The 115,343-nt window shown below is 52.0% G+C and carries 102 protein-coding genes and 1 tRNA gene (2 of these 103 cut by a window edge); 39 read left to right on the forward strand and 64 right to left on the reverse strand.

Annotation, left to right across the window (positions count from 1 at the left end; translation table 11 throughout):
• Positions 1–713 carry the 5' portion of a DUF1015 domain-containing protein gene (locus tag PKY88_00545; GenBank protein ID HOQ03688.1) on the reverse strand. It extends 649 nt beyond the left edge of the window, so only the first 713 of its 1,362 coding nucleotides appear in the window; its start codon is at positions 711–713; its stop codon lies beyond the left edge, outside the window.
• Positions 714–956: 243 nt separating this feature from the next.
• On the opposite strand from PKY88_00545, the gene PKY88_00550 reads away from it, so the two are divergent.
• Positions 957–1,226: a hypothetical protein gene (locus PKY88_00550; GenBank protein HOQ03689.1), complete on the forward strand. Its 270-nt coding sequence runs from the start codon at positions 957–959 to the stop codon at positions 1,224–1,226.
• 9 nt (positions 1,227–1,235) lie between these two features.
• Here the strand turns inward: PKY88_00550 and PKY88_00555 are convergent, their stop codons facing one another.
• Positions 1,236–2,261 (reverse strand): cellulase family glycosylhydrolase, encoded by a 1,026-nt coding sequence (locus PKY88_00555; GenBank protein ID HOQ03690.1) that lies wholly within the window; start codon positions 2,259–2,261, stop codon positions 1,236–1,238.
• A gap of 379 nt (positions 2,262–2,640) precedes the next feature.
• Between PKY88_00555 and PKY88_00560 the strand changes: the two genes are divergently transcribed.
• From PKY88_00560 to PKY88_00575, 4 genes are all read left to right on the forward strand, one after another.
• Positions 2,641–3,696, forward strand: a complete 1,056-nt coding sequence (locus tag PKY88_00560; GenBank protein ID HOQ03691.1) for an ethylbenzene dehydrogenase-related protein — start codon at positions 2,641–2,643, stop codon at positions 3,694–3,696.
• Between the two features lie 12 nt (positions 3,697–3,708).
• Complete coding sequence (locus PKY88_00565) at positions 3,709–5,718, forward strand: ATP-binding protein (protein HOQ03692.1); 2,010 nt, start codon at positions 3,709–3,711, stop codon at positions 5,716–5,718.
• Between the two features lie 102 nt (positions 5,719–5,820).
• Complete coding sequence (gene cbiQ / locus PKY88_00570) at positions 5,821–6,639, forward strand: cobalt ECF transporter T component CbiQ (GenBank protein ID HOQ03693.1); 819 nt, start codon at positions 5,821–5,823, stop codon at positions 6,637–6,639.
• Positions 6,636–7,403: an energy-coupling factor ABC transporter ATP-binding protein gene (locus PKY88_00575; protein HOQ03694.1), complete on the forward strand. Its 768-nt coding sequence runs from the start codon at positions 6,636–6,638 to the stop codon at positions 7,401–7,403. Before cbiQ ends, PKY88_00575 begins: the two co-directional genes overlap by 4 nt.
• A gap of 59 nt (positions 7,404–7,462) precedes the next feature.
• Here the strand turns inward: PKY88_00575 and PKY88_00580 are convergent, their stop codons facing one another.
• Positions 7,463–7,666 (reverse strand): cold-shock protein, encoded by a 204-nt coding sequence (locus PKY88_00580; GenBank protein ID HOQ03695.1) that lies wholly within the window; start codon positions 7,664–7,666, stop codon positions 7,463–7,465.
• Positions 7,667–7,785: 119 nt separating this feature from the next.
• The gene (locus PKY88_00585; GenBank protein HOQ03696.1) at positions 7,786–8,094 is read right to left on the reverse strand and encodes an RNA-binding protein; all 309 of its coding nucleotides are present in this window, start codon (positions 8,092–8,094) and stop codon (positions 7,786–7,788) included.
• Positions 8,095–8,572: 478 nt separating this feature from the next.
• Between PKY88_00585 and PKY88_00590 the strand changes: the two genes are divergently transcribed.
• Entirely contained in the window at positions 8,573–8,989 is a 417-nt protein-coding gene (locus tag PKY88_00590) for a secondary thiamine-phosphate synthase enzyme YjbQ (protein ID HOQ03697.1), read from the forward strand.
• Positions 8,990–9,050: 61 nt separating this feature from the next.
• On the forward strand, positions 9,051–9,623 hold the full coding sequence (locus PKY88_00595; GenBank protein ID HOQ03698.1) for a LysE family transporter: 573 nt from the start codon (positions 9,051–9,053) through the stop codon (positions 9,621–9,623).
• Here PKY88_00595 and PKY88_00600 read toward each other — a convergent pair.
• The 18 genes from PKY88_00600 to PKY88_00685 all read right to left on the reverse strand — a co-directional run bounded on the left by PKY88_00600 (position 9,602) and on the right by PKY88_00685 (position 28,550).
• On the reverse strand, positions 9,602–11,008 hold the full coding sequence (locus PKY88_00600; protein HOQ03699.1) for a YhjD/YihY/BrkB family envelope integrity protein: 1,407 nt from the start codon (positions 11,006–11,008) through the stop codon (positions 9,602–9,604). The two genes, PKY88_00595 and PKY88_00600, sit on opposite strands and share 22 nt — an antisense overlap.
• Positions 11,005–13,617, reverse strand: coding sequence for a hypothetical protein (locus tag PKY88_00605; protein ID HOQ03700.1), 2,613 nt, complete (start codon positions 13,615–13,617; stop codon positions 11,005–11,007). The genes PKY88_00600 and PKY88_00605 overlap by 4 nt, the downstream gene beginning before the upstream one ends.
• A 67-nt stretch (positions 13,618–13,684) precedes the next feature.
• Positions 13,685–14,245 (reverse strand): ribosome recycling factor, encoded by a 561-nt coding sequence (frr, locus tag PKY88_00610; protein ID HOQ03701.1) that lies wholly within the window; start codon positions 14,243–14,245, stop codon positions 13,685–13,687.
• 58 nt (positions 14,246–14,303) lie between these two features.
• Complete coding sequence (gene pyrH / locus PKY88_00615) at positions 14,304–15,023, reverse strand: UMP kinase (protein HOQ03702.1); 720 nt, start codon at positions 15,021–15,023, stop codon at positions 14,304–14,306.
• Between the two features lie 85 nt (positions 15,024–15,108).
• The gene (gene tsf, locus PKY88_00620) at positions 15,109–15,969 is read right to left on the reverse strand and encodes a translation elongation factor Ts (GenBank protein HOQ03703.1); all 861 of its coding nucleotides are present in this window, start codon (positions 15,967–15,969) and stop codon (positions 15,109–15,111) included.
• A gap of 87 nt (positions 15,970–16,056) precedes the next feature.
• Entirely contained in the window at positions 16,057–16,902 is an 846-nt protein-coding gene (gene rpsB / locus PKY88_00625; protein ID HOQ03704.1) for a 30S ribosomal protein S2, read from the reverse strand.
• A gap of 193 nt (positions 16,903–17,095) precedes the next feature.
• Complete coding sequence (gene hisA / locus PKY88_00630; protein ID HOQ03705.1) at positions 17,096–17,812, reverse strand: 1-(5-phosphoribosyl)-5-[(5-phosphoribosylamino)methylideneamino]imidazole-4-carboxamide isomerase; 717 nt, start codon at positions 17,810–17,812, stop codon at positions 17,096–17,098.
• A gap of 9 nt (positions 17,813–17,821) precedes the next feature.
• Positions 17,822–18,256, reverse strand: a complete 435-nt coding sequence (locus tag PKY88_00635; GenBank protein HOQ03706.1) for a hypothetical protein — start codon at positions 18,254–18,256, stop codon at positions 17,822–17,824.
• Positions 18,257–18,299: 43 nt separating this feature from the next.
• Complete coding sequence (locus PKY88_00640; protein ID HOQ03707.1) at positions 18,300–19,610, reverse strand: phenylacetate--CoA ligase; 1,311 nt, start codon at positions 19,608–19,610, stop codon at positions 18,300–18,302.
• A 32-nt stretch (positions 19,611–19,642) separates the two neighbouring features.
• Entirely contained in the window at positions 19,643–20,074 is a 432-nt protein-coding gene (locus PKY88_00645) for an ACT domain-containing protein (protein HOQ03708.1), read from the reverse strand.
• Positions 20,075–20,110: 36 nt separating this feature from the next.
• Positions 20,111–21,433, reverse strand: a complete 1,323-nt coding sequence (locus tag PKY88_00650; protein ID HOQ03709.1) for a phenylacetate--CoA ligase — start codon at positions 21,431–21,433, stop codon at positions 20,111–20,113.
• 45 nt (positions 21,434–21,478) lie between these two features.
• Positions 21,479–21,967: an indolepyruvate oxidoreductase subunit beta gene (locus tag PKY88_00655; GenBank protein ID HOQ03710.1), complete on the reverse strand. Its 489-nt coding sequence runs from the start codon at positions 21,965–21,967 to the stop codon at positions 21,479–21,481.
• A gap of 10 nt (positions 21,968–21,977) precedes the next feature.
• Positions 21,978–23,528, reverse strand: coding sequence for a thiamine pyrophosphate-dependent enzyme (locus PKY88_00660; protein ID HOQ03711.1), 1,551 nt, complete (start codon positions 23,526–23,528; stop codon positions 21,978–21,980).
• A 198-nt stretch (positions 23,529–23,726) separates the two neighbouring features.
• Complete coding sequence (locus PKY88_00665; GenBank protein ID HOQ03712.1) at positions 23,727–25,169, reverse strand: alginate export family protein; 1,443 nt, start codon at positions 25,167–25,169, stop codon at positions 23,727–23,729.
• A 69-nt stretch (positions 25,170–25,238) separates the two neighbouring features.
• Positions 25,239–27,047 carry a sodium:solute symporter family protein gene (locus PKY88_00670; GenBank protein ID HOQ03713.1) on the reverse strand — a complete coding sequence of 603 codons (1,809 nt, stop codon included), beginning with the start codon at positions 27,045–27,047 and terminating at the stop codon, positions 25,239–25,241.
• Positions 27,048–27,116: 69 nt separating this feature from the next.
• Positions 27,117–27,287, reverse strand: coding sequence for a hypothetical protein (locus PKY88_00675; protein HOQ03714.1), 171 nt, complete (start codon positions 27,285–27,287; stop codon positions 27,117–27,119).
• Positions 27,288–27,425: 138 nt separating this feature from the next.
• Entirely contained in the window at positions 27,426–28,271 is an 846-nt protein-coding gene (locus tag PKY88_00680) for an amidohydrolase family protein (protein ID HOQ03715.1), read from the reverse strand.
• 45 nt (positions 28,272–28,316) lie between these two features.
• Entirely contained in the window at positions 28,317–28,550 is a 234-nt protein-coding gene (locus tag PKY88_00685; protein HOQ03716.1) for a cold-shock protein, read from the reverse strand.
• Between the two features lie 263 nt (positions 28,551–28,813).
• On the opposite strand from PKY88_00685, the gene PKY88_00690 reads away from it, so the two are divergent.
• Together PKY88_00690 and rnc are read left to right on the forward strand one after the other, a co-directional pair.
• Positions 28,814–29,158, forward strand: coding sequence for an STAS domain-containing protein (locus tag PKY88_00690; GenBank protein HOQ03717.1), 345 nt, complete (start codon positions 28,814–28,816; stop codon positions 29,156–29,158).
• A 133-nt stretch (positions 29,159–29,291) separates the two neighbouring features.
• Positions 29,292–30,014 carry a ribonuclease III gene (gene rnc / locus PKY88_00695; GenBank protein ID HOQ03718.1) on the forward strand — a complete coding sequence of 241 codons (723 nt, stop codon included), beginning with the start codon at positions 29,292–29,294 and terminating at the stop codon, positions 30,012–30,014.
• Here the strand turns inward: rnc and PKY88_00700 are convergent.
• Genes PKY88_00700 through PKY88_00710 form a run of 3 tightly spaced genes read right to left on the reverse strand, consistent with a single transcriptional unit; the run spans position 30,011 to position 32,899 of the window.
• The gene (locus PKY88_00700; GenBank protein HOQ03719.1) at positions 30,011–30,262 is read right to left on the reverse strand and encodes a hypothetical protein; all 252 of its coding nucleotides are present in this window, start codon (positions 30,260–30,262) and stop codon (positions 30,011–30,013) included. The two genes, rnc and PKY88_00700, sit on opposite strands and share 4 nt — an antisense overlap.
• Positions 30,255–30,677: a hypothetical protein gene (locus tag PKY88_00705; GenBank protein HOQ03720.1), complete on the reverse strand. Its 423-nt coding sequence runs from the start codon at positions 30,675–30,677 to the stop codon at positions 30,255–30,257. Before PKY88_00705 ends, PKY88_00700 begins: the two co-directional genes overlap by 8 nt.
• Positions 30,677–32,899 carry a hypothetical protein gene (locus PKY88_00710; GenBank protein ID HOQ03721.1) on the reverse strand — a complete coding sequence of 741 codons (2,223 nt, stop codon included), beginning with the start codon at positions 32,897–32,899 and terminating at the stop codon, positions 30,677–30,679. Before PKY88_00710 ends, PKY88_00705 begins: the two co-directional genes overlap by 1 nt.
• A 184-nt stretch (positions 32,900–33,083) precedes the next feature.
• Between PKY88_00710 and hemL the strand changes: the two genes are divergently transcribed.
• Genes hemL through PKY88_00725 form a run of 3 tightly spaced genes read left to right on the forward strand, consistent with a single transcriptional unit; the run spans position 33,084 to position 36,131 of the window.
• Positions 33,084–34,382 carry a glutamate-1-semialdehyde 2,1-aminomutase gene (gene hemL, locus PKY88_00715; GenBank protein ID HOQ03722.1) on the forward strand — a complete coding sequence of 433 codons (1,299 nt, stop codon included), beginning with the start codon at positions 33,084–33,086 and terminating at the stop codon, positions 34,380–34,382.
• A gap of 17 nt (positions 34,383–34,399) precedes the next feature.
• On the forward strand, positions 34,400–35,233 hold the full coding sequence (locus PKY88_00720) for a hypothetical protein (protein ID HOQ03723.1): 834 nt from the start codon (positions 34,400–34,402) through the stop codon (positions 35,231–35,233).
• A 13-nt stretch (positions 35,234–35,246) separates the two neighbouring features.
• On the forward strand, positions 35,247–36,131 hold the full coding sequence (locus PKY88_00725) for an NAD(P)-dependent oxidoreductase (protein ID HOQ03724.1): 885 nt from the start codon (positions 35,247–35,249) through the stop codon (positions 36,129–36,131).
• 69 nt (positions 36,132–36,200) lie between these two features.
• Here the strand turns inward: PKY88_00725 and PKY88_00730 are convergent, their stop codons facing one another.
• The 5 genes from PKY88_00730 to lipB form a co-directional block, all read right to left on the reverse strand.
• The gene (locus PKY88_00730) at positions 36,201–36,392 is read right to left on the reverse strand and encodes a hypothetical protein (GenBank protein HOQ03725.1); all 192 of its coding nucleotides are present in this window, start codon (positions 36,390–36,392) and stop codon (positions 36,201–36,203) included.
• A gap of 34 nt (positions 36,393–36,426) precedes the next feature.
• Entirely contained in the window at positions 36,427–38,355 is a 1,929-nt protein-coding gene (locus PKY88_00735; GenBank protein HOQ03726.1) for a hypothetical protein, read from the reverse strand.
• A gap of 174 nt (positions 38,356–38,529) precedes the next feature.
• On the reverse strand, positions 38,530–39,936 hold the full coding sequence (locus PKY88_00740) for a pilus assembly PilX N-terminal domain-containing protein (GenBank protein HOQ03727.1): 1,407 nt from the start codon (positions 39,934–39,936) through the stop codon (positions 38,530–38,532).
• 165 nt (positions 39,937–40,101) lie between these two features.
• Positions 40,102–40,959, reverse strand: a complete 858-nt coding sequence (gene lipA / locus PKY88_00745) for a lipoyl synthase (protein HOQ03728.1) — start codon at positions 40,957–40,959, stop codon at positions 40,102–40,104.
• Entirely contained in the window at positions 40,952–41,611 is a 660-nt protein-coding gene (gene lipB, locus PKY88_00750) for a lipoyl(octanoyl) transferase LipB (GenBank protein HOQ03729.1), read from the reverse strand. Before lipB ends, lipA begins: the two co-directional genes overlap by 8 nt.
• A 124-nt stretch (positions 41,612–41,735) precedes the next feature.
• On the opposite strand from lipB, the gene PKY88_00755 reads away from it, so the two are divergent.
• On the forward strand, positions 41,736–42,836 hold the full coding sequence (locus tag PKY88_00755) for a YcjF family protein (GenBank protein HOQ03730.1): 1,101 nt from the start codon (positions 41,736–41,738) through the stop codon (positions 42,834–42,836).
• Here the strand turns inward: PKY88_00755 and PKY88_00760 are convergent.
• From PKY88_00760 to PKY88_00780, 5 genes are all read right to left on the reverse strand, one after another.
• Entirely contained in the window at positions 42,811–43,617 is an 807-nt protein-coding gene (locus PKY88_00760) for a biotin--[acetyl-CoA-carboxylase] ligase (GenBank protein ID HOQ03731.1), read from the reverse strand. The two genes, PKY88_00755 and PKY88_00760, sit on opposite strands and share 26 nt — an antisense overlap.
• A 2-nt stretch (positions 43,618–43,619) precedes the next feature.
• Complete coding sequence (gene nadC / locus PKY88_00765) at positions 43,620–44,522, reverse strand: carboxylating nicotinate-nucleotide diphosphorylase (GenBank protein HOQ03732.1); 903 nt, start codon at positions 44,520–44,522, stop codon at positions 43,620–43,622.
• Positions 44,523–44,554: 32 nt separating this feature from the next.
• Complete coding sequence (uvrB, locus tag PKY88_00770) at positions 44,555–46,591, reverse strand: excinuclease ABC subunit UvrB (GenBank protein ID HOQ03733.1); 2,037 nt, start codon at positions 46,589–46,591, stop codon at positions 44,555–44,557.
• A gap of 106 nt (positions 46,592–46,697) precedes the next feature.
• Positions 46,698–46,892 (reverse strand): 30S ribosomal protein S21, encoded by a 195-nt coding sequence (gene rpsU / locus PKY88_00775; protein HOQ03734.1) that lies wholly within the window; start codon positions 46,890–46,892, stop codon positions 46,698–46,700.
• A 189-nt stretch (positions 46,893–47,081) separates the two neighbouring features.
• Entirely contained in the window at positions 47,082–48,221 is a 1,140-nt protein-coding gene (locus PKY88_00780; protein HOQ03735.1) for a helix-hairpin-helix domain-containing protein, read from the reverse strand.
• 525 nt (positions 48,222–48,746) lie between these two features.
• Here PKY88_00780 and PKY88_00785 point away from each other — a divergent pair.
• From PKY88_00785 to PKY88_00870, 18 genes are all read left to right on the forward strand, one after another.
• Positions 48,747–49,298, forward strand: a complete 552-nt coding sequence (locus tag PKY88_00785; GenBank protein HOQ03736.1) for an RHS repeat-associated core domain-containing protein — start codon at positions 48,747–48,749, stop codon at positions 49,296–49,298.
• A 334-nt stretch (positions 49,299–49,632) separates the two neighbouring features.
• Positions 49,633–50,256: a hypothetical protein gene (locus tag PKY88_00790; protein HOQ03737.1), complete on the forward strand. Its 624-nt coding sequence runs from the start codon at positions 49,633–49,635 to the stop codon at positions 50,254–50,256.
• 120 nt (positions 50,257–50,376) lie between these two features.
• Complete coding sequence (locus PKY88_00795) at positions 50,377–51,018, forward strand: hypothetical protein (protein HOQ03738.1); 642 nt, start codon at positions 50,377–50,379, stop codon at positions 51,016–51,018.
• 1 nt (position 51,019) lies between these two features.
• The gene (locus tag PKY88_00800) at positions 51,020–51,802 is read left to right on the forward strand and encodes an ankyrin repeat domain-containing protein (protein HOQ03739.1); all 783 of its coding nucleotides are present in this window, start codon (positions 51,020–51,022) and stop codon (positions 51,800–51,802) included.
• Between the two features lie 178 nt (positions 51,803–51,980).
• Positions 51,981–52,547, forward strand: a complete 567-nt coding sequence (locus PKY88_00805; GenBank protein ID HOQ03740.1) for a hypothetical protein — start codon at positions 51,981–51,983, stop codon at positions 52,545–52,547.
• Positions 52,548–52,870: 323 nt separating this feature from the next.
• On the forward strand, positions 52,871–53,476 hold the full coding sequence (locus PKY88_00810; GenBank protein ID HOQ03741.1) for a hypothetical protein: 606 nt from the start codon (positions 52,871–52,873) through the stop codon (positions 53,474–53,476).
• Positions 53,477–53,588: 112 nt separating this feature from the next.
• Positions 53,589–53,711, forward strand: coding sequence for a hypothetical protein (locus tag PKY88_00815; GenBank protein ID HOQ03742.1), 123 nt, complete (start codon positions 53,589–53,591; stop codon positions 53,709–53,711).
• A 146-nt stretch (positions 53,712–53,857) separates the two neighbouring features.
• Complete coding sequence (locus PKY88_00820) at positions 53,858–54,307, forward strand: hypothetical protein (GenBank protein HOQ03743.1); 450 nt, start codon at positions 53,858–53,860, stop codon at positions 54,305–54,307.
• Between the two features lie 42 nt (positions 54,308–54,349).
• Entirely contained in the window at positions 54,350–55,162 is an 813-nt protein-coding gene (locus tag PKY88_00825; GenBank protein HOQ03744.1) for an RHS repeat-associated core domain-containing protein, read from the forward strand.
• Positions 55,122–55,790, forward strand: coding sequence for a hypothetical protein (locus tag PKY88_00830; protein HOQ03745.1), 669 nt, complete (start codon positions 55,122–55,124; stop codon positions 55,788–55,790). The genes PKY88_00825 and PKY88_00830 overlap by 41 nt, the downstream gene beginning before the upstream one ends.
• Before the next feature lie 158 nt (positions 55,791–55,948).
• Entirely contained in the window at positions 55,949–56,554 is a 606-nt protein-coding gene (locus PKY88_00835) for a hypothetical protein (protein HOQ03746.1), read from the forward strand.
• Positions 56,555–57,192: 638 nt separating this feature from the next.
• Positions 57,193–57,519: a hypothetical protein gene (locus PKY88_00840; protein ID HOQ03747.1), complete on the forward strand. Its 327-nt coding sequence runs from the start codon at positions 57,193–57,195 to the stop codon at positions 57,517–57,519.
• 249 nt (positions 57,520–57,768) lie between these two features.
• Positions 57,769–58,302, forward strand: coding sequence for a hypothetical protein (locus PKY88_00845; GenBank protein HOQ03748.1), 534 nt, complete (start codon positions 57,769–57,771; stop codon positions 58,300–58,302).
• Positions 58,303–58,313: 11 nt separating this feature from the next.
• Positions 58,314–59,039 (forward strand): RHS repeat-associated core domain-containing protein, encoded by a 726-nt coding sequence (locus PKY88_00850; GenBank protein HOQ03749.1) that lies wholly within the window; start codon positions 58,314–58,316, stop codon positions 59,037–59,039.
• A complete protein-coding gene (locus PKY88_00855; GenBank protein HOQ03750.1) occupies positions 59,030–59,605 on the forward strand; it encodes a hypothetical protein in 576 nt (191 codons plus the stop codon). The genes PKY88_00850 and PKY88_00855 overlap by 10 nt, the downstream gene beginning before the upstream one ends.
• A 188-nt stretch (positions 59,606–59,793) precedes the next feature.
• Positions 59,794–60,336 carry a hypothetical protein gene (locus PKY88_00860; GenBank protein HOQ03751.1) on the forward strand — a complete coding sequence of 181 codons (543 nt, stop codon included), beginning with the start codon at positions 59,794–59,796 and terminating at the stop codon, positions 60,334–60,336.
• Positions 60,337–60,636: 300 nt separating this feature from the next.
• A complete protein-coding gene (locus PKY88_00865; GenBank protein HOQ03752.1) occupies positions 60,637–60,915 on the forward strand; it encodes a hypothetical protein in 279 nt (92 codons plus the stop codon).
• Between the two features lie 917 nt (positions 60,916–61,832).
• Complete coding sequence (locus tag PKY88_00870; protein HOQ03753.1) at positions 61,833–63,509, forward strand: hypothetical protein; 1,677 nt, start codon at positions 61,833–61,835, stop codon at positions 63,507–63,509.
• 4 nt (positions 63,510–63,513) lie between these two features.
• On the opposite strand, the gene PKY88_00875 is transcribed toward PKY88_00870, so the two are convergent.
• From PKY88_00875 to PKY88_00945, 15 genes are all read right to left on the reverse strand, one after another.
• On the reverse strand, positions 63,514–64,533 hold the full coding sequence (locus tag PKY88_00875) for a DUF4056 domain-containing protein (GenBank protein ID HOQ03754.1): 1,020 nt from the start codon (positions 64,531–64,533) through the stop codon (positions 63,514–63,516).
• Complete coding sequence (locus tag PKY88_00880) at positions 64,530–66,683, reverse strand: penicillin-binding transpeptidase domain-containing protein (protein ID HOQ03755.1); 2,154 nt, start codon at positions 66,681–66,683, stop codon at positions 64,530–64,532. The genes PKY88_00875 and PKY88_00880 overlap by 4 nt, the downstream gene beginning before the upstream one ends.
• Positions 66,676–67,203 (reverse strand): rod shape-determining protein MreD, encoded by a 528-nt coding sequence (gene mreD, locus PKY88_00885; GenBank protein ID HOQ03756.1) that lies wholly within the window; start codon positions 67,201–67,203, stop codon positions 66,676–66,678. The genes PKY88_00880 and mreD overlap by 8 nt, the downstream gene beginning before the upstream one ends.
• Positions 67,204–67,211: 8 nt before the next feature.
• Positions 67,212–68,045, reverse strand: coding sequence for a rod shape-determining protein MreC (gene mreC / locus PKY88_00890; protein ID HOQ03757.1), 834 nt, complete (start codon positions 68,043–68,045; stop codon positions 67,212–67,214).
• A 43-nt stretch (positions 68,046–68,088) separates the two neighbouring features.
• The gene (locus PKY88_00895; protein HOQ03758.1) at positions 68,089–69,141 is read right to left on the reverse strand and encodes a rod shape-determining protein; all 1,053 of its coding nucleotides are present in this window, start codon (positions 69,139–69,141) and stop codon (positions 68,089–68,091) included.
• 64 nt (positions 69,142–69,205) lie between these two features.
• On the reverse strand, positions 69,206–69,364 hold the full coding sequence (locus PKY88_00900; GenBank protein HOQ03759.1) for a hypothetical protein: 159 nt from the start codon (positions 69,362–69,364) through the stop codon (positions 69,206–69,208).
• A gap of 12 nt (positions 69,365–69,376) precedes the next feature.
• Entirely contained in the window at positions 69,377–70,168 is a 792-nt protein-coding gene (locus PKY88_00905; GenBank protein ID HOQ03760.1) for a hypothetical protein, read from the reverse strand.
• 353 nt (positions 70,169–70,521) lie between these two features.
• Positions 70,522–73,137: an apolipoprotein N-acyltransferase gene (lnt, locus tag PKY88_00910; protein ID HOQ03761.1), complete on the reverse strand. Its 2,616-nt coding sequence runs from the start codon at positions 73,135–73,137 to the stop codon at positions 70,522–70,524.
• Positions 73,138–73,181: 44 nt separating this feature from the next.
• A complete protein-coding gene (locus PKY88_00915; protein HOQ03762.1) occupies positions 73,182–74,150 on the reverse strand; it encodes a DNA methyltransferase in 969 nt (322 codons plus the stop codon).
• Between the two features lie 60 nt (positions 74,151–74,210).
• Positions 74,211–74,819 (reverse strand): hypothetical protein, encoded by a 609-nt coding sequence (locus PKY88_00920; GenBank protein ID HOQ03763.1) that lies wholly within the window; start codon positions 74,817–74,819, stop codon positions 74,211–74,213.
• Between the two features lie 19 nt (positions 74,820–74,838).
• Positions 74,839–75,483, reverse strand: coding sequence for an ATP-dependent Clp protease proteolytic subunit (locus PKY88_00925; GenBank protein HOQ03764.1), 645 nt, complete (start codon positions 75,481–75,483; stop codon positions 74,839–74,841).
• 28 nt (positions 75,484–75,511) lie between these two features.
• The gene (locus tag PKY88_00930; GenBank protein ID HOQ03765.1) at positions 75,512–76,165 is read right to left on the reverse strand and encodes an ATP-dependent Clp protease proteolytic subunit; all 654 of its coding nucleotides are present in this window, start codon (positions 76,163–76,165) and stop codon (positions 75,512–75,514) included.
• 114 nt (positions 76,166–76,279) lie between these two features.
• Positions 76,280–77,824: a trigger factor gene (gene tig / locus PKY88_00935; GenBank protein HOQ03766.1), complete on the reverse strand. Its 1,545-nt coding sequence runs from the start codon at positions 77,822–77,824 to the stop codon at positions 76,280–76,282.
• Positions 77,825–78,064: 240 nt separating this feature from the next.
• Positions 78,065–78,136: transfer RNA gene (locus PKY88_00940), tRNA-Gly, on the reverse strand.
• Positions 78,137–78,217: 81 nt separating this feature from the next.
• The gene (locus PKY88_00945; protein HOQ03767.1) at positions 78,218–78,628 is read right to left on the reverse strand and encodes a secondary thiamine-phosphate synthase enzyme YjbQ; all 411 of its coding nucleotides are present in this window, start codon (positions 78,626–78,628) and stop codon (positions 78,218–78,220) included.
• 193 nt (positions 78,629–78,821) lie between these two features.
• On the opposite strand from PKY88_00945, the gene PKY88_00950 reads away from it, so the two are divergent.
• Together PKY88_00950 and PKY88_00955 are read left to right on the forward strand one after the other, a co-directional pair.
• Positions 78,822–81,233: a TonB-dependent receptor gene (locus PKY88_00950; GenBank protein HOQ03768.1), complete on the forward strand. Its 2,412-nt coding sequence runs from the start codon at positions 78,822–78,824 to the stop codon at positions 81,231–81,233.
• A 17-nt stretch (positions 81,234–81,250) separates the two neighbouring features.
• Complete coding sequence (locus tag PKY88_00955) at positions 81,251–83,602, forward strand: TonB-dependent receptor (protein HOQ03769.1); 2,352 nt, start codon at positions 81,251–81,253, stop codon at positions 83,600–83,602.
• Between the two features lie 16 nt (positions 83,603–83,618).
• Here the strand turns inward: PKY88_00955 and PKY88_00960 are convergent, their stop codons facing one another.
• From PKY88_00960 to PKY88_01025, 14 genes are all read right to left on the reverse strand, one after another.
• Complete coding sequence (locus PKY88_00960) at positions 83,619–84,455, reverse strand: NYN domain-containing protein (protein HOQ03770.1); 837 nt, start codon at positions 84,453–84,455, stop codon at positions 83,619–83,621.
• Between the two features lie 515 nt (positions 84,456–84,970).
• Positions 84,971–86,704 (reverse strand): immunoglobulin domain-containing protein, encoded by a 1,734-nt coding sequence (locus PKY88_00965; GenBank protein HOQ03771.1) that lies wholly within the window; start codon positions 86,702–86,704, stop codon positions 84,971–84,973.
• Positions 86,705–86,715: 11 nt separating this feature from the next.
• Entirely contained in the window at positions 86,716–88,584 is a 1,869-nt protein-coding gene (locus tag PKY88_00970; GenBank protein HOQ03772.1) for an immunoglobulin domain-containing protein, read from the reverse strand.
• 26 nt (positions 88,585–88,610) lie between these two features.
• On the reverse strand, positions 88,611–90,083 hold the full coding sequence (locus PKY88_00975) for a BNR repeat-containing protein (protein HOQ03773.1): 1,473 nt from the start codon (positions 90,081–90,083) through the stop codon (positions 88,611–88,613).
• Between the two features lie 125 nt (positions 90,084–90,208).
• Positions 90,209–91,039: a prepilin-type N-terminal cleavage/methylation domain-containing protein gene (locus tag PKY88_00980; GenBank protein ID HOQ03774.1), complete on the reverse strand. Its 831-nt coding sequence runs from the start codon at positions 91,037–91,039 to the stop codon at positions 90,209–90,211.
• A gap of 211 nt (positions 91,040–91,250) precedes the next feature.
• Positions 91,251–91,949 carry a PEP-CTERM sorting domain-containing protein gene (locus PKY88_00985; protein ID HOQ03775.1) on the reverse strand — a complete coding sequence of 233 codons (699 nt, stop codon included), beginning with the start codon at positions 91,947–91,949 and terminating at the stop codon, positions 91,251–91,253.
• 147 nt (positions 91,950–92,096) lie between these two features.
• Entirely contained in the window at positions 92,097–94,307 is a 2,211-nt protein-coding gene (locus PKY88_00990) for an immunoglobulin domain-containing protein (protein HOQ03776.1), read from the reverse strand.
• Positions 94,308–94,360: 53 nt separating this feature from the next.
• Positions 94,361–96,607, reverse strand: a complete 2,247-nt coding sequence (locus PKY88_00995; protein HOQ03777.1) for an immunoglobulin domain-containing protein — start codon at positions 96,605–96,607, stop codon at positions 94,361–94,363.
• A gap of 47 nt (positions 96,608–96,654) precedes the next feature.
• Positions 96,655–98,337 (reverse strand): FecR domain-containing protein, encoded by a 1,683-nt coding sequence (locus PKY88_01000; GenBank protein ID HOQ03778.1) that lies wholly within the window; start codon positions 98,335–98,337, stop codon positions 96,655–96,657.
• Positions 98,334–98,873 carry a sigma-70 family RNA polymerase sigma factor gene (locus tag PKY88_01005; GenBank protein ID HOQ03779.1) on the reverse strand — a complete coding sequence of 180 codons (540 nt, stop codon included), beginning with the start codon at positions 98,871–98,873 and terminating at the stop codon, positions 98,334–98,336. The genes PKY88_01000 and PKY88_01005 overlap by 4 nt, the downstream gene beginning before the upstream one ends.
• A 235-nt stretch (positions 98,874–99,108) precedes the next feature.
• Positions 99,109–102,462, reverse strand: a complete 3,354-nt coding sequence (locus tag PKY88_01010; GenBank protein ID HOQ03780.1) for a glycoside hydrolase family 2 TIM barrel-domain containing protein — start codon at positions 102,460–102,462, stop codon at positions 99,109–99,111.
• A 23-nt stretch (positions 102,463–102,485) separates the two neighbouring features.
• Positions 102,486–104,057 (reverse strand): family 16 glycosylhydrolase, encoded by a 1,572-nt coding sequence (locus tag PKY88_01015; protein HOQ03781.1) that lies wholly within the window; start codon positions 104,055–104,057, stop codon positions 102,486–102,488.
• A gap of 24 nt (positions 104,058–104,081) precedes the next feature.
• A complete protein-coding gene (locus PKY88_01020; GenBank protein HOQ03782.1) occupies positions 104,082–106,538 on the reverse strand; it encodes a glycoside hydrolase family 88 protein in 2,457 nt (818 codons plus the stop codon).
• 110 nt (positions 106,539–106,648) lie between these two features.
• On the reverse strand, positions 106,649–108,910 hold the full coding sequence (locus PKY88_01025) for a hypothetical protein (GenBank protein ID HOQ03783.1): 2,262 nt from the start codon (positions 108,908–108,910) through the stop codon (positions 106,649–106,651).
• A 309-nt stretch (positions 108,911–109,219) separates the two neighbouring features.
• Here PKY88_01025 and PKY88_01030 point away from each other — a divergent pair, with 309 nt between their 5' ends.
• The 6 genes in view from PKY88_01030 to PKY88_01055 are tightly spaced (at most 4 nt apart) and all read left to right on the forward strand, a layout consistent with a single transcriptional unit that may run on beyond the window.
• The gene (locus PKY88_01030) at positions 109,220–109,936 is read left to right on the forward strand and encodes a PTS sugar transporter subunit IIA (protein ID HOQ03784.1); all 717 of its coding nucleotides are present in this window, start codon (positions 109,220–109,222) and stop codon (positions 109,934–109,936) included.
• Positions 109,933–111,912, forward strand: coding sequence for a proton-conducting transporter membrane subunit (locus PKY88_01035; GenBank protein ID HOQ03785.1), 1,980 nt, complete (start codon positions 109,933–109,935; stop codon positions 111,910–111,912). The genes PKY88_01030 and PKY88_01035 overlap by 4 nt, the downstream gene beginning before the upstream one ends.
• Position 111,913: 1 nt before the next feature.
• Positions 111,914–112,837, forward strand: a complete 924-nt coding sequence (locus tag PKY88_01040; protein HOQ03786.1) for an NADH-quinone oxidoreductase subunit H — start codon at positions 111,914–111,916, stop codon at positions 112,835–112,837.
• A complete protein-coding gene (locus tag PKY88_01045) occupies positions 112,834–113,478 on the forward strand; it encodes a hypothetical protein (GenBank protein HOQ03787.1) in 645 nt (214 codons plus the stop codon). Before PKY88_01040 ends, PKY88_01045 begins: the two co-directional genes overlap by 4 nt.
• Positions 113,479–113,482: 4 nt before the next feature.
• Positions 113,483–114,958, forward strand: a complete 1,476-nt coding sequence (locus tag PKY88_01050) for a proton-conducting transporter membrane subunit (GenBank protein HOQ03788.1) — start codon at positions 113,483–113,485, stop codon at positions 114,956–114,958.
• Between the two features lies 1 nt (position 114,959).
• On the forward strand, positions 114,960–115,343 hold the start of the coding sequence (locus PKY88_01055) for an NADH-quinone oxidoreductase subunit C (GenBank protein ID HOQ03789.1). It continues 1,140 nt past the right edge of the window; 384 of the gene's 1,524 nt are visible here — the first part of the coding sequence; it begins with the start codon at positions 114,960–114,962; its stop codon lies beyond the right edge, outside the window.

The raw sequence follows: 115,343 nt of genomic DNA on the forward strand, positions 1-115,343 counted from the left end.
AAGGTCATCATCTGCCACTGGGCCTTTGGATTTTGGGTCTCCAGCCAGTAATTGAGGGCGGTTTCGTAGCGATGATGGCCGTCGGCGATGATGCCGGATTTGGATTTCATCATTTGAGCAAACCGGACAACGTCCTGTTCCTGCCGAATAATATACAGGCGATGCCGAACATTTTCCTTGTCTGTGAAATCAAGAACCGGCGATTCCTGCATCGCTTTTTGGATAACTTGCTCGGCTATCCGGGTCGGGTCGTCATAGAGCATAAAAATCTGTCCGAACTGAGCGGCCGTTGCCCGCATCAGATTCAGCCGATCCGCCTTGGGTCCATCGAGGGTCTTTTCATGAGGACGAATGCCCTTCCCGAAGGGTTCCAGCCGTCCCAGGGCGATAATTCCGCTGCGCTGATAATGTTTGCCCGCAATCGTAAAGTCCTGAACATATCCGTAAAGGGCCTCCTGCTCATCATAGACAAGGGCCTTTTGCTGGATAGCTTCCCGGAGATAGTCGGCAGCCCGGGTATAGACGTTGCACTGGTCATCATCTTCCGGATATTTCAGACCTTTTGTGGCCCGTACTATGTTATATGGATTAGCATGGTACAGATCCCGCTGGGCCTGTTCATCAATCACATCATAAGGTGGAGCAATACAGGTACCGGGGTTCCCAACTACTTCAGGATTAAAACGCAGAGCACGAAAGGGTTTTATATCCATTTTACCACTATTATCAAAACTTATGTTCTGTTTGTTTCTTTTATTGCACTAAATAGAACAATAAAATAGCCGTCCCGCACAACTGTTGGCGAATATAACAAAAAAAATAAAGAACGCAAAGAAAATTATATGATTTTTCTGCCAAATTCTACAAAGTTTTCGAATTCTCCGTAAACAAACATTCTTGCAGAATTTGAGAGGGCCTTTTAGAATAGACAATTCGCTCGGAAAGGACTTTTGCCAATGACAAAAAGAGAATACACCCCTCATCAGCAGAACATTATTTCAAACTATTATCAGCATTTGGACACCATCCTTTTGGGGCGAATTCAGGAACTGGTCAGTCAGATTTATCTGGCACAAACAGAAGGGAAGCGACAGTCGCTTTGGAAGCGTGTTGAAAAGGCCTTGGTCAAACTAAAAATTCCTGACCCTATCCGTCAGCACATTCTGCAAAAGAAAGATGCGGAACTGCTGGCGAAAAACCTGGAAGAATGGCTGCGGGGCGGTTGATTCAGATGCTCAGTAAGTTCGGATAAGTTCGAGCATCCTGCGATCCAAGAGATGTCCCTTGTATTTTTCATATTGAACATCGGTCCTTCGGCTGTCGAGGACGCCGAAATCGCCTCTCAGATTCCATAATGCATGTCCCCAGCCGGCTTCTTTCCATAACTGGAGCCAATCTTCCATCCACCGAAGGGCTACGGTATGAGGGGTCTTGTTAAAGCAGCCCCATTCGCCGACCTGAACGGGCACCCCCTGACTTTCGAGCATTTTCCAGGGTTTAATCAGTTTTTCCTTCAGATAATCCTTGTCCCAAATTGTGCCGTCATCGGCCTTAAGGGGCCAGGTCGGAACCTGTCGGGTCTGAAAGGCATTCGGCGGCATCCAAGAGGCCTGGTAATGGCTCACACTGACGGGATCGTAGCCGCGTGTGCTTTGGACGACTCCCAAATCGGCAATTCCCCAGATGGGTAAACGACCGACATCCTTGCCGTCAGCCATGATAAGCCGGTCCGGGTCCTCCTGACGAATGGCCTCGACCAGAGCCCGAACAACCTCTACGTGGCGGGTCTCGTCCGGCAAATGCGGCGGTTCGTTAATCAAGTCAAAGCTCAGCTGAGTGCTGGGAATTCCTTTGTATCGACGGGCAAACATTTTCCAATGGAATACGGCCCCTTCCAGGGCTTTTTGCATATTGTCCGGGGTGTCCTCATACAAGTCCACCGGTTCGGCCCGGCGGTTATTGATGCAGTATCCGGGGATTCGATGCAGATTCAGATTGATGTGAATCCCGTACTGTCGGCCCCATTCAACAGCCTGGTCAATATCCTCCAAAACATCCTCGCGAACTGCAAACCAGTTCTTCTTATCCGCCCAGTGCCAGTAGGACATCGGGAGACGTGCAAAATTAAAGCCCCAGTCGGCCATGATTTCGAAATCTTTTTCAACAAACGGCCGACGAGGCCCCTGCCCGCTGAACTTTTCGAGCAAATTGAATCCGCGATAAAGGGGAAGCGATACTTTTCCTTGAGAAAACTTTTCCATAGCGAAGGTTTTCCGGGAAAGAAAGGCAGCGGCTGAAGCAACACCGACCTTTACAAAGTCACGTCTGGTAATCATATCGAACCTTTTATATTCTTTTGCCAAGCCGCAAGTATTTTCGGGGCATTATACCAACCTCTCTGCTGCAGACAACCTCGATAATTGTTTTTCCCCAAGAAGTCCGATAATGTACCTTCCAGGTCAATACGATTTCATTGAAAAAGGTCAAAAGCCATAACTCTTTATTAAATAAGTTCTTAACAAACCATAAATGGCGGTTTCCGAAGCAACTGTTTTTCTATATTAAGTCCGGCAAATAAGCCGACGAAGGAAAAAACAGGCAGGTTACCGTTTGGCACAATCTTTTTAAGGAAAAAAGATTATGAAAAGCCGGACACTGTTTGTTCTGTGTGTGGCGGGGGCAATCGTTCTTTGGGGAGTCTGGGGCTGTCGAAAAAGACAGGCACAGGCAGCGGACACAAAACCGCAACCTCTCACCGTTCAAGTCCAGCCCGAATCACCGGTCAAACCCAAATCATCTGAAAAAGGGATTTGTATTCCGCGGCCGATTCAACAGAAAGACGAGTTTACAGATTTTGTGCCGCCGAAACGTGAGCCAATGGATTTGCCCCTGCAATGCCGATATGTTCAAACCATTATTCAGACAGACGGAACAGCCAACGAACCGGTTTGGGCAGGTCTGCCGGAGATTACAACTCTGGATGCCTCCTCTCAAAGGCCGATCCGACTGAGGGCATTTCACAACGGACAAAACATCTTTCTTCTGGTTGTCTATCCGGACAGTGCCGCGTCAGAATCTCACAAAAGTTGGTTCTGGGATTCTGCAGAGCAGATTTACAAGCCGGGCAATGACCAGGAAGATATGCTGGTGCTCAAATGGCGGCTGAGCGGGGAGAATCTGTCTTTGTCGCCGGAGCAGCTGGTGCCTCACAAAGCCGACATCTGGTTCTGGAAGGCCTGTCGAACCAATCCGAACGGATATCTGGATGACAAGCAGCAGGAGGTGACCCTTGAGCCGCAGGCTGAATCACTGGCTCTATCCTCAAAGCAATACGGGACCCTTTATCTGCGCCGAACGGGGGATGAAGGCCGGGCCGCTTATACGGAAAAATTCTTCTTCGATTATCAGGGAGACGTTCTTCTTCGCTACTATCCGCAGGAGCCGTCCGGCAGCCGAGCGGATATACGCGGCAAAGGTCAATGGGCGGACGGACACTGGACCCTTGAGATTCAGCGGGCCCTTCAAACCGGACACGAGGATGACGTACAGTTTGAGGTTGGACAAACTTATTTATTTGCCGCTACCGTCTATGAAATGGCCGGTACAGGCATCGAACCGCAGTGGCATCAGCCCCTGTACCGAACCGGAAACGCTTTTGACCGATTATACCTTGTCATTGAACCGCCGCATAATTGAGATTGAAAAGCAATGTTCAATTTGATTCGAAATCTTCCGAAAACTTATTCGTTTTCCACGGTCGCTCAGGTGGGGGCGGCGGTTATCTTTGCCGCGCTTTTGATAATAGCCCTTTTGTCCATTTATTTTCACCATCAGACCTATGAGCAGATTGAGTGCCACGTTCAGTGTGAAATCAAAGAATTGGGACTGCTTTCGGAAATTGTTTATGAGTTTTCAAAAACAGCGTTCACCTTTCGGACCAGCTGGCTGAATCAATCCAGCAACATTGAACCCTCCCTGAACCATCTTCGCCGGATCGAAGAGAATCTGAAAAAGCTGAAAACCGGAACAAACAGTCCGCCGCTTTTCCATCAGCAGCTTCAGGACAATGTAAAAAAATGCAAGACACTTCTGTACGCCTATCAGTCCACATACTTTAAAGATCCGAGTCGAGATTTGGCTCGGGAATCCCTGGAGGCTATCAGCACAATCCTGGAGGATTCCAAAGAAAAATCCATTTATTACTGCCGCGTTGTCCAGGAAGAGATTCATCAAACCCTGGGGCGGTTGGCGGCTGATTTGAAGCACACTCAGGTTCTCATCAGTTTGTTCCTGCTGGCGGCGGAAGCCGCCATCATCGGAGTAGTGAGCACTTTGTATCTGCTGCTGAAGTATTATTTGAAACAGATGATAGAGGCCGCGGATGCCATTCGTCAGGGGGACTTATCCCATCGGATCGAACAGCCTCATTCCGACCTGATCGGTCAGGCAGCCCTGCGGCTTAATCAGATGGCCGAACGAGTTCAGCAGACGGAGGAAGAGCTTCGCAAAAGCAATGACCACCTGCTTGAATTGCTGGAGGAGGTGCGAAAAGCCGATGTAATGAAGAGCGAATTTCTGGCAAATATGAGTCATGAAATCCGCACCCCGATGAGCGCCATTCTGGGATTCGGTGAACTGCTGAAGGAAGAAGAACGGCTCAGCGGACGTCAGAAAGAATATATTCAGATGATTCTGAACAACGGACGGATGCTGCTGCAGCTGATTAACGACATCCTGGATTTCTCGAAGATTGAGGCCGGCAAGCTGAAAGTGGAAAGAATCGATTTTTCGCTTTCGGAGTTTCTGGAAGATTTATTCTCAACCCTTCATCCGCTGGCAGCCGCCAAAGGTCTTCAATTTGAAATTCTTCAATGCAGCGACTTGCCGGGAACGCTGAATTCAGATCCTGTACGCCTGCGCCAGTGTCTAATCAATCTGGCGGGCAACGCCATCAAATTTACGGAAAAAGGGCATGTGTTTATCAACGTAATGAAAGAACAGGAAGACAATGCTGATTTCATCCGTTTTGATGTGGAGGACACGGGCATTGGGATTCCGGAAGACAAGCTGGCTGTGATTTTCGACGCCTTCACCCAGGCCGACAGCAGTATGACCCGGCGCTACGGCGGTACGGGTCTGGGCCTTTCGATTACAAAGCGGCTGACGGAACTGCTCGGCGGAAAAATCACCGTGCACAGTACCGTCGGACGCGGGTCGGTTTTCTCAATCCGGCTGCCGACCGGCGTCGACCCTTCGAAACAGACATCCCATAACCGATATGAAACAGCCGAGAAGGCCATTCAGCAGCCTTCCGAAGAGGAGCCGGAGCAGATTCGTCTTTCGGGACGAATCCTGGTGGCGGAGGATGCCAAGGCCAATCAGATGCTGATTCGGCTGCTTCTCGAAAAAGAGGGACTGCAGGCGGTGGTTGTGGAAAACGGTCAGGAAGCCCTCGAGGCCGTTCTGTGTGAATCCTTCGACCTGGTTCTGATGGACATGCAGATGCCGTTAATGAGCGGCCTGGAAGCCGTCCAGGCCATCCGAGCCAAAGGGCTGACTTTGCCTATTATTGCCCTGACAGCTCTGGCGATGAAAGGGGATGATGAAAAATGCCTGAAGGCCGGCTGCAGCGATTATTTGACCAAACCGATTGATCGAAAAGCCCTTCGGCGAATTCTCCAAAAATACCTCTGCAGCAAGACAGCTGGAAAAAGTTAAGCTCTCCTATTGCCCCTTTTGTTTTTCCATCTGCCGCATTGACCCATTCCTCCGCCTTGGATACAATCACGGGTTCATGCTTATCAGGAGAAAAAACGGCACATGTCAGGGACAGTCGGACAGAACATTTTGCTGAATCTGGGGCAGATGGATGAGCTGGCCCGATTGGAAAGCCCGATTCACCGGCTGGATGCCCGGGTCAAAGTTTTGACAACCATTGTTTTTCTGGTGTGTGTGGTTTCCTTTCCCAAATATACCGTTTCGGCCCTGATTCCGTTCTTTCTCTACCCCTTCTATTTGATGACAGCGGCTCATGTGCCGGCCGGTCTTCTGCTTCGTCGGCTGGCAGCCGTCAGCCCTTTAGCCGTGCTGCTGGGAATCTGGAACCCCTTGCTGGACCGACAAGCTGTACTGTCAGTTGGATTTCTCTCAGTCAGCGGCGGCTGGCTTTCATTCTGTTCTATTTTGCTGCGATTTGGACTAACCGTCGGGAGTGTGCTGATTTTGCTTGCAACGACCGGCCTCGAAGGCGTTTGTGCGGCTTTAGAAAAAATCAAGATACCGCGGATTTTTGTTCTGCAGATTCTTTTTCTGTATCGTTATTTGTTTGTGCTGATGGAGGAAGCCGCTCGGATGCTTCGGGCTCGTTCCCTGCGCAGCTTCGGCGGACGGGGAACCGGTCTGCTCTCCTTTCGGGGAATGGCCGGCAGTCTGCTGCTTCGAACATTTGAGCGGGCGGAGCGCATCAGCCAGGCGATGTATTGCCGGGCATTTGAAGGCCGGATTCCCACAAAGCAGGTTTTCCAGATAAGCCGGCAGGATGTTTTGTTTTTCTTTTTTTGGACCGTTTTTTTCATTATTTTCCGTTGGGTCAATCCGGCTGCAATATGGGGGCGGTTCCTTGAAGGGATAACAGGATGAGTCATCATCTGGTTGAGGCGGACAATCTTTTTTATACCTATCCGGACGGAACGGCGGCCCTGCAGGGAATCTCGTTCCGCATTACGCACGGTCAGTCCGTAGCCCTCGTGGGAGGCAATGGAGCAGGCAAATCCACTCTTCTGCTGCACCTGTGCGGCTGCCTGCTGCCGACCAAAGGCACATTGCGAATCGGCAATCTTCCGGTCAGCCGTCAAACCCTGTCGGCCATTCGCAAAACGGTCGGAATGGTGTTTCAGGACCCAGATGACCAGCTGTTTATGCCGACGGTGTATGAGGATGCTGCCTTTGGGCCGCACAACCTCGGGCTGGATGCCCAGCAGGTCCGTCCGGTAGTCGAGGAAGCCCTTCGCCGTACGGGTGTGCTGCACCTGCAGAATCGACCGCCATTCCGGCTGTCGGCAGGAGAAAAACGGCGGGCGGCAATTGCTTCTGTTTTGGCGATGAGTCCGGATATCCTTGTCCTGGATGAACCCAGTGCCAATCTGGACCCTCAGGCCAGACGGGAACTCATTGACCTGCTGCGGTCGTTTGAACATACGAAAATCATCGCCACCCATGACCTGGACCTGGCCATGGATTTGTGCGAGCGGACAATCGTTTTAGAAGGAGGCAGGGTGGTGCTGGACGGCTCGACAGAAGAGGTTTTTCAGAATGAAAAGGTGCTTTCGAAAGCCCGCCTGAGCAAACCGCTTCGCCTGCAGGGTTGTCCTCTCTGCGGGCGGAATCCCTCTCCCTCCGGTTAAAAAAGGAAAAGCCCCGCCGAACAGACGGGGCTTTTGAGTGCTCCAATGCACCTGCCAGATTAGCAGGGTTTGACCTTGGTAGCGCAAGGGCCTTTTTTGCCCTGGCCGACTTCGTATTCGACCTTCTGGCCTTCCTTGAGGGATTTGAATCCGCTGGCCTGAATTTCCGAGTGATGGACGAACAAATCGCTGCCGCCTTCCTCGGGACAAATAAAACCGAATCCCTTGCTGTCATTGAACCACTTGACTGTACCTTTTGCCATTGCTTGTACTCCCGGGACTTAACGTCCCTAACTTTCCGTGCCCTCCTGCTTTTTGTAAAAGGGCCTGCATCCCGGAGAGCAAATAAGAACACCGGCCCGCACCTGTTGAGAAAAAACGGTTAAAACCGTCTGCGCCCGCCGCCGCGGTTGGGCCGCCGGTCGCCTCCGCTTCGAGGAGCCCGTTCAGGCCGCTGACGAGCTTCATTTACGGTAAGGGTTCGGTTCATCATTTCTTTGCCGTTGAGGGCCTCAATGGCGGCCTGGGCTTCGGCATCATCGGGCATCTCCACAAATCCGAATCCGCGGGAGCGCCCTTTGAATTTATCCTTGATAATGCTGGCAGAGGTCACACGGCCGAAGGTTTCAAACAGACGGAGCAGATCACTTTCTACAACGTCAAACGACAGATTTCCTACATAAATGTTCATGGTTTTTCCTTATTGAAAAGTATTTCCTTTGGCTCCGTCCGGCGCCGATGCGCAGAGGAGATGACCGCATGAAAAAACCGCCTTCGGAGGAATCCTGACTCGGGAAAGACTCGCGGGGCAAGAAATTCTTAAAAACCGACCTCTTTGAAGGGTTCTTAAATGTCCAAAACCGCCTTGTAATATTCTAACCTTCCTGACTCAAATTGCACGTTCTGCGAAATGACGAGCAATGGAAGGGAGAAAACTCTCTTTCATTGAGGCACGCTGACTGATCGTGTCCAGTCATTTCGATAGTTCATTATCTCTAAGTATCGGAAAAAAAGCAAGAGAATTTTAAAAATCCTTTCAATATATCGCCTTTTAAGGTCTATATTGTCTGTATATTGTTTTTTCTTCCTGTCAAAACATTGTTCCTATTTGCTTTTTTTTCGAAACAACATAAGGTAATTTCAGAAAGCGGCATTTGACGGAGAATCAGATGAAATCGTATCGGAAAGAACTTTGGTTTCAGACTTCGCGGCGAAGAGAATTGGTCAATATTACACCGCAAGTGGAGCAGTGTCTGGCCGAGTCCGGCATCTCCGAGGGGTTATGTCTGGTGAACGCGATGCATATTACCTCGTCCGTTTTTATTAATGATGATGAGCCCGGGCTGCATCACGATTTTGAAGTCTGGCTGGAAAAATTGGCTCCGGAAAAGCCCTATGAGCAGTATCGGCACAATGGTTATGAAGACAACGCGGATGCCCACCTGAAACGCACCATTATGGGGCGGGAAGTCGTCGTGGCCGTCACCAAAGGAAAACTGGATTTTGGGCCGTGGGAGCAGATTTTTTACGGGGAATTTGACGGAAAGCGCCGCAAACGTGTTCTTGTAAAAATCATCGGTGAATAAGGCGACTGGAGTGCTCCTTTCTTTTCTCATTCAGACTGTTGTAATTTCGCTGTCAGGCGTGATGGCACCGGGGCCGGTTACCACGGCCACGCTGGCTCAGGGCAGCCGAAATCGCTGGGCCGGAACGCTGATTGCATTTGGGCACGGAATCCTGGAGATTCCCCTGATTTTTCTGCTGATGCTCGGACTCGCCGCTGTTTTTGAATATCCTTTGACACGAACCGCAATCGGTATCGCTGGAGGTCTTTTTTTGATTTGGATGAGTTTCGGGATGCTTCGGGAAATCCGAAAACCGGATTTCAATCCGCAGGCCGTCTCCAGCCGCGGGCCGCTGATGACCGGATTTTTCCTCTCGGCCACAAATCCCTATTTTCTCTTCTGGTGGGTCAGCGTAGGGCTAAACCTGGCCTGGAGGGCTCAGGCGATAGGATGGTCTGCTCTTGTACTCTTTGCGGTCGTCCACTGGGCTTGTGATTTGGTCTGGCTGACGATTTTAGCATTCAGTGCCTTTTACGGAGCCAATCTGCTGAGCCGGCGAAATCAGAAATGGATTCTGGCGTTTTGTGCGCTGGCACTGGCCGGATTCGGCATCCGGTTTCTTCTTGATGCCTTTTACTCTGACTTTTCCTCCTGAAGCGGCTGGGTTTTGAGTTCCTCCTTGTGAAACGGTTCGAGTACATCCTTAAGGGTGTACTGTGCCAGAGTCTGCCGGATTTTTTCAAAAACGCCGACAATCTTGGGGTTGTGAATCGGGTCGGCCTGTCCATAACTGAGTGAATCGACCACCCGGCTGATATCAGCCAGCGTGATATGAGCCCCGTCGGTGGAGGGCACATATCCCTGAACCGGCTCATTGGTATGGCACAAAAGGCCGCCCTTGACCAGATGGTCCAGCAGCCGACGCGCCACCTCAACCGGCATTTCCAGATTGGCGGCCACCTGCTCAACACTGACAGGCAGCTCTTCCTTCTGTTCAAAAACCCGCAGGACAAATTCGACCATTCGCGTGACAGTCTGATCATTGGCCAAAAAACAGACATCAGACGTCCGCTGCGCCCGGGCCAATTCAGCCGCATCGAGAGTGCGCAGGTGCTGGACGGCATAGGTCAGCTGAAGACCAAATAAAATGAAAATCCATGTCCAGTAAATCCAAAAAACCGTCAGTGGGATGATTCCCAAAATCCCCCAGACGGCGTTAAAAGGCACAAATCTTGTCACGTATAAGCCGAACAGAAACTTGGCTGTCGTCCAGAGAACTGCTGCGATGACGGCTCCCCACAGAGCCGCGGAAGGGCGAACAGATGTGTTGGGGAGCATATAATAGAGAAAGAAAAAAAGCAGAACACTGATGAGAAAAGGCAAAACGGGCTGAATATAGCGGATGAAGCCCTGATGAACCCCTTTCATCAGCATAAATTGAGTACTCAGATGGATTCCGAGTCCCAGCAGAAGCGGACCGAGGGTGAGAAGCGACCAGTAATTGACCATTCTTTTCAGGAAAGAGCGGCCTGTCGGGACTCGGTAGATGACATTAAAGGCCTTTTCGACGGTTGACAGCAAACCAATAGCAGCATACACCACAAGCAAACCGCTGACAATGCCGATTGCTCCTGTGTTCAACCGTCCAAGATAGTGATCGGTCAATTCATCCAGTTTTTCAGCCACGCTGATTTTGGGGGGAACTTGACCGTTAGGACGCGGCCCGGTCACTTTATCCGTCGGATACTCCAGACGCGTCAAATTCATTTGCTCATAGACAAAGGCCCTGACCTTGGCGCTTACATCGCGATAAGCCGGAAACATCTGAAAAATCATCAGCATCACGATGGCCGCAGGTACCAGGCCGAAGATGGTATAGTAAGACAGGGCCGCCGCCTGCGTGCCGAATCGGTTGACGCGAAGCAGACGGATGCAATGCCGCCAAATGCGAACCTGGAAAACAAGAAATCGTGCCCAGCGGCCCAACTCTTCCACAGGCAATGTAAACCACCGCCTGAACCCCGGAAAGACGGATTTCATTTTAGAACTTCCTTCAAGAAGATTCTGCCCAGATTCAGCTGGAGAACTTTACCCCAATCAACCTGGGGCTTGTCAATCGTACCGCCGACGGACAGTACGATTCGATCAGCAGGGTCCTCGCCGGAACGGACGGACTGTCCGCCGAGTGTCCAGGGCATTTTCATTTCCATCCGAAGCCGCCGGTCAAGCCCGATTTGACCTGAAAAAACGACCGGATTTTTTCCGACATCCAACCGCATATTCTGATAGGAAATTACCTCTTTTTCCAGCGACAGTGCGGTCGGATGAAGCGTCAGAACAACCGATGGGTCACTGCCGAGTACAGTAAGCAGCTCTTTGAGAAATCCATCCGATCGCATCGTCATCTGGCTGAGGGCCAGAACGGATTTCATTTTCAACAGGTCTTTTCGAGCAGCACCGAGCGGCAGCACCAGTTCCTCACAGGAAAAATCCGCAATGCCGGAAACACGGCTGGCTCCGGCAAACAATGGGTTGACGTATTCAAGGAGATTTCGCGTCAGTTCATCGTTGATTTGTACTTTCTCAAGAATGGTCATGGGTTTGCGCAGGTGAAAAACCGGCGGTGTACTCTTGAAATCAATATCCCCCGCCAGCCGGAGTATCCCATTGTTCACGGGTGTATCCGACAAATCGACTGTCGCACTGCCTTTGTCGGCCTTCAGTTTCAGCTCCGCAGCTCCAATCTGCAGTCCTTTATAAGCTGCTTTTTGAAAGCCGAATGAGCCATTGGCTGCAAGGGTCTGCCAGTCGAAGCCCTTTTGGGTTTTGCTGACGGTAAAATCGAATTGGTCATTCCGTTTTCCCTCGAGCATCAATTCATCGGGGAGAAAAGGGCCAAGCAGCGCCGACACCTCCTTTAAATCATATTCGGCCTGAGCCTTTCCGACAATTTGAGTCTTGTCCGGAGTATCTGTCTGCTGGAGACTGCCGCGCAGCCGAATCGCGTCGCTATTCAGTTCAAAATCCTTCAGATGGCGAAGCTCATTCTTTCTAAGGTCCCAGAGCACATCGGCCTTCAGGGTAATCTGTCGGCTGATGAACGGTTCTAAACCGGGTTTGCTGACGGTCAGATTCTCTGCCGCCGTCGAAGCGGTCAAAATTCGAAGGGTCCCGTCTTTCATTTCGATTCGGGCATCCGGCCGCACAATCCCTGTCATCGAAACATTTGCGGGCAGCGGATAGAAGAATTGAATAACCGGAGCGGCATGCTTGAGGTCCAAGCTTCCGGTCAGAGCCGATTCCGCCTGGATTTCGGGCTTGCTCCAGTCCAGCTTTGTCTCCGCAATCCGGAGAGTGCCGAGGGGCTGGGCGGACAGAACCGCCTGGCGGATGCTTGCGGATTTGGAATCCAAAAGAACCGTTAGGTCATAATCCTGTGATACCTCCGAAAAGGCGATGGACTTGTCAGCCTGTCGGACGGAAAACTCCCGGATGCTGACCTGTCCGGCGGCCTGAAGGGCATTTTGCTGCCGCAGAAGCTTGCCGTTTGCCGAGAGAAATCCGGCCGCCTGATATCCTTTCCAGTCCGCCAAAGAAGCGGTGAACGTCTGCACCTGGGCCAAATCAGCCGTTAAGGTATATTCGAGAGCATTCAGGCCCCCCTTTCCGGACAAACGGCAGAAGGAAGATTCGATTTCCAACTGCTCAATCAGCCAATCCGATGCCTGCGTAGAAAGACGGGCGCGGGCCTTGAGCGGCTGTTCGAGCCGAATGGTACGGCCTTCATAGACCTGCTCGAAACCGCTCAGGTCAGCTGAAAGCTGAAGATTTTGTATCTGTCCATTGGTAATTTTGGCACTTGCTGTTCCGTTCAGGGTTCCGGTTAATTGGACATCTTTGCCCGCCAGGGCCAGCAGAGGTGCCAGACTGCCCAGGGAGAGAGAATGAATTTCCGCATCAAACTGACCGCTCAGGCCGGCCAATCCCGTCCCAGAGGAAAAAACAAGCTCCCGCCCTTTGGCCTGGAGGGTGCCCTGCTGCTTCCCATCTCCAATGTCCATAGAGACAGACACGGCGGACTCTGCGCCGGCCTTGTTCAGAACAACCGTGGAAGCCAGATTGCGAACATGGAGCTGCATCGGCGGCAGACCATCAGGACGGGCCTGCTCGAGAACGGCCTGACCCTGTCGGATCTCCAGTTCAACAGGGCCAATCCGATAGACAGGGGACGGCGAGCTCTTTTGCGGATGCTCTGATTTCTGCGGGGCGGTCGATAAGGCGACCGGTCTTTTCATCTGAAGAAGAGGACCCTCCACTACCGCATCGGTAAGAGCAATACGTCCGGCAAGCAGAGCCAGCCATCGGGGACGGGCCTTCAGAGAAGCAATGCGAACCTGGGTGTCTCCGGAGGCATCCTGCCAGACAAGATTTTGCAGCCGGACGCCGCTGAACCAGCCGAGCGACAAATCCTCCGCCGTCAGCTTTCCATCCATAGAACGATTCAATCGCTTAAAAAGAAAAGAAGTGCCGGTTCGAGTGGACAGAAGCGACGGAAGGAAAGCAACCAATACAAAAACAATTCCCAACCCTATCGCCGTCCAAAGCCCGATTCGCCTGACAGACTTTTTCCGCTGCTTCGGGTCAGTCATAAGAGATATCTCCCAAAAAAGAAACGTTTCCGGGAAAAAACAAAAAACGATGACGTTCTTTTAATAACTATTCGGACAAAATTTCGCGAGATTTGGTCTCGATGATTTCATCAACCTGCTCAATATGTTTCTTGGTCAGGTCCTCGATTTCTTTTTTGCCCCGGTCACGGTCGTCTTCCGTAATAGTTTTTTTCTTCTCTTCGTCTTCGAGAGATTTGATGGCATCACGACGGATGTTGCGAATGGTGACCTTGACTTTTTCACCCATTTGCTTGACCTGCTGAACAATCTGCTTGCGTCGTTCCTCGCTGAGCGGAGGCAGATTCAGGCGAATAGTCTTTCCGTCCACCAGCGGGGCCAGACTCAGTTCGCTGGCCCTGATGGCCTTCTCAATCTCTTTCAGGCAGGAAGGGTCAAACGGTTTGATGACAATCGAAGAAGCATCCGGTACCGCAATGGTCGCCAGCTGTTTGAGCGGAGTGGGGGCTCCATAATACTCCACCGTGAGGTGTTCCACCAGACCGGGCGAAGCTCGTCCGGTCCGCACCGCCCGCAGTTCACTTTTCAGAAAATCGATGGATTTGTGCATATTCTTTTCGTGTTCAGAAACGATCTGTTTTGTCGTCATAGATGCTTTCCCCTTTCCTTCTTGTCTATTCTCGGTCTGAGCCGTCGGCCTCAGACGTTCAATCACTGATTAAGGTTCCAACCTGTTCACCCCGAAGGGCTTTTGTGATATGGCCGTCCCGGAAGAAATTCAGGACAACAATCGGAATATGATTTTCCCAGCACAAACTTACGGCGGACGGGTCCATCACCTTCAGATTCTGCTGTAGAACCTGATGATAGGTCATCCGCTCGATGAGCTGAGCGTTTGGATTGGTCTTGGGGTCGTCGGTATAAACGCCGTCCACCTTGGTGGCTTTAATCATCAGTTCAGCGCCCAACTCAGCCGCCCGCAGGGCCGCACAGGTATCCGTAGAGAAGAAGGGATTGCCGGTTCCCCCAGCAAGAATAGCCACCCGCCCCCGCTCCAGATGACGAAGGGCCCGCCGCCGAATGAACGGCTCACAGATAGCCGATACCTCGATGGCACTGAGCACCCGGGTCGGCTGGCCTTCTTTTTCGAGAATTTCCTGCAGAGCACAGGCATTAATCACCGTTGCCAGCATGCCCATATAATCGGCGGTCGTTCGGGGAATATGGCTTTTTCGCGAAAACGAAGGTCCCCGCAGGAAATTTCCGCCGCCGACGACAATGGCCACCTGGGGCCCGAGTTTGCAGATGCGAATGATTCGATCTGCAATGGCCTCGAGGGCCTCACCGTCAATTCCGAAACCATCGGGTTTGCAGAAACTTTCCCCTGACAATTTCAGCAAAATTCGTTTGTACCGTATCTCGCTCATACCCATCCTTGCTGCCGCCTGTCCAGGCGGGATGTAAAAAAGGCATCGGAAACCTGCGTTTACGATGCCTGATAGAACCGGCTGTTTATCCGATTTCGAATCGGACAAACCGCTTGATTTTTGCCCGACCGCCCGCCGCACGAGCCGCCTCATTGAGTACTTCGCTGACGGTTTTGCTGTCATCTTTCACAAAGGGCTGTTCGAGCAGGCAGTTTTCCTTAAGGAACTTGGCAATCTTGCCCTCCACAATCTTTTCGACCATGTTGGCGGGCTTGTTTTTAACCTGTTCGGCTGCAATCCGCCGTTCCTGTTCAAGAATCGAAGGGGACACGGAATCCCTATCCACGGCTATCGGCTTAATAGCCGTAATATGCATGGCAATTTCATTCGCCAACTGCCGGAGAGCCGCTGCGGTCTGGTCGGAATCGGTTTCAATCTCTACCATGGCACCGGTTTTCTCGTTGAAATGCACATAGGAGCCGAGCAGCCCGCTGCCGGCAATCGTATAACGGGCAAAGTCTCCGATTTCGATTTTTTCACCGATTTTGCTGACCGCTTCTGTAAGAATATCGGAGAATTTTCTGCCGGCCACTTCGATGTCCATCAGGTCCTGAGGGCTTGCCTGGGCATCCGCCTTCAGGGCACACTCGCCGAGTTTTTCGCACGCAGCCAAAAAATCGTCGTTTTTCGCAACAAAATCCGTTTCGCAGCAAAGAGTAACCATCGCCATCGAACGTCCGTCGCTGCTCTTTCGGCAAATCAGCCGGCCCTGCGTGGTTTCTCGTCCGGCCCGCTTCTGCAGAGTGGCCAGGCCTTTCTTGCGAAGCAGCTCCATTGCCGCTTCAAAATCCCCATTGGTTTCTTCGAGGGCCTTCTTGCAGTCCATCATTCCCTGGCCGCTGGCCTTGCGAAGTTTCATAACTGCTGCTGCTGATATCTCCGCCATTTGAGTCAAACTCCCGTTTGATGATCGTCTGTTTTTACCGCTTTTTTGAACCGAATCAAAAACAGCAAAAAAAATGATATTGTCTGATTATCCGGAATTCTCCGGAGCCGCTGATTCGGAAACAGAAGAAGGATTGTCGGAAGCAACCGTTTCCGGCTCCTCTTCGCCTGCTTCGGCAGCGCTGGCCAACACCCGCCGGCGAGACCGGCGGCGGCCGGCTTGAGCTGCTTCGAGCGGCTCACTCGGACGAACAATGGTCTTGCCTTCCGCGACGGCATCCGCCAGCTCATTCAGAATGATTTCAATCGCCTTAATCGAATCATCATTGGCCGGAATCACTACATCTACGGTATCCGGGTCGGAATCCGTATCAATAATGCCTATCGTAGCGATACCCAATTTTCGGGCTTCACGCAAAGCAATATATTCCTTTCTGGCATCCACCACAACAACGGCACCCGGCAGACGATTCATCTTGCGAATACCGGACAAATTGCTTCGGATTTTCCGCAATTCTCTTTTCAGGCGAGCCCCCTGCTTTTTGCTCTCTTCTTCCAGACGTCCGGAGGCCTCCATTTCCTCCAGTTCCTCCAGCCGCTGAAGCCGTGAACGAATGGTTCGGAAATTGGTGAGCGTTCCGCCAAGCCACCGTTCAGTCACATAATGCATTCCGCACCGTTCGGCCGCCTGCTGAACGGCTTTCTGGGCTTGGCGCTTGGTGCCGACAAAAACCACATCTTTTCCTTCGGAAACCAGTTGGGCAAGGAGCTTTTTGGCTATCAGCAGCCCCTTTAAGGTTTCCTTAACATTGATAATGTGGATCATCCCGCGTTTTCCGTAGATGTAGGGTTCCATCTTGGGATTCCAGCGGCTGACCCCGTGTCCGAAATGTACGCCCGCGCTGATTAATTCGCGAGCCAGTTCCTTATTCACAGAAACTAACCTCCAGATTCTAAAAAACGTTGATTGAAATTATACAAAGACTCTCTCTGTCTGGTCCACGAGACCAGAAGCACTGTAAGGTAAGGGAAAGACCATTCGGATGTCAAGAATTATCAGAATTTTCCGGCAAATTCTGAAAAAATTTCGTCGTCTTCAAGTTGCATGTATAAGACATACTGGAGCTCTATTGTTTTGTTTCTTTCAGTGCCTCCCCTATTGTTAAGGTCCTTTCATAGAGAGCACGTCCGATAATTATACCCGAAACACCTATTTTTTTTAGGTTTTTTATATCCTGAATAGTTGTAACCCCACCGGCAGCTACAATCGGAACGGTAACGGCTTTGACTAATTCCTCTGTTCGGGCTAAATTAGGGCCGGACAACATCCCATCCTTTTCAATATCGGTATAAATAATAGCGGCAATTGGCAATTGAGAAGCTCGGCGGGCAAAGTCCAGCAAATTTCCCCCTGTTTCTTTGAGCCACCCTTCGGACGCCACCCGAAATCCTCTCGCATCCAACCCCAACGCCAACCGTTTGGGAAAAAGATGCACCATTTTTGAAAACCAATCAAAATTGCTAACAGCGCTGGTGCCGATAATCACCCGCTCCAGTCCTAAATCGAGCATCTGCCGGATAGACTCTTCATCCCGAAGTCCTCCGCCCAATTCCACTTTCATCGGCAAACGGCTGAGGATTTGTCGGACCACATCGGTATGAAGCGGTCTGCCTTCTTTGGCTCCATCCAAATCCACAATATGGAGCCATCGGGCCCCCTGAGCGAAAAACTCTTCCGCCTGTTCGAGCGGATTTTCCCGATAGGTAATCTGGTTATCGTATCGGCCCTGAATCAGACGAACGCATTTACCGCCGCGAAGATCAATTGCGGGCAAAATGTCCATACTTCCCTGCTATAAATCGTAAAGGTCTTTGTCTGCAATTAAGGTAAAACCGTATTCAGCAATCAGTTTGCCGATATCGACTCCGTGAGGATTTTCCACTTCCAAATAACAGATTCCCTGCTTGTCTGATGCAGAAACAAATCCGTAGGCATCTTTGATATTAATATTCTTTTCGGCTAAAGCCGTAGTGAGTTTTTCAAGGTTGCCGGGCCGGTCAGCCGCGGTGACGGCAAAAACTTCCTTGAGGGCACAGGCCATCCCGCGGTCAGCCAGTGCCAACTGGGCCTCGGCTGGTTTGTCCACAATCATTTTCATCAGCCCAAACTCTCCGCGGTCCTGGATAGAAAAAGCCAGAATATTCAGACCTTTTTCCTTAAGAATGCGGGAAATAGACTGTATCCGACCGGGTCTATTTTCCAAAAAAACTGTAATCTGCTTGGCCATACTGCTGCTCCTTACTCGTATCCTTCGCCGTCAGAATGGGCTGCTATAGCTTTTCACGTTCATCTACAACACGTTTGGCCTTGCCCTCAAAAGCAGGCAGAGAACCGGGCTCGTGCAGTTCAATCCGGGAATTGATGGTAATCGAAGCACGCAGTTTTTCGTTGATTTTATTTTTGAGAGCTTCGAGGGCGGCTAAATCACCGGTAAACAGTTTAGAATAGATTTCCACCTTGACCGTCAGGCGGTCGAGCCCTTCGTGACGGCTCAGGTGAATCTGATAATTCGTTCCGACCTCCGGAATGCTCATCAGGACTTCCTCAATCTGGGAGGGGAAGACATTCACACCATTGATAATGAGCATATCATCGGTGCGTCCCGTAATGCGGGACATCCGTCGGGAAGTTCGCCCGCACGGACAAGGTTCCGGATGCAGAAACGCCAAATCCCGGGTTCGATACCGCAAAAGAGGAAGGGCATGGCGAATCAGGTTGGTAAAGACCACTTCACCCTCCTGACCATCCTCTACCGGTTCGCCTGTGCGCGGATCAATAATTTCAATGATGTACCCATCCTCCCAGACATGCAAATCATTTTTATAGACACACTCAAAAGCCACGCCGGGTCCGTTCATTTCACTCAGGCCGTAGGAATTGTAAATGTCGATGCCGAAAAGTTCCTGAAGTTTAAGCCGCGTATTTTCAGAATGCGGCTCGGCCCCCATCCAGGCCTTTTTTAGATTTAAGTCCGCCGGCGTCAGACCGAACTCCGGCATCCGCTGGTGAATGTGCAGCAGATAGCTGGGGGTAATATGCAGAACCGTCGTGCGGAAATCCCGCATAATCTGAAGCTGCCGCTGGGTATTGCCGCCGCCGACCGGAATCACCGCCATTCCCACCCGCTCGGCCCCGTAATGCATTCCCAGACCGCCGGTAAAGAGACCGTAGCTCATCATATTCTGAAAAACATCCGAGGGGCCGGCACCAGTGGCCACAATGCTGCGGGCCAGCAAATCCGTCCAGCGGTCCAAATCATCCGCTGTATAGTAAATCACCGTCGGGATGCCTGTGGTTCCGCTGGAGGAATGAATCCGAACAACTTTCTCCATATCGACAGCCAAAAGTCCCTTGGGAAATGCCTGGCGGAGGTCATCCTTGACGGTAAAAGGAATTTTCTTCAGGTCGTCCAGAGAACGGATATCCTCCGGAGAGGAAATCCCGACTTTAGGAAGACGCTTTTTATAAAACGGCGTTTGAAGGGCATACCCGACCACTTCCCTCAAACGTTCCAACTGGAGCTGACGCAATTCATGCCGGGGCAAGGTCTCCAGCCGCTGATTCCAGTATCGAATTTCCATTCCCGCTGTACCTTTCTGAACCAGCAGTAATTTTACAGATTCGGAAGTTCTCTTTCAGAAATAACCGTAATACCGGCTCGCGAAAGAACCTGATGCGCACGGCCCGGGTCATCAAACCGGAAGACAAGGAGCGCCTTTTCGGAAAACTTTTCGACAAAAGCGTACATATACTCCACATTGACATTCCCGTCAGAAAGAACCTTCAGCACTTCGGCCAATCCGCCGGGCCGGTCCGGCACCTCCACCGCCACGACGTCGGTCAGATTGGCGGTGATATTGTGTTTTCGAAACAGACTGATCGCCTCATCGGGTTTGTTGACGACCATCCGAAGCACGCCGAACGACTCCGTTTCCGCAATCGTCAACGCTCGAATATTAATCCCCGCCTGTCCCAGCAGAGAACAGACCTCATAGAGCCGTCCCTTTCGGTTTTCCAGAAACACACTGATTTGCCTGATTTTCATAGTCGGGTTCCTTTCCTGCAAACGTCGGCGGTTTGTTTAAAGAACTCGTTTATCCACCACGCGTTTGGCCTTGCCTTCACTGCGCTGAATCGTTTTGGGTTCAACCAGTTTGACCTTGACGCCGATGGACAAAACCGCCTCAATCTCCTTTTTGATTTTCTGCTCGAGGGCCCGCATCTGCTTGATTTCATCGCTGAAAATCTTCTCATCCACCTCCACCATAATCTCCACCTCATCAAGCTTATGGGCCTGACGGTCAATGACCAGCTGATAATGCGGGTGGGTGCCTTCAATCCCCAGCAGAACATGCTCAATCTGAGACGGAAAGACGTTAATGCCCCGCACGACAATCATATCGTCCGTTCGGCCTTTGATTTTGCTGGTGCGGGGACTGGTCCGTCCGCATCGGCACGGGGCGGTCGTCATGCTCACAATATCGCGGGTCCGGTAGCGAATCAGCGGAATGGCCTGTTTGGTAAGGGTGGTGATGACCAGCTCGCCGTCCTGACCTTCCGGGACGGGTTTTCCGGTTTCGGGGTCGATAATCTCCGGATAAAACACATCCGAGAACAGATGCAGCCCCTGCTTATACGTGCACTCCTGTGATACGCCCGGGCCGATAATTTCCGACAGGCCGTAAATATCCGTGGCGGTCATATTCCAGGTCTCTTCGATTTCTTTGCGCATGGCCTCGCTCCAAGGCTCGGCGCCGAAGATGCCGATGCGCCAGCTGCCCTTCCGTGGGTCCAGTCCCATCTCTTTGGCTTCTTCCGCCATATAGAGGCAATAACTGGGCGTGCAGGCCAGGATGCGGGGCTGGAAATCCTGCATAATCTTCAGCTGCCGCTTAGTCTGGCCGGACGAGGTGGGAATAATGGTCAACCCCATTTCAAGGGCGCCGTAGTGGAAGCCAAGTCCGCCGGTAAATAAACCATAGCCGTAAGCAATCTGGATGATGTCATCCGGTTTTGCCCCGGCACAGCACAGGGCGCGGGCCATTACTTCCGACCAGAGTTTGATATCCTCACGGGTGTAACCAACCAGCGTCGGGTTGCCTGTCGTACCGCTGGACACATGAATTTCTACCACTTCTTCACGGGGGGTGGAGAAAAGCCCGTAAGGATAATTGTCCCGCATATCGAGCTTGGTGGTAAAAGGCAGTTTGGTAATATCATCAATGCTGCGGATATCAGAAGGGCTTACGCCGGCCTCCTCAAATTTCTTTCGATAGACCGGACAGCGGTCATAGACGTACCGCACAAGCTTGACCAGCCGCTCGGACTGGAGATTTTTTAGGTCCTCCAGCGGCATCGTCTCGATTTTTTCGTTCCAGATCATAAACAACCTCCCGTTTTCCATATCCCTCGATTCCTCCGGTGTCCGTCGGACCGTCCGGGGAGAACGTTATTTGACCAGTGCCATCGCATTGCTGAACATCCGCCGATTCACCTCAAGAATCGACGGCTTGAAAACCTTCTGCATCGCCCGCTCCCAACTGTCCGGCCGTATCGGCAGAAAGGCCGCTAAAACCCCCATCAGTCCGGTATTCACCGCCCGCGGATTGTCGGCAATCTGCTGGACTTTTTCGAGGTAAGGCATCAGGTCAGTGCCGCCTTTTCGAAGAAAGGGTTTAAGCCGCGGATGCTCATCGGGGTGGAAACACAGCAGAAAGTCAGCTTGTCCCAGTCCTATCAGGGGAGAATACACTTTGCGGCCGAAACGGACATGAGACTCAACAGAGCCGCCCCGCTGGCTCATCCCGTGGACTTCAGACTTTTTGACGCTGCAGCCGTCATAGAGAGCTGCCCAGCCGAGCAGTTCCGAGGCGGTAATGATGCCCTGCCCGCCGACACCGCCGAACGTGATGTTATAGACCTCCTGTTTTTTCATCATTGTTCCTATCTCACTTCAACAAAACACAAGGATGCTGGACGATAATCACACTGAGAGCGTCGGCCGCCAGACGCTGCTGAACCAGTTCTTCAAGGTCCTTCACCCTGCCCTGCGGGTCGATTACATCGACAAAATCCGCTCCGCAGGCCTGGCAGACGGCTTTCAAATCCAGCCGTTTGGTCGGCTCCCTTCGGATGGTTTTCCCGGTAGCCGGATGCGGCTGACCACCGGTCATCGCCGTCGTGGAGTTGTCGAGAATAAAAATGACCCCTTTGGACTTGTTATAGGCAGCATTAATCAGACCGGGAATGCCCGCATGGACAAAGGTAGAATCCCCCACCAGGCCGACAATCTTTTCCTCCGGATGAGCCCGCCGAAGGCCTTCGTTAAACGTCACACCAGCTCCCATACACAGGCAGGTATGCAGAGCAGACGTCGGAGGCAGAGAACCGAGGGTATAACAGCCGATGTCTCCGGCGACGAAAACATCTAATTTTTTGAGTACGGAGAAAACGGACCAGTGGGGACAGCCCGCACACAGGCGAGGCGCCCGGCCGGGACGCGGCTTGACTTTTTTGGGCTTGCCGGCGACGAGAGAGCGGACAAGATCCTGGTCCAGCTCACCCAGACGATAAGACGGGTGCCTGCCCTGCACCTTGCTGATGCCCAGGGATTTGACATGTTCCTCAATAAACGGGTCCAGTTCCTCAACCACCATCAGCCGCTTAACGCTTCGGGCAAACTTTTTGATTTTCTCATCACAGAACGGATAAAGAAATCCGAGCTTCAGATAGGAAGCATCCGGATAAACTTCTTTCAGATACAGATATGCAACACTGTCCGTAATAAAGCCCAGCGATGTGCTGTTCATTTCAATCCGGTTAAGTCGCGAGCGTTCCGAGAGGGCCTTGAGCTTCACAAGGCGCTTTTCGAGGATTTCGTGGCGGATACGGGCATTGGCGGGCACCATCACGTACTTGCGCATATCTCGCTGCAGAGAACGAATCGGAACTTCTTTTCGGGGACCGATTGCCACATCCTCTTTGCTGTGGGAAATGCGTGTGGTCATTCGGACAATGACCGGTGTATCATACTGCTCGCTGATTTCAAAGGCCTGCTGAATCAAATCGATGGCCTCGGATGGACTGGAGGGCTCAAGGATAGGCAGTTTGGCATAAATGCCCGCCCACCGGGTATCCTGTTCGTTTTGGGAAGAGTGCATCTGGGGGTCATCACAGACAACCGCCACAAAGCCGGCGTTGACACCGGTATAGGCCGAGGTCATCAGCGGGTCCATCGCCACATTGAGTCCGACATGCTTGCAGGCAAACAGCGCCCGCACCCCCCCGACGGCAGCGGCATAAGCCACTTCATACGCCGTCTTCTCATTGACAGACCACTGAACATCCACCTCCGGAAAAGCCGCCAAAGTCTCGAGAATTTCGGTGGATGGGGTCCCGGGATAGGCACAGGCAACTTTCAACCCTGCCTGCCAGGCACCGCGGGCCAGTGCCTCATTGCCTGACAGAAAGGCCTTTTCCAAAGCGGGTTTACGGGCCATACACAACGTTCCTTTGTGCAGGATATCTCGGTTCTCTCTGACTGAAAACAGGAACTTACAGGATAGCGGACTGCCCCTATAAGGTCAAGAAAATCTGCTCTGAAAACCGCTTTTCCAATAAAAAAGGCCCGGTCTGAAAACCGGGCCGCATGCTGAATTGTCCAAGGTGCTTTATAACTTTATAAGGGAGCAATCGTTTCAGAAAGTCCACTCCAGATTGACGCGGGCAAAAAAGGCGTCATCCGAAATGGCGTAATAATCGCCGGGGATAAAGTAATCCAGCAGGAAAATGGTCTTGAAGCTCTTGCAGCAGCTGTAGGTGGCCTGGCCGGTGAGCATATGGCCGCGGAAGTTGCTGTTGGTCAGACTGTTTCCAGTCGGGCCCAGGGCTCTCGGATTAGTCTGGTCGGCCCACAAGAGGTTATAGATAGATTCAATCTTCCATTCAGCATGGGGTTTAAAACTGTGGCCGAAGCCGAGCCGGTGCAGATTGTATACTTCGCCTAGAGCCCCTTCATACGTCCAGATATAAGACTGGAGGTCACCGCCCCGCTGATACTGCGGCCAATCCCCCCAGAGTGAATCAAACTTCTCATCCGCACTCGAATCCGGGTCATCGCCGGACAAATATTCATAGCCGACGTGCACTTCATTTTTCTTTTCGTCATTGAAAGCATACATCAGTTTTGTATTGGCACCAAGACCCTGTAAGGTATTGCCGTTCCGGTCGCCCCACTGTTTGGCCAGTTCGGCACTGTAGGACCAATGGTCATCCAGCGGCCCCGAAAGACGCCCGCCGACAGTATGGATATCGGCATCCTGCCCCGGTGTGCTGCTGTAGCTTTGTGCCCAGTCGGAGTTCTCCTCATTCTTGTAAATGTAGTACAACTCCTGCTGCTGGCCGCCGTCGGCCTTATTGGTCAGGTAGAAAATAAAGCCGCGTTCATCGGTCTTTTGCGTCAGATGGCGGCGGTCCTGAACCGCATGATGATTGAAGGGTTTGATGTACTCTTCTTCGTCATCATACTGCTGAAGGTAAATCACATCTGCCTTTAAGGTATCCGTGAGACCGTATTGAGCGCGAATGGCATCAAAGAAGATGGTTCGCGAACCGTCGGCGGGCGTGCCGTCCAGCACCAGCCAGCCGGTGCCGAGGATGATTTCCTGACGACCGACGGTCAGAGTCAGCGGCATGTCGAAAGCATTGCGCCACTGAATATTGAAAATGTCAAAAATGGCTTCGTCAAAATCGACATTCTGATTTTCAAAGAATGGGATCGGATGATTCTCCGGCTTGCAGTGATTCCAGAACTCCCAGGTGAGCCGGGTGTTCAAATCCATATCCTCCGCCATCGCCCATTTTAGAGACCACCGTGTACGAATGCGCTGCCAGTGATGGTCATTGTAGTTGTCGCTGCCGCCCCAGTCTTCGTTCATAGACAGCAGATTCCGGGCGTATACCTCACGCAGGCGGATGTCCAGGCCCATCGTAACATTTTCCATCGGGTTTTTGAAGGCCTTTACCAAATCGCTGTCCACTTCGTGCCAGTGCTTGGCGGCCTCTTCGGCTAAAGCAAACGAGACAATGCCGTTCAGCAGTGCCGCAGCAAGTACGGCTCCCAGTCCTTTCATCGCTTTCATTCCATTCTCCTTACGTTCCATTTCCTTGAAAATCCTTGTTAGAGAGAACAAATCCCTCTCCGCTTTTTTTTATGAAGAAACTCCCCGAAAACATCGGTCCAGATGTTCTTTGGAAGGAGGTTGAGTAAAGAAACTGAAGACAATCGCCGTCAGGATAGAGATCGGCAAAGCTACCAGAATCGGGTCGACAACAGGCCAGTTGGGCACATCCGCCAGCAGGGAGGTTTTCCCGCCGGTGACTTTCTGCACCAGGCCGATAGTCTGGGCTTCCTGGGCCTTGATAAACACCAGCCAGAATGCTGTGACGACAAAGCCGACGATCATGGAGGCAATGGCCGCCGCCCGTGTCATCCGCGGAAAATACAATGCCCCGATAAACATCGGCAGAAAAGCTGACGCACACAGGCCGAAGAAAATCGATGTGGCCCGGGCAATGAACGTACTCTCGCGGGCATAATAACTGATGACAACGGCATAAATGATTCCGAGGATAATTCCGATTCGGTTGATATTGGTACTCTTGCCGTGCTGACCGGTAATTTGCTCATAAACATCCCGCCCGATGCTGGTCCCGACTGTATGGAACTGGCTGGACAGCGTGCTCATCGCCGCCGACAAAAGTGTCAGCAGAAACAGCAGCCCGAACCAGGAAGGCATAGCACTTTTAATAAAAGTAGGAATGATTTCATCCGCTGTGCCTTTCGCATAGACAAAGGAAATGCTTCGCCCCTGACGAATTTCCGTCGGTTTGCCGTCCGCCTCCATCTGTCCGATGCTTTCTCCATAAAGTTTAACCGGAGCCGTCTTGCCCGCCACATCTTCCCAGCCCCCTGCATTGTTTGGTTTCACAAGCTGCAAAACCGCCAGATTTTTCTCCGCATCGAGAACTTTAACAATTCGTCCGGTCATCAGCGGGCCCTGCTCTGCAAAATAAGCATTTGACAGAGCTCCGACCGTAAACGCCACGCCGGTCATAATCAGGATGAAAATACCGCCGACCACGACCGCGCGATTCAATTCGCGCCGGCTCTTAACAGTCATAAAACGGACCACCAGCTGGGGTTGAGCGAGAACCCCGATACCAACACCCAGCGTAATCGTTCCAATGATCGTCCACCACAGGTTGTATTTCGTATCGCCCCATCCGAACAAAGGCATAGCTGTCCAGCCGCGATGTCCGATGGCCTGAAGGTTGGGCGGCACCAAAGGAGCTAATGCCGTCAATTTTTGATGGCCGGCAGTCAGTCCCCCTACTTTCACATACGTGAAAATCAGCAGCAGGAACATACCCACAAACATAATCGTGCCCTGAAGGGCGTCTGTGTACATCACCCCTTTCAGGCCGCCGACAACTACATAAGCCGCCACAATGACACTAAAAACCAGCAATGCAGTTGTGTACGAAATATCAAACTGACTGGCGACAAAAACACTTCCGCCGATCAGAACTGCCGCCGCATACAACGGAATAAAAAGGAAAATGATTAGGCCGGAGGCAACCTGGATAAATCGGCTTTCGTAGCGGCGCCCCAGCAATTCGGGGAAGGTATGTGCATCGAGGATATGGCCCATTCGTCTTGCGCGGGGAGCAAACACCACAAATGCAATGAAAATCCCGACAAAAATGTTCAAAAAGGTCAGCCACAGTACAGACATTCCGTAAAGCCCCGCCACCCCGCCGAATCCGACTATGGCACTGGTGGAAATAAAAGTAGCTCCATAACTCATGGCCATCACAAAAGGGTGAATTTGCCGACCGGCTATCAGGTAATCGGTCGCATTCTTGGTGCGCCAATATCCTAATAACCCCAGATACACAACGAGCAGCAGATAGGCCAATACGACAATGATTTGTTCAAGAGAGATGTCCGCCAGCATACAAAACCTCCTGTCAATCTCAACGGGGAGCAGGATTAACCCTCCAAATTGAGAGAGTCTTAAAGCAGTTTACAGATTTTCCTCCACCTTTTTTTCTTCAGAGACCCATTTTAAATCTTCGGGCTTGACCGGCTCATCCCCTTTGTTTCGCGCAAAAAGACCGTACAATACACATAAAATGGAAGAGCCGATACACAACAAATAAGCCAGAAGAACTCCTTTATCTTCGATACCTAACATTTTCCCATCTCCCGTTTCCCGACTCCTCATCTCCTTTTTTTTAAATGTTCTGATAATCTTAGTGTAGATAAGGCTAAAATCAATTTTTTTTCGGCAAAAAAGTGTGCTTTTTGTGAATTTTTCACACTTTTTTGTACTCTAACAACATCTAAATCGTCCGAGTTTTAACAATTTAGCAGCATTTTCATAAAATAATTTTTGTTTAAGAGATTCATCAGAAATTATGTTTTCAATATTGAGAATCGCGTTTTTTTGGTTGTCCCAAGGGCTGTCTGTTCCGAAAAGAAGATAATCAGGGTTGTGTTTTTCCAGCATTTGAGCCATCCTTTGCGGCCCTAAGTAGTCAAACGACACAGAGGTTTCGATATAGATGGGTTTTCCGAGCAGGTAGTGGTTCACCTCGTCCCACTGGAACCAGCCGCCCATATGGGTGGTAACCAGTTTTAACTCGCTGAATCGTTCGAGAACATTCAGGACTTGCCGAGGACCTGCCTTTTCTTCTCTTGGAAAAGCAATGTCGTATCCCGTGTGCAAAACAAGAATCAAGTCATTTTCAATAATAGACTTGTACAACAAATCATTCCGGGGATCATCAATAAGCATATTTTGATAATAAGGATGTATTTTTACTCCAATAAATCCCCTGTCAGCAATTTCTTTTATTTTGTCCGGCAATGCAGAATCGTCTGGATGCACAGAAGGAAAAGGGATGATTCGTTTGGAACGAATTTGAGAACTCCATTCGAGGATCGGCTTAAACTGTGTGGGGCGCGTGGCAATACTGCACAATACAGCTGTTTCAATGCCTGCTTCGTCCATCGAGCGAAGCAATGAGTCTACTCGGCCGTCCAAATACGACTTCACGTCGCATTCGGAATGAAGCTGGGCCATGGCTCTATCGGCAAGTGAATCCGGAAACGCATGGGTATGAATATCGATAATCCGGCGTTTCCCGGCCGTGGTCTTTAAGGAGGACTTACCCACTCGTGTCTACCTATTTTTCTACCGGTATGCCTAAAGAAAAAACTGTCAAACAGGTTTGACGTTAATGGCTACCTTACCTTTTTCCCCGGCGGTTACATCAAATTCGACACGCTGGCCCTCTTTGAGTGTTCGAAAGCCCTGCATATCGATCTTGGAATGATGAACAAACAAATCATCGCCGCCTTCATCCGGTGTAATAAACCCAAACCCCTTCTTCTCATTGAACCACTTGACTGTCCCGCTGCTCACGACAATCTCCCTGGGGTGAAATATCCCCATAAACCATTGACCCTCCTGCAACCAGAAAAGGATTCAGTCGGAGGGAAAAACCTGAATCCCATCAACTTTTCTAAAAAATAGAACAAAAAAAGAGAACTATGTCAATTTTTCAGCTGATATTTTTTCGCATTTTCAACATGAGCAGCGTCCGATAACTCATTGTAAATGAACAATTTTGAGAAAATAGGGCCCTTTTTGTGAATTGACCGCTCTAACCGGACGATAGAACAAAGTAATCTGAAACCATATTTGAGGAGTTCAATATGGGAATCCAACGATGGTCTGAAAACGTCATTCTGGTGAATTTGGCGCCCGAACCGGATCTCGGCGAAGAGATTATTTCTGTCTGCCAGACGGTCTCTCGGGAAAAGGAACAAGATGTTGTGATTGATTTTTCGGACGTGGAGATTGTGACGTCTTCGAGCATCGCCAAACTGCTCAAACTTCGCAAGATTCTCCACGACAACCAGCGAAAACTGGTCTTTTGCTGTGTACAGCCCCAGACCAAAAATATCTTTTTGGTCACCGGTCTGGATACCGTTTTTACTTTTGTGGAAGATCAATTTGTAGCGCTGGCGGGGCTGCAAATGGCCCAAGCTGAATCGTAAAAAGGAAAACTTTGGGATTGACAACTCCGTCAGGAATTTGTAAAGACATTTTACGCCAAGCACATTGCGAAAACCGCTGCAAAGAGCAAGCGGTTTTCGTAATCTGCTTGCGGAAGAAAAGAGACGAAAAAAAATGGAAAAAGAACTTCTCCGGCAGGCAGAAGAACGTTTGGGGTATCATTTCAGCAACCCGGCACTTCTGGAAGAGGCCCTGATTCATTCCTCCTGGGCCAACTCGCGATTGACCAGCAATGAACGGCTGGAGTTTTTGGGAGATGCGGTGCTCGGACTTCTGATTTGCCATGCCTTGTATGAACGCTTTCCTGACTATCTGGAAGGGGACCTAACCAAAATCAAGAGCGTACTGGTGTCCCGGAAAATCTGCGCTCAGATTGCCCGCTCCCTGGGGCTTCTCGACTTTATTCAGGTCGGCAAAGGCACGAACGGGTCACGAGCGATGAACGGGTCCATAGCAGCAGGCACCTTGGAGGCGATTCTGGCAGCCATTTACCTGGACGGCGGCTTCGCAGCCGCACAGGAGTTCGTTCAAAGGCAATTCGGTCCTTACCTCGAAAGCGCCGATGCCCAGGGACATTTGGACAATTTTAAATCCATTCTCCAGCAATACAGCCAGCGTCATCTGAATGCCACTCCGACATACCGGCTGCTGGATGAAAAAGGGCCCGACCATAACAAATGCTTTGAAGTGTGTGCGGCAATCGGCCAGCGATTGTTCAGCAGCGCCTGGGGCGCAACCAAAAAAGAGGCCGAACAAAGAGCCGCTCTGAAGGCCCTGATTGAACTGGGTGTCCTCAACGAAAGCGGAGACTGTCCGGCGGAACTGCCGGACAACTAACTGGTAATCAGCCACACCAGCAGATTTAAAACCATCCCCGCCAAAATCATGAATCCGCTCAGGGTCAAAAACAACACCAGCACTTCCAAGACAAATTGCTTCCAGAAAAGCACCCGAAGACGTGTAGCTTTATAGACAACAGCTATCGACAAAAGCAGCGGAAACATCCACAGAAGAGAAAGCGGTGTGGTGCCGATTTCCACCGGAGCAAAAAATCCTGCCAGAAGCATCGGAAAACCTTCAGCCATGTTCCTCCTCCTGTCCAATGGTCTCCCCGATGCCGGAATAGGCCCGATAGACGGCATTCAGAATACACAGCAGATTCATCAGACCCGCCAGCGCCGTATAGATTTGACCATAATCCTGCGGACGCCCGTAAACCGGATAATCCCCTTTCTGAGCAATCTGGCCAATCCATCCAATCACAGGACTGGTCAAAATCTGTGCCAAATACCAAGGTTTGGCCCCTACCGGATCGACAATTCCTATGGACCCGATATAGAGACCTATTAGAAAGGTAAACACAATCGCCGCAAAAAAAACGTAAGCGTGACGGCGCTGTCCAATCAGAAAATGGCCTCCGCCGGGGACTGCCCAGGCCGCCGCGGCCACGAGACACAGCCAGAAGGTATGATCAAACGGCCTATTCGATTTCGTCGGCATTAATAGTCCACCGGCAGTTCAATCTCAATCGGTTCAGGACGTTCTCGGGGGTCTTTATAAACCAGCCCCATTCTGCTGACAATATTCTCCGGATTAAAATGCGTCAGTCCCAGCCCCATTTTGGCCAGCAAAGCCCGCTGCACAGCCATTTTGCTTTTGTTGTCTGCATAATCCTTTTCGGTTGCGGGCTGCCGTGTAAGTTCCTTCACTACACCGACATTTCGGGCCGATTCAACAACCACAAGACGCGCAATCGGACCTGTTGTCTGCTGAGAGGGCTCAAGCATTTCCGCCAGTTTTCGGACAAAGACCGCATTCTGATAACGCCCGACAAGCAAATCCCGCGAAGCCGAAGGTACCGACAGACGCTGGCGAAGGGTCTCCACCTGACTTTGCGGAGGAATCATCTGATTGGTGATCGTACGGACCTGAGGCCGCGTCGAAACCGGATTATTGGGGTCCGTCTGGGGATAGTGAACTTCGTAAAACCGCTGAAGACCTTTCTCCCATCCTTCCGTCTCCACAAAGCGAATTAAATCCGACGCCTGGGAGCGGGCCTTTTCCATCGCCCGAAGGGTCTTGAGATCCTTGGAAACCTGCTGTCGGACCGAAAAAACCGACGGCACTGAAGCATCAGAGAGGAGAATACCGCGGTTTTCAAAGGAAAAATTCAAATCTTCCGGCAGCACCGGCGGCTGAATGCCGATAACCCGAAGCATCCCCCGCAAAGATACATACTGCCCTTCGGCAAGGATGCCTCCGCTGAGGGGGCCGATGGTTTCCCAAATCCTCACAGACGGCAGCCCGGGCACAGATGAGGGCTTTCCATCCTCCGGAATCGCCATCAGGACATCCAATAAACGCACGGAGGTTTCCGAAGAAGTCGGAAGAGCAACCCGGCGGAGAAACGAATCCGAGGCCAGGTCTTCCGGACGGAGCCACCCGGTCTTGCCGGTTCTGACCGTAATCTGAAACTTCTGCGCCAGCTGGCGGGCGGCCGCTGTGTAGTCTCCCGCGGTCTGCTGGAGCTGAGCGACCGTTACCTTCTCAAAGTCGAGTGCATCCCAGCCGACATCGGTCATCTGGCGGGCTTCATTGAGAATACTGTTGGCTAAATCCTCGGCCCGCTGACGCTCCATTTCCTGACGAATCTGCTGGACCACCTGGGCAAAAGGCCGCGTAATCGTTCGCGTCCCCGCATCCGGCTTATTGGGGTCGAGAGGTTCGGTTGTCTGATACTTGCTCAGATTGGCTGTATAATATGCTTCAAGTTCTTCAAAAGAGGGTTTTTCAATTTTATTCTGAATCTCATCCAGCCGAATCAGCAGGTACTCGAGCTGAACACGCCGGCCGACGGCATAGCCGAACCCATACGGATTTTCGGGAGAAAAGGCCATCGGATACACTGTCCGATAGGTCTGAAACTGCTTTTGGATTTCTTCTTCTGTTGGTTCGGACTGCTCATCCACCCAAAGGTCTGCATCCAGCAGGAGAACCTGAGCAGACAATTTTTCCATGGTTCGGGCAATATGGCTGCGGATTTCGTCTGTTGTAACCAGATAATTTCCCAGCACCATGTCTGCATAATTCATCACACTCACCAGCGAGCCGAAGGCCCGAATAATTTCCTGTCTGGACTTTTTGGTCTGTTCCATAATCCGGTTGATGAGAACAGCCGGATCCAGCTGGTTTTGTGTGAGACCTAAAATAATCTGCCGCAGGAAGCCCTCTGCATCCGCATCAGAAAGGACAAAACCGACCTTTTCAACCTCCTTTTTAAGGAGCAGCCACAAAATCTCCGGACGATGCCGCTTTGAAGCAAAGAACCTGTCAATTTCCTCCGTTTTCAAATCGATTTGCCCCCGTTCAGCCAACTGGAGCAGCTGCAGACGCAGCTCACCGGAGGCGCGGGCATCCGGGAAAAGAATCAATTCGAGCAGCTGAGGTGTTAAATCACTGTACATCTGAGAAAATGCAAGCAGCATCCGGTCCACCATCAGCATCTTGAGGATTTCCAGCTCCTGCTGGGCATGATAAACATCAATGGAACGGATTTTTTGACCGTCGCCGTACACAGCCTCGACATGTTTAGCCCCCCCCTGACCGATGTACATCAAAAACTGCTGGAGGCCGTAGCCGCCGACAAAAGAAATCATAATCAAAATCACCAGCCAGGCCATCAGTTTTCGTTCGTTCTTGCGAATCCATTTAATGATATGCATGGGTTCCTCAGTCAATTCAGGTAAATCAAACTCCGTTATTTACGAAATGAGCAAGTATAGTCAAATCCCTTCTGATTGCAAGAAAAAACAAGGTTAGAATCAACCGGGTTTCGCTTGAGTCGCAAACTCGCATCTTTATTATTTTGGACTTTCTTGATTCAAAGGGTACAATCCATTGAAAACAATGAGAAAAAACTTATCTGACAAATTGTTTGAACGGGCTTGTCGGGTTATCCCGGGAGGGGTCAACTCCCCGGTCCGGGCTTTCCGCGGCGTTGGGCTTACACCGATTTTTATTGACCGAGCCGCCGGAGCCCACATATGGGACATTGACGGCAATGAATATATAGATTATGTTGGTTCCTGGGGGCCGATGATTCTTGGACACGCCCATCCGGCTGTGGTAGAGGCCGTCAGACAAGCCGCAACCAAAGGCACCTCCTTCGGGACGGCTACCGAAAACGAAGTCAAACTGGCAGAGGCCGTTGTTTCTGCTTTTGAAAGCATAGAGAAGGTGCGTCTGGTCAGCAGCGGGACTGAAGCGGTCATGACGGCTGTTCGTCTGGCCCGGGCCTTTACCGGCAGAGACCTTCTGGTCAAGATGGACGGCTGCTATCACGGGCACAGCGATTCGATGCTGGTTCAGGCCGGTTCAGGGGTTGCGGAACTGGGGCTGCCGGCCAGTGCTGGGGTCCCGGCAGACCTGGCAAAAAAAACCATCACGGTTCCTTATAATGACATACACGCCCTCGAAACCGTGTTCGAAAAATACCCGCACCAGATTGCCGGGGTCATTATTGAGCCGATTGCCGCCAATATGGGGGTCGTACCGCCGAAAGAAGGATACTTGCAAGCCATTCGGCAAATGTGCACGGAACACAAGAGCGTTCTGATTTTTGATGAGGTCATTACGGGTTTTCGTGCAGCGTACGGCGGAGCCCAGTCGCTTCTCCACATCTCGGCGGACCTGACGTGTTTAGGCAAAATTGTCGGCGGCGGGTTGCCCTGTGCGGCAGTCGGCGGCCGGAAAGAGATTATGGACCTTCTGGCTCCGCTGGGACCGGTCTATCAGGCCGGAACGCTCAGCGGGAACCCTCTGGCGACAGCGGCGTCTCTGGCCGTGCTGGAGATTCTGCAAAAACCCGGGGTTTACGAGCAATTGGAATTGCTCTCCGCCCGACTGGAACAAGGACTCCATGAGGCCGCTCGGAAAAACCGCACAGCAATCCATATCAATCGGGCAGGGTCCATCCTGAGCGTCTTTTTTACAGACAAACCGGTGAATAATTTTGAAGATGTTCAGAAATGCAGCGGCCGTTTGTTTAAACGCTTCTTTGCTTCGATGCTCCAACAGGGAATCTATTTGGCCCCCAGTGCTTATGAGGCATGGTTTGTCTCCCTGGCCCATACGGAAAGGGATATTGATAGAACGATTCAGGCGGCCTATAATGCTTTCACAGACCTGAACACAAACGAAACCTGAAAATGAGGAGTCAGGACATGGAAGACCATCAGACGGCTCATGATATGATTGATGTGACGGACTGCCTGGAGGCGAGGGACGCCTTTCGGGGAATGAAGAACTTTTGTTTCTGGCTGATGCTGATTTGTCTGCTGCTTCTGCAGGGACTGTTCTGGTTTCAGCAGAGCGGCGGTATCTCGGATGAAAAAACATGCAATCCGAGCATGACATCCGAGATGACCGGTTCGGAGAAAGCGGCTGCTGAAACCGTTTCGCAATCGGCCGCATCGGAATCGTCTCCTGCGGCTGCACCGGCAGGCGAGTCGGTAATTGTCAACCGTGAAAATCCGGCGGAACCGATTGTTCAGGCCGCCAGGGAAGTGACCCAGGAGGTCCAAACCCCTCAAAAGCCCGATGCGGAAAAAACAAAATTTCCGCCCCTTCATTGGCCGCCTTTTCACCTGTCCACCCGTCAGGCCTGGGTGCTGGTCAGCGGGCTGAATGCCGTCCTCCTATTTGCGGCTGTGCTCTACTGTCTTGTCCTTGTGTTTATCCTGAAAGTGTCACTGGTCAGCCGTTTGGGGGGCATCAGCCACATCAGCCGGGCCTTTTTTATCTCCCTTTTCCTTCTGGTGCTTCTGTTTCCCTGGCAGTGTCTCGTACCCGGGGTCTTGCTGGGAACAATTTATCTGCCGTCGGAACTGCTTCAATTTTTCCCCTCCCAGTCTGACGGGACAAAACTTTGGCAGGTCTTAACGTATATCCGTTTTGTCGGACTTTGGATTCCGGCTGTTTGGCTGCTTGTCTGGTCGGCCATTCGTTCCGGAAAATGGTATCGTACCACACAGCGGCGGCTGGGGATTGTGGCCTGACAGGAGGGCTGTCTTGGCTGAATCTCGGAAAACAATCGGCTTCATCGGTACGGGAATTATGGGCGCACCGATGGCAGCGAATCTGCTGAAGGCCGGCTATCAGGTTATTGTTCACAACCGTACGAAATCACGGGCTCAGCCGCTTTTAGACCAGGGGGCTGTTTGGGCGGAAACCCCTGCCCAGGCGGCAGCCGGTGCCGATGCGGTTATGACCTGTCTGCCGAATACGCCGGACGTCCAGCAGGTTTTGCTGGGACCGTCAGGGGTGTATGAAACCGCCCGGCAAGGACTTATCTGCATTGACACTTCCACAATTTGTCCGGATGCCACTCGGAAAATCGCCGCTCAACTGGGGCAGAAAGGCGTGATTTTTTTTGATGCCCCCGTCAGCGGCGGACAAATCGGAGCCATCGAAGGCAAACTGTCGATTATGATCGGAGGCCCCCGCGAACATCTGGAAACAATCCGGCCGATTCTGGAGGTCGTTGGACGCACTCTTACCCACTGCGGCCCGGTCGGCTTCGGCCAGATGACCAAACTGGTTAACCAGGTAATGATTATTCATACGATTGTGAGCATTGCGGAAGGTCTGGCATTCGCCAAAAAGGCAGGGCTGAATCTGGAAACAACTCTGTCAGCGGTCTTGGCCGGGGCGGCCTACAGTCATTCCCTGAAGCATCTGGGGCCGAAGATACTGGCAGGCGATTGGAAACCTGCCTTTAAGGTCGATTTGCAAATCAAGGATTTAAATATCATCTTGGATTATGCACAGCGCATCGGCCAGCCCCTGCCGGCAACGGCTCTAGCCCGGGAACTGCTGAGCATCCTGTCGGCTCGCGGACGGGGACAGGACGGTACGCAGGCACTTTTTGAAGTGATTGAACAGATGGGAAAATAAAAAGGCCGTTGGGAAGTATATCTCCAACGGCCCTCTTCTCGGAAAAGACACGTCGTCTCAGTGATTTTCTTACTCGCAGCTGTCGGTGATGGTTCCGCCGTCATCCTCTTCCGCCAGACAGAGTCCGGCCGTCAGAGAACGGAAGACCTCACATCCGCCGACGGTATCTCCGTCGCCGTCTTCGGCAACCGCTGTATTGCCCAGCGTCAGAAAGAACGTCAGGGCTATCAGAATCAGCATCAAATAAGCAAGCGTTTTCATTGGAATCCCCTTTCGAAAAGGTTTTCAGTTCCGTTTAAATTTTTTCTTCATAGGTATTTTTCAGGGGCTTTAACACGATAGGTGTCGTAATTCCGCTGGGAAGCATTTGTTCTTCATTGGGTGTAATTTCAATCACACCGATGTCGCCGGCTTCCATAGTTTCCGAACCGCCGTCGCTCTCCGTCGCTCCGATGTTGGTAACATATCCGGAGGTATAGGCAGTGGTATCGGCCATTGAAATAATCGTGCCGTAAATCTGGGCATTGCCGCGGACATCCACAATGCCGCCCACAATGGCACCGGTCAGAACGTTGTTTTCGCTCTGGGTAGGGTTGGTATTCCCGAGGTTGACATTAAAGTGAGGCGCCAGGATTGTGGCCTCCTGATAGCCGGACGTATTGTTAAAAGTCGCCTCCCCGGTGAAATACAGGCAGTTTCTCTGCCACCAACCGCTGTTCAGATTCTTGGGAACGTTGGTCACAATCGTGCCGTTGAACGTGCAGTTTTCAAAACGAATATTGTTGTAAGTAGATGTAGTCGAAGTAGGTCCGCTGGTGCTGCAGTCCACATAAAGGATGCCCTCGAAGGTGCAGTTCTTGAACAAGGCATTTGTTCCGCCGCTGATGACAACGTTGCGAAGAGTCTTATTTTCATATTTATAGCGGGTCAGTTTCAGACTGCTGCTGGAGGCCGCGACGGAATATCCGCCGCTGGCCAGAGGAGCATGAGGGAAGTATTCGATGGTATAAGGAACGCCGCTGGTGGATAATTTGCCGTTTTCGATTCTGCTGCCGCTCACAACGGCATTCGATGTAGGAATTTGACTTTTATAATGCAGCGCCGTCAGACTGTTGCCCGAAGCATCGTAATAGTCATTGATGCTCAGACCGGGCATATTGGTCTGATCGGGCTGGCTGTAATTGACAGTCTCATACGTTCCCTTCAGTTCATCGCTGCTGCTGTAGATTCGATTGCCGTCGGCGTCAAACGCTTCGACAGGATTTCCGTACACAACAGGGCCGACGGACTGGCCGTTGACATAGCCGATGATGGGATTGCCGCTGATGTCCGTGGCGACATTAAGACCGTTCTCGATTTTAAACTTCAGCGACAAAATGTTCAGAGGGGTTCCGCTGCTGTTGGTAATCACCCGTCCCGATTCGTCATAGAGATATCCGGTGCTCTTTTTGAGGGTTTTTCCGTCCGACAGACGCAGGTTGCCGTTTTCATCGCAGGCAAAGGTCTGCATTTGATAACTCTGATTGAGAAGGGTCTGCCAGGGCAATACGGTATTGAGCGACCCTTCCACAACGGAATCGTCGGTCATATTGAAAGGAGAGATAGTGGCTTTATTCCACGAGCTGTAAATATCCCCATGTATGGTGGTATTTCCGGCCAGCCACATTCGGCCGCGTCCGGCTATGGCATAATTAAGCACCTGTGCATCCTTGGTGATGCGCATCTGCATAGCCACTGTACGATTCAATCCTTTATGCTGACCTTGGCATTCCACATAAATCGTCAGATTTTCCCGCACATCCGCCGTATCAGGGTCATCATTGTACCGCACAAAACGAATTCGGAAGGAAGAGCCGTCCAGGTACTCAATCCAGTCAGTTGCAACCTGCTGACCGCCTCCTCCCTCGAGTGTATCGACGGAACCTCCGACCTGCGCACAAAGATTGGTCCAGACGGTATCGGCCTGTTCATCGGTCACGGTATTGATATGCGTAGGGCTGCCGGTGGGCGTCTTAGCGGCAATCCATTTGGCATATTCCAATCCGGACAGGGCTGCATTGAGAGCCATATTGGCCTTCTGATGATTGCCGGATACCTGCAGATTGGCCGAGGCCATCGACAGGATACCGACAGAGAAAGCCGTAAAAAGTACAATAAATATCATCGCCGCCAGAATAGCAACCCCGCGATGCTTCGATGCTCGGTTTTTTCTGTTTCGGTACATAAAAGCACCCCTTCATAGAACGGGGGAATTGTTCTTTGAGAGTTTTTCTCTTCTAACCCTTATAAAATATAAATAATAAATATCCGGACGGAGGGGATGGCGGGGCGGCTGTTTTTTGCTCAGAGGCAGGAAAGGACCGATAATTCAGTTTGCTGTAAAGGAATCCCGACTGGCTCAGGGGATTTCCAAATATGAAGAGGGATCGTAATGAATAACAATCTCAGGGAAGAAACCGGCAGGCAGAGACGAAATTCCCGTCCGGTTAAAATAGAGGTCTGCGTTCCCCGTCAGGGTCATCAGAGTGGGAGAATAGTTGATAACAGAACCGCCGATCACTCCGCCGGCATTGCCGTAGAAAGTCACGCCGTTGGCGGCAATACAGCCGTTGAGTGTATCAAAAGAACCGCCAAACGAAACCGCAAAGCCGGGGGCCATCAGAAAAGTCCCGGTTTCCCGGGTCAAATCCCCAAATTGTTCCTCAGGAAGCTCCGAAACGGAACGGCTGCTGACATTGCCTTGAAACTCAATTTTACTGGTACCGGAGTGATCATTCAGGTCGCCGTCTCCAATGATAATCCCAATCACATCCGTATTTCCCGTGAAAACTACCTGATTAGGATACTCGATAAAAACCACCCCTTTTAACGTCACATTTCCTGAAAAGGTGGGATTGGTATTAGCAGCGATTCGGACGTTTTCGAGCGTCGTATTGCTGCTGTAGCTGCTCTTGTTGGCACTGGTAATCGTAATTCCGTCCACATACTGTTCAAAATAATCGGTATTGGGATAAGGAAACTCCGTTGCAGGCACCCCGGTCTGCACATGATGATCAATCGCGGCCTGGCCTGTTTCGCCGCCGATGCCGGCTTTGCCTCCCTGCAGCGTTACAACTGCATTGGAGTTTACGATTTTGACATCCCCGGCAATCTGGGAATTGCCGACGATGGTCAAGGCATTATTCTGATTTTCGCTTTCGATATATACGTCCGATTCGACGGAGATATTCACCCCTTCAATCTGAATATTGCCCCAAAGACCGAGAGGTCCCTTTGTGGCCACACCAAAATCAAAAACGGAATGACGTCGGGTTCCGTACGCAAAATCCGCCCGAATAGTTCGCTCGAACTCTCCCGCCCGCCCGCATATCCAAACTCGAATTCGTTCTGTTCCCAAGGGTCTTATCTCTGCATAAAAAGAGCGGTCAGAGCCGGCTTGAAGGAGGATGGGGCTTTCCGCCGTACCAATCAGAAACAACTGGTCTTCCACCAGATTTTCGTAGGGAATGTCGTAATTCTGCAGAATAGATTCGAGTTCATCGGCAAAAAAAACAAACCGCTGCTCCGCAGCGGTGGTCCCGGGCAGACTCACCCCGCTGAACCAATACCGAACATATTCCAGTCCGGACTCTGCAGATGAACGGGCCAGATTGGACGTATGGTGATTGGAAGCTGTCTGAACATTGGCCGTCGAAAGCGACAAGACCCCAATGGAAAAAGCAGAGAATAGAACAATAAAAATCAATGCAGCCAGAAGAGCAATCCCCCGGCGGTCAAAGTTTCTTTGGCTTGATTTGGCGTTCATGACCGATCTCCCAGACAAAAGAAGGTTCCGTTTAACCCTCGCTTGGCAGATCTCAATAACAAAGAAGGAATCTTTTCACCCCCATATTAAATATACCTTATCCACCGCTCATTAGGAGGGAAAAAAGAAAAATTTACGCCGACCGCTCCGATAAAATCTTCTGTATCAATGCAAAAAATCCGCATGATAGGAGCTGCGGGTAAATGGGGAGGACTGAACCCAGTCAAAACCCATCCGGCGGGCCTGGCCGGCCCACCAATCAAACTTTTCGGGAGGAATGAATTCGACAACGTCCAGGCAGTTTTTATCGGGCTTTAAATATTGCCCCAAAGCCAGTCGATTGCAGCCGACCGAGCGCAAATCCTGCAAGACCTGAAGAACCTCCTCTTCGATTTCGCCCAGTCCAAGCATGATAGAAGATTTTGTGGGGGTATCCGGCCAGCGGTCTTTGGCCTTTTTCAGAAGGGTCAGCGAACGCAGGTAATCACCGCCGGGACGAGCCGTCGGATAAAGCCTAGGCACAGTCTCCAGATTGTGTCCGAAAACGAAGGGCCTTGCATCCGATAAAAGCTCCAGCGCCTTGTCCTGACAACCTCGAAAGTCCGGCACGAGCAGCTCAAATTGTATCTCCGGATTCTCTTGTCGGCAGAACAGAATGACATCGCGAAAATGGGCCGCCCCGCCGTCCGGCAGGTCATCTCGATCAACGCTTGTGATAACCAAATATTTTAATTGAAGCTGGCGTGCCAAAGCCGAGACCCTTGCGGGTTCTGTGGGTTCCGGCGGCAAGGGTTTTCCGTGTCCGACGGAACAAAAAGCACAATTGCGGGTACAAATATTCCCCAAAATTAAAACAGTTGCTGTGCCTCGGCTCCAGCAGTCGCCCCGATTGGGACAATTGGCATTTGTACAGATGGTTTCCAGTCCCAGCCGCTCAAGGGTCTTTTGTGTATGGGTGAACACGCCCCCCCCGCCGACACGTCGTTTCAGCCAGGCCGGAAAACGTCCCTTGAATTCACTCATCGGCCAGCCCCTCCGAACCAGCCAAATACCGCCTGCAAAGGTCTGTTAAGCAGCCCTTTATGTCCTGCATCGAAGGAGCAGTTCCGCGTTCCTTCAAAACAGAAGTTATCTGCACCCCTTCCAAACCGCAGGGAACAATCGCATCAAAAATGGATAAATCATTGCAAATATTGACGGCGATCCCGTGGAGGGTAACTCGCTTGCGCACCTGAACACCAACCGAACCGATTTTCCTTCCGCTCACCCACAGTCCGGGGGTTTGCTTGCGCCAGTCTGCTCGGATGCCGAAAGTCCGCAGCATCTCGATGCCGATTTGCCCAAGTGTATGCACATAGTCGCTTAATCCTATTTTGAGACGGCTAAGTTTCAGAATCGGGTACATCACAATCTGCCCGGGATTGTGAGCGGTTGCGGCTCCGCCCCTTCCGACCCGGCATATTTCTATTCCCTGCTGATGCAGGTCTTCCGGCATCGCCAGAATTTTATTATCCGCCATTCGCACACCCAAGGTAATCACCGGTTCATGCTCGGTCAGCAATACAGTATCTGCAATCGCATCGGCCTGCCGCTGAGCGCAGAGTTCCTCCTGGTATGCCAGACAGTCCGCATACCGCGTAAGCCCCAAATCCCGGATAATCAGTCCATCCTGCACAGGTTTTTATATTATCAAAAAGGAAGAAAATAGGCAATCGAAACCGGTTTCTTTTGACATTGTAGGTCTTTTTCCGGTATAATCTTCCTGTAGAACAATTCTGTTTGGCAGAAAGGGCCTAAAAATGCTCAAAACCGCTTGGAAACTGATTCGGCTCATCTTTACTGTATTCGGAGTTTTGCTGTCGTTTATCGCTTTGATGGAGTTCTTACAGGCCTATCAGGCCCTTCGGACTATGCATCCGATTGCAGGCTATTTGTTCCTTTTAGCCGTCGCGGCCGGTCTGGTTTGGCTGGGTGTGTATTACTGGAAAACAGTCGCAAGCCGCCCTCGCGTGCTCACCCCGCCGAAAATCGAAGATTTCCAATCGGCGGATATTCGCTGCCTTCGAAAGTATATTCGGTATCTGGGCCGCTTTTTGGAACGTTTGGCCCACAATCCCAACTTGTCCGAAGACCAGCACCGGCAGGCCCAAACTGCATCCGACTCGCTGCAGGAAGTCTTGTCCGCAGGCCGTTCACAAGACGAACTGCTGAGTATCATTCGACAAACCGAAGAATCTGCAATTTGTCCCCTGCTCAGAGAGATTGATGAGAAAGCCAACAAACACGTTCGCGACAGCATGCGGGATGTGATGGTGTTTGTGACGCTGAGCCCGTACAAATCGATTGATTTGGCCGTGGTGATTTATCGCAACATCCGGATGGTGCTGGATGTGGTCAAGATGTACAACAGTCGGCCGGCTTTGCGAGAACAGGCGGCTGTCTTTTATGACATCTTCACCATTGTAGCAACGGTCAACTACATTCATCTGGGACGCAATCTGATTGAATCCCTCGGCAGCAAAATCCCCGGCATCGGTCGATTTCTGGATGAGATTGCCGAAGGCATCGGCGCGGGTTTTCTGACAACGGTGACCGGCCATGCGGCGATGCAGCGGTGCCGCGCATTTACGGGCTGGAACCCGCAAAAAGCCCGGGAGTCAATGTTGTCGCATCTGGGTGATTTTTATGCAGATGTCCGCGATGTCTTTTTCAAGGATGTCTGGGGGCTGCTTGTCCACAAGTCGGATCAGGCGTTTGCGGCTGCTAAAGACACGGTCGCAGGTGCTTTGGAGGAAACCGGCCGGCAAATCGCCGAGTGGATTCGCACACCGGTGGATTTGGCCGTCGGGGCGGGCAAATCCCTGGGGGATTGGATTACAAAGCCGTTTCGAAAGGAATGACGGTGCAGTTGGCGGCATGGAAAAAGCGGACAGGGCCGTGATGTAGCTGCACCAGCAGTCCTTTGATTGGGTCAATGTCGAGGCAGGTTCCGCAAAACTCCCGCTGATTTTCGAGAATTCGAATCTGACTGCCGATTTGCCGGTTATAGCGTTTCCAGACCTCGATTAGGTGCGGCGGGGCATCTCGGCTGATGACGAACCAACGGTCTAAGGCATTCAGAAGCGATGCCGCTAAACCGTTCCGTTCAATGGGCTCATGGGTTTCGAGGGCCAGACTGGTGGCCGAATCTTCCAGCCGGTACTGCTCAAAAAATGGACGGTCCTGACAGACATTGATGCCGATGCCGACTGCAAACCACCCCTGAGAGTGAATGGTCTTGGATTCGCACAAAATGCCGCAGACTTTTTTGCCGGCAATCAAAATATCATTCGGCCATTTAATCTGGACCGAGGGAACAGACAAAGCCGCCAGGGTTTCGGCGACGGCGGCGGCAGAGGCCAAAACCAGCAAATCCGCACCCAAATGCCCTCCTTTGAGCAAAATGGAAAACAGAAGGGATTGCCCTGCCGTGCTGTGCCAGATGCGCCCCCGACGCCCCCGCCCTGCCGTCTGCTTCTCCGCAAAAACGCACAGGCCGTCCGCATCGGGGCTGCCGGCAAAATCCCAGACAATATCGTTTGTGCTGGAAACCTCTTCGAAGACAAGCAGCCTCCGTCCGATGCGAGCGGTTTGAAGCCCTTCTCGGATTCGGTCCGGATTCAGCGGTTCATACGAATGCATACTTATCGGTCCAGGCCGATATCGACCGCCACCGCAGAATGCGTAATAGCTCCGACGGCGATTCGGTCAACCCCGCAGCTGGCAACGCTGAGGACATTGTTCAGCGTAATGCCGCCGCTGGCCTCCAGCAGGGGTTTTCGCCCGCACATTTTATTGCGCATCTCCACGGCGTGTTTGAGCTGCCACTGCCCCATATTGTCCAGCAGAATGATATCAATGCCGGGAATCGGCAGCACCCGGTCCAGCTGGTCATCAACGTGGTCCACTTCTACAATGACGGATTTCACGGTGGGAATCTGCCGGGCCTTTTGAACCAGTTCACGAAGTTTGACTTCGAACCGCTCCCCCAAGTCGGCCAGATGGTTGTCCTTGAACATCACCATCTCGCCCAGATTCATCCGGTGATTGTATCCGCCGCCGCAGCGAACAGCGTATTTTTCCAGCTCCCGCCAGCCGGGAATGGTTTTGCGGGTATCGTAAATCTTGGCTTTGGTTCCGCGAATTGCCGAGACAAACTTCCAGGTCATTGTGCTGATGCCGCAGAGACGCTGGAGAAAATTCAGAACAACACGCTCGGCGCTGTGCATGGCCCGCAGGGGCCCTTCAATGATGCCCAGCCGGTCGGCGACGTTGGCCCGATGACCGTCCGGGATCAGCACCTTCAGAGTCAGCCGGGGGTCATATATTTTGAGGACTTCCTGAATAATCTCCATCCCGCATACAACGATCTCTTCTCGGGTGATTAAACTTTCCCGCCCTCTCTTTTTTTCGCTGACGGTGAGCATGCTGGTGGGGTCGCCCTTGCCGTAATCCTCTTTGACCGCCAGTTCCAGCAGCGGCCGAACATTTCTCATATCCGGTTTTCGGATGCGTCGGACTGGCTGTTCATCTTTTTTTCTGGGCATAGGTCTCAGGTCCTCTCTGGGGGCAGCGTTTCTTAGGTTCGTTTTCTCCGTCCGGCGGGGCTGCCTCGACGTCCGCCTGCACGGGGCTGTTCCACCTCCAAAAAAGGCATTTCCTTTAATTGTCGAATCTGGTCCCTCAACCGGGCGGCTCGTTCAAACTCCAGCTGCTCGGCCGCTTCGAGCATTTCCTTTTCCATCTGTGCAATCAACTCCGCTCGGTCGTATTCGGCGTCCTCCAGCCCGACGGCCTGACGGGCCGCCTGCCGCGCCCGCAGCTGTTCGGCCAGACCTCGCTGAATCTCTTTGCGGATGGTTTGCGGAGTAATGCCGTGGCGGGCATTGTATTCCAGCTGCATTGTACGCCGCCGGCGGGTTTCGTCAATCGCTTTCTGCATCGATGGAGTAATCGTATCGGCATACAGCCAGACTGTCGCATCGACATTGCGGGCTGTGCGCCCAATGGTCTGAATCAAAGAGGTCTCGCTCCGCAGGAACCCCTCCTTATCAGCATCAAGAATAGCCACCATCGACACTTCCGGCAAATCCAATCCTTCCCGAAGAAGGTTGATCCCGACCAGGACATCAAATTCCCCCGTCCGCAGGTCCCGCAGAATCTCCACCCGCTCGAGGGTCTGGATTTCACTGTGCAGGTATCGGCAGCGAATCCCTTTGGAGGCCAGAAACGCAGACAAATCCTCAGCCAGCCGCTTGGTAAGCGTGGTCACAAGCACACGCTGACCCGCTTTGATGCGTTTTTCAATTTCGCCGATTAAATGCGGAATCTGGTCGGAGGCCGGATGAACGAAAATCTCCGGATCAACCAACCCGGTCGGCCGAATAATCTGTTCCACAACCCGACCGCCGCAAAGCTGCAATTCATACGGCGCCGGTGTAGCAGAGACAAAAATCACATATTTCCAGCGTTCCTGAAACTCCTCAAACCGCAGCGGCCGGTTATCCAGGGCACTGGGCAGACGAAAACCGTGCTCCACCAGCACTTCCTTGCGGTGCCTGTCGCCGTGATACATCGCCCGCAGCTGCGGAATGGTTACGTGAGACTCATCGATAAACAGCAGAAAGTCTTCCGGGAAATAATCCAGCAGCGTATAAGGACGGGCTCCGGGTTTCAGACCCGCCATATGTCGGGCGTAGTTCTCAATGCCGCTGCAGTAGCCGACCTCGCGAATCATCTCCAAATCGTAGCGGGTTCGGGCCTCCAGACGCTGGGCCTCGAGCAGTTTGCCTTCGTGGCGAAGTTCAAGAAGCCGCTGCTGAAGTTCTTCCTCGATGCTCCGGCAGGCCGCTTCAATCCGTTCGGCGGGCAGGACATAATGCTTGGCCGGATAGATAAAGACCTGCCGTTCATCGGCCAAGACCTGCGCACTGACCGGATGGATGTAGCGAATGGCCTCCACCTCGTCTCCGAAAAACTCAAAGCGGACGCCGTACGATTCATAGGACGGCCACAGTTCCACGACATCGCCGCGCACCCGAAACGTCCCGCGGGCAAAGTCAAGGTCATTGCGGTTATACTGCAAATCCGCCAGACGGCCGAGCAGCTCATTGCGGTCCAGCGTATTCCCCACCCGCACACCGATGACGCTCGCCTGATAATCCTCCGGACTGCCCAACCCGAAAATGCAGGAGACGCTGGCCACGATGATAACATCGCGGCGGCTCATCAGACTCGTGGTCGCCGACAGCCGCAGCCGGTCTAATTCATCATTGCGCGAGGCGTCTTTTTCAATATAAATGTCGCGCTGAGGAATATAGGCCTCGGGCTGATAATAGTCATAGTAGCTGACAAAATATTCGACCGCATTTTCCGGGAACAGCTCGCGAAACTCCTCATACAGCTGAGCGGCCAGCGTTTTGTTGTGAGAGATAACCAGCGTCGGAAGGCCCACCCGCTCAATCACATTGGCCATCGTGAAGGTCTTGCCGCTGCCGGTAACTCCCAAAAGCGTCTGATAGCGCTGTCCGCTCCGAATTCCTTCGGTAAGTTTCTGGATGGCCTGCGGCTGATCGCCGCGCGGCTCAAACAAACTCTTCAGCGTAAAAACAGACATTTCAGCAAAACATATCGCTTTTGCGGTGTTTCACGGCGGAAAAAAAGCCGGACAAGAGTCCTAAGAACGCTTGTCCGGCCGGCAAACTCAAATTATGTCAATACGATTAAAGATTCATCGAGCTGAACAGACGAGCCATCCGCTGTGATTTGCGGCGTTTGCGGCGGTTGCGTTCCGAGGGCTTTTCATAATAACTGTTTCGCTTGATGTCGCGAATCAGGCCCTCTTTCTCGCACATCTTTTTGAACCGCTTAACCATCTGTTGAACGCTCTCGCCTGCTCTGGCCTTCACTTTAATCATAGAAAGTCGAACCTTCCTTTCAAAACAAATGTTCTCACTTGAGCCCAAATTCATAAAAACGACATTCTATTTTTATCCTTTGTTTTTGCAAGGGTTTTTGTTCATTTTTAGAAAATCTTTTCTCCGGCAAACACAAAAACAAACGATATACATCGCAGATTGATTTACAAGTCATTGACAGATAAGGATTTAGAAACAAACAAAAGACGATGCTTTTCGGAGAAGCTTTGTCGGCTTTCCAATGTCTTCAATCCGCTGAATCCTGGCTGATTTGCGGAGTTCTATTATCCGGTTTACGGTTACAGGCCCTAAACCGGGAACCCGAATCAGCTCCTCTCGGCTTGCCCGATTGATGTTGACCGGGAAAAATTCCGGATGCTGCAGGGCCCACAATTCTTTCGGGTCTTTATCAAGCGGCAGCCGGCCGTCCGGCCCAAAGTGGAAATCCGACTCTTCAAATCCGTATTTTCGAATCAGGAAATCAACTTGATAAAGCCGATGCTCCCGCGTGAGAACATCCGCCGGATTTATCAGAGTCCGCTCCGCAGGCAGGTCCGGTGCCCCCAGCCCCTGCTGATAGGCACTGAAATAAACCCGCTGAAGCCGGAGCCGTTTATACAGACCGAACAGATAGCGGACAATCTTTTCATCCGGTTCATCGGCAGCCCCGACAATAAATTGGGTCGTCTGCTTGACCCCCGCATACCTGGCCCCCTTGGCCGTCAGTCGGCTGATGAGCTTGAGCGGTTCAACGATATCCTTTACAAAGTCTTTGCGGGAAGAGAGTTTGGAAAGATACTCCGCCCCGGGGGTTTCGATGTTTAACGAGACAGCCGTTGCCAAAGAAAGCGCCTTTTCGATAGCCGCAGGACTGGCCCCCGGCAGGATTTTCAGGTGAATATAACCCCGGAATTGATATTTCTTTCGCAGTGTCTCGGCAATCCCGTTCAAAAGGTCCATTGTCCGGTCCGGTGTACCGATGACCCCGCTGCTCAAAAAAAGACCAAAGACCTTCCTTTGGTGATAATACTCCAGGAACACCCGACAGGTTTCTTCAACAGTCAACGTGCAGCGGCGGAGGTCCTGGTCATTTCGAAGCGGGCAATATTTGCAGTCGTTTGAACAAACATTGGACAAGAGGGTCTTAAACAAAACGCTGGTGCCGCCGTTGGGCAGGGTCACCGGATAAATCCACCGCCCGTCGAGACCGCGTTTGCGGTGCTCTTCGGGACGAGTCGTCCCGCAGGCACAGGCCAGGTCATATTGGGCATCGCTGGACAGAATCCGCAGTTTTTCAACTGTATCGGGCCTGGTAATGACCGCCGGCATTTGTACATCCCTGCTGATTTTTTTTTGTTCCTTCGGTAAACAAGCATACCCCACCCGCACTCATTCTACAAGGATGAGCCGTAATTTTCTTGATTTTGCCGCGGTTTTGGTTATAGTAAAAGGGGAATTCGCAGAAATAAGGGCAAATAATGAACCAAACACAACTTGCGGTCAAAACAGTTGCAGGCGGTTTCTGCTGTCGGGCAGCGGAGTTTTTCTTTCCTTCCTTTGCAGCTTCCGCGTTTCTCCCATATCCACAAGGAAAGGAGGGTATCGTGCTGTTTTCGACGGCCCAGCGGTCCATGCCGACACACCGGCTGTGTGTCCTGCGGGATGTGGAATGGATGAAGCGGCTTTCCGGCTGGAAGAGCAGGCCGGATGAGACGGCTAAAAAAAGCGAGGCAATAAAAGACATTTTGGGTCTGCAACTTTTTTGCTGGTTGGAGAAATGATGCACTTGGGCGGCGGATTGAGAAGCTCAATCCAAACAACACGGCCGAGCGGTATTATTACGATGACCAGCGGGTGTTGCTGCGGACCTCGGTCAGCAGCAGCGGAATAGAAAGCGATTCGCGGACGTTTGTATTCGGCAACTACATCGATGAGGTTTTGATGATGCGGCAGCCGACGGGGACGGAGTATCTCTACGGTCATGACCATCTGTACAGTCCGGCCGTGCTGTTCGATGCGGCCGGAACGGTCGTAAGACGCTATGAATACGATGTTTACGGTCGAATGCGGCCCTATTCGGCAACGTGGGGTTCGGTGCCGTGGCTGGCTTGGCAGATTCTGGGCAATTATTACGCCTTTACGGGGCGGGAATTGGACCGGGTGGGAACGTCCCAAACGGGATTTTTGGAAATTATGTACTATCGCGCCCGGTATTATGACCCGGACAGCAGCTGGTTCCTCCAGCCCGACCCGCTGGGCCTTGACCCGGCCGGCGGACAAGAGAATCTGTTCTATCCTTTGCGACAATATGAAAATGGACCGAACCTTTACAAGGCCTTCCAATCCGATCCTTTGAAATTCATTGACAGCCTCGGGCTAGGCACAGAAGCATTTCAGTCAGATTGATTGGGGACTTGCGGGGTACTACTGGGGTTCCTTAAAAGGATACTTTCGATGGGATTGCGAAACAAAATCTGTAGGCATAACCGGCGTACACTGGGAAGGCCTTGGCGATATCGGCATCAAACTCCCTGGTAACGTGGGGGCAGGAATATGGTTTTCTTATTACACCACAGATTTGAGCGGTTATGTAGATTGCATACACGACCGATGCAAAAAGGCTTACTGGATAATCTACACAGTCACTGTCCAGAAACATATCGGGTTCATCGTGAATTATCATGCGGACCTAGCTTCAGAAACATTAAGCATTATGTGTCCTTGTGAACCGAGGTAGAAAATGAATCTGCTGAATCGAATCTTTTTGTTCCTGATAGGTACACTTGCTGTTTTTGCCGCTCTTTTTATTGTCGTATATACACATCTGACTCCAGCAGACAGCAGTTTGCCCCCCAACGTAGTCGGCCGAATAATTGAATCCGACAGTGAAACATCCATGATTCCTGTCGGAAAAGGCGACATAAATAAAGGAACAATCTGCCTCTTAAAAGGAAAAGTCAAGATCAGACTTCTTTCAGGGGCGATGGTAACCCTGTATTCTCCTGCAGAAGTCATCTTCTCTTCTCCCGAAGAAATCTTTCTTCGATTTGGCCGGTGTGTTATTGAAACTTCGGAACAACCTGCAGCATTCAAATGCCGTACTCCAGAAGTGAAAATTGCCGGCTCCCAATCTCGTTACGGTTTGGTGGTTCATGAAAAGCAGACCAAATTCTTCTATATTGACGGCTGCCTGCCCACCCTTTCATTGGCAAATTCAGGCAATTCAGTCCCAATAAAGGACGGGACATATAGTATCGATGAATCAGGCACTATCAAAATAGTAAATGAAACCTGGGAGAATGCCAGCAGCGATTCTTTTCATAATAAGAAATCTCCCTCTTCGGAAGACAAAGAAACAAAATAACAATCCTACATACATCATATTCTGCGGCGTACTTGACGAAAACGTCTTGATACGGCTGCAATAGTCTGTGCCTGGACAATTTACTGCCCGCACAGACCGTTTTTACCCGACAGCAAATTCATGTTGGTGCAGTATGGTTTTATCCCCTTCAGCAGCAAAGGCGTCAACCCCTTCGGCCCGACAAGCCGGTACACCGACGGAATGAATGCGTATGAATATGTCAAAAGTTTTCCGCTACTCTTTTTCGATGCAGAAGGACCGGCGACAATTCCTTATTGGCCGATTGGCCCGGGATGCGGCCCGATGTATCCAATCAACCTGCCAACCCCTGAATCCAAGTCCCCTTGTGTATGGCGATTTGAAAACTTTGCGTGGGAGTATTTGGGTAATGTGGGATATTACCTGCAGGAATTTAAGATTCCCAATCCCTATCCGGACTGCGGAGCCGGCAGAAGCGGCAGGATAGGTTGGGTTCGAATGCGTTACCCGCTGGATGACTCTATTTGGAAACATTACGCAAAACCGGAGGGATGTGAGTGTATCTTTCGATCGGTGATAACCTACCGAAAATGGTGCTGCAATCGAAGAACGTCCGCCCTTAAAAGAGAATATGCAGTCTTCAATACATTTATCAATGGCAAACTCAAAGAAGAAAAAGATTTCAGAGGCAGTCGACGCTATAGATGTTCTTGTGATTTTGACCCCAGCAACCATCCGGTTCCTCGCAGCGTTTTGAAGCCGACAGACGGAGAATTATGGTAATATGAAGAATAGAGTGGCTGTCTTAAATCTAACGATTTGTTTCCTCTTTTTCCTCGGTTGTCAAAACGACAAAGAACAACTGGAAAAAGCCGTTCAGAAAAACGACTGGGAAACGGTCAAATCTCTTTTGAAGAAAAATCCCCAGCTGATTAAAACATCCGTCCGCAATGGATACAACTTACTGTATGCGGCCATCGTTTGCAATAATCAGGAAATGGTCCGCTATTTACTTGAAAAAGGAGCGGATGTGAATGAAAAAGCGGGCAAATTTTCAGAAGCTCCTTTGCATTGGGCCAGCACCTGGGGACGACAGGAGATTGCACTTCTTCTTATTCAGCACGGAGCCGATGTCAATATTCGATGCGGCTCATTATACACCCCTCTTCACAACGCCTGTCTTTATTCTCACGAAGCAATGGTTCGGCTTCTGCTTGAACATGGAGCCCAGGTTAACGCTCTTGATTTTGTCGGGCGGTCCCCTCTGTGGCTTGTCTGCGACAACCGCAGGGAAACAGCATCGGATTTTACGATTATCCGAATGCTGCTGGACCATGGAGCGGATCTCAATTTTTGCCTCAACGGATGCAGCATTTTTGAGGCAACACTCGGCAGCCGTTGTTTTCGAAAAGCAGAATTTCTGGCCGACTGCGGGGCTGTACTGGAACTGCCCGGCGAACATGAGACTTGCCGGTTGGAAGGGGAACAGCTTAAGGACTATATAAAATGGTATGAACGGGTAATGGAGGATATTCCGGAGCAACTGCCGGAACATTACAGCAAATAATCTGACTCTGGAATAACGGTCTTATGCCTCGGATGCCGGCCGATTCCTCCAGCCCGACCCGCTGGGCCTTGACCCGGCCGGCGGAAATTTTAACTCCTTCGCTCCGACAAGACAGTACTCCGACGGAATGAACAGGTATGAGTATGTGGATTCGAATCCCATTCATCAAAAGGACCCTATGGGTTTAACAGCGAAAAACAATCAGCAGGTCTGCTGCAAGATAAAAAGAGTCGAACAGTATCCCGCCGTTGTTCTTCCTGACGGCCTTGTCATTCCAGGGTTTCGAAGCACCTGCACGCAGGAGACGATTCCCAATCCGCAGGGAAACCCTGCCGGCCGGGTTTGCCGCTGTCATTATCGAAACCAGAAAAACGTCTCCGTTTACGACTGGCACACCGGAGAATGCTGCTGGTGCACCATTTATTTAGAATCTATCTTTCATACTCGAGTGCGTATTGTCTGCGAGAATGATTCGTTTATTATCCATGTATATCCCGACACTTTTGGTGCTTGGGATAAACGTGCTGTCATCCATGTCGAAAAACCCAGTGATGATGTTTACAACAATCTTTATCTCTCTTTGGCATCCTCAAAGATTTCTTGCGCACAGGCTATGTCCTTAAAATCTTTGGATGGAGCGTCTTGGTATTTTAGTTCCCTCAGAATACCTGGTATTCCTGGCAATGGAAATTGTTTTGAATTTGCATCGTCTTTATTCTTTCAAACCATTAATAGCTGCCCTTGACAAGGAGAGAGATTATGAAAATCAGCAAGACACTTCTATTTCTTCTTGTTGTCTTTTTTACAATTATAATACTTTTCTTGATATCGACTTTTATGACAATGATGATCCCTGTTCTTAAATCTTATAGACATTTGCCTGAAAACCAATTAAGGGAACCGAATGTATCGTTAAGCCTCAAGACAACAGGATACAAATACACGAATTTGTGTTAGAGGATGCCGATCGGCGATCCGTATCGAAGTTATATCGATAAGGCTTTGATGACAAAGAATAAAAATCAATGACGCTTTGGATTGCAGCAAGTTAAATGAGTAAAGGATATTATGGGTAAATATTACACTGTACTCTTGACTCTCGTTTTTGTCGGCTTTGGATGTACTCGGCACAAAAACAACGGCAGCCCTGTCAGGCCTTCTGATTTTCCGGCCTTTCTGAACGCTCCGGAGACAGCAAGCCGTATTCGATATGCGACACCGGAAAACGCCGATATCATCGAAGGGGCCTATTCTCTGTCCTATTTTGTGGAAGAGCCTTTCCCGCCCCGAAATACGATGAGCTATGTTCAGAATGAACTGTCGAGCGCAGGGTTTTTTCGTTTGAAATACCTTTTATACAGCCGGACGGAAGAATGCTCTTACGGATGGTACTCGAACAAGCATACCGAACCCGGATTTATTTACCTGGAGTGGACCGAAAGATGGGGGCATCCGGAGAAAGATGAATGCGTCACTGTCTATTTCTGTTATCGATACAAGCCGCCTAAAAAGGATTTGACTACCCTGTATGTCACTCTCATCTATTCCACGGAAAGGTCGGAACAGGCCGTCTTTGTAAAACAATATAAAGAGTCGCTCCCGAAAGAAGAGTGGGGAAAAAAGGCGGACGAAATAGATTATGAGAATATGTGGGGGCAAGAGAAAAGAAAGTAAAACGAGCCGTTCACCGGCAGTAAAATTGTACAGATAAAAGACTTTGTTGGAGGAAACGGCAGCCCCTTGTTAATGAAAAGGGAAGATGCCTTCTCCAACATAAACGAAGAATATGAAAAAGTATTTTGAGCTGGAACCAATCTTTCTTTTTTTGCTGTGCGGCGGAGGGGTCTTGCTGTTTGTGCTGCTTTTGCGGCTGCTTCTGTGGCTGGCTGTTCTTACAGGCGTCAGATAAGTCCTCAAGTTATCAGGCACGCTATGATGCCCCGGCCGGCGGAGGCATTAACCCCTTCGGCCCGACAAGCCAGTACACCGACGGAATGAATGCGTATGAATATGCATCGTCTAATCCTGTTGTTAAAACAGACCCGGATGGATTAAGTGCATCACAGCATCGTATGTTTTTCGACAGCATGTCTGAACGATCCGAAGCAGTGGCTGCCGCTGAAACTGGATGGGTCGGACAACGCTACACTGGGAAAACTTCTGCTCATCGAGGAAGTGGAGCACAGAAGTTTCCGCGAAATCCCCAGTGAGGACCGTCTTTATACGGCAAGAGATCCGGACAATCAGCAAATCTGTTTTCTTCTCATCACTACGGAATGGAGCGACGGCAAATGGTCTCTTTTCCTTTGTTACAAAACGGAAGAGAACAAAATTGTAGAATTTTATACCTACGGTTTAAATCATCCTAATGACTGGCGGCCTCTAAAATGCGAGAGTACTGACCCAAATCATTTAGGAAAGACTCTTCTTGCCGCAAAGATAGACGAGAGAATGTCTTCCCCCCTTCCAATCGAACGAATTCTAAGTTACTTAGAAAAGGAATAAAGATGCCGATGAAAGCACTCTATATGTACGCCAACCGATTCTTTGTCGTTCCAAAGGGTACGGGCACAGCCGGCCCGGCAGATTCTGGGCAATTATTACGCCTTTACAGGGCGGGAATTGGACCGGGTGGGAACTTCCCAAACAGGCATTTTGGAAATTATGTATTATCGCGCCCGGTATTACGACCAGGACACCGGCCGGTTCCTCCAGCCCGACCCGCTGGGATATATCGACGGAACATGTTTATACTCGTATGTTAGGAACAACCCTGCTCGATTTACCGATTTTATGGGGCTCACTTGTATCGATGAGTGTTCTCCAAGACAGGTAGAATATGAAATACTTGATAATATTGTGACACCTTATCACGTACGCCCTGGTTGGCATGATATCTATAGAGCCAGTACATCTGCCATAACAGGCCTGAATCAAACAGATTGGGCTCAGCTTGTTGTCATGATCCTCACTGGAACAATGAGTGCTGAAGAAATTGCTGGCTGGTTAATTGAGTTGGGTTATAGTTTGCCTGTGAATGAATCTGTTGAGAGAATTATAAATGAAATCAATTGGATCTTAAAGTATCTTGAAGATGCAGGATATGATGCCTATTTAAAGATCAGAATCAGACAATGCGGGCAGAAAAGATGCGGTTTTCTTTGGTGTAAAAGAAGTTGGAAATGGAGGGAACCATACATTACTTATTATTTGTGTGGAGACAACACTGTCGGAGGTTTCTATCCAAACCTTGCCGATGCAGTAAACAGTTTTGATGACTGCATACAGATGTTCCAACATGAAATGGAAGGAGTTAATCATGGGCAGCAGACACTGGAAGATGTATTGTATAAAAACTAAAAAGGGATTCTGGCATATCTTTTTTATTTTCTGGCAGATTGCCGGATGCGTTTACAAATCTCCGGAAACAAAAGATTTCCGTCAGATGCAGGTGGAAAGCATCTGCAGAAGCATTATGAAGTCTTCCGACTTTCCTTCTCAGACAAAAGAGCTGGCTGCAAAGACGCTTCGCAAATGGAATAACAGACGAATCGACCCCGTACCCGTTCTGCTGCATGCCGGTTATGTACAATCAAAAAAAGGACAATGGTTTATTAACCTGGTTATGTCCGATGAAGAGTTCGACATAGATGGTTTAATCATTAAAGAAGTACTGGCCGAAAACGGCAACACAATTACCATGGAAGAGACCTATCCGCTGTTTACAGACAAACACGTGGGGCATTTCCAGTGTATAGAATTTAAACCGAGAGCAATCGGGGAACAACAGATTCATGGGGCTCCGGCTGCAGATTCTGAATATCCTCTTCGTCCCACTTTATTTATCTCTATTCCCGAAAAAGATAAGATTACAGTTGAAATAAAAGTATATGATAAGAAAGGCCATATAAGCAATATTGTATTATTTGAACCATTCATAGAGATGCCGCGAGACTTTGAATGGTTAAAAAGAAATAATCGGAAATAGAAACATAGCCGCGCATAGAACTCTTCACCTTAGAGAATAGCCCTAATTATGCGGTTGCCGGCGGAGGCATTAACCCCTTTGGTCCGACAAACCAGTACACCGACGGAATGAATGGGTATGAGTATGTGGATTCGAATCCCATTCATCAAAAGGACCCTATGGGTTTAACAGTAAAAAACAATCAGCAGGTCTGCTGCAAGGTAAAAAGAGCCGAACAGTATCCCGCCGTTGTTCTTCCTGACGGCCTTGTCATTCCAGGATTTCGAAGCACCTGCACGCAGGAAACGATTCCCAATCCGCAGGGGAATCCTCCCGGCCAGGTTTGCCGCTGTTATTATCGAAATCAAAAAGACGTTTCCGTTTATGACTGGCACACCGGAGAATGCTGCTGGTGTGACGTCTATATAGGATGGGTAACAAACCCTTCAATTGCGGATTCCGATGTCAGATATCACACCAAGTTTTACGTTAAATGTGAAAAGAATCCTTCTTTGGATTTTACTGCGGAGACAACACCGGCGACCGCGGAAATCGATTCAATAAGAGAACTAATCATTGGTGGAGTTCGTGTGTTGCCACAAATAAAAGAAGGAGGCAATATGAATCTGAAAGGCTATTCATGGAGTCATAAAGGGCGAATCAGCTGTAAAAACGCGGAGCAGGCCAAAATGATTGCATCTGCAGATACCTATTGGAGTGTTCGCCACAACTGCTGGATTTGGGCGCATGAAATATCCAATACCGTTCTGGACCTCTGTCCATAAGGAGATCAAGCGGTGAAAATCTTTCGGAAATTGGATCTGGTTTATGTTTCAGCACTTTTGCTTTGTAGCGGTTCGTATGTGTTATGGCACTTATGGAAGGCTCTTCCTATCGGCTATAGACACAATCTTGAACCACTCAAAGAATGTCTCTTGTATTATCTTGAACAGAACGCCGGCGTATTTCCTTCCAGTGAAGAAGAGCTGCTTCAAAAAGGCTTCTTGAAAATAGAGAATTCAACAGAATCAGAGCGTTCATACATATACATATTGGTTCGCAATAGAAACGCACCTTCTCCTGAATTCCGCAGATGTTTTCGTTTTAGGAATTTCACCATAAAATATAATACCCAGTATGAGGACTTGCAATTATTGAATGGACGATTGGTAGACAAACGTACCAATCAGCCAGTTCTGCTGATTAACGGACCGTGTCGGCTTTTTGTTCCATACAGGGACTATTCTATTGAGCTGTACAGGAAAATGTCGGAGATGAAAAAGAAGAACGAAAGCCTATAGTCTCTTGAGCCTTTTATATCATCTGAATATTTGAGTCAGACTTCGGCCCGACAAGCCGGTACGCCGACGGAATGAATGGGTATGAGTATGTGGATTCGAATCCCATTCATCAAAAGGACCCTATGGGTTTAACAGTAAAAAACAATCAGCAGGTCTGCTGCAAGGTAAAAAGAGCCGAACAGTATCCCGCCGTTGTTCTTCCTGACGGCCTTGTCATTCCAGGATTTCGAAGCACCTGCACGCAGGAAACGATTCCCAATCCGCAGGGGAATCCTCTCGGCCAGGTTTGCCGCTGTTATTATCGAAATCAAAAAGACGTCTCCGTTTACGACTGGCACGCCGGAGAATGCTGCTGGTGTGACGCTACATTGGAAGGCGTAAAAAGTGATTTATCCGGCGTCCTTTCACATTTTTGGGTGGTTGTTAAGGAGGCCCTGCATATCTCATAACGATTTTTGCAGGCAGCGGAGGAAAATTTATAGTAACGCCAGGTATTCCTGACAAGAGAGAAGGAACAGGCATAACACTTGCAAATGCAAGAATCGGTTGCAGAACAGCAGACACATACCGGCATGCATTTGGGGAAGCGACCACGAGATTCTGGACCGGTTTATTTTGCTTGGGCAACAGTTGTTCAGCTTATTCCCTATTAAAAAATGAATGTCCATAATCTTCGAATGTACTCGAAGAAAGAGAGTATGAAGTTGACCGGATTAAAATGTATCAGAAGACTATCATTGGCAGTTATTTTGATTCTTGCGGCGGGGTATGTGTCGGCCGTAATCAAATATCAGTGCGAAATCCCGATCTATCAAGTTTATTCGTGCCTTAAATTGTTCATCCAAGAAAACAAAAGAATGCCCACGAGTCAAAAAGAACTTATGGAAAAGGGCTATTTGCGGGTTGAAGGGGAAGATGACAAACATTTTTATTCGATACGCTGTGACCTTATAGAGATTTTCACAAGGGTGCCTGCTGCGGAAAACGAGAATATTTTGGAGTGCTGGCTCATCGTTCCATATATGGAATTCTTTATAAGATATGGAATTCAAAAAGAAGATTTTTTTGTTAGAGATGATATTGTGTGTGATAAAATCACAGGAGAGAAAGTTCTATTATTTACAGGACCGAAGTCTTTTATTTTATCTGGAACTTATAGGAAACTATCGGCGGCTCTCTATAAAGAATTAATGAAAAACGAGGGAAAAGAAACCGGCGAGGAAAAAAAGTAGATATCCTCAGATTGAGCCGCTTTACGGGGCGGGAATTGGACCGGGTGGGAACGTCCCAAACGGGATTTTTGGAAATACTGTACTATCGCGCCCGGTATTATGACCCGGACACCGGCCGGTTCCTCCAGCCCGACCCGGCGGACGGGATGAATCTATATGAATATGTAGACAGCTACCCTTTACATAAACTCGATTATATGGGATTGTGCTGTATTGAAGCACCTTATCCATGGGAATCCTCCAAATGGGGGACAAGTGATTTTCTGGAGCATTACTGTTTTGGAAAAGCCCCTTACCGAAAGGAAGATCCGATCAATTTAAAAGACATCGGCTTATTGGATGCTTTCAAAAATGCTCCGGATGTATTTTTGAAAACAGCCTCTTATCAAACGGATGTATTTTTGAAAGTGATTCGTATTGTCAACCATTTTCAATGCAGCGGGACTTTGTGGAGAATTTTTCCTATCCAAGACGAGGACAAAACTACAACAAATGTAACATCTGATCCCGGGTTATTTGTCATTGGACACAGTACATTCTTTAGAAAATATCACTGTAACATTTTGATCAAGTGTTGCGGAGATCAAAAGTGTTTTCGTTATCGCTGCCGATTCGACTATTCAATCCGCGACTGGTTTCGAGACCCATTTGACATAGGGATAGAATTACCCGGGTGCACTCCCTTCCGAATCAATGCGGATTGGTCGGAAACAATGGAGGGCAACACTTGTTCCTGATAAAGAAAAATACGGCGATATGGGGCGGCGTATTTATATTTATTCTGTCAATGGCATCCTTCAGCAGCTGCCGAAGGATCATAGGATTGCCGAATCGCCATATAGAAAAAGAGCCTTCTGTCCAGGATATCCTTGGGGTATGGACTGTAACAGACCGGTCTGTGCGTTCTCTTGTCAAAAACGGATATAAGACTTATAACCGGCAGAAAGATCATGTTCTCCGCTTCCTGGAGGAGAAGAAATGCATGGTCAGTACTTTTAATTATATCCCCCCATTCCCTGGGAAAAAGGAGGAGATGAATCTCTACATCCATGAGAAAGAAGGTTCATGGGAAATCAAAAGAGTACCGGTCTCCATACGACATAAAACCCGGGATGTGCCCGCGATTGTCATATCCATTGAGGAAACACAGAGTGGTTTTAACATCATGGGCATCGAAATAACACAAATAAATAGGAAGACGCTGACTTACTATATTGCAAAGGAAAACGGCCGCCTAATCTTGTGGCAGCACATAGGCGACCCGGATTATTGTGAATATCTTGACTTCGTAAAAGAGCATTAGCTCATATTCCAGTTGTTGGTCATTATTATATACAAGCAACATTGATGAAACGGCCGATAGATTCATTGACAGTATCAAAATGCCTTCTTATAACTTTCAAGAAAGATACAATCAGTTCATTAGCGGTTGTTCCAGCCATTGCATGAGAAAGGCGGTTCGGTGAACGTAGACAGAACAAAAAATTGTTTTTGAGAGCCACGGGGCTGGTTTTCCTTCTCTTTACAGGGACTCGTTTCGTTTACAACGGTATCGTGCTTGTCAGTTCCTTGTTCTTCGGATGCCAATACGGCATCTTTGAAAAAACTACCTATGCTCTCTCTGCGGCTGTGGAGATGCTCTTTTTAGCCGGTCTTTATTATTGTCTTCTGAGGCCAGCAAAGTTCCTGCTCTCCCTGTGCCGTATCCCGCCGCTCGATGAGAGCCATGAAGATATGAACAGAATAATTGCCGCCCTTCTGGTCAAATGTCTGGGGATCTGGTTCTTTCTGTTAGGCCTCAGAGAACTGGTTTTTTTCCTTTTCCTTCTCGTTGGTCATAATCGATCCGGAAACGCCGTTCGGAAATCCCCGTCTGCCGGAGATTCTTCAGCAGCTGTATTTTTCCAAAACTGTGTGGGCAATCGGCAAAGGAGTTCTCTTTTTGCTGGTTGGGTTCTTTTTCTATTCCACAAGAAGTATCCCGAATATTCTGATGGGCCAATCACCCCAACAGTCCTGTTTCAAGACAGATGAGAGAAAACCGTAAAACCATCGGCACACGGGGACATGGCTGAGATTGACCATTCTGCTTCTTTTGTCTCTATACGCTATACAGAAAATCAAATACAGCTGTGAGATTCCGGTTTACCAGGTTTATTCCTCTGTCTGAAACTGTTTATTCAGGAGCATCACCGAATGCCCCTCAGCCGGCAGGAGCTCCTGGAAAAGGGGTACCTGAAAGCGGAAACGGAGAATCAAAAAGAGACTTATGAGGTCCGCTGTGACATCATCGAGGTTGTCAGCCGAATCCCGGCGGACGACACGGAAGGCAAAATGGAGGGAACCTGGTCAAGAGCTCCCTTTGAAAAGTTTTTTATCCGCTACGGAATTAATAAAAATGACCTTGCAGAAAAAAACGGGGTCCTGCTTGACAGAAAGACGGGACAAGCCGTTCTGCTCTTTACAGGCCTCTGGTCGTCTTTGTTATCGAAAACATATCGGAAACTATCGACGGCTTTATATATGGAATTGGTTAAGGCCGGCGAATCTGATGAAGCGAAAGAAGAAGGAAACAGCGTGCACACTTCACCACAGCTACAGCAAAAGGGGTAACCACTTGTGAACTCTATATGGGCAGCATCTCCTGTGATGCCGCTGATATGTGGAAACAAAACCTCGTCTCTCTGAGTTGGATCTATCAATTCCCACTGTCGGACTGCAGGGATTTTGCCGGACGTACTGGAGACGCAATAACCAATACTTGTCCCTGAGGATTTCGAGAATGAAGAACTATCATTCATGGTTTGTTGTTTTTTGTCTTTTTCCTTCCGAAAACAAACGAAGAAATTCGCAAAACGCAAACCGCTTCTCCTTATGGTGCATTGGAAAATGCAATCATTATCGCATTGGACGGCTATTACACCGATGGAGCAACGGCGGAGATGCTGAAGGACTTTGAGTATATATCTTATGGAAACAAATGCGAACTCCCCTACTTTTCTGAATATTACAATAATAGAATAAAAAAGTGATGAAAGAGGGAGAAATCGTCTGGCCAGGCAATTCTCAAAACTGATAGAATTTGGTAATTAACAGAAAGCCAATGTTGCTCGTTTTTGGGGGTCGGTACCGTGGCTGGCCTGGCAGATTCTGGGCAATTATTACGCCTTTACGGGGCGGGAATTGGACCGGGTGGGAATGTCCCAAACGGGATTTTTGGAAATTATGTACTATCGCGCCCGGTATGATGCCCCGGACACCGGCCGGTTCCTCCAGCCCGACCCGCTGGGGAGGAAGAAACAAGAAGTAAGAAGAATGAAAAATTGGGGAAAAACTGCTTTGAAGAGGTTTTTTTCTTGACAAAAGCGGTCTTTTATTGGAAAATGTTTTTCTGATACGAGTGTCGAAGAGGACTCGGCCAAAACAGCCGGATTTCCCTTCTCCTCCCTCGCTCTTTCCAAGCATCTGAAAACAGTAGTTTTGCCGACACCGGCAAAGTGTGGTTTTTTGATTCATAAGGAGGGCAGAAAATGAAGCGAACACTCTTTCTTTTTCCATTTTTCCTGCTGACTGCATCGATTTGTTTTTCCGGCGATTTCTACTGGGCGGAAGCGGTAGACGGTGAAATGGGACAATCAGATAATTGGAATCCGCCGGGGGTGCCGGGGCCCGATGACCTTGTTTATTTTACGCTGCCGAGCGCCTACACCGTCTGGTTCGAATCCGATTACACCCACGACCGAATGACCGTCGACGGTTCAGACCTGACGCTCCAGTTGAACGGCCATACCTATCTGCTGGACGGCACGGCCGACTACAACCGCACTGTCCTTCTTGCCAATACACAATCCAGCGCTTTACGCATCGGCGGAGGAGGTGTTTTCAGCGGTGATCTGCTGATTGGGGACAATGACCCTCAAACCTTTGGAGCCCTTCATCTGAGCGGACCGGATACCTTTTGGATCGGTTATCGAATGGACGGCTGGCACGGCTTTTTTTACGGTGTGCTCGGCTCGGCGCAGGTCTCTGTGACAGATGGGGCCCTTCTGGAACACGGGCATGGCCAGAGCGGCATTGGCGGAAAAGCGGATTTTCTCATCGACGGAGAGGGCACAGAATGGTTTGTCGGCGGCTATTTCGGTATGTCCAACGATGGCGATACAAAAGTGAATCTGAGCAATGGAGCCCGGACAAGATTCGGCTATCTGGAAATGGCCATACATGCTCGTTCCTCCGCCGTCATCGAGCTTATTGGAACTGCCCATCAAACAGAACTGCTTATTGAAAACAATTGGTGGGACCCCATCAGTCTGCGCCTCGGACAGGGCGGCACAGCCGCCGTCAATCTGACCGGCTCCAAACTGCTCCATCTCGGGCATACCGCCATCGCCCTTTATCCCGGCAGCCGCGGAGAACTGAATATTTATGAAGGCTCCTGGGCGGACCTGCAGGGCTCCGTTGCGGTCGGGGGAACCCTGAACAAGCCGGGCGGACAGGGATTGATTTCTTTCTCCGCTGACCTGGACAATGGTTTGTACGCTGAGCTTTCGGCAGCCAATCACCAGGCCGGAGAGCAGATTACAGTCTGGCCGGAGGGGGCGATTCGGATGGACGGCGGGTATATTTCCGCCGAATACAGCCCGGGCATGACCAATCCGATTGTACTCAAAGGAGGAACGCTGGAGGGCTGGGGATGGATTCGAGCCAACGTAGTCAATGAAAGCGGCGTCGTCATGCCCGGTGTCAGCGGAATATGGAAATTTCTGGATGTCATTTACAATTATTATCAGGGACCAAACGGCACTCTGAAAATCGGCATCGGCGGCCCCTCCTTCGCCTGGGACTATTCGGTTCTGACTGCACAAGCCCAGGAAGGCGGACAAGTCGTGCTGGATGGGTACCTCGACGTGGACCTGCTGGATGGTTATGTACCGAATTACGAAGACTCGTTTGCAATTATTGAAGCCAGCCATATCAGCGGCCGGTTTCTCAATGCGGTCTCCGAAGTGATTTTCGAAGAAGGAACGTTTGATATCCTTTACCAGACGGACCGGGTTGTTCTGACGCACTTCCGCAGCGAGCCCCGATGTCCTTCTTATTCCTATGCCGACCTGAACCGGGACTGCCGCGTGACTATGAGCGATTTGGCTGTTTTGGCCGGACAGTGGCTCGAGTGCAGATATGAACCGGGCGATTTTTGTCCGTAATCCGTTATTCTTCGAGGAGGTATCCGAATTTTTCGCGGGCCTCTTTTTTGATGGATTCCATAATCAGCGGAAAGTGCCTGAGCGGTTCGAGCTCTCCCTGAATTCCGGCTCGCCGTTTCAGGGCTCCCGTTTCCAGATAAGGGGACTGGAGGGTGTACACCGCACGAAGGCCGTGCGCTTCCAGCCCGTCCAGATTCGGCCAGGGCAGTGAGACAGGCGGCTGGTCGGTCAAACCCGGAAACCGACAGGGTGTAATCTGACCGGTTTCAAATCCGACATTCATCTGACGGCGGAGGAGTTTATCCGCCGTGAACCACTTGCCCCGCATCCGCTCCAAAAACGCAAGTGCCTGCGAACGGGAAACAACCTGAAGTTCCTGAAGCGTTTGCCGGATTAATTCCGTCATAGCCCGGTTATAATCAGGCACCGTCATCGCCCCGCTCTGGATAGCCCTGACGGCCAGATGAGCCCCCAGAGCGTTTGAATACAAATCCTCCCAGGAAAAAGCAGACTCGTGTTCGGGCTCAATCAGGGCAAAACGCAGCCCCTGCCAGGTGAGCATCTCGTGCCAAACAGAGGAATGATAGGCCACTGCCGGCGCGATAATCACAGCGGCCTCGTGAGCAATCTTCTCCCGCTCAACGCGCGGACGGTTCATCCAGTCTGACGGGTATGTCAGTTGAACCGTATTGGTTGTCAATTCAAAAGCCGGACCGACCTGGAACCGACTTCGTCCGTTAACGACGGCGGCGTAGGCCTTCAGATAGGCATGCCGGGTCAGGTCCGCCGTTCCGCGGAGATGGTCAGGATCGATGGTGCCCCCCCGAAGCGTGTACAAAATCCCATACCCCTCGCGGCCGCCGTATCCGTAGGAATGAGTCCCCAGATTATTGGGGTCGCCGTAATACTGTTTCGGCGTAAATCCCCAGCGCGGGCGAGGTCCGCCGTCCAATCCGCAGCCGCCCAAAACCAAAACAGCAGCAAGTCCCATCGCAGCCGAAAGTCTTTTCCACCAGCAAATCATGGATTGGCCCCCTGCTCACTTCGGCCTGCGGAAGGCTTCGCAGCTGCCGGATTCCTGGGCTTCACGCCGATGTAGCCCGCCTCATAACAAAACTGAAGGATTTGTCTTCCCACCGGAGCGGCATATCCGGAACCGGAAAGTCCGCCGGGCACCGCCACCACAATCACAACGCTGCGGTCCGCTGAATCCTCCGCAAAACATTCGAACCAGGCCATATCCGGGTTTTCCGTTGAGCCGGTCTTGCCGTAAATCTTCAGTTCTCTGCGGAGCGGAAAATCCAGAAAGGTGCTGTAGGCCGTTCCGCCGTCTTCATAAACAGCTGCATGCATCCCTTCCCGAATCACGGAAAGCGTTTTGGGCGAAACAGAAAGAATTTTCTGGTGTTTCTGATTAAATGGGTCATCATCCAGATAAATCAGACGAGGGGGCTTGTAAATCCCGCCGCGAACCAGGGCCGCCAGAGCATTAGCCGCCTGCAAAACAGTCACCCGCAGGTTCCCCTGCCCGATTCCCCAGAACCGCTTTTCCGACTGCCGATTGGAAGGAATCGGGCGAATCTGTTCGGGGCTCGTATAGGGTGTCTGCTGGACACCATATTCGATGCTGCCGTGCGCCTGCGGAAGCGTTCCCCAGGAAACAACCTGCTCTCCGGTCTTCGGATCAACATACTCCACAGGAGAAAGCACACGTCTCCCAAACCCCAACTCAAAAAACCATCGCTGCAGCGCCCCGCTGTCAATCCGGTCAGCCAGGCGGGAAAAATAAATATTGCAGCTGCCGCGCAGAGCATTTCGGGCAATGTTGCCGCCCTCATCCGCCCATCGCCAGTCATGTCCCATCCGGGAGAAGCGTGTCTGGGCCAGGCAGCTGGGCCATCCCTGGGGCGGTGAATGGGCCGGACAGGAGATTATTTCATTCGGGGTAATTTTCTTTTCTTCCAGACCAATAAGCAGAATTAAAGGTTTAATGGTGGAGCCGGGCGGATAATTATCCTCCAGCGCCTTGTGTTTTAGGGGCGTATTAGGGTCCGTTAAAAGCCGACCGGCCATCTGCCGCGCTTTATTCAAATCGTATTGCGGCGTAGAAACTAGGGCGAGGATATCGCCCGTTGCCGCTTCGAGCACAACAGCGGAAGTGCGGCGGCTGACAACAGCGGCCACTTCCGGCGGCAAATCCGGATTCTGGAGATACTTTTCGATGCGTTCCTGCAAATCCACATCCAGCGTCAGCTGAACCGTCCGCCCATACTGCGGTTCTTTCCGCTGAAGCAGATGCCCATCCTTATCATAAACGACTTCTCCCCGACGTCCTCGCAGAATCGGCTCACACATCCGCTCAATCCCTGCTTTGCCGATAAGCTCCCCCTCCAGATAACGCAGGTATTCGTCCTGACTGAAGAGGTCCTTTTCTTCTTCCTGAACCAGTCCAACCCAGCCGATAATCTGACAGGCGGCCGTGCGTCTGGGATAAAAACGCTGGCCGTGCGTTCGGATTTCGACATCTTTCAATCCGCTCAGCTCGGCCTGGGCCTCCACCAGATGGTCGGCGGGAATCTCAAATACCGGATAGGTTTGCTGCATTTCCACCAGACGAACCCCGAGAACATCCGCAGGTTTGAGTTCTTCTTTCTGACGGCGGTAATCTTCTATCGACCCGTTGGGATTGACTCTTCTCCACTGAACGTAACAGCCCATTTCCCAAATCCGATTGTTGATGCGTTCAACCGACTGAATCACTTCTCCGCGGGGGGCACCGATTCGCTCCGCAAACGCCAAAATCCGATTGAGACGATTGAAATCCTCCGCATAGCGTGCCTGAAGATCATAGCGAAGACGCTGGACGGAGAGTCCTTCTTCGAGCCCCTGCCGCTGTATCTGGGCTTCCCAGAAACGCTCATCCAGAAGGCGACAGAGGCGATAATTGACATAGGCATAAAAAACCGGCACATCTTTAGCCAGAACCACGCCCTTGCGGTCGAGAATATTTCCGCGAATCGTCGGCAGCGGCTGGGGCTCCAAGATCTGCTTGTCAGCGATGGCCTGCCGATACTCCTGACAGTGCACAATCTGCAGACTCCCCAGCCGAATTAAACAAATCAATGCGGCTAAAGCAAAAAGGATAATCAGGATAGTTAATCTAACTTTATACATGGCCCAGCCGTATCCCGGAAGAGCGTCCCGGCCGCGGTTTTTTGAGGAACGGCCACAGCCGTTCGAACAGCGGCCACAAAACCGGGACAACTGCCGCCGTATATAAAGCCCGTCCCAGCAGAACCCGCATCGGCAAAACTCCTGCCTGTTCGGTTTTTAAGACAGCCAAACCGTGTGAGGCCGCCATCAAGATCAGCGAGGCCGCCAAAACCGCCGCAATCTGATAAACCGAAGAACGGACATTCAGGAGCCCCTGCATCTGACAAAGCAGCGAACCGGCCAGCCCCCAGCAGACAGTATTGGGCCCCATCACCGGTCCGGCCAAATCCGCCGCAAACCCCAGCAGAAAGGAAAGAATAACCGCTTCAAACGGTTCGGCCCGCAGGGAGGCAAAAATCAGCAGAACCAGCAGAACGCTCGGACGCACCTGGCCGTACCCGAACGCAATCAGATTCAGCAGATTGCCGGCCTCCAGCAGGGCAGCCAGCACTGTCAGCAGAATGAACCAAGACCACCGCATAGACGTCTTTATTTTGCCTCCGCCGTCGAAAGCGGCGGAACAACCACCGCCACAATCTTCTGGGCGTATGCATCATCCACCGGACGAACGGTAATATCCCACAGGAGCGGATGCTCTTCATCCGGACGAACCCGTACGCAGCGGCCGACCACCAGCGGGGTTTCCAGAATCCCCGGCTGCGGTGCGGCGTACACAACATCCCCTTCGCGAATATCATAATCGCGGGACAGCAGCGGAATCCGACAGCCGTTCTTTCCATCACCCGACATTCGTCCGATATATTCCACTTCCGCCCCTTCCCGACGAATCCGGACCTCCATCGTAACCGCGGAATCCGTCAACAGCCGGACCCGAGAAAAACGGGCAGACACCTCCTGAACAATCCCAAGCACACTGTCGCCTTTTTCGGAAAGCACCATTTGTCCGGGAGCCAGACCGTGGTCGCTGCCGCGGCTGATAATCAATTCGTGTCGAATCCCTCTTACAGAGGAACTCACGGGTGCCAGCACCAGTCCCGCCCACGGAAGCGGAACCTCTTTCCGAAACCGAGCCAGCGTTTCATATTCCCGATGAAGAGTATGATATTGGGCCGCAAGATTCTGGTAGGCCTTCCAGAGCCGCTCGTACTCCGCCGCATCAACCGCCTGTCCGCTTTCTGCGGAACTTTGGGCTCGCTGGACTTCAAGGGTTCGCCCCAGCCGCAAAAACGGATCAAAAATGCGAACAAAAAGAAAATTCAGATGGCATGTCAACCGCTGGGGCAGCCAAAGAAGAATAAACCCTGCCAGAAGCAGGGTTACAAACAAAAGGCCCGGTGATAAGTAAATTTTTCGAACGGCCATATCCTATTATCGGTCAACAGCCGCGTCCGCTGTTCCGGACGGACTAATCCCATCCATAGCCGCTTTCATCCAGAACATCTTTCCAGATTTCGAGGTTCTCCAGATAAACGCTGGTGCCTCTGGCCACACAGGTAAGCGGGTCCTCGGCGTGCACGACCTTCAGTCCTGTGGCGTTGGAAAGAACTGTATCCATTCCCCGCAGGAGCGACCCGCCGCCGCACAGATGAACCCCGTTTTCAATCAAATCAGCGGCCAGTTCCGGCTCGGCTCGCTCGAGTGTGCGCATGACTGTTTCGATAATCCCTGCAATCGGTTCTCGGAAGGCCTCGCGGATTTCCTCGCTGGTAATGACGATTTTCCGCGGCAGTCCGGAAATGGTATCCCGTCCGGCCACTTCCATTGTCATTTCCTGCTCAAGGGGCGCCGCCGAGCCGATTTGAATCTTGACCTGTTCGGCTCGGGCCTCACCGATAAGCAGATTATAGGTGCGTTTGAGGTGGTTAATCAGGGCCTCGTCAAAGTCATCCCCCCCGATGCGAATGGATTCGCAGGTACTGATGTCGGCCAGACTCATAATGGCCACCTCCGTGGTTCCGCCGCCGATATCCACAACCATCGAAGCCGTCGGCTCCGTAATCGGCAGCCCCGCTCCAATGCCCGCCGCCATCGGCTCATCCACCAGGTACACCTTGCGGGCCCCCGCCCGCATCGCACTTTCAATCACCGCCCGACGCTCCACGGCCGTGATTCCGCTGGGCACGGCAATTACGATTCGGGGACTCAGAAGGCGTCCGCGGCCGTGAACTTTCCGGATGAAATAACTGAGCATCGCCTCGGTGATTTCAAAATCGCTGATGACTCCGTCTTTGAGAGGACGAATCGCGCTGATGGAACCGGGGGTTTTGCCGAGCATCTCTTTGGCCACCAGCCCCACGGCTTCGCCGTTGTTCAGGACGATATTAGTTCCCTTTCGGACCGCTACCACCGACGGTTCGTTGAGGACGATTCCTTCGTTGCGGACACAGACCAGCGTATTGCACGTTCCGAGGTCTATGCCCATATCCTTGCTGAACCAGCCCACAATCGACTCGAACACGATGACTCCCTTCAAATCCGATAATCGTCATCTCACCGCCGGCGGACCTGCGTGTCCTGAGGGCTTATCGCACCGCCTGGACCGCAAACGACCACATCTGACTGCCGTAATAGAACCAGCACGTCAGCGACACATACACGGCCGTTGCAAAGACAGTCAACCACGCTAAAGCCAGTATCGCTGTATAGACATCGTTTGCGGCGGTCGTATTCTGTTTGGCCATAGTCAATCCGATTTAAAGTTTTGTGCTCGCTGTATCGCCCACCCTCGGCGTCTGCTGAACCAGTTCGAGCACGCCGGCGGACTGATTGATATCTACATGGGTAATCACCACATCACACAAAAACTGGTCGCCTCGGGTAACGTGAAACCGCATATCCTTCTCCACACCGTCCGAGCTTCCCACCGAAAGCGTGACCATATTCGAACGCACTTCCGTCACCAGCCCGCGAATATCCGCTCCGACCGCCGCAGGAGCAGCCGGACGAGCGGGCCCTGGAACCGGCGTTACCACAGCCGCAGGGGCCGAGGCGGCCGGCAAAGTACCGGTCAGCTTGGTTTCCAGTTCCTTCTTCTGCTCGAGCAGACGATGACGGTCGGCCTCCAGCGCCTCCAGCTGAACAATCTTCTCATACAATTCAGAAGTAATCTGGTTGAGCTCTCTGGCGTCTTTGATGCCCTGAGCACGGGCTTCATCCAGCTGGTTTTGCGTCAGGCGGAGCGACTCCTGCAAACTGCGGATGCTCTGCTCAAAACCCGTCAAAACTCCCTTCCAGCTGTCGGCCCGAGCCTGATATTCCTGGCTTTGACGCTCGGCATTCTGCAGGTCGGCCATCAGTTTGGTATTTTGTGCCTGAAGAGCCGCAATTTTTTCCTGAAGCTGTTCCTCCTGAAGCTTCATTTTCTTCTGGAGTTCATCATAAAGACGGTTCAGGTTGGCCACATCCGCCTGTGCGGCACTGTAGAGGTTCTTCTGCTGCTCATAGAGAACCTTATAGTTGTTGGTATTCACAACAAAGGATACCATAGCCCCGCACAGAAAGATAGCGAATAAGGATAATAAGATGACTAAAATTTTTGTTAATGGACTCAATGTAACCTCCGTATCCTGAGCGATTTCACCGCCGCAACAGCGGCATTTTTCAACACCCAAAAACGCAAATTACCAAATAAATATCGGGATTTTAAGTCGGTATTCTTCAGAGGTCAAGACAATTTTATAAGCATCTAAAATATTATTCCGTCAAAAGTTGTGTCTTTTGAAACCAATAAATCCTCCCCAACCAAGGAACGAATCTGCATTATTTCTACATCTGTGCTCCGGAACCTCCCCTTTCCCCTTCACAGATAACTCATTGATTTTTCAAAAGTTACGTCGTCTTATCTCTGAAGCAGGATAGATTTGGCCGCCATCAGCCGGATAAAGGGAGACTTGCTGGTCAAGGCCTTAGACAGGTAGCCGTTCAGAGATGAATCCCTCAGAGTTCCGACAGCAGACACGGCCAATTGGTTGGCTACGGTTGTCTCATCCAGATTCGGTCTGCGTTCAAAATAGTCCTGAACCACCGACAATCCGGAGCGGTCTCCCAATCCCCCCAGCTGTTCTGCCGCAGCCAGCCGAACCTCGAGGACATCATCCTGAAGCATCGTCTGCACGGCCATCAGGGCATCGGGGGTCCCCAGCGCCCCCATACAGCGAATTCCCCAGATGCGGTCATCGTGATATTTGCTGATCAGCAGCGGCCAAATTTTGTCCCGATAGACCTTCGGGTCCTGCAGACGTGCCATAGACTCAACTGTCTGGAAAAGCACTTTTTCATTGGAATTGCCGGCGGTCATCAATTCCCAAAGAAGCGGCAGGTCTTCCCGTTTTCCCATTTTGCCGACCAGAAGAGCGGCATTGGCCGCTACTGTGGGATTGGGATTTTTGAGGGCCTCCAGAATCCGAGCCCTGTACTCAAGAGCCCCAATCCTGGAGAGGCCGTAAGCGGCGGCAATCCGCACATTCGGATTGGAATCCTCCAGCTTCTTCAGCAAGGCCTGCCTGCAGGAGGTGCACTGCATATCCCCCATTGCCACAAGAGCCGCAAAACGAACAGTCACTTTAGGGTCATCGGCTAACTGCATAATTTTTGGAAGAAACATTTCCTGTCGGGTTTGTGCCGCAACTTCAATCGCCGCCGTGCGAACGTAAGAACTGGGATTCTCCAGCCCTTCCTTGACAATGTTCCTTGCCTGCGGCACCATTGCCTGAATTGCAGCAGATGCCGGTTGGTAGACAGGCATCTGAACCGTCGATATCGACGAATCACACCCGGATAAAACAGACCATACGAACAACAAACTAACACCAAACAACCATTTTTTCATATAGGGTTCCCTTTTTTCATCTCCATACAGTTTATCCGCCAGTGCCGCCAGCACAACCCCCAAAAGAGCAATTCCCAACACCCCATCCAGCCGGCGTCCCCAGCGTGTAAACAGAGTGATTCGGGAATCCAGTACAACACGGTCCACAAACCATCCTTCTGCATCCGGCCCCTGGCGTAAAACGGCCTTTGTGGGGAGAGTGCCGGCCAGATATTCGTTGCGGATTTGCCCCAACGGGTCAATCAAACAGCTGATGCCCGTGTTGACGCTGCGAAGAATCGAAATCCGGTTTTCGATACACCGAAAGACCGTGATGGCCATCCGCTGGGCCTGCTCGACCGTCGGATATACTTTGCCGTCTTTGTAGCGAACATACCAGCCGTCATTGCTGATATTAACCAGAAAATCGGCTTTTCGGCCCTCCTTATCCAAAACCATTTTCCGGCATAAGGTCGAATCGGTATCCTCATAACAAATCAGAACACTGAAACTGTATCGTTGGCCTTCTTTCTCAATAGTAAAACGGGTATATTTTTGGCCGGGAGTCAGATTGTAGTCGTAATCATAGGGGCTGAGCTGATGGATAAAGTCATACAGCCGCGGCAGTGTTTGACGGAAGGGAATGTATTCGCCGAACGGGACCAAATGAATCTTGTCATACCGGCTGGGATTTTGCTGACCGTTCGGTTCATACAAAAAAGCGGTATTATACTGGTCGGCCGCAACCGGCTCACCGCTGGAAGTGCTGATGCGGACAGCGTGAGCCCCTACCAGCAAATAGCCGCGGTCTTCCGCAAACTGTCGGATTTGGCGGTCAAACTGACGGGCTGTACTTTCCGGAGGCAGATAATACAGATAGTCCGGATTTAAGGAGGCCAACACCATCGTTTCCGGCCAAGCCGCCATCCATGCACCGGCATTAAAACAGGGTTCGCTCAAGTCCAGGAGGGTTTGAAGAATAGCCGGACCGTTTTCGCTGAGTTCCTTAATATGGGAGGGAATATTGGTCTGGACAGCCCCCACCAGCGGGCTGTCCGATAAAAACCGCTGCGATTGCCGCAGTTGGTAGGCACCATAGAACCAATTCAGCCCCAGCAGCAAACCGACCGCCGCACTTTTTATCAGATTGGCCGACCTGCGAAGCCGTCCGCAAGCCGCATCCATCAGCAGGTCAGCCGCCAGACCGTTCACAGCGGCAATCAGCACCGAGACTCCTAACTGGCCGAAAATATCACAGATTTGAATCATCGTCAGATTGCGGTACTGGCTGTGAGCCAGAAAATACCAGCTGAAACCGGTAAACAGGACACTCTGCCAGGTCTCCGCTCCTGCCACAATCAGCGGAGCCCAAACCGTCAGCGGCCAGGATTTTCGTCGGACAAATCGGACCGCAAAGGCCAGAACAGGCCCATAGCAGGCCTGCACCAGACAAAAAGCCAGATAGCCGGGAAAGGTCACCCCGATGAGCCAGTAGAGGTTCACCAGCCAGTACACCAGCCAGATGCCGTAAACGACAGGCAGAAGGATTTTTAATGTCAGCGGCGGTCGGCAGGCCAGCAGAAAAGGCACCCAGGCGAACCACGCCGCCCACGCCTGGTCATACGGCGCCTGACAAATCGTCAGCAAAAACGCGGAGAGTGCCGGTAAACCAGCTGCCCAAAAAAAAGATTTTATTTTCGGCCCTGACATGGGCATATCTCCGGCAGAAACGACAGAATCAGGTCCGGCTTGTAGTGTTTGCCGTTGTTCATACGAACAGCAAACTGCCGGCAAAGAAGAAAGATTAACTTTTCATTCGTTCGATAGGCATCTGCAGAACGGCCGATTTCAAAAACCAGCCGCTTCAATTCCAGCATTTCATGCATCGACAGACCGCTGAAAGTTCTGCTTTTTTTCACGTCAGCCAAACGCCTTCGAGTGTTTTCAACATACTCCTCGGAAATATCAATCCCGCAATACTCTCGTCCAAGCTGAAACGCCGCGGCCGCCGTCGTGCCCGAACCGATAAAGGGGTCCAGCACACAATCGCCGGGATTGGAGCTGGCGGAGATAATCCGGGCCAGAAGGAGTTCGGGCATCTGACACGGATGCCAGCCTTGCCGTTCGCGAAATGTCCCGCATACACGTGAATAGGTATTCCACACATCATCCGGCAGCTTGCCGCAGGACTGGGCACGCTTGTCATTGTAAACCAACTGACGGTCAGAAGGAACTCGAACAGCCCAATCATTGAAGGTGAATTGCTGAGGATTTTTTACAAAGTAAAAGATGTGGGTATGGGAGCGGGCGAATTTGTTTCGGGTCTGCTGGCCGAAGGTATAATGCCAGATAATCCAGTTGCGCAGCGTCAGGCCCAGGTCCTCTCCAATCAGCCGCACGTGAGCAGCATAGTCATCTCCGATGGCAATATAGAAGGAACCGGTCGGCTTGAGCACACCCAGACAGGCACTTATCCAGTCGCGTGTCCAGGCCAGATACCGGTTCTTTTCAACCCGGTCGCGGTATTTATCGTACTGATAGCCGATATTGAACGGCGGGTCGGCGAAAATTAAATCCGCAAAAGGTTCATTCACCTTCCGCAGGATTTCAATACAGTCTCCGCACAGGATGGTATTTCGGAGGTTTTGCATGCCGGACATCTTACCGCCGGCGGTGTGATTTTCAAGCCGGAACCACGCCGGCCTCAACCAAAGACCGGCTCAGCGGATGCGGAGGGGTTTTTGGGTTCGAAGGACTTTGCCGGTCAGATAATCCGTAAACTCCACCTTTACGGTCAACTCGCAGGCCTTTTCCGGCAGAATCGCCTCAACATTCCACATCAGCCGATAGTAAGCCCCCATCAGCGAACGTCCCCATTTCGTTTTCAGCTCTTCCGCACCGACCGTCCACAAACCAAGCAGATGTTCCCCCGCCGAAACATCCAGATGCCAAAGAGAGACATGAACTTGTCCCGGGGCTTTTACCACATCCCCCGCCTGGTCGACGGGCTCCAGATGCACCCGCAGGGTTTCAACCTTCCCGTCTCGATTTTCATCGGTCAGGGCGGTGCCTTTGGCCAGGCGAATCTGCATCAGCCGATCGAGGGCCGACAGACGAAGGGCCGGATTCAGGGAAGACAGCATGCTGCACTGTTCGAGCAGCTGGCGGTTTTCTTCTTCCAGCCGTTCGGCTTTCGTTTCAAGCTGGTTTTTGGCGGCCTGAAGGTCGCGGACCTGCTGCCAGAGAGCGGTTTGAGACGGCGGAGTTGAACAGCCGACTGTCCAAACGACTGCCGTCAAAACCAGAATAGTCATCAGCCGCCCGGTCATAACAGCCCTTTCCGAAGCATTAGTCGGCTTCGTCCGACTCCGTTTTGGTCTTCGGCAGAACCGCCGGGGCCTTCTGGAGGATTTTGTCCGCCAGACCATACGCCACGGCCTCTTCGGCCTCCAGCCAGAGATTGCGGTCGCAGTCCTTTTCAATCTGTTCCGGAGTTTTGCCGGTGTGGAACGACAAAATCTGATAAAGCCGTGTGCGCAGCCGCAGGATTTCCTTGGCTTCAATTTCAATATCGGTGGCCGCTCCGGTCATCACTCCCGAAATCAGCGGCTGATGCAGGAGCACGCGGCTGTTGGGCAGAATAAACCGTTTTCCCGATGTCCCCCCCGCAAAAAGCACCGCCCCCATGCTGGCGGCCTGACCGACACAATAGGTCGCGACAGGACACCGCAGGAACCGCATCGTATCATAAATCGCCAGACCCGCCGTAATCACCCCGCCGGGAGAATTGATATAAAAATGAATATCCGCCTCGCTGTCCTCATTGCTCAAAAAGAGCATCTGAGCAATAATCAGGTTGGCGACTTCATCCTCAATCTGGCCGCCCAGAAAGATAATCCGGTCCTTCAGCAGGCGGGAAAAGATATCATAGGCCCGCTCGCCGCGGCCGGTTTTCTCGATCACAATCGGGACAAGATTCTGATTGACTCGCATAGATTCCTCACGGATGAGTAGAAAGATTTCAGAGGACCGGTTTTTGCTTTTTCTCTTCCGGATGCTCCTGAAGCACATCATCGATCAGACCGTATTCCTTGGCCTCCTGAGCGGTCATATACTTGTCGCGTTCGGTTTCCTGCGCGATTTTCTCGACGGGCTGTCCGGTGTGAAAGGCCAGGATTTCATTAATCATCTTTTTGGCCTTCAGAATCTCTTCGGCCTGGATTTTGATGTCGGCGGCCTGTCCGCTGACGCCGCCCCAGGGCTGATGAAGCATCACTTTGGCATGCGGCAGGGCATACCGCCGGCCCTTGGTGCCCGCTGCCAGAATCACCGCCGCTCCCGACTGGGCCCGGCCGATGCAGTAGGTCGCCACCGGAGAGCCGATAAACCGCATTGTATCATAGATGGCCATCGTGTCGTCCACGCTGCCGCCCGGAGAATTGATGTACAGACTGATTTCCACGCCGCGCTTCAGATTGTCCAGGTACAGCAGCTTCATAATCACTTCGGTGGCCAGCCGGTAGGAAATCTCCCCGATCATAAACACAATCCGGTTTTCCAGCAGCAGGTCGTCGAGCGTCATTTCGCGGGTGCGCTGATAACCCGGTCCCTGCAGGTGCGGGTCGAAGGCAAACGGCCGCTGCGGCTCTGACTGGTTGAGCGGATACAGCATCATTTCCATCCTGTTCTTGTTTTTGAAGGTTCCAGCTGTTTTTCTATCGGACGAACGCCGCTCCGGCAGGCCCGGAAGACCTGCCGGAACGACGACTATATCGGACAATCCGCCGCCCTACTTTTCCTCTTTCTGGTCCTTTTTGGCGGCTTTGGGTTTGCGTTTGGCCTGCGTTTCTTCGCGGCTCTTGTGCTTTTCCGCCGTTTCTTTTTCTTCCTTTTTAGCGGCAGCCTCGTGTTTTCCTTCCGTCTTCTTTTCCGCCCGCTTGCGGGGCTTGTGGACCTCTTCCGCTGCAGGGGCGGGAATTTCTTCGGTCTCTATGATTTTGGCCTTCTCGAGAATCTTCTCGATGCACTTCTGTTCTCGCACCTGCAGAGCAAACTGGGCCAGCGAGCCGTCTCGAGCCAGCTCTTCCCGCATCTTTTCCGGCCGCCGACCTCGCTGGGCCGCCACGGCCGCAATATGACCGTTGATTTCCTCTTCCGTTACTTCGATGCCGAACTGGTCGGCAATCTTGCTCATGATGAAAAACAGCTTCAGCTGTTCTTTGGCCTGCTGGTCGGAGCTGGCCCGCAGCTGGTCCATCTGCTGCTCGATTTCCTCTTTGGAAACGCCCTGCATCAGCAGATTAACATAGCGCCGCTGCAGGATAGCCAGAGACTGATCGGCCGCCATATCCGCCGGCAGATCGAAATCGATGTTCTTCTGCAGATAGGCATAAACCTGGTCCACCATGGCCGCCCGGGCCTGCCGCTCCGTGGCGGTTTCCAGATAATCCCGAACCCGCCCTTTGAGCTCATCGAGCGTACTGACGCCGAAACGGCTGAAAAACTCCTCGTTCAGTTCAGCGGGCTTGAGCATCTTGACTTCTTTGACGGTAATCTTTATGTCAACCTTCTTGCCGCGGAAGCGTTCATTAAAATAGGTGGACGGCACGTCCACTGTAACGGTGCGCTCATCGCCATGTTTGGCCCCACGGAGCAGCTCCGCCAGTCCTTCCACCGGAACCCCCGCCACAAAACCGGGGTCGCGGACAAAGATTTCGATGCTGTCCTGTTTGTCCTGTCCCTCTTCCCCTTCCACATGCACAATCACATCGGCAATGACCTGGTCGCCTGCTTCCACAGCCTCTTCTTTGGGCACCCACATCCCGGAACGTTTCCGCATGGATTCGATTTCCTCCTGGATGCTCTCCTCAGTCACTTCAACCTTGGGCTTGCGGATTTCGATGCCTTCCAGATTGGGCAGTTCAAATTCCGGACGCACTTCCACTTCAAAACTGTACACCAGCGGACCGCTGTCCGGCAGGGTGATTTCCTCGTGCTTGATATCCGGATCGCCCAGGTAATCCACTTTATTGTCTTTCAGAGCCGCCTCCGCAGATTCAGCCATCAGCTGAAGTTTCACCTGATTGCGGACATCGGTGCCGAATCGTTTCTCAAGCAGACGAATAGGAGCGCGGCCTCTTCGGAACCCCGGAATAATGACATCCTGTCGAAGTTCTTTATATTTTTCATCCAGAAGAGCTTTTATTTTCTCCTCGGGGACCTCCACGGTAACCTTTTTCTTACAGGGACCAATATCCTCGATTTTTACCACGTTGGGTACTGTGGGCTGATCTTGGGTTTCGTTTTGCTGATTATCCTTGGATTCTTCCGCCATTTGAGGACTCCTAAGTTTTTATTTTTCTTGCTCTTATAACAAAAACGGCCGCCGAAATATCCTTTCGCCGACCTCAAGTTCCATCCTTCCTGCTCCCGCAGGATTCCAAGCACTTAAGCGACCAGCGCCAGACTAAATTGTGTTAGCCGATAACTCGCTAAAGCTATGTCAATAAAAGATTTAGGAAACCCACCCGGATTTCCCTGTCTTCGATAAGACATTCAGGCCTTCCGGCCTCAAAGCGGGCGATGAGATTTGAACTCACGACATTCACGTTGGCAACGTGACGCTCTACCCCTGAGCTACGCCCGCATAATCGCCCTATTAAATAAAACAAAAAGCACGGTTTGTAAAGAGTTTTTTCTCAAAAAACGCGTTTGTAAAAAACAGATTTTACTCTCCGAGAACCTGAACAATCACCTTGCGGCTGCGCGGGCCGTCAAACTCACAAAAATAAATCCCCTGCCAGGTTCCGAGAACCAGCCGGCCCTTTTCCAAAAGAATTCGCTCGCTGCACCCGACCAGAGAGGATTTCACGTGGGCATCGGAATTGCCTTCGGAGTGCTGATAGCCGGCCCGATGCGCCGGCACCAGGGCCTCCAGCGTCAAAAGAATATCGTGCACGACATCCGGGTCGGCATTTTCGTTAATCGTAATGCCGGCTGTCGTATGCGGGGTATAAACGGTCACCTGGCCGTTCTGAATCCCGCTTTCGCGAATGATTCCGGCCACTTGTTCTGTGATGTCCGCCATTTCACAGCGGCGCCGCGTGGATATTGAGATCGTCTGCTGAACAATTTTCATAAAATCTTCGCCCTTTCGTTTTAGAATCATACCCGCTGAATTAAAAGCGTTATCGGACCCTGTTCAAACAGAAAAATCGTTTTTATCAAATCTTACAACAAATATAACCCCTACAAACCATTTTGAAAGTATTTCCCATAAAGCCGCTTTATTTGATTTCCGAAGAGTTTGGCAGGTTTTTCTGAAAGGGAATATGAGAAGGCAAGGGCAGAAACCTGTTTCTCTGCATGGAAGAGGATGCGGAACGCTGGCTGTTTTCCTGTTTGCTTTCAGTGCAATCGTTCAAGCCCAGACCGATGAATCAGACATCCATCGGCAGGAGCGAATCCGCCAGATTGAAGAACGCATTCGAACCCTCGAAGAACAGCTCAAAACGATCGACCCCCAGGCCCCCGAATTGCAGACGTCAGACATCTCCGCCGATGAGAAATCGGCTGCCGACGGCCAGGTGGACCTCTTTGAGCTGCCGCTGGAACAACTGATGGAGATTACCCTTCCTACCGCCGCTTCCCTCACGCATACCACGCAGCGGCTGACGCCTTCGACGGTTACCACCATCACCCAGGAGCAGATCCGGCGCAGCGGAGCGCGAAGTCTTTACGAACTGCTCGAAATGTATGTGCCGAACCTGCAAATCATTTTTGCACGGGAGCGAACCCGTGCGGTAGGGCTTCGCGGCATTATAGCCCATCAAAATGACAAGTTTCTCCTGCTGGTCAACGGCCGCATTATGAATGAGCGGACGGATTCGGGCGCTATCACTGAGCTGGACCTGCCGATGCTCACAGATATTCATCACATTGACATTGTGCGGGGTCCCAGTTCCGCCCTCTATGGTCCCGGCGCGCTGTCGATGACCATCAACATTGTTACAGACAGCTACAAAACATTCGAGGGTCAGGAGGCAACGCTGCGGGCCGGCGCGGTCGAACGCTTCGCCACCGGAGAATTCAAGCACAGCCGAAAACTCAGTGAAGACAGCGGCCTGTTCCTGTATGCCGGTGCCAGCAAATACGACGGAGCAGATGCCGCGGATTCACCGATGGTCTTCGGCACGGAAGAGCCGATGTGGCTGCTGGATGACATCTCCACCTGGAACTGGAAGATTTATCAGGGGACTGAACAGGTCAAGGACTGGTTCAAGAACCTCAACCAAATGCCGTTTGAGCGGCCCAAGATGAAGCTGTTTGCTCAATATACCCGGGGCGGATTTGATTTATGGGCCCGCTACACCCAGGGCGGTGAATGGATTGATTTTACCGCCTGGCACGATTTTCCGCGGGATGACTGGTGGCATGTGCGGATGTTTTCCAAAGAGGGTATTGTCTATTCGCAGGCCACAATGCAGGCCAGTTATGACCAGGAAATCAACTCCGACTGGTCTCTGCGGTATGTCCTCAGCTATGACCGCTTTACCAATGAAAACGAAAACTTTGAACAGGCCACCTTCCGCAAACGCTACGCCGAGGACGAAATCTACGGACGGATTCTGGCCCGGTGGAATCCGGCTCAGAACCACTCGCTGGCCTTCGGGACGGAATGGTCTCATGAACGGTTCGGACTTTCCCTGTCCGGAGAGGCCGTCAGCAATCAGCCGTTTATGTTCCACTATCCTCCCAACCGGACCGATCCAAATCCGGCCAACTGGGTCGGCTATATGCCGCAGTGGAGCACAGACACATACGCCCTGTTTGGCGAATACCAATGGAACATCAATGACCTGATGACGGTGTTCGTCAGCAGCCGGCTGGACTGGCATCCCTATACGGACACGATGTTTTCCCCGCGAGGTGTGCTGATTCTGACTCCAAGCAAGCAGGATACCATTAAACTAATGGCCTCCCGTTCCGTGCGGACCAACTCCGCCGCCCAGATGTGGATTGACTACAACTACCTGAATATGACCAGCCCCGTGGACAAGCTGAACGCCTACGAGCTGCGGTATGAACGGCAGCATTCTGACAATTTGTGGATGGGCGGGTCGGTTTTCTTTTATGACATGCCCGGCATTTTGGGAGACACATCAGAAGTTTCCAGCGGCACCAGCAGCGGCACCAAAGTCGTGGGCGATATGAAACTGTGGGGGCTGGAGCTGGAGGCCGGCTGGAAAGGGAAAAAACTCAAAGTCGATTTGTCTCACAGCTTTTCCAAACTGATTGAGATGAAAGGCGAACCGGGCATTCTCTGGCACAACTACAGCGCCGCTCCCTTCGGAGTCGGAAACGACCTAGCTCAATGGCACAACCACACCAGCAAGATTCGGACGGAATATCAATACGATGAAAAATGGCTTCTGAACGGCTCGCTTTGCGTCCTGTGGGGTTCGCCGGGCGGACAGGATGCCGCCGATTATCGAGACCAGATGTTTCCGGACTGGGATTATCTGTCCGGCTTTGAAGAACCCTTTAAGGCCAGTGCTTATCTGAACCTTGGGGCTGAATACAAATGGAGTCCCAATACCACGCTGACGTTCACGGGCTACAACCTGCTGGGGCTGGTGGATGAGGAACTGAACAAGCGGCGGGTCGGCTTTGATCGGCAGCTGCCCGGACGGTACCGGATTCTGCCGGTTTCGTTCGGCGTAACGCTCACGCATCGATTCTAAGGAGCGGATGACAGGGTATGAAACATCGGCTTGTACAATTTGAAACCTGCCTCCTCCTGCGGCTTCTGACGGGACTGGCCTGTCTGGCGGCGTCCTCGCCTATATGGGCGGCAGAGCCGGACAAACAGGCCCAGGCCGAGCAGATTCGAGCCGAACTGGCGGCCCTGCGGCAGGAGCTGGCCCTGCTGAAGGGGCAGCAGATTGATAACACTTCCTCTGTTTCAGCACCTGCCGACGAACCCCCTGTACAAGAAGACAATGGTTCGGAAGCCGACCTGCCTGTCTCCGGCATTCTGACGCAAACGCCGCGGCGGCTTTCTCCCTATACCATAACGACCATCACCCGCCGGCAGATTCAAACCTCCCAGGCCCGCAGTTTGTACGAACTGCTGGAAATGTACGTACCCAACCTGCAGATGATGTTTACCAGCGAGCATCCGAAAACCCTCGGTCTCCGCGGGATTCTGGCCCACCGAAGCAACAAATTTGTCGTGCTGGTCAACGGCCGGATGATGAACGAAAAGACCGATGTCGGGGCCATTACCGAACTGGATTTGCCGATGCTCACCGACATTCATCATATTGACATCCTGCGAGGCCCGGCCTCCGCCCTGTACGGCCCCAGCGCCCAGTCGATGGTCATCCACATCGTCACGGACAGTGCGGCAACCTTCCAGGGGGAGCAGGTGACCGTCCGCGGAGGACTCGTGGAGGAATTCGGCACCCTCGAATACAAATTCGGCAAGCAAACCGGCCCGGACCGAGGATATTTCTTCTATGCCGGTGCCAGCCAGTATAACGGGGCCGACGCCGCCGATTCGCCGACGGTGCTGGGAACCAAAGAACCGGTCTGGCTGCGAAGCGGACCGCCCGGGTTTGTCTGGAGACCCTATCCGGGAGATGAACCCATCAAAACCTGGTTTAAGAACCTCAACGAAATGCCGTTTGATCGGCCCAAAATGAAACTGTACGGCCAATACACAGACGGCGGACTGAATCTGTGGGCCCGCCTGACCCAGGGCGGCCAGTGGATTGACTTCCTGCGCTGGTTCGATCAGCGAGAGACACCGGATGACGGACTGACGTATTCTCAAGCCACGGCGGCTGCCTCCTATGACCAGGAAATCAGCAGCGACTGGTCGGTCCGCTATGAATTAAGTTTCGACCGTTTCGCCAACGACAACGACAACTGGGAGCGGGCGTTTCTGTGGAAATCCTTCGCCGAAGAGGAATGGGTTGGACGCATCACGGCTCAATGGAATCCGCATCCAAACCACTCACTGGCATTCGGCGGTCAATGGACACACGATGAATTCGGCAAACGGTTTGGTGATACACCCATCAGCATCCAGCCCTTCGGCAAATACCAGCAGTGGGGTGCTCTGCACGTGCCGCGATGGAATACCGACAGCTACGCCCTGTTCAGCCAATACCAATGGATTCTTTATCCGCAATGGACTTTGTTTCTGGGCGGACGGGCGGATTGGCATCCTTACACCGATACTCTGTTTTCGCCCCGCGGAGTGCTGACCTATACGCCGACGGATAAAGACACCTTTAAGTTTATGGTATCCCGCTCTCATCTGACCAACAGCGCCGGCCAGATGTGGATTGACAAGCATCTCCACGATACGGACAGCCCCTCGGAAAAATTAGATGCCCTCGAATGGCGGTACGAACGGCAGCACAACGAACACCTCTGGGGCGGCGTCTCCGTCTTTTTGTATCAGTTCCGCGATGTGCTGGCCGAGATTCCGGATGAGAATGTCAACTCCGGAGCCCCCGGCGGCACGGGAAGCAAGACGGTCGGCAGGATGCGCACATGGGGCTTCGAATTAGAAGGCGGCTGGCGGCAGGACCGGCTGAACCTGAATCTGTCTCACAGCTTCACCAAACTGCTCAACATTAACGATGCCCCAGCCTTCAACTGGGCCGACGTGTACACCTGGTGGAGCCAGTACACCGTCGCCCCCTTCGGCTTCGGCAATGACCTGGCTCACTGGCACAACCATTCCACCAAACTTCAGGCCGAATACATTCTAAATGAGAAAACCACACTCTTCAGCACCCTGTGCATTCTCTGGGGAAATCCGGGCGGACAAGACTGGGCCGATTACCGCAATCACTTGTTCCCCAACTGGGATTACGATACGGCGTTCAAAGAACCTTTCAAGGCGTGCGCTTATCTGAATTTGGGTTTGGAGTATCGGTGGAGCAAAAACACAACTGTTCACCTGACCGGCTACAATCTGCTGGGCCTGCTTGACAAGGACATGAACAAACGCCGTGTCGGGTTTGATGACCAGATGCCCGGACACTATCGTATCCAGCCGACGGCTTTTTCCGGTTCTATCACCTGCCGCTTCTGACAGATTCCCGTGCCTGTCAATAAGGAATCACGGAAACAAGTCGAACATTGTTTGCCACCGGCAGCTGGTCATCCCGCTGAGGCGGCAGCAGTTCAAACTCAAAAATATGGTTATAGCTGGGAAGTTCTACACCGGCGGCATTCTGTAGGCTGCCGGCCCGAAAATAGGCCATCCCATACGGACTTCCTGAACGCTGAATATCCGTTATCCACAGATAGGGAGAGATTTCCTTCAAATACCGAAGATAGCCGAACCCCTTTTCTTTGTTGAAATAGGAGCACGTTCCGCGCACGACCGAACCAATCTGTCCCCAGGGAATTTCCGTATTGGTCGGCAGCAGATTGGGAATCATATAGCCGGAGAAATACTGGTCCGCCTCCTCCTTGAGACGACCGGAGACATTATCAAAACCGATCACTTCAACCCGGCAGCCGCGATTTTGAGCGGCATTGACTACCTTAACAAAATCCCCGTCACCGGAAACCAGCACAATTTTATCGAGCTGCTCTGACTGAATCAGCAGGTCGGTCGCCAAATCCATATCCGCATTGGCCTTGCCGAACCGCTCGCCGGTTTCGTCATCCACAAACCACTTAACCTCCTTAATGATAACTTTATAACCAAGGTCCCGCAAAAAAGAGTGGAATTTTCTTGCATTTGCTCCAAAAACGGCATCCTCGTGCGCACGGTCTGCATCAAAACTTACATAGGCATTCAGACGAATCACCTGCGCCCCCTCCCGGCAGGCAAATTCCCGAAGGATATTGTACTGCATTCCTCGGCCGCCGTTTTTATAAACATAGGCGGCATCGACATATACACCCACTTTCAAACTGTTGTCTTGTCCCGACATCCAAAAACCCCTAAAAAAATCTGATAATCACGCTTTCAGCCGATACGCATTGTACAACTCCAACCATTTTAGTCCAACGGTATCTTTTTTCCCTTTGTAAAGAAAAAAGCCAGACCCCTTTTTGGGAATCTGGCTTCGGAGGAGGGTGATGAGAAGAAATTTGCTAAGTATTATACAAGGCATTCGCCCTTGGAGTTCATAAACTTGCCAAAGTTCCTTTAATCTGCTCTTTTATCGGCAGTATCCTGGAAAAAGTCCAGTTAAACTGCCTTCCCTCTGCGGCTAAAAACCCATTTTATGAAGCCTTTAGCCCCCTTCAGACCCTAATGAGAAGGAACCATGCAGTTTTACTCCCCACCTTTTTAAATATATTCTTATAAAAAGCTATCGTCAACAAAAAAATAAATTTTTCACAAATTAAAACAAGATAAGAAAGTTCTGTTTTTAAAAAATGCCACCAACTTAACTTGCGGAGGTTTTACTAATTTCCTTTTTTTGCTAAACACACAAAGGAGTTAATTTGGATAGAAATAGATTTTTTCCCATTGAGCAGCCAAGCCGGCCAAGTCAGGCAGGGTATACATTTCCAGCCAGACGGAGGCAAACACCGCCAAATCATACAGGTCCACCACACAATCCGGCGCCCCTGCCGGGCCCGTTAAATCATACTCGCTCGTATGACCCAACAGACAAACCCCCACCCCTGTCATCTCATAATAAACCTCTGCAGCCTCCTCCTCGCTCAGCCCGTAATTATAAATCCGCACATCATCCAAACGCCCTTCAAATATCTCCACACCCCCTATCCAGCCGCCCAGCGTCAGCTGAGCCGTCGTATCCGACGGCAAGACATACGGCCCTTCCGTCCGAAACACTCCATCCACATAAACCCGGGCCGATGTGCCTGTGTAAACTACACAAATGTGCTGCCAGCGGCCTCCCGAAGACAAACCGTCCTCTACAGACAAAAGCGTCCCTTGCGGCCAGGTCTCCATCTGAACATCCGACCCCAAAGACATGCCGGACGGCCGTTGGGCCCACAGACTGAGCGTCATCGCACCCGTCCCGCCTGTCAAGTCCAGCGGCTCCGTCACCGCCCAGCCCGAATCCGCATTGATTTGGACCGCCCCCAGCGACTGCCCGTCTGCCCCCTCCACAAACACCGGAACCCCCCAAACCGATGCCGTACGTCCGGATACGGTGTCCACATACATCCCGTCCGCATAATCCGACACATCCAGCGTCCAGTGCGCCAGCAGCCCCTCCACCGTCAGACGGGCTGACGTGCTGTTTACAGAAAACCCGGAGCCGTTGCTGATTCGGCAATAATACAACCCTGCATCAGAAAACGCAGCAGGGTTTAGGGTCAGGCGTGAGGTGTACGTTTGACCATTTGCGAACAGTTCAATATTCACATTCGGCAAGGAGGCCCCTACGGGCTCATCCTGCTGAAGACCTTTCTTAAACCACTGAACAACCGGAGCAGTTTCACTTGTAAAAGTTGTCTCAAAAACAGCCGGCTGCCCTTCGCGAACCTGAACGGAATTCGGATTCGTCAAAATAACAGGAAGGCCGGTATTCAGATATGGAAGCGTCAGATGCGTCCCGGCGGAAAGATAAATATCATCCACACGAACCGGGCCGTAGCCGGTGCCTCGGCCGTACACCTTAAACGACTGAAGCGGGCCGGAGGTGCTGTTGCGAAAAACAAAATCATCGGCACGCCGGTCTGCGGCGGTTGCTGCATTCTGACCGGTCGTCACATATACATCATAGGTATTGTTCAGATTGTTGATAACCAGCCAGATGTTGTACCAGACCCCTGCCGAAAAGGGATTCAGAATCGCCGTATTAACGGTACCGTTGCGGGCGCGAAGTTCTCCGCCGACCACCACGACATAACACTCAAAATCATTCCAATCTCCCGTCGGGGCCGCCAGGTAGCTTAAGCCCACCGAACAGTCCGGCTCCGTACCGGCTGGTTTATACAAACGGAAAAAAAGCGTCGTTTCCGTATCGGCGGCGGGAACGGCCAATCCCCCCAGCCCCCGATAACTGCCGTAGCTTTCCATATACCGATTGCCGCCGCTTTCCTGGGCCACGATGGGGCTGCCGCTGGTCACAATCCAGGGAGAAGGCAGAGATCCTGTCGGATAGCCTTCGAAGTTATCAAACAAAGAGTCACCGCAAACCGGCCATCCAATAAGCAGGAAAAGAATCAGCAGGCATTTTCTTTTTATTTGTCTCATTCTTAAAAACCTTAATTGCAGGTTGGATAGTATGTGCAAACAAGCCACTGGGAGGCCAAGCCGGCCAAGTCAGGCAGGGTATACATTTCCAGCCAGACGGAGGCAAACACCGCCAAATCATACAGGTCCACCACACAATCCGGCGCCCCTGCCGGGCCCGTTAAATCATACTCGCTCGTATGACCCAACAGACAAACCCCCACCCCTGTCATCTCATAATAAACCTCTGCAGCCTCCTCCTCGCTCAGCCCGTAATTATAAATCCGCACATCATCCAAACGCCCTTCAAATATCTCCACACCCCCTATCCAGCCGCCCAGCGTCAGCTGAGCCGTCGTATCCGACGGCAAGACATACGGCCCTTCCGTCCGAAACACTCCATCCACATAAACCCGGGCCGATGTGCCTGTGTAAACTACACAAATGTGCTGCCAGCGGCCTCCCGAAGACAAACCGTCCTCTACAGACAAAAGCGTCCCTTGCGGCCAGGTCTCCATCTGAACATCCGACCCCAAAGACATGCCGGACGGCCGTTGGGCCCACAGACTGAGCGTCATCGCACCCGTCCCGCCTGTCAAGTCCAGCGGCTCCGTCACCGCCCAGCCCGAATCCGCATTGATTTGGACCGCCCCCAGCGACTGCCCGTCTGCCCCCTCCACAAACACCGGAACCCCCCAAACCGATGCCGTACGTCCGGATACGGTGTCCACATACATCCCGTCCGCATAATCCGACACATCCAGCGTCCAATATGCTACGAGCCCTTCCGCCAACAAACGAGCGGCAGAACTTGAACGCTGGACATTGCTTGCGTTCGATATTCTGCAATAGTAAAAGCCGGCATCTGAGACCAAAGTTTCTGTAAACACCAACCGAGCCGTATATTGCTGAGTCTGATTATCAAAAATGATTTCAGAAAAGATACGGCCGCCGGCCGTATCCACCGGCATCTCTCCGGACGGTTCTGTTTTGTACCAGACAGCCGTCGGTTCAGTTTGGCTTTCAAAAACCGCCTCGAAAACGGCGTCATTCGGCGTTCTAACACGCACATCGGACGGCTGACTTAGAATGACCGGCGGCACACCGCCCGGAGCCAAAAGCATATCTTCCGGTCCGCGGGCAATGGAACTGATACGCACCTCATCGACCAATCCCTCAAAATTTTCGCCGGAATAATCCCGTCCTTCATTGCCGACGGCAAAGTCGATTCGCGGGTAAGACAGAAGGTCCGCCGACATTTGGAACGAAGCCAGCAGGTTGGCCTCCGAAGCCCCGGAATCAAGCCGAGTCCAGTAAAAGCTCAGGTTGCCCCCCGTGTTCTCCTGACCATTGTAGGTCACTGCAACATGAAACCATTGTCCCGGAGCCCAGGCGTGTTCTCCAACAGTCGGCAAAACAGCCGTAAAATTTTCCTGGGTACCGGTTAATTTGATAAACTCCAGCTGGCCGCTGGTGTTAATTCGAAACTGCCAGCCGCGTGTGGAGGAACTGTCGTCCTCTCCGGAAATAATCTGCATATGATTGGGAATAGAGCCGGCAGGCCTGATAACGGCCTCAAACGTAAACGCCCCGTCTGAACCTGTAAAATTACTGATAGAAACTTCATCGACATAGGCAATCGGCTGATTGGCAGAGGTATTGGAAGAACCCTCGTAGGTATTCAGGGCCGTCCCGAATCCTTCGTACGAGGATTCTGTAACCGTTGCCCCATAAGCCGGCGTTAAATGAATAGGATTGCTCGAAACAGCATCATTTGCATCTCCGTCAAAATGGTACAGATGCAGTGTATAGTCATCCGGTGTATAGGAGCCGCGAACGGCCGCCGTACAGGGAGCAGCCATCGCAAGCACCGTCCCGATTATCATTAAGATTCGTTTCACAGAATAATCCCCCATCCATCGGCTGTTTAATCGTTGATCTGAAAATCCAGAACCCGCAGGTTGGTCGCCGCCCCGATTGTCCCGGGCGATTCCTGCATCATCACAGATAGAACCCCCTGCTCAAAGCGGGTCTTGTCGCCGAGGGCTTCGCTGAGAAAAAAGCCGGGCTCGACATGGATGATCTGCCAATCCGTCCACTGATTGGCCGCCGTAGCCGCCTGAATCGTCAGGTCACCGTCCATAAAATAAATACCGGTATCCGTCAGATTGACCGTCCGGCGGGACTGATAAATCACAAAGGCATCGCCGTTGGAGCGGATAAACAATTTCGGCCGGCTGCCGACATAATCCGGCAGCTCATTTCGATGCCACGTGCCCTGCGAATCACGCCAATAGTGGAAATAGCGTCGAGCCCCTTCCGGCCCCCAGGTGCTCCAGGCATAGCCCTGATAGGTTTCGGGGGTACAGTGAAACATCACGGTGTGAATTCGCCCCTGCGGGTCAACGGCCTGCGCCTGCTGATTCATCAGCCCATAATAGCGGTCCAGCGTGACAACCTGAATCCCCGGCGAATCCAAAAGGATTAACTCCTGCGTAGCCGTATCTCCGGTGGAGCGTCCAACGATTTGAATGCCTTCGTTAATCCAAGTCAGACCGAGCATTGTTTGAATCGGCTGCGGTCCTGTTCCAACGCGCAGTCCTTTGGGCGGTTCGTTATTGTACCAGGTGAGTCCCCCGTCTTTGCTGTAGGCATATAAGATATCGTGGTTGGCTCCGCCGGCCGTTTCTCTCCAAGTCCACGTCAGATGCAGGGTACCGTCCGGGCCGTAGCCGATCGGGCCGTTCAGATAGGGATTCCGAACTGTACTGCTTCCGAGGGAATCTGTATAAGTGCCGGTTCGCCCGATGACCGTTCGCGTGTTTGTCCACAGACCTGTGGAAGCATTATAATCCACCATAGCCCAGTCCCCGTTACCGGAACTGCCGATACGGTAGCCGAACTGAAGGTTGCCGTCGGGGGTCGGCCAGAACCGCGGATAGGTCACACTCGAATACGATTTGCCCGTCTCCAGATAATTCCGGACGGCTCCAAACAGGGATGCACTCCAGGTTACGGAGGCGGGATTGGTTGCAGCACCGGTCTGCGAGACTCGATAATGGAGCACACCGCCGTGATGGTCAAAAGACAGGTGAATCGTGCCGTCATTAGGGCAAATGCCCATCGAAATCACATTGTGGGCATCTGTTGTTGTGCTGAGCGTATAATCCGTCAGGGTCAGAACCTGCCAGGGGCCGGAGGGAAGCTGGCGGCGTCCCACACAGACATAACGCGAACTGTTATAATAGGTGATATACTGCCAGCCGTTAAAGGTCATCAGGGCCTCCTGCTGAAAAGAAAGCCCGTTGATGGCATATCCGTAGGGAGCCCCGCTGCTGAGCGTCATTGCATTGGACGCGACGGTTGTATCGCCGATTTTGGTTGCGCTCGGAAACGCCATACATAACGAGGCAACCCCCCCAAAAACAGCCCAATAGAAAACATTTTTGGTGCTTGTGATTGTTCGACGGTGCATCGATTCACCCCCAGTTTATTGAAATTCTGTTTTGTACGTTTGCGGTTTTTTTACTTATTGGGAAGCCGAGGCAGCGGACTGGGAACTTTATACCCTTTGCTCCAGGGCAGAGTCCACAGCACTTCCAATTTTACAGTATCCGCATGCAGGTCCCGGAAAATCACATTGATTTGTCTGCCGTGCCGGTCGATGCAGAACCGCCGCATATTCTCACTGTTGGCAGGAAGCTGGGCGGCAGTGGAACCCTGCAGCGTATCCGGCGGCAGGTCATTGCCGCGCGGCCAGCCGACGGTCCAGACACAGTCGGCAAACAGCGGCACAGTCGGCGAAATATCCATCCAGTTTTTGAAAAAGTACGGCGCATACATCGAGTCGCTTTCGTAATAATAATCCAGCCCGGCCCAGCCGTTGATCCCGTAGCTTCCGATTGTGGAAATCCCCGTCGAGCGGGCCCACGACCAGGGCATCGTCGCCGTGCCGTACTGCCCGGACGGATTGGCATAGGGACCGGTCGGGTCCGCCTGAAACTTGGCATACGGCGCAGACGGGCACAGGAGCATATCAATCTTTTTGCCCTCCTGATACTGCTGAGCATAATAGGTGTTGTCGGAATAGGGAGCCAGTTTGCCCATCCAGTAGTCGTTCGTTTCCGAGCCGTCTTTCCGAATGGCAAAGCGTTTGTAGTTGTACTGCATTTCGTACATCTCCATTGCCTTGCCGATTTGAGACAAATTGTTCTTGCAGACAATCTTGCGGCCCTGCTCCTTGGCCATTTTCAATGCCGGCATAACAATCGACAATAACAGAGCAATAATTGCAATTACAACCAGCAGTTCAATCAGGGTAAATCCCCTTCTTCTCTTAATCATCTTGTCTGCCACAACACTCTCCTGAAAAGACGGAACTCCTGTTTCTCTGGATTCCCGCCTTCGCGGGAATGACAATCACACGAAAAGAACTTTTCACACGAATAGCGATTTCGCAAAAATGATCATTAGGATAAAAACAGTTTCGGCTTTCTCAAAAAGGGCTGCGGACCGGGCCGTTCCCGGCCTGCAGCTGAATAATGTTGCCTCTTATCCTAAACCGTTCTTAGCGCTTGCGAGATGCCAGCAGAGCACCCAGTCCCAGCAGGGCCATCGTCGCCGGCTCCGGAACAAAAATCCGCAGATTGTCCAGACTGCCGACCACGCCGGCTCCCCGAATATCGGCATAGAAACCTACCACCGTGCCAGCATTGGCATAAGCAGGCGTACGGGTTACCAGAACATTCCGAGTCCCCTGATAGTACCAGCCTGCCTCATACTTGTTTTCCTCAACACGGGCGATAAACAGGGTGTCAATCGGAATATTGTTGGTCCAGTTTCCGGCCAACGTATATTCCGTCGTCCCATCGAAGCCGCGGGAGAACAGCTGGCCGGAGTTGCGGCGATACATCGCAATGTAATCCTTGCGAACACCGGTCTGAGGGGCTGTGCCGCCGACATAGAGACCGATATCCTGCGAACCTGTCGCCCCAACCACCACATCGACCTGGAGTTCCTGGCCGACACCGAGGGTCAGGCCGCTGCGGATGAAGGCATGCTGCTCAATGCCGTCATACGTTGAGGTGCTGATTTGAAGCGTTCCATCGACAATCTGCCATGTACTGACATTCGAAGCCCCGCCGTTGGCATCCAGAATCACCGTGTCCGTATAGGCACTTAAATCGCCGCTGAAGTCGTCAATCAAAACGGCCTGGGCTGCCATACTCATCAGCCCCATCAGGACTAAAACAGATGCTTTTTTCATCTTTCACATCCTCCACAAATTGGGTTCACTGAAACTTGTTCCACACTCCAAACACATCCAACACTTCACACACAACACACTTCACACTTTTTTTGCGGTAAGCAGGGCCTCCCTCCGCAGGAAGCCCTGCCGGGAAAACTCTATCGTTTACTGCAGACCGCTGGCCAGCCATTTCTGGACAAAGACCGTCAGGTCAGCCAAATCCACGCGGCAGTAGGACGAGCCGGTATTATCGAGGTTGAACTGATTGCCGTCGAAATTGGGTTCCATACAGGGCCGGATGCCGGTCGCATTGAAGAACTCGGCCGCAATGGTCTGGACATCCACGGCATAATTGTAAATCTTCAGATCATCAATCCAGCCGTCAAACTCGGCATCTGCCGCAAACTGGCTTCGCCCAACGTAGTTTTGGGCCGGATGGAAATTGACCGGATTAATCGTCATCGCTGTATTCTGGGCTTTTGGTTCGCCGTTGATATAAATCCGGCCGGTATTGCCGTCGAGCACAACGGCTACATGCACCCACTGATTAGTCGGCAGAGGGGCGGTGGAAGCAATCTGTTCGCCGGAGCCGTTGTTGAGTACAAACCGGCATTCACTTCCGTTGCTGGGTGTCAGGAACATATAATGGGACGTGTCATTGCCGAAGTCGATAATCCGCTGCCAGTTGGCCCCGCCCCGCCAATAGACCCAGGCCGTCACGGTAATGTCCTTATAATCCGCCGCTCCGGCCGGCAGCTGGGCATAGCGGCCGTTCGGGTCTGTCGCATGGTCCCCGTTGTCAAACCGCAGACTGTAGAGACCCACAGACGGAGCCGGCACGTTCGTATCGAGCATCGGAAGACCGGCCGTGCCTTCCTGCATCAGCGTCATAACCCTGCCGCCGACAACATCAGGCGACGTATTGCCGTTCAGAATCTCCAGCGGATAATGCGAGACGAGCCGTTTAATCTGGAGGGCGGCACTGCTTGAATCCGCAGAACCGGCTTCATTAGTCGCCCGGCAGAAATAAACGTCTTCGTCCTGCACTTGAGCATTGGCTATCGAAAGCTGTTTTGTATCGGCACCGGAAATCACAGACCCCCAGGCGGTTGTACCATTAGATAGCGGCTCAGTGCCTTTATACCACCTGTAGGTCGCGCCGGCTTCTTTCACCAATTCCACAGAGAACTGGGCGGTCTGCCCGGCAAAAACGGCCTGGTCCAGCGGATGCACCGTAAAGGCCGGCACACGCGTAAGGGTCTTAAAACTCCAGATGGGGCCGGTAAGTGTATTGGGGTCATTCGGACCGGAGTTATTAATGCCGGCATCCACCCGCCAGAAATAGACCTGGCCGTCTGACAGGGTCACAGGGGCCGTAATCGGATTGACCAAATCGGTCACAACCACGGGCGAAACAAATGCGAAATTCGGCTCACTATGCTGGATATACAGATAATAGGTTGTGACATTGGCCGCTGCGGCATTATCCCATTGAAGAGCAGTCAGGTCAAAATCAACCGCCTGGTCGCCGGAAGCGGGAACCGGGTTGGTCACCCACGGTACCTCTGTCCGCAGCAGCATTTGATCGGGCTGGCGGGCAATGCGGCTGATGCGCACCTCATCTACCAACCCATCAAAATTTTCATCCGCAAGAGAAAAACTCCGCAGCTCATTCCCGATGCAAAGCTTGGTTGCATCATTCGCATCCAAATCCGCCGTCATCGTGAAAGGTCCGCCAACCTGGACAGCCGATGTGGCCGAAGCAATAGGAGTCCAATAGAGTTTCAGATTGCCGGAAACATTGGGCGTGCCGCTGTAGGTCACCGCCACGTGATACCACTGGCCCGGGGTATACGTAATAGGAGCATCAAACGCGGTTGTCGAGCCCGAAAGGGTCTGGAACCGAAGTGTGGTGCCCGTATTTTGTATCCGCAGCTGAAACCCGCGGTCCGTCGCGCCCGCATCCGTCTCGCAGCTGAGAATCTCCATATGTCCCTTCAGGGAACCGGCCGGGACATCCGGACGAACCAGGGCCTCAAACGTAAACTCGCCGTTGGGGCCCGTCAAATCGGAAATCAGAATCGTCTGGTTATAATCGCCGACTCGTCCGACAAAGGGGCCGTTATTGCCGGCCGCATTATCATAGGTATTGGCCGCATTGCCGTATCCGGCATTGGAAGCCGCCAGAGCGGCATTGTTGTAAAAAGCCATATCAATCGGACTGGTCCGCACCAAATCATGAATGACGCCATCTTTGACCACATCAAACCGCCACAAATGGAGCGTATCCGCATCCAGGGGGTAAGGACCGATATCCACGGCCTGGACCGCAAGACTGCACAGGCAAACCACTGCCGTCAGCATCATCTTTCTCATCGTCGTTTCTCCTCTTATTTTCATCGTGTTGAGTATCCCGTTTATTGCCGCGTTTAATACAATCCGTCAGCCAGCCACCGACTTGCAAAGGCCGCAAAGTCCGCCAGGTCAATTCGGCAGTATGAAGAAGCGGTATTATCAAAATTGAACTGGCTGCCGTCAAAATTGGGCTCTACACAGGCCGGCTTTCCGGTTATCTGCGTATATTCGGCGGCAACTTCCGCGGGCGTCCAGGCATAGTTATACACCCGCAGGTCATCCATCAGACCGCCGTAGAAGTTGGCCAGGACATTCCGGTCGGCAAACGTGCGGGTAGCGCCGAGCAGAACCCCCCGCTGCCAGGCCGCATACAGCGCCGGCGTGCCGAGTGTGGTATCCTCTGCTACAATCCCCCCGTCCACATAAACCCGCCCGAGGGTGCCCGCTTTCCAAACCGTCGTAACCATATGCCACTGATTGTCGGTGAGCATATCAAAGCCGGTCATAGAAGGCCGGCCCTGAGCCGTGACGATTTCGGCCGCTTCGCCGCGGACGTTGATACGGGCATCCGCCGTCGTGCCGCTGGTTTCCAGACTCATCGCAAAGCCGGTTGTCGTGCCGTCATTGTAATTGGACAAAAGTCCTCCAACTTTGGCGGCCTTCACCCAGCAGGTGATGGTACCTTCATCCAGTCCGCCGCCGATGCCGCCGGCCAACGGTCCGGCCTTCGGATAAGCCGACATCCCGAAATCCACATACTGACCGACACCGTTCAGCTGGAGGGCGTAGCTTCCCTGAATCCGGTCGGTCGTAAAGACCAGATTGGCCTGGCTCGGTTCCGGCAATGACAGGTCAAACGCCTGGCCGTGGTTGCCTTCGCCGCTGGAGTCATTGAGATTGTTTTCAAAGCCGTAAGCAGCCACCAGCCGTCCGACCGTCAGAGAAACCACATTCGAATAGACATCCGGCTTCGGACCGCCGCCGCTTTGGGTCGCCTCGTTCCAGATGCGGCAGTAATAATGCCCCTGATTGGCCAGAGAAGCATTGGCAATCGACAGGGTCGGGGAATTGCCGCCGACCTGCGTATCCGAAGCATCAATCTGGGCATCCGCCGAATAGTACCACTGATAACTTACAGGCGAGACGCTGAATACGGAAACACTGAATGCCGGAGACAGCGACTGCCCCAGACGTACCGAGGTCGAAACCGGCTGCCTCTGGATAATCGGCTCCATACTAATCGTCTCGAATGTCCAGGTCGGGCCGACAATGTTATTCGGCTCACCCGGCGGATACACACCGCCCTGCCCATTATCCAGAGCATGTTCAATCTTCCAAAGATACTTGCCGCTGGCCTTCAGAGCCGGCTCAGGAATATACGAAGAGGTCAGATTGCCTCCGATCTGATTGACCGTCGCCGCATAATAAAGGTTCGGGTCGCTTGTCATGTTCTGATTTTTGGATAGATACACATAATGCTTTTTAATCAGCGGATTGATTTGAGAACGATTGGCCGGATCCAAGCCGGCATTCCACTGAAGCATCACATCCACATCTCCGGTTGTGCCGATAGGAATTCCCGCCTGGGTTGCATTGTTCACCGGGTCGGGATTGTGCGGCCCGAACAGCGAACTTTCGATTCTCAAATTGTCAAGGTCTCCGTAGGTCGTTACACTGCGGACATCCCCGAAGAAACCGACTGCATTGCCGATGTTTGTATTGTCAATCGTCGCCGTCGAAAAATCGACATAAGTCGTCTTGTCCACGATATAGCCCAAAGTGAACGTATTGGCACTGTCGCGGCGAATGTACAGACCTGTAACGTGAATTTTGGGGTCCGCAGGCAGGCCGCCGGCATACAGAGTCGGGCCGACTGAGGTCCCGTTGATCACAACCCCTTTGAGGTTGTTATTGTCGGCCTGCACATAGACGGCGATATAATCCTGGCGGACTTCGCCGCTGGTGCCGGGAGCCAGTGCCGGCGGTGTCTTGGTCGCCGCTACGGCAATCCCGATATCGGCACGAGTTGTCGTACCCCAGGCCAAATCCGCTACCAGCAAATCGCCTACGGCCAATGAATAATCATCCCTCAAGAAAACAACCTGCTCGGCCTCAGTACCGGAGGATTTGCTTATCCGAAGAACCCCGTCGGCAGTCGTAAAACTGACTGCACGAGCCGTATTCTGGTCCAGAACACACGTGAGCACATACTCCGATAAATTGCCGTCCGCAAAGTCATCAATCAGAAGAGAAGGGACATATGCCCCCGCTGTCATCCCCCAGAATCCTGCAAGAAGAAGTACCAAACCTCGCTTCATCATACATCCTCCATTTCAATACGGATCCGTTGTTATGATTTTTCCGAAATCTATTCCTGCAATTCGAGGAACGGTTCGGCAAACAGCGTCCAGTCGCCATTATTGGTTTTGTCGCGGCCCTGCGTGGTCGCCAGAGTCAGGAACCGGTCTTCGGGCCCGATGTCCACGACAACCTGCCGAGCCGGTTCGCCGGGCGTCATATCCTGCTGAACAAAGCGGACCTTCCCGTCAACCAGGACATAAAAAGAGGCGGTCGGCTCCTGTGGAAAATGCGGGTACTGCTTCATAATCTCCCAGTAATCGCGGTACGTTTCCGAAAGCCCGCACAGGGCCGTAAACCGCCGGATATTCATCTTTGTATATTCGCGAATCGCCTGAAGATTAAAAGTGACCCCCTGATTGCTGCTCAAATAGATGGCGGGGCTGTCCGGCGTGCCGTATTCTTTGCCGTTCAGCCGCAATTGATGGCGAGGCACCTTCACTGTCAGAGCAATCTGATGCCAGGCCCCGTTGAGCACACCCAGCCAGTAGCGGCCGTTGGTCGGTTCAAATTCAAACGTCAGACCATTGGAGTTAATCTGCGAGCGGCCGTTCGGGATAAAAACACCGTCGATAAAAAGACTGGAGCGAACCGGAACATATTGTTTCGGCCCTTCCGCTGACGTAAACGTCTCCAGCAAATCAATGGTTCCCTGATAATCAATGCCGGCGTTCAATCGTCCGGTCCCGAAGCCGTTGCCGCCGCCGACAATATCCGCCAGATTCACATTCTGCCCCCGCCAGACAAACTGTGTCTGCGGCTGAAGCCGGCGGACAAAGGCCTCTTTCTTCAGAGCAATATCCTGCACGACACCGGCGGCGCTGACCGCCTTGGCAAACCCCTCCCGGACCTCCAGCTGAGTTTTGGAGGTCCTAGCCGTGCCCGAAATCAGCATCGTCCTGCCGGCCATTACGTGAACCTCCATCCTCTCGGGCTCGGTCTTCACCCCGAATTCGGTTCCCAAATCGATAATTTTGGAAAAGGGTGTACTGACCGTAAATCCGATGGCTGTCTTGGGAACGGAGGCAAACAGCCGGCCGTGACGGAGCTGAATCTGGTCATCCGTCAGAAGGGTAAATTCGGCGGGACCTTCCAGCACAACTCGGCTTCCGTTGTCAAACTGAAGGACGGCAATCCCCTCCCGCAGCCATATAGGTTCCATCTGGGTATTCAGCCACATCCCCTCGCGGATGCCCCGTTCCGGCGAACCCCAGCGGGCATTCATGGTCTCCAGAAGCGTGGCGACCTCTTTGCCCCGTCCGGCCGGGGACAAAAACGCATAGGCAATCAAAAACACCAGCGCCGCCGTGGACAGCAGCAAAGCATACAGGGAAAACTTGCTGACGGCCGTCGGCACAGAAGCCGCCGCTTTTCTTTCCGGTTCCGGCAAAACGGGGGCCGGTCTTGCAACCTCCACCGCCTCCGCCTGCTGTTCAAAGGCCGACAGGGCCATCCAGAGCGACGTTTCCAGTACCGGCGAAACCGTTTCCTCAGGCAAATCCACAATCGCAATATCGCCCGGCTGCGTCAGGGCGGAATACTGCATCATATATTCAACATAGTACTCCATTGCCTCCGGGTCTTCCCGAAGCCATTGCGTCAGACGCCGTCTCTGCTCCGGTGTGCTGCCCCCCTCGAGCACCAACAAAATCAGCTCGCTGAGCTGATACTCTGTCGAAATATCTTTTTTCATCGAAATCCCCATTGATGAATCGTCTGGTTGACGCAGCGATGCAGGACCGTATGAATGCGTGCCAAGGCCTTATAAAGCCCCTGAACCGGCCGTTCAATCCGCTCGGCCAGTTCGGTAATCTTCAGACCCTGTTCATAGCGAATCTCAATCAGTTTTTTATCCCGCTTATCCAGTTTCTTCAGACATTCCTGCAGAGCACTGATGCGCACCTTCATCTCATCCATTTTCCGATGATAACAATCCAAAATCTGCGTCAGGAGTGATTCATCAAACAGTTCTTCGTCGCGGTTCTTGGATTTGAAATAATTGAGAATCTTAAAGCGAGCGATTTTAATCCCCCAGGCTCCGAAATTGCTCCCCCGCTCAAACTCGTCGAAACGTTCCCACATCAGGGTCATCGTTTCCTGCATAATATCATCTGCATCGGGACAGTTATGAACCATCGAGAGAATATAGGCATAAATCACCTTTTGGCTGTTCATCAGCAGTTTGAAGAACTCATCACTTCGAGATTGTTCACGTCTTTCGAGGTCCATAAAGTCCCTACGGAATGGTCCATTCCCCACCCATTCCCTAAATTATTTCTCTATTTTAAAAAAATGGAGGGGCTAATTTGAAAAAATCTCGCTGGATGGGCTAACCGGGGTCCGATAAAGGCAAAATGGGTTATAAAAACGGCTTTATTGACCCAAAAAACAGGGTCATTCCGGAAAAGTACTGAGCCGGAATGAAACTTTTTTCGAACGGCTGCTAATGAAAAATCCTGAAAAATTACAAACAGAAAGGATTAGCTGGGTCGCTACAGGCCATCCATTGACGCACAAAAAGAGCCAAATCATCCAAATCTATTAGCCCGTCTAAAGTCAAATCGGCTGGACGGGTCGGTTTTGGAATCACCTGATAGGGTTGCCCCTGTGCCAGGAAAAGAATTTGCGCCTCAGTGAGAGCAATATCATAAATCCGCACATCATCGATATTGCCTATCCAGTTCCGCGTAGATGTGAAATTGACGCGGCTCCCAATATAAACCGGGTCGCTGGAGGTATTCACCGGCCCTGCCGAGGATTCGGCTTCCAGCCGGCCGTCAATATATAACTGAATCCGGCTTCCGGTATAAACACCCGCTATATGGTGCCATTGCCCATCCAGAACGGCTGTGGTCCCATTGGCCTGATACTCTCCGCCGCCCGCTTGATTGAAATGAAATGATACCGAATTGGTTTCATTATTGCGAATCAGCCGCCAGGCATTGACTCCTTTGGTCACCACAGAGGCCCATGGGTCTGTCATCCCGCTGCTTTTGACCCACGCACAGACCGTCGCCCCTGTTGACAAATGAAGTCCTGAACTGTTCTGACAGTTCAGATAACTCCTATCATCTGTGCCGTCAAAATACAGCGATTGCCCTATGTGCCCGCTGTCAAAAATCGGGCTTCCGCCTGAAACAGCATCATAGCCGTTTCCTGTCACATCCTGAAACGTTCCCTCCATCGGCCAATAGGCAATCAGATGTTCTGTCCCCGGGTCCGTCGGAAAAACAGTTTGGCGATAATCCTCCATCCACTGACGGGCCATTTCCTGCAAATCATACAAATCCACCCGGCAGTCGGGCTGTCCCTGCGGACCGTCAAAATCGCACGCATAGCCGCAGTTGACGGAGCGCCAAAAGGCACAATCCGGCGACAGGTTGGTATAGAACTTGACTTCATAAAAACTCGTCCAGGTCGGATAAGGGCCGGTGTTGCCGTATCCGTTGATTCGGATATAGCGGGCCGTCGTATCCGGAACATCAAACTCCTCCAGTTCGCGTGTGGTTCCGCTGCTCTGAGTCGATGAAATCAGCGGAATCCATGTGCTCTGGTCATCCGAGGCCTCCGCGCCGAATGTATAGCGCCGCTGCTCGCCCAGATAAAAGGCAATTGCAATCTTCTCTACGTGCTGCGGCGAGCCGAAATCAAACAGAATCCATGGATAATTATTGCCCGCCCAGCGGGTTGTCAGATTGCCGTCCACGGCATTCTGCGGCGGATTGGCCGTCTCATAATGGCTGGCCGAAACCGCCGCCACCGGCAGCGTATTGTCAATCTCGAACCGCCAGATGCAGGAATCCGCATACTCCTGACCGCCGGAGAGCCCCACCACCCGAATTTCATTCTCCCCGACTTTCAGATGAATCGTTTCCTCCCAGAGGAAAATATGATCACTGCTCGTGCGGGAACCGTACGAGCGGCCGTTGACAAACAGCTCCACAGACTCACAGTTGGAATAGACTTTGACATATTTCGGACAGGTCGTCCGAGGCGTAAACCGCCTGCCGGTGATATGCACCATCGGCTCCGTGGTCCAGTTGGCCTTGTACCAGTAAAAGGCATCCTTTTTCAGGGTGCGGTCGCGGGTCACCATGCCCTTGTCGTTCAGGCCGGGCTGGCCGCCTTCATTGCGGCTGTCCACGGCAAAGTCAAACCCATTCCAAATGGTTTTGCACCACAGAAACGGTCGTTGTTTCATCGCCTTCCAATAGACTTCGTGAAATGTGCACTGATACTCCTCCGGATGCCACGGTCCGCCGGGGGAAGGCCAGGCGGCGTATTCCTCATGCTGATACGGATTGGCGCCGGCCCCGTATTCCATAATCCCGATTTTGTCGTTCGAGCGGCTGGAATGAATGCTGTCCGCCCATACAGCGATATAAGAAGCAGGCGTGCTGCCGTACCAGCCGAAATACCGATTGTAGCCCAGCGTATCCGTGATATACGACCAGGCCGCCGTATCGGATGTGTTATTGTGAGCGACGGAGGTCAGACGCGTCGGGTCTTCGGTCTTGGCCAAATCGTGCAGCTGCTGAATAATGGTTTCAGACCCGCTGGTTGTTAATTCATTATACAGCAGCCAGAAACAAACGGAGGGATGGTTGTAGTTCTGGCGAATCAGTTCCCGCAGCTGGTCTTTGCAGTTTTCAATGAATGCGCTTGTAAAAACCACGCTGTCCACAATCGGAATTTCCGTCGAAAGAATGATCCCGAACTCATCGGCCAGCTCGTAGACCTTTTGGGCGTGCTGGTAGTGACTGAGCCGAATCCAGCTGCATCCCATCTCCGCCATCAGCTGCATATCCTCCAGCCGATCTGCATCGCTGATGGCCCGTCCCTTGTCCGTGCGGTCTTCGTGAATGGCGACACCGTGCAAGTCCAGATACTGCCCGTTCAAAAAGAACCCTTCATCGGGATCCACCCGAAAGAAGCGGAATCCGAGGGGCTGGCGGACGGCATCCGCAATCACTCCGTCCGCTTCAATCTCCGTCAGGACGGAATACAAATACGGATCAGCCCGCCCGTTCCACAGACGGGGCTGGAGGATTGGGGTATTCATCACAGCAGTTTGTGTGCTTTCTGCCGGAATCGTCTGGAGCGTCTGAAGCGTATCGACAAGATTCCCAGCGGCGTCAAAAATCTTCGCCCGCACCGTCACCGTCCGCTCGGCCGCTGCGGCATTCCGCACCAGCACTTTCACCTGCAAATCCGCCGAAGCAGCGCTGACATTGGTCGGGGTCAAATAAACTCCCGGCGAAGCATAATCCAAAAGCGTGATATGCACCGGCTCGGTAATCACCAGCCGCACCGGTCGGCAAATGCCGCCGTACTGGTTGAAATCGCCCGACAGCGGGGCAATCTGCAGCGTGCTCGAATTGTCCGCCCGCACGGCAATCACATTCTCCGCACCGAAAATCACCTGATTGGTAATGTCATAGCAAAAGGCCGCATATGCTCCCAGATGCGTCCCAACCAGCGTGCCGTTGCAATAGACATCGGCCTTTTTGCCAACCGATTCGAAATACAGATACACCCGCCTGCCGGAATAGTCGGCGGGAATTGTCAGGCGTTTGCGGTACCAGGCCGGGCCGCGGTAATAATTGCTGCCGCCGTCCTGGCCGTCGAGGGCATTGTAGGTATGCGGAACCGTCACAACAGACCACGAGGAGTCGTCAAATCCCGGTGCGGCCGCTCCGGCAGCATCCGCCCGATAAAAACGCCACGAGTCATTAAGGGGCACTTCGAGACGGTCCGCCAAACAGAAACCGGAAAGACTAACAGCCGCCGCAGCTGCCCAAAGCCATCTTTTTTTCACCGGCATTTCCCCTTTCTGAGCATTTATTGCACAGGGGGCGAATAAAGCCCCTCCGAAAGCCAGTAATCCATTATCCCGACAATATCGGTTAAATCCACTCTACAGTCCCAATTCAAATCCATCTCTTCCGGATACGGATTCATACAGTGGGCGGTCTGCTGATACAAAGCCAGAATTTCCGCCTCCGTCAGGGCATAATCATAGATTCGGATTTCATCCATCATCCCCTGATAATACGCATCCGCCGACCAGTTGCTGCGTCCGATGTAGTTTTTTGTCCGCAGCAGCCCCCACGGCCAGGTAGTCGTGCCCGTCTGGATGACTTGGCCGTTTTTGTAAATCTTCACAGCGCCGGAGGTGTTCACGGTCGCGGCAAAAAACTGCCAGCGATTCAGCTCGATGGCATTGGCGGCCGTAACCGTTCCATCGGAGGTATCCTTACCGTACACCTTAAACAAGAGGTTATTGCTGGTGCCCGAGCGGGCCAAAATAATATTGTTGGCCGCCTCCCCATTGCCCAAATCGATAAAGCGGGCATAGTTTTTGACGGCAGTCGGCTTGGCCCACAGGGCAACGGTAAACCCATTGTCAAACTCATCAAATCCGGCTGGAAGCTCGATATAGTCATCCACCCCGTCGAACTTCAGAGCCGTTCCGAGATTGCCATTGACGCGTCCGCTGTCAAAAGTAAAGCCGCCCCTGAGAGTCCCGTGCATTCCCTTGCCGCTGGAGTCAAAGGCCGTCGTTCCGCTCACTTCATCCAGCGTCCAGCATCCAATCATCTCTTTGACGGTATCCTGAATGCGCTGCCAGACCCGCACCCAGTCAATTTTCAGCTGGACGAGCGGATTGGTCGGAGCCGGCCATGTCGCCGGGTCTGGATGCTGCCAAACCTGACCGCCCCAGTCTCCGCCCACATAATAATCCAGAATCAGATACATACTGCCGAAATTGTTGGACGGTTCAAAATCATTCAGACTGCGGACATAGGCATCATCAAAATAATAGGCCACATACCATGGGCGCCAGTCCATCGCGTAGGTATGAAAACCCGAGGACAGATCCATACTCTTCCAATGGGTGGCCATATTCGACTGGTTGTCGCCGTAGTGAATATTCGTGATATAGCGATACCGCTGATTGTTATCGCCTTCTACATCATCCAGCGGATATTCCACCACATCAAACTCCGGCGGCCAGCCGTCGGAAAGCATCCAGAAATTCGCCCACGACCCGCGGGCACCGGGCATCTTCATCCGCACCTCCGCATACCCGTATTTGAAACGGAATTTGCTGTAGCCGGTGGAAATCGCCCCGGAGGTAAACGAATGTCCCGCATAGGATTCAGCCTTGGCCGTAATGGTCAGACATCCATCGGCCACGGTGATATTCTCATCGCGGTTGTATGCATCTCCTTTATAATCCCTCGTCCACGGATGCTGACTGAGCCACTTGGAAGTATCCAGAGATGTCCCGTTAAATTCATCATTGAAAACCAACTTCCAACTGTAGCCCGGACCGGGCGGCGGGTCCGCCTGTCCCTGAAGCCGAACCGTTCCGACAATCACCAAAAAAGCAAGAAGCAGATTTCGCATAACATCTCCTTCAATGCTGAACCGCTACGGCCAGTAACTGCTGCGCAGCCAGCCGAGCACAAATGCCGCCAGGTCATTCATATCAATCAAACCGTCGAAAACAAGGTCTGCCGGACGGGGTTCCGGAATCATCCGCAAAGGGCCCAGCCCCGCCAAAAAGCGGATATGCTCTTCGGTTAACGGAATCGTATAAATGCGAACCTCATCAATCCATCCGGTCCAATTCCGGTCAAAAGGACGGTCTACTCGTCCCCCAATCCAGACCGGGTCCGCTGTTCCATTCACCGGATTCGGGGTTGGACAGGATGCATCCAGCACCCCGTCCACATACAAAGCGATTCGGCTACCGTCATAGACCGCCGCCAGATGATGCCATTGATTATCGAGGATAGGAATTGTCCCGTTGGCCTGATATTCCCCGCCTCCGGCGATATTGAAATGAAAAGACATCGCACTGCTGACATTGTTTCGAATCAGCCGCCAGGAACTGATTCCCTTGCTGACCACGGAAGCCCAGGGAAAACTCAATCCGCCGCTTTTGACCCAGGCCGTGATGCTGCCTCCTTGCTGAAGCGAAATGGAACCGCTGTTCTGACAGGCCAGATAGGAAGCTCCATTTAAGTAAACCGACTGTCCGCTTTTGCCGGCATCAAAGACCGGCGTGCCCCCCGCCACGGCGTCATAGCCGTTCTCCGTTACATCCTGAAACGTTCCCTCCATCGGCCAGTAGGCCAGCAGATTGGCCGTACCGGGGTTGGACGGCGTGATGGTAACGGCATAATCCTCCATCCAGTCAGCCGCCAGCAGGGCCAAATCCTCCAAATCCACTTCGCAGTTGCCGGTGAAATCCTCGGCGGCACCAATGCATTGGAGCGGCATCAGACGGACATTGTCGAACCGGACAGTCCCCTGTCCGCCGGCAGAGGAACCAGACGGATTGCCGATGCCGACAGCCAGTTTCACAATCTGCGTGCGGTCAATCCCTTCAAAGCCGGATAACGGAAAGCCAAGCTCCATCCACATTGCCGTCCGGACAGCATTTGGATCCGCCGAAAGGGTCTGGACAGCCGAACGCCCTTGTGCATCCTCAAGCCGAACATAAACCAAGTCCGAGGCATTGTCGCCCCTTCCGCGCACCAGAATCGATAGATACTCCGAACCGTTCAGGGTAAAGTCTTTTGGGGCGGCGAAGACTCTCTGAATCTCTGAACGATACGGCGCCCGGTCGTTGCGGTAGGTCAGCTGCAGAAATTTATCCCCGAAATTGCCCAATGCAATTTCGGAAGCCGTGCCGTTGGCCGAGCCGTCCTGCCAGACGGTCTTGAGCTGAGCATCTGTTTGATAGGTCTCAAACAAATCAATCGTCGTCGGGTCTTTCTGAAGAACATACTTTTGAATCTCGCTGCCGGCCAAAAGATACACCCCAACCCCGAACACATCCGTCGTCGTCGCAGAGGTGGCGGCAGGACCGGCACCAACCGGCTGCACCCAGCCCAAAAGCCCGCTGGGCTGCACCGCCGACTTCAGCGCTTCCCAGCCCGCCTGAACGGCAGGCCAATAGGTCTGCTCATCCAGAAAACCGTTGTTAATCCCCCAGGCGATTCCATAGGTGAAGAAGCCCGTTCCGCTGCTTTCCGGATTGTTATACCGTTCCGGGCTGAGCAGGTCTGAATGCCAGAAGCCGTCCGGCTGCTGAAGCGTAATCAGTTTGGCCGCCATCTCCTGAAGCAGCGCAATATACCGGGGGCGATAAGGATCATCGGGGGGCAGATACTGAAGCACGCGAGCCGTGCCGGCCAATACCCAGCCGTTGCCGCGGGACCAAAAGACCTTTTTATCATTGTAGCGGTCGTCAAAATAAGTAATGTCGCGGAAAAACAGATGCTCCTCGGCATCATACAGACAAGACTGCGTTTCCCCCCACATCATATGCATCAAATCTGCATAAGAGGGGTTGTTCAGAATCCGCCCCAGACGCACAAAGGCCGGCGGAGCCATAAACAGGGCATCGCACCACCACCAGACATTGCTGCCGGAGGCGACATTGCAGTAAAAATGTCGCGGGTCGCTGACCATAATATCTGCAACAGACTTAAAATGCGCATACCGGAGCGGGTCCGGTTCATCCAGCAGATATAACTCCAGATAGGTCTGGGCACAGGCGTGATTATCCGCATGGCGGGAATCCGAGGCCATCCGCCAGTTGTACTGCTGGGCCCACTGACGGCTTTTGTCCAGATACTTTTCATCTTTCGTGGCCTCATAACAGGCCATCATTCCGGCGAACAAAGCCCCGCGTTCCCAGCTGACGGAACTGTTCCAGGTGCTTTGGGTCAGCTGCCAGTCGGCGACTTTCTTCATCCACTCTATATAGGGGTTGGACAATTGGGAGGCGGGCCGAATTTGGGGACCTTCGGCGTAAACAGCGGTAAAAAGAAAAACAGCAGGAAACACTCTGTGTGCAATTCTCACGAAGCTCATCAGTTCAAATCACCCCCGCAAGAGAATAAACAATTAAGAAAGAACCGGAGTCCTTCTGATAAAAACGGACTCCGGTTCACTGTTTACAAAATCCCTTTCACAACTGACGGTTAGGGATACAGCCCCTCGGCCAGCCAGTTGCGGGCAAAAGCGGCAAAGTCCGCCAAATCAACCCGACAGTACGATGTGCCGGTGTTGTCGAAGTTATAAGCACTGCCCTCAAACGATGTATTGATACAGGGCTTGATGCCGGTCGTGTTATAATACTCGGCTGCAATCGAATCGGCATCGACCACATAGTTGTACACCCGCAGATTGTCCACTGCACCGGCCAGGAAGTTCAGCAGGTTGTCGCGGTTGGACGAATCCCGGCTGGCCCCCAGCAAGACGCCTCGCTGCCAGGGCAGGAAACGAGCGGATGTGCCGGCTGCTGCAGAAGCCACCTGCTGGCCGTCCACATAAATCCGCAGCGTGCCGCCCTGCGACCAGGTAGCGCCGACCAAATGCCACTGCCCGTTGTACATCCCGAATTCCGGACGGTTCGGACGCCCTTCGGCTGTCGCAATTTCCTGATATTCACCCGCCGGACCTTCACCGCGGACATTCAGCCGGGCATTCTGAGCCGCATTCAGAGAGAAACCGAGACCAGTTGTGGCTCCATCATTGTAGTTCAGCCAGATTGTTCCGGCCGCCGTCGGCTTGACCCAGCAGAGGATGGAGCCCTCATCCAGGCCGCCGCCCAGACCATTTGTCAGGGGGCCGGCTTTCGGATAGGCGTTGGCCCCGAAATCCACATACTGACCGGCACCGTCCAGCAGAACATAGTAGCCGTCAATTCCGTCGACATTGCTGAACGTCGGCAGCAGACTGGGATTATTAAAGTTCATCCCGACACCGTGATTGCTTTCCACAGCATCATTGAAGTTGTTCTCGAACTGATACTGAGCTACCATCCGCCCGACCTTCAGCCAGACAACACTGCTGTACACATCCGGATTGGTACCGCCGCCGGAGGCCGTCGCATTGTTCCAAATCCGCACGTAGTAGTAGCCCTGATCCGCTACAGAAGCATTGGCAATGGTCAAATTCGGCGAATCGGTTCCAACCATTGTATCTCCGCCAATCTGGTCATCCGCGGAATAATACCACTGGTAATGTTCCGGTGTCGTGGAAACGACGCTCACTGTAAAGGCCGGGGAGGCTGTCGCACCGAGCATAACCGTCTTATTGGTTGGCTGGGTCAGAATCACCGGAACGCTCGGAACCGTCTCAAAACTCCAGGTATATCCAATCAGATTATTGGGGTCCCCGGGAGCATACACGCCGCCCTGGCCGTTGTCCAATCCCTCCTCAATCATCCAAAAATACTTCCCGCCGGAGTTGAGCTTCGGGCTTGGGGTATATTGCGCATCCGTAACAGAGGGGCTGGTTTGGTCCACACTGCCGACATAATAGAGATTGGGGTCATTCGGATAAACCGTCTGGTCTTTCGAGATATACACGTAATGCTTCTTGACGGCCGGATTGACCGGATAGGTGCCGGTCAAGTCCACACCGGCCTTCCACGTGAGCACCAAATCCACCTGCCCGACACCGCTGGGCACCCCAACCAGTGTTGCTCCATTGGCCGGAGTCGGGAAATGAGCCCGCTGTTTGGCAACCGGCGGCACAACAAGTGACTCGCCCGGCATAATTGCAATATCATCCACAAAAACCTTCAGCGCCGCATTATTGCTTTGGGCTCTCCAGTAAAGCCTGTCGAGAGCCTCTGTAGTAGCCACACGGAAAGCAAAGGTTGTTTGGGTCCCGACTGACAGAATATCAGCGGCCGTCGCATCTGCGATATCTTCTTTCAAATAAACCTTAACCGTATCCGTGGCATTGTTGATGACCATCCACACACAATACCACTTATTGGCGCTGATCGACTTCAAGTCTCTCCAGGTACTGCCGTCACGCACCCCCAAGATGCCGTTCGTCCATCGAATTTGAGGACGGAAATATCCCCAATCCGAGCCGCCGACCGGCGGCACATCCACATTGGTCATTCCAAAGGATTCATCTGTAGTTCCATTCGTCCGAAACCGTAGGAAAAGCGTCTTGGTTTCCCCCTCAGGAATCGAGGCCTCGGATGAAAGGATACAATAAGCGGCCGATTGTTGGGTAGGAGCCTGAGAAAGACTCATCACCTTATTGTCGGCATTCTCCGGGTCCAGTTCGATAATGGCATCGTTATCGGTTGTATTCGCTTTCCAGTTCGTTGTGACATTATCAACAGGGCCAAATTGATAACTTTCGAAATCATCAATCGTGACAGCCGAGCCGAGACCGGCTGCAATAAAAAATGATAAAACCAGCAGAATTCTTCTCATTTTATTCTCCTTTCCACTTTTTATAAAACTGATCATCTCCTCGCCTATCCTATTCGGCTTTTCTTGCGTAGAGATTCTCTTCTCTTAAACTCATCCAGATATTTCTATCCGCCGGATTCCCTTTTTTACCTAAAATCACGCTTTTTTTATAAAGTTTCAAAAAACAACGTATAAATCTTACTTAACTCCTTTTGAGTCATAGAATTAGAGAGATTCCATTCATCATCCCCAAAAATAATTGTTGAAAAATGTCCTAATTTGTGTACTTTATATTCTCGATTGTCTTAATCTTTGGAATTTTGAGGAAATATGCAGCTTAGTGTCAAAGATGTTGCAAACTTGCTCAAGGTAAACGAAAAAACCGTTTACAGATGGCTGTCTGAAGGAAAACTCCCTGCCTATAAAATAGGAAACCAATATCGATTCAACCGCGCAGAACTTCTCGAATGGGTAACCTCTCGTCAGATGAATTTTTCGCCAGAATTGTTTCAGGACACAGAAAATCGAGATAAAACAGACATTTCACTCGAATCCGCTCTGCGGAGAGGCGGAATCTATTATCGAATTGATGGACAAACAAAAGAAGACGTTCTTCGGAATGTAATTAACTTGATGAAGTTGCCGGAGTCAGTGGACCGGGAATATCTTCTTCAAATGATTCTTGCCCGCGAAGCAATGGCGTCAACTGCCATAGGCGATGGAATCGCGATACCACATGTCCGAAATCCAATCGTTCTCCATATTGACGAACCGATCGTCTCCCTTTGTTTTCTCGAATCACCTATTGATTTTCATGCGTTGGACGGCAAGCCCGTCTTTTGCCTGTTTACCCTCGTCAGCCCAACCGTCAAATGCCACCTTTCTCTTTTGTCTCGTCTGGCCTATGTCCTTCGAGACCGAGACATTAAGACCGTTTTGGCCAATCAAGCCACCCGAGAACGCATCTATACAGAAATCGTCCGGATTGAATCGGGCCTGATGCAGCACTCTGCTTGTCAAACACAGACAGAAGGAAGAGCCGAATGAGTTTTTTCATTGCCGGTGCAGCCATCATTCTTCTAAGCGGTGTATCCTCCCTTTTCTTTGGCCGCAAAGGCAATTGGGCACCGCGTGCAGGCGGTATAGGAGCCGTAATCGGCTCCGCCCTTGCATGCATTACCCCGCTGCAAGTCCTTTTGGGGAGCGATGTTCTGTCTCTGCGGACAGAATGGTCAATTCCTTTTGGGGCCTTCTATATTCAAATTGACTCACTCTCTGCCTTCTTTCTGCTGCCGATTCTGGTGCTGTGTGCTTTGGCCGCTGTGTACGGAATGGAGTATTTGAGGGCTTATCAATCCCAGCGGAATCTCGGGCCAGTCTGGTTTTTTTACAACCTTCTTCTTGTCTCTATGCTCCTGGTGGTTTCGGCCCGAAACAGTCTGCTTTTCCTGATTGCCTGGGAACTCATGACGCTGGCCTCCTTCTTTCTGGTTACCTTTGAACACAACAGACCCGCGGTTCGTCAGGCAGGCTTTCTTTATCTGCTTGCAGCCCATATCGGAACGGCTTTTCTGATTGTCTTTTTTGTTTTACTGGGCAGCCGTACCGGTTCTACCGACTTTGCGGCTGTCCCCAAAATCCCCTCGGCGGCGGCCGATATTCTGTTTGTTCTGGCAGTAATTGGGTTCGGCATCAAGGCCGGCTTTATGCCGCTCCATATCTGGCTGCCCCATGCTCATCCGGCCGCTCCAAGCCACGTCTCGGCCGTTATGAGCGGTGTAATGATTAAAACAGGCATTTACGGGCTGGTTCGAACCATCTGTCTGCTTGGCATTCCGCCCGCCTGGTGGGGCTGGACGCTAATTATCCTCGGAGCGGTTTCCGGCCTTTTGGGAGCCCTCTTTGCAGCAACTCAGCAGGATATCAAACGGCTGCTGGCCTATTGCAGCGTAGAAAACATCGGCATCATCGCTCTTGGGCTTGGAACAGGTCTCCTGGGCATCCATCAGAACAATGCAGCCCTGGCTGTGCTCGGGATAGCCGGAGGGCTGCTTCATGTGCTGAACCATGCGTTTTTCAAAGGACTTCTCTTTCTCAGTGCCGGCTCTGTCCTTCACAGTACCGGAACCGGACAGATAGACCGGCTCGGCGGTCTGATGAAACAGATGCCCTGGACGGCTGCTGCCTTTCTAATTGGGGCGATCGCGGTTCCGGGCATCCCGCCCCTGAACGGATTTTTCAGTGAATTCCTCATCTATCTGGGCCTCTTCAAAAAAGGAATGAACAGCGGACTGGAAACCGTCATTGCCGTGCTGCTGACTGTCGGAGGACTGGCCCTGATTGGGGGTCTGGCTCTGGCCGCTTTTACCAAAGCCTTCGGCATCATTTTCTTAGGAAACCCGCGAAGTGTCTCTGCGCAGTACGCACATGAAGCCGGTCCTCTGATGAAAACCTCATTTCTTATTCTGGCTATGCTTTGTCTGCTGCTGGGACTTTTTTCTCCCCGTTTGATTTACGTTCTGCGACCGGTGCTCCTTTCTATCACAGGCCTGGCCGGCGAAACAATTCAAATCGAACTGGTTCAGGCCTCCTCCATCTTATCCCAAATTGTAAAAATCGCCGTTCTTTTCGGTCTTTTGGCAGGGGGTCTGTTTCTGGTGCGAATCCGTCTGCTGCGCGGGCGGCAGGTGGAGAGTGCCGTTACCTGGGACTGCGGCTATGCTCAGCCGGATTCAAGGATGCAGTACACCGGAACCTCTTTTACCCAATTTCTGGCTGACTTATTCGGCCGGCTGCTGCCGACCCGCAAAAATGTCACCCCTCCAACAGGACTCTTTCCGAACAGCGGACAATACAGCGAAGAAACAGATGACATCTGTGAAAAGCACCTTTTCCGACCGGCAGCCAGACAGATTGTACGCCTGTCGGCCAAACTCCAGTGGCTCCAGCACGGTCGGCTTCAGGTTTACATCCTGTATATTGCGTTAGCCCTTTGGATTCTTCTGATATGGAAACTGATGTAGCATGCTGATTCTGGGAAAACTCATCAACCTGCTGCTGTGTTTGGCCGCCGCCCCCTTCTTGGGGGGAATCATCAACCGGACCAAAGCCTTTTTTGCCGGCCGAAAGGGGCCTTCCGTTTTTCAGCCGTATTACGATTTGTTCAAGTTGTTCCAAAAAGGGGCCGTGTACAGTCAAACCGCCGGCTGGGTTTTTCGAGCCGGTCCCGTCGTCGGTCTGGCCTCTGCGGCGGCCGCCGCTTTACTGATGCCTCTGGGTGGGCTGCCTGCTGTGCTGGCTTTTGAAGGAGATTTAATTGTCTTTGTCTATCTGTTCGCTCTCCTGCGGTTCTTTCTGGTGATCAGCGCCCTGGATACCGGGTCCAGTTTCGAGGGAATGGGTGCTGCCCGGGAAGTTACCTTTTCCGCCCTGGCCGAACCGGCCTTTCTGCTGGGTCTGGCAGCCGTTGCAAAATACACAGGACATACCTCTCTTTCACAAATTTTTTCTTCCCTCGACCTGGCTGACTGGCCTGCCGCAGGCCCTACCCTCGTTCTGGTCGGCATCTCTATAGGCATTGTCTTTCTGTCAGAAAACTGCCGAATCCCGGTCGATGACCCCAACACGCATCTGGAGCTGACGATGATACACGAAGTGATGGTGCTCGACCACGGCGGACCGGACTTAGGAATGATTCTGTACACCGCCGCCCTGAAGCTGTGGCTTCTGGGGGCTGTTCTGGCGGGCATTCTGGTTCCGGTCCACACCGGAAATGTGTGGCTGGATACAACGGCCGCCCTGCTGTTTCTGGCTCTGCTGGCTGTTCTGGTCGGCGTTGTGGAATCCTCTATGGCTCGTCTTCGTCTGCTCCACGTTCCCTCGCTTTTAATCGGCGCCGCCGCTCTTTCCATCGTCACCCTGATGCTCGTTTGCGGAGGTTTGCTATGAACTCGGCCGTTGACCTGATTCTGATTTTCCTGATTCTTTCGAATCTTGCTCTGCTCGGATTAAGCCGTATGGGCACCTGTATCCGCGTAGCCGCCCTTCAGGGAGTTGCACTCGGACTGCTTCCGCTCTTTCTGGTCGAATCAGGGCCGGCGGCGCATCAGCTGTTCTTCTCTGCTCTTCTGATTGGCCTGAAAGGAATTGTTTTTCCCTGGCTTCTGACGGTTGTCCTTCGGGAAATTCAGGTTCAGCGGGAGATTGAGCCGTTTATCGGATACGGCAGTTCCCTTGCGTTAGGCACAGTCTTTTTAATTGTTTCGCTGTGGCTGGGCAGCCGCCTTCCGCTGCCGGTCTCGATGCAGTCCGGTCTGATTGTTCCTTCGGCCTTTTTTACCATTATGTCCGGATTCTTTCTGATTATTGCCCGCAAAAAGGCCCTCACGCAGGTGCTGGGCTATCTGGTTCTGGAAAACGGCATTTACGCCTTCGGCGCAGCCCTGTCGGAAAATCAGCCGGTTCTGATAGAATTGGGAATCCTGCTGGACTTGTTTGCAGCGGCCTTTGTGATGGGCATTGCCGTCTTTCATATCAACCGGGAGTTTGAACACATTGACACGGATAAATTATCCGGCCTGAGGACCTGAACATATGATTTATGCGATGATTTTCATCCCTGCTGCGGCGGCGGTTTTGTCGCTGATGATTCAAAATGACAGGCTCCGACGCGGCCTTCTCGTCGGGGCGGCGGCCGTCCATACGCTGCTGGTGCTGGCGGCCTGGCACACGGGAGCTGCACCTCAGTGCAGCGGATGGCTTGTATTGGATCAGCCCGCTCTTTTATTCCTGACCATTACGAGCATTCTGTTTTCCGCCTGTTCGGTCTATGCCGCCGGCTATCTGGCCGGGGAATCCGGCCAAACCATCCAGGATTTTGAAGAGGGTTTGTTCTTCCGTAACGCTCCGGAAGCCGTCTTTTCCGCCTGCCTCCTGGCATTTTTAGCCACAATGACTCTAACGGCACTCAGCCAGCATCTGGCTCTGCTGTGGGTGGCCATGGAAGCCACCACGCTGGCCAGCGCCCCGCTGATTTATTTTCATCGACACCACCGGTCCCTGGAAGCCGCCTGGAAATACCTTTTGATCTGCTCTGTCGGCATCGCCCTGGCTCTTCTGGGTACATTCTTTATCGGCATTGCCGTTTCTCACTCCTCCGTGGAAGACAAATCTCTGGTCCTGAGCAATCTGATTCATCAGGGAAGCCGGCTGAACCTGACCTGGCTGAAAGCTGCGATGCTGCTGACGCTGGTGGGATATGGGACGAAAATGGGGCTGGCCCCTCTGCATACCTGGCTGCCGGACGCTCACAGCGAATCGCCTTCGGTAATTTCCGCCCTGCTTTCCGGAGCTCTGCTCAATTGTGCCTTTTTGGGGATATTGCGGCTTGTTCAGGTCTGCCGGGCAGCAGGATTAGAAGATTTTTATCAGCCGCTTCTGATTTTATTCGGCCTGCTTTCGATGGGATGGGCCGCCGTGTTTATCCTCGGACAGAGGGATTTCAAACGAATGCTGGCCTATTCGAGTGTCGAACATGTGGGGATTCTGGCATTGGGCATCGGAATCGGAGCCGGAGCCGTTTTTGGTTCGATGTTTCACGCCGTCAACCATTCGCTCACCAAAGCCATGCTGTTTTTGGCCGCCGGAAATATCCTCGGCGCCTTTAAAACCAAAACCATTTCGCAGGTCAGCGGGGTTCTGGAGCGGCTGCCTTTGACGGGAATCCTCTGGCTTGCCGGCTTTCTGGCGATCACCGGGATGCCTCCGTTTGGACTTTTCCTGAGCGAGTTTGCTATCATAAAAGCCATGATTGAACAGGGCCGGTTCGGCATCGCCGCGGCCTTTCTGGGAGTTCTGACCCTGATTTTTGCCGGCATGGCTTCGGCATTTTTGAAAATGGCTCAGGGGCCGGTTCCCCGTGAAACGACGGAAACGTCTCATCCCGAGTCTTTTACGCATGTGCTGCCGCCGCTGGCTTTAGGGACTTTGACACTGCTGCTCGGACTGTACGTGCCCCCTGCGGTAAACCGCCTGCTTCACGAGGCAGCTGCTGCTTTCGGAGAATTGTGATATGGCTGCCTTGTCTCGTTTGTGGTTTTACAATAATCAGCCGCTGGAAGCCGCACAGATACCGGTGGTTTCTCTGGAAGAATTCACCAACGCGGTGCGAAACGCCGCGGCGGTCGGAATGCGGATTGCCTCGTTCTTCGCCGCCCTATCTGGTCCTCATTTGGTGTGCTTGTATGCCGTGATTGCCGATGAGAATACCGGACGGCTGACGGTTCTGTCCGCTGCGGCTCAAGACAAATATCCATCGCTGACGCCGGACTGCCCGCAGGTGCACCTGTTCGAACGGGAAATTGCTGAACAATGGGGCATCCTTCCCCAAGGGCACCCCTGGCTCAAGCCCGTCCGGTTTCATCCCTGCTATCGAAGCGGAAAGGAGATCTGGAAA

This window comes from Anaerohalosphaeraceae bacterium (genome assembly GCA_035378985.1).
Taxonomy (GTDB): Bacteria; Planctomycetota; Phycisphaerae; order Sedimentisphaerales; family Anaerohalosphaeraceae; genus JAHDQI01.

Coding starts and splice junctions, on each gene's coding strand:
- PKY88_00675 (HOQ03714.1), bottom strand. CDS start 27,287: ATGTTAGGTATCGAAGATAAAGGAGTTCTTCTGGCTTATTTGTTGTGT.
- PKY88_00795 (HOQ03738.1), top strand. CDS start 50,377: ATGTTGGTGCAGTATGGTTTTATCCCCTTCAGCAGCAAAGGCGTCAAC.
- PKY88_00575 (HOQ03694.1), top strand. CDS start 6,636: ATGAGTCATCATCTGGTTGAGGCGGACAATCTTTTTTATACCTATCCG.
- PKY88_00580 (HOQ03695.1), bottom strand. CDS start 7,666: ATGGCAAAAGGTACAGTCAAGTGGTTCAATGACAGCAAGGGATTCGGT.
- PKY88_00990 (HOQ03776.1), bottom strand. CDS start 94,307: ATGAGAAAGATGATGCTGACGGCAGTGGTTTGCCTGTGCAGTCTTGCG.
- pyrH (HOQ03702.1), bottom strand. CDS start 15,023: ATGAGCGAGATACGGTACAAACGAATTTTGCTGAAATTGTCAGGGGAA.
- PKY88_00705 (HOQ03720.1), bottom strand. CDS start 30,677: ATGCCGACGAAATCGAATAGGCCGTTTGATCATACCTTCTGGCTGTGT.
- rnc (HOQ03718.1), top strand. CDS start 29,292: ATGGAAAAAGAACTTCTCCGGCAGGCAGAAGAACGTTTGGGGTATCAT.
- hisA (HOQ03705.1), bottom strand. CDS start 17,812: ATGGACATTTTGCCCGCAATTGATCTTCGCGGCGGTAAATGCGTTCGT.
- PKY88_00870 (HOQ03753.1), top strand. CDS start 61,833: ATGAAGCGAACACTCTTTCTTTTTCCATTTTTCCTGCTGACTGCATCG.
- PKY88_00760 (HOQ03731.1), bottom strand. CDS start 43,617: ATGCATTCGTATGAACCGCTGAATCCGGACCGAATCCGAGAAGGGCTT.
- PKY88_00595 (HOQ03698.1), top strand. CDS start 9,051: ATGGCACCGGGGCCGGTTACCACGGCCACGCTGGCTCAGGGCAGCCGA.
- cbiQ (HOQ03693.1), top strand. CDS start 5,821: ATGTCAGGGACAGTCGGACAGAACATTTTGCTGAATCTGGGGCAGATG.
- PKY88_00560 (HOQ03691.1), top strand. CDS start 2,641: ATGAAAAGCCGGACACTGTTTGTTCTGTGTGTGGCGGGGGCAATCGTT.
- PKY88_00960 (HOQ03770.1), bottom strand. CDS start 84,455: ATGTCGGGACAAGACAACAGTTTGAAAGTGGGTGTATATGTCGATGCC.
- PKY88_00905 (HOQ03760.1), bottom strand. CDS start 70,168: ATGGTATCCTTTGTTGTGAATACCAACAACTATAAGGTTCTCTATGAG.
- PKY88_00660 (HOQ03711.1), bottom strand. CDS start 23,528: ATGGCCCGTAAACCCGCTTTGGAAAAGGCCTTTCTGTCAGGCAATGAG.
- PKY88_01005 (HOQ03779.1), bottom strand. CDS start 98,873: ATGGACCTCGAAAGACGTGAACAATCTCGAAGTGATGAGTTCTTCAAA.
- PKY88_00585 (HOQ03696.1), bottom strand. CDS start 8,094: ATGAACATTTATGTAGGAAATCTGTCGTTTGACGTTGTAGAAAGTGAT.
- PKY88_00550 (HOQ03689.1), top strand. CDS start 957: ATGACAAAAAGAGAATACACCCCTCATCAGCAGAACATTATTTCAAAC.
- PKY88_00670 (HOQ03713.1), bottom strand. CDS start 27,047: ATGCTGGCGGACATCTCTCTTGAACAAATCATTGTCGTATTGGCCTAT.
- PKY88_00790 (HOQ03737.1), top strand. CDS start 49,633: ATGAATCTGCTGAATCGAATCTTTTTGTTCCTGATAGGTACACTTGCT.
- PKY88_00915 (HOQ03762.1), bottom strand. CDS start 74,150: ATGTCCGGCATGCAAAACCTCCGAAATACCATCCTGTGCGGAGACTGT.
- PKY88_00815 (HOQ03742.1), top strand. CDS start 53,589: ATGAAAAAGTATTTTGAGCTGGAACCAATCTTTCTTTTTTTGCTGTGC.
- PKY88_00710 (HOQ03721.1), bottom strand. CDS start 32,899: ATGCATATCATTAAATGGATTCGCAAGAACGAACGAAAACTGATGGCC.
- PKY88_00985 (HOQ03775.1), bottom strand. CDS start 91,949: ATGAAAAAAGCATCTGTTTTAGTCCTGATGGGGCTGATGAGTATGGCA.
- PKY88_00845 (HOQ03748.1), top strand. CDS start 57,769: ATGAAGTTGACCGGATTAAAATGTATCAGAAGACTATCATTGGCAGTT.
- PKY88_01045 (HOQ03787.1), top strand. CDS start 112,834: ATGAACTCGGCCGTTGACCTGATTCTGATTTTCCTGATTCTTTCGAAT.
- PKY88_01000 (HOQ03778.1), bottom strand. CDS start 98,337: ATGAAAAAAGATATTTCGACAGAGTATCAGCTCAGCGAGCTGATTTTG.
- hemL (HOQ03722.1), top strand. CDS start 33,084: ATGAGAAAAAACTTATCTGACAAATTGTTTGAACGGGCTTGTCGGGTT.
- PKY88_00865 (HOQ03752.1), top strand. CDS start 60,637: ATGGAGGGAACCTGGTCAAGAGCTCCCTTTGAAAAGTTTTTTATCCGC.
- PKY88_00740 (HOQ03727.1), bottom strand. CDS start 39,936: ATGAACGCCAAATCAAGCCAAAGAAACTTTGACCGCCGGGGGATTGCT.
- PKY88_00755 (HOQ03730.1), top strand. CDS start 41,736: ATGCTCAAAACCGCTTGGAAACTGATTCGGCTCATCTTTACTGTATTC.
- PKY88_00930 (HOQ03765.1), bottom strand. CDS start 76,165: ATGATGCTGTATCCGCTCAACCAGTCAGAGCCGCAGCGGCCGTTTGCC.
- PKY88_00645 (HOQ03708.1), bottom strand. CDS start 20,074: ATGAAAATCAGGCAAATCAGTGTGTTTCTGGAAAACCGAAAGGGACGG.
- PKY88_00565 (HOQ03692.1), top strand. CDS start 3,709: ATGTTCAATTTGATTCGAAATCTTCCGAAAACTTATTCGTTTTCCACG.
- PKY88_01015 (HOQ03781.1), bottom strand. CDS start 104,057: ATGCGAAATCTGCTTCTTGCTTTTTTGGTGATTGTCGGAACGGTTCGG.
- PKY88_00965 (HOQ03771.1), bottom strand. CDS start 86,704: ATGAGACAAATAAAAAGAAAATGCCTGCTGATTCTTTTCCTGCTTATT.
- PKY88_00975 (HOQ03773.1), bottom strand. CDS start 90,083: ATGGCGTTTCCGAGCGCAACCAAAATCGGCGATACAACCGTCGCGTCC.
- PKY88_00995 (HOQ03777.1), bottom strand. CDS start 96,607: ATGATGAAGCGAGGTTTGGTACTTCTTCTTGCAGGATTCTGGGGGATG.
- PKY88_00950 (HOQ03768.1), top strand. CDS start 78,822: ATGAGAAGGCAAGGGCAGAAACCTGTTTCTCTGCATGGAAGAGGATGC.
- PKY88_01025 (HOQ03783.1), bottom strand. CDS start 108,910: ATGAGAAGAATTCTGCTGGTTTTATCATTTTTTATTGCAGCCGGTCTC.
- PKY88_00835 (HOQ03746.1), top strand. CDS start 55,949: ATGGGTTTAACAGTAAAAAACAATCAGCAGGTCTGCTGCAAGGTAAAA.
- PKY88_00685 (HOQ03716.1), bottom strand. CDS start 28,550: ATGGGGATATTTCACCCCAGGGAGATTGTCGTGAGCAGCGGGACAGTC.
- PKY88_00880 (HOQ03755.1), bottom strand. CDS start 66,683: ATGTATAAAGTTAGATTAACTATCCTGATTATCCTTTTTGCTTTAGCC.
- PKY88_00555 (HOQ03690.1), bottom strand. CDS start 2,261: ATGGAAAAGTTTTCTCAAGGAAAAGTATCGCTTCCCCTTTATCGCGGA.
- PKY88_00830 (HOQ03745.1), top strand. CDS start 55,122: ATGGGCAGCAGACACTGGAAGATGTATTGTATAAAAACTAAAAAGGGA.
- PKY88_00840 (HOQ03747.1), top strand. CDS start 57,193: ATGGGTTTAACAGTAAAAAACAATCAGCAGGTCTGCTGCAAGGTAAAA.
- PKY88_00805 (HOQ03740.1), top strand. CDS start 51,981: ATGGGTTTAACAGCGAAAAACAATCAGCAGGTCTGCTGCAAGATAAAA.
- PKY88_00590 (HOQ03697.1), top strand. CDS start 8,573: ATGAAATCGTATCGGAAAGAACTTTGGTTTCAGACTTCGCGGCGAAGA.
- PKY88_00945 (HOQ03767.1), bottom strand. CDS start 78,628: ATGAAAATTGTTCAGCAGACGATCTCAATATCCACGCGGCGCCGCTGT.
- PKY88_00900 (HOQ03759.1), bottom strand. CDS start 69,364: ATGGCCAAACAGAATACGACCGCCGCAAACGATGTCTATACAGCGATA.
- uvrB (HOQ03733.1), bottom strand. CDS start 46,591: ATGTCTGTTTTTACGCTGAAGAGTTTGTTTGAGCCGCGCGGCGATCAG.
- PKY88_00810 (HOQ03741.1), top strand. CDS start 52,871: ATGGGTAAATATTACACTGTACTCTTGACTCTCGTTTTTGTCGGCTTT.
- PKY88_01040 (HOQ03786.1), top strand. CDS start 111,914: ATGCTGATTCTGGGAAAACTCATCAACCTGCTGCTGTGTTTGGCCGCC.
- PKY88_00735 (HOQ03726.1), bottom strand. CDS start 38,355: ATGTACCGAAACAGAAAAAACCGAGCATCGAAGCATCGCGGGGTTGCT.
- PKY88_00690 (HOQ03717.1), top strand. CDS start 28,814: ATGGGAATCCAACGATGGTCTGAAAACGTCATTCTGGTGAATTTGGCG.
- PKY88_00875 (HOQ03754.1), bottom strand. CDS start 64,533: ATGATTTGCTGGTGGAAAAGACTTTCGGCTGCGATGGGACTTGCTGCT.
- PKY88_00730 (HOQ03725.1), bottom strand. CDS start 36,392: ATGAAAACGCTTGCTTATTTGATGCTGATTCTGATAGCCCTGACGTTC.
- tig (HOQ03766.1), bottom strand. CDS start 77,824: ATGGCGGAAGAATCCAAGGATAATCAGCAAAACGAAACCCAAGATCAG.
- PKY88_00600 (HOQ03699.1), bottom strand. CDS start 11,008: ATGAAATCCGTCTTTCCGGGGTTCAGGCGGTGGTTTACATTGCCTGTG.
- PKY88_01020 (HOQ03782.1), bottom strand. CDS start 106,538: ATGAGCTTCGTGAGAATTGCACACAGAGTGTTTCCTGCTGTTTTTCTT.
- PKY88_00605 (HOQ03700.1), bottom strand. CDS start 13,617: ATGACTGACCCGAAGCAGCGGAAAAAGTCTGTCAGGCGAATCGGGCTT.
- PKY88_01035 (HOQ03785.1), top strand. CDS start 109,933: ATGAGTTTTTTCATTGCCGGTGCAGCCATCATTCTTCTAAGCGGTGTA.
- PKY88_00925 (HOQ03764.1), bottom strand. CDS start 75,483: ATGCGAGTCAATCAGAATCTTGTCCCGATTGTGATCGAGAAAACCGGC.
- mreD (HOQ03756.1), bottom strand. CDS start 67,203: ATGCGGTGGTCTTGGTTCATTCTGCTGACAGTGCTGGCTGCCCTGCTG.
- PKY88_01050 (HOQ03788.1), top strand. CDS start 113,483: ATGATTTATGCGATGATTTTCATCCCTGCTGCGGCGGCGGTTTTGTCG.
- PKY88_00720 (HOQ03723.1), top strand. CDS start 34,400: ATGGAAGACCATCAGACGGCTCATGATATGATTGATGTGACGGACTGC.
- PKY88_01030 (HOQ03784.1), top strand. CDS start 109,220: ATGCAGCTTAGTGTCAAAGATGTTGCAAACTTGCTCAAGGTAAACGAA.
- PKY88_00780 (HOQ03735.1), bottom strand. CDS start 48,221: ATGCCGGCGGTCATTACCAGGCCCGATACAGTTGAAAAACTGCGGATT.
- lipA (HOQ03728.1), bottom strand. CDS start 40,959: ATGAGTGAATTCAAGGGACGTTTTCCGGCCTGGCTGAAACGACGTGTC.
- nadC (HOQ03732.1), bottom strand. CDS start 44,522: ATGCCCAGAAAAAAAGATGAACAGCCAGTCCGACGCATCCGAAAACCG.
- frr (HOQ03701.1), bottom strand. CDS start 14,245: ATGACGACAAAACAGATCGTTTCTGAACACGAAAAGAATATGCACAAA.
- tsf (HOQ03703.1), bottom strand. CDS start 15,969: ATGGCGGAGATATCAGCAGCAGCAGTTATGAAACTTCGCAAGGCCAGC.
- PKY88_00655 (HOQ03710.1), bottom strand. CDS start 21,967: ATGATGAAAAAACAGGAGGTCTATAACATCACGTTCGGCGGTGTCGGC.
- PKY88_00955 (HOQ03769.1), top strand. CDS start 81,251: ATGAAACATCGGCTTGTACAATTTGAAACCTGCCTCCTCCTGCGGCTT.
- PKY88_00635 (HOQ03706.1), bottom strand. CDS start 18,256: ATGGCCAAGCAGATTACAGTTTTTTTGGAAAATAGACCCGGTCGGATA.
- PKY88_00800 (HOQ03739.1), top strand. CDS start 51,020: ATGAAGAATAGAGTGGCTGTCTTAAATCTAACGATTTGTTTCCTCTTT.
- PKY88_00650 (HOQ03709.1), bottom strand. CDS start 21,433: ATGGAAAACGGGAGGTTGTTTATGATCTGGAACGAAAAAATCGAGACG.
- PKY88_00640 (HOQ03707.1), bottom strand. CDS start 19,610: ATGGAAATTCGATACTGGAATCAGCGGCTGGAGACCTTGCCCCGGCAT.
- PKY88_00665 (HOQ03712.1), bottom strand. CDS start 25,169: ATGAAAGCGATGAAAGGACTGGGAGCCGTACTTGCTGCGGCACTGCTG.
- PKY88_00920 (HOQ03763.1), bottom strand. CDS start 74,819: ATGACCGGGCGGCTGATGACTATTCTGGTTTTGACGGCAGTCGTTTGG.
- rpsU (HOQ03734.1), bottom strand. CDS start 46,892: ATGATTAAAGTGAAGGCCAGAGCAGGCGAGAGCGTTCAACAGATGGTT.
- PKY88_00700 (HOQ03719.1), bottom strand. CDS start 30,262: ATGGCTGAAGGTTTTCCGATGCTTCTGGCAGGATTTTTTGCTCCGGTG.
- mreC (HOQ03757.1), bottom strand. CDS start 68,045: ATGGCCGTTCGAAAAATTTACTTATCACCGGGCCTTTTGTTTGTAACC.